General features: G+C 33.3%; 128 protein-coding genes and 1 tRNA gene (2 of these 129 cut by a window edge). 59 read left to right on the top strand and 70 right to left on the bottom strand.

Annotation, left to right across the window (positions count from 1 at the left end; translation table 11 throughout):
- Positions 1-546: the 3' end of a M56 family metallopeptidase gene (locus ACVC43_RS13085; protein WP_452224984.1), read on the top strand. Its footprint begins 2,271 nt before the window's first position; only the last 546 of its 2,817 coding nucleotides appear in the window; the start codon falls outside the window, past its left edge; its stop codon occupies positions 544-546.
- A gap of 144 nt (positions 547-690) precedes the next feature.
- The gene (locus tag ACVC43_RS13080; protein ID WP_452224983.1) at positions 691-1,791 is read left to right on the top strand and encodes a DUF4407 domain-containing protein; all 1,101 of its coding nucleotides are present in this window, start codon (positions 691-693) and stop codon (positions 1,789-1,791) included.
- A gap of 63 nt (positions 1,792-1,854) precedes the next feature.
- On the opposite strand, the gene ACVC43_RS13075 is transcribed toward ACVC43_RS13080, so the two are convergent.
- The 9 genes from ACVC43_RS13075 to ACVC43_RS13035 form a co-directional block, all read right to left on the bottom strand.
- Complete coding sequence (locus tag ACVC43_RS13075; RefSeq protein WP_452224982.1) at positions 1,855-2,595, bottom strand: T9SS type A sorting domain-containing protein; 741 nt, start codon at positions 2,593-2,595, stop codon at positions 1,855-1,857.
- 177 nt (positions 2,596-2,772) lie between these two features.
- Positions 2,773-3,351, bottom strand: coding sequence for a PhnA domain-containing protein (locus ACVC43_RS13070; protein ID WP_452224981.1), 579 nt, complete (start codon positions 3,349-3,351; stop codon positions 2,773-2,775).
- A 35-nt stretch (positions 3,352-3,386) separates the two neighbouring features.
- Complete coding sequence (locus tag ACVC43_RS13065; protein ID WP_452224980.1) at positions 3,387-3,749, bottom strand: MmcQ/YjbR family DNA-binding protein; 363 nt, start codon at positions 3,747-3,749, stop codon at positions 3,387-3,389.
- Position 3,750: 1 nt separating this feature from the next.
- Positions 3,751-4,362 (bottom strand): DUF4230 domain-containing protein, encoded by a 612-nt coding sequence (locus ACVC43_RS13060; protein WP_452224979.1) that lies wholly within the window; start codon positions 4,360-4,362, stop codon positions 3,751-3,753.
- 1 nt (position 4,363) lies between these two features.
- On the bottom strand, positions 4,364-5,110 hold the full coding sequence (locus tag ACVC43_RS13055) for a cyclase family protein (RefSeq protein ID WP_452224978.1): 747 nt from the start codon (positions 5,108-5,110) through the stop codon (positions 4,364-4,366).
- A complete protein-coding gene (hemW, locus tag ACVC43_RS13050) occupies positions 5,107-6,240 on the bottom strand; it encodes a radical SAM family heme chaperone HemW (protein ID WP_452224977.1) in 1,134 nt (377 codons plus the stop codon). The genes ACVC43_RS13055 and hemW overlap by 4 nt, the downstream gene beginning before the upstream one ends.
- Positions 6,241-6,268: 28 nt before the next feature.
- On the bottom strand, positions 6,269-6,637 hold the full coding sequence (locus tag ACVC43_RS13045; RefSeq protein WP_452224976.1) for a four helix bundle protein: 369 nt from the start codon (positions 6,635-6,637) through the stop codon (positions 6,269-6,271).
- A gap of 43 nt (positions 6,638-6,680) precedes the next feature.
- A complete protein-coding gene (gene ruvC, locus ACVC43_RS13040) occupies positions 6,681-7,235 on the bottom strand; it encodes a crossover junction endodeoxyribonuclease RuvC (RefSeq protein WP_452224975.1) in 555 nt (184 codons plus the stop codon).
- Positions 7,236-7,862: a cell envelope biogenesis protein OmpA gene (locus tag ACVC43_RS13035; RefSeq protein ID WP_452224974.1), complete on the bottom strand. Its 627-nt coding sequence runs from the start codon at positions 7,860-7,862 to the stop codon at positions 7,236-7,238.
- A 42-nt stretch (positions 7,863-7,904) separates the two neighbouring features.
- On the opposite strand from ACVC43_RS13035, the gene ACVC43_RS13030 reads away from it, so the two are divergent.
- From ACVC43_RS13030 to ACVC43_RS13015, 4 genes are read left to right on the top strand one after another with little or no spacing between them, the layout of a single operon-like run.
- Complete coding sequence (locus ACVC43_RS13030; protein ID WP_452224973.1) at positions 7,905-8,876, top strand: lysylphosphatidylglycerol synthase domain-containing protein; 972 nt, start codon at positions 7,905-7,907, stop codon at positions 8,874-8,876.
- Positions 8,873-9,997 (top strand): glycosyltransferase family 2 protein, encoded by a 1,125-nt coding sequence (locus ACVC43_RS13025; protein WP_452224972.1) that lies wholly within the window; start codon positions 8,873-8,875, stop codon positions 9,995-9,997. The genes ACVC43_RS13030 and ACVC43_RS13025 overlap by 4 nt, the downstream gene beginning before the upstream one ends.
- A 54-nt stretch (positions 9,998-10,051) precedes the next feature.
- Positions 10,052-10,927, top strand: coding sequence for a hypothetical protein (locus ACVC43_RS13020; protein WP_452224971.1), 876 nt, complete (start codon positions 10,052-10,054; stop codon positions 10,925-10,927).
- Positions 10,927-11,658 carry a Bax inhibitor-1/YccA family protein gene (locus ACVC43_RS13015; RefSeq protein WP_452224970.1) on the top strand — a complete coding sequence of 244 codons (732 nt, stop codon included), beginning with the start codon at positions 10,927-10,929 and terminating at the stop codon, positions 11,656-11,658. Before ACVC43_RS13020 ends, ACVC43_RS13015 begins: the two co-directional genes overlap by 1 nt.
- 36 nt (positions 11,659-11,694) lie before the next feature.
- On the opposite strand, the gene ACVC43_RS13010 is transcribed toward ACVC43_RS13015, so the two are convergent.
- The 16 genes from ACVC43_RS13010 to ACVC43_RS12935 all read right to left on the bottom strand — a co-directional run bounded on the left by ACVC43_RS13010 (position 11,695) and on the right by ACVC43_RS12935 (position 27,041).
- Positions 11,695-12,171 (bottom strand): hypothetical protein, encoded by a 477-nt coding sequence (locus ACVC43_RS13010; protein WP_452224969.1) that lies wholly within the window; start codon positions 12,169-12,171, stop codon positions 11,695-11,697.
- Between the two features lie 108 nt (positions 12,172-12,279).
- Positions 12,280-13,827: a M56 family metallopeptidase gene (locus ACVC43_RS13005; RefSeq protein ID WP_452224968.1), complete on the bottom strand. Its 1,548-nt coding sequence runs from the start codon at positions 13,825-13,827 to the stop codon at positions 12,280-12,282.
- A 6-nt stretch (positions 13,828-13,833) separates the two neighbouring features.
- Complete coding sequence (locus ACVC43_RS13000) at positions 13,834-14,205, bottom strand: BlaI/MecI/CopY family transcriptional regulator (RefSeq protein ID WP_452224967.1); 372 nt, start codon at positions 14,203-14,205, stop codon at positions 13,834-13,836.
- A 396-nt stretch (positions 14,206-14,601) separates the two neighbouring features.
- On the bottom strand, positions 14,602-15,282 hold the full coding sequence (locus ACVC43_RS12995; protein ID WP_452224966.1) for a response regulator: 681 nt from the start codon (positions 15,280-15,282) through the stop codon (positions 14,602-14,604).
- An 18-nt stretch (positions 15,283-15,300) separates the two neighbouring features.
- On the bottom strand, positions 15,301-17,316 hold the full coding sequence (locus tag ACVC43_RS12990; protein ID WP_452224965.1) for an ATP-binding protein: 2,016 nt from the start codon (positions 17,314-17,316) through the stop codon (positions 15,301-15,303).
- A gap of 85 nt (positions 17,317-17,401) precedes the next feature.
- Entirely contained in the window at positions 17,402-17,584 is a 183-nt protein-coding gene (locus ACVC43_RS12985) for a hypothetical protein (protein WP_452223769.1), read from the bottom strand.
- Between the two features lie 48 nt (positions 17,585-17,632).
- Positions 17,633-17,815, bottom strand: a complete 183-nt coding sequence (locus tag ACVC43_RS12980; RefSeq protein ID WP_452224964.1) for a hypothetical protein — start codon at positions 17,813-17,815, stop codon at positions 17,633-17,635.
- Positions 17,816-17,863: 48 nt separating this feature from the next.
- The gene (locus ACVC43_RS12975; protein WP_452224963.1) at positions 17,864-18,046 is read right to left on the bottom strand and encodes a hypothetical protein; all 183 of its coding nucleotides are present in this window, start codon (positions 18,044-18,046) and stop codon (positions 17,864-17,866) included.
- A gap of 58 nt (positions 18,047-18,104) precedes the next feature.
- A complete protein-coding gene (locus ACVC43_RS12970; protein ID WP_452224962.1) occupies positions 18,105-18,287 on the bottom strand; it encodes a hypothetical protein in 183 nt (60 codons plus the stop codon).
- Positions 18,288-18,737: 450 nt separating this feature from the next.
- Positions 18,738-18,811, bottom strand: a tRNA-Asp gene (locus ACVC43_RS12965).
- Positions 18,812-18,890: 79 nt separating this feature from the next.
- Entirely contained in the window at positions 18,891-19,820 is a 930-nt protein-coding gene (locus tag ACVC43_RS12960; protein WP_452224961.1) for a DUF58 domain-containing protein, read from the bottom strand.
- Positions 19,821-19,904: 84 nt separating this feature from the next.
- On the bottom strand, positions 19,905-20,450 hold the full coding sequence (locus ACVC43_RS12955; RefSeq protein ID WP_452224960.1) for a ClpP family protease: 546 nt from the start codon (positions 20,448-20,450) through the stop codon (positions 19,905-19,907).
- An 89-nt stretch (positions 20,451-20,539) separates the two neighbouring features.
- Entirely contained in the window at positions 20,540-20,887 is a 348-nt protein-coding gene (gene trxA / locus ACVC43_RS12950) for a thioredoxin (RefSeq protein ID WP_452224959.1), read from the bottom strand.
- Between the two features lie 252 nt (positions 20,888-21,139).
- Positions 21,140-25,528: a DNA polymerase III subunit alpha gene (dnaE, locus tag ACVC43_RS12945; RefSeq protein WP_452224958.1), complete on the bottom strand. Its 4,389-nt coding sequence runs from the start codon at positions 25,526-25,528 to the stop codon at positions 21,140-21,142.
- Between the two features lie 166 nt (positions 25,529-25,694).
- Positions 25,695-26,144, bottom strand: a complete 450-nt coding sequence (locus ACVC43_RS12940; protein ID WP_452224957.1) for a ferritin-like domain-containing protein — start codon at positions 26,142-26,144, stop codon at positions 25,695-25,697.
- 210 nt (positions 26,145-26,354) lie between these two features.
- Positions 26,355-27,041 carry a DUF6252 family protein gene (locus tag ACVC43_RS12935; protein WP_452224956.1) on the bottom strand — a complete coding sequence of 229 codons (687 nt, stop codon included), beginning with the start codon at positions 27,039-27,041 and terminating at the stop codon, positions 26,355-26,357.
- 144 nt (positions 27,042-27,185) lie between these two features.
- On the opposite strand from ACVC43_RS12935, the gene ACVC43_RS12930 reads away from it, so the two are divergent.
- The 6 genes from ACVC43_RS12930 (at position 27,186) to ACVC43_RS12905 (ending at position 32,134) form a co-directional block, all read left to right on the top strand.
- Complete coding sequence (locus ACVC43_RS12930) at positions 27,186-27,701, top strand: 30S ribosomal protein S16 (protein ID WP_452224955.1); 516 nt, start codon at positions 27,186-27,188, stop codon at positions 27,699-27,701.
- 172 nt (positions 27,702-27,873) lie between these two features.
- On the top strand, positions 27,874-28,407 hold the full coding sequence (gene rimM, locus ACVC43_RS12925) for a ribosome maturation factor RimM (RefSeq protein ID WP_452224954.1): 534 nt from the start codon (positions 27,874-27,876) through the stop codon (positions 28,405-28,407).
- Complete coding sequence (locus tag ACVC43_RS12920; RefSeq protein WP_452224953.1) at positions 28,400-29,134, top strand: tRNA1(Val) (adenine(37)-N6)-methyltransferase; 735 nt, start codon at positions 28,400-28,402, stop codon at positions 29,132-29,134. Before rimM ends, ACVC43_RS12920 begins: the two co-directional genes overlap by 8 nt.
- A 106-nt stretch (positions 29,135-29,240) precedes the next feature.
- Positions 29,241-30,419, top strand: coding sequence for an acyl-CoA dehydrogenase family protein (locus ACVC43_RS12915; protein ID WP_452224952.1), 1,179 nt, complete (start codon positions 29,241-29,243; stop codon positions 30,417-30,419).
- A 93-nt stretch (positions 30,420-30,512) separates the two neighbouring features.
- Positions 30,513-31,205, top strand: a complete 693-nt coding sequence (locus tag ACVC43_RS12910; protein ID WP_452224951.1) for an SGNH/GDSL hydrolase family protein — start codon at positions 30,513-30,515, stop codon at positions 31,203-31,205.
- Positions 31,206-31,234: 29 nt separating this feature from the next.
- On the top strand, positions 31,235-32,134 hold the full coding sequence (locus ACVC43_RS12905; RefSeq protein ID WP_452224950.1) for a serine/threonine protein phosphatase: 900 nt from the start codon (positions 31,235-31,237) through the stop codon (positions 32,132-32,134).
- 17 nt (positions 32,135-32,151) lie between these two features.
- Here the strand turns inward: ACVC43_RS12905 and ACVC43_RS12900 are convergent, their stop codons facing one another.
- From ACVC43_RS12900 to trmB, 8 genes are all read right to left on the bottom strand, one after another.
- Positions 32,152-32,484 carry a ferredoxin gene (locus ACVC43_RS12900; RefSeq protein ID WP_452224949.1) on the bottom strand — a complete coding sequence of 111 codons (333 nt, stop codon included), beginning with the start codon at positions 32,482-32,484 and terminating at the stop codon, positions 32,152-32,154.
- A 153-nt stretch (positions 32,485-32,637) separates the two neighbouring features.
- A complete protein-coding gene (locus ACVC43_RS12895) occupies positions 32,638-33,705 on the bottom strand; it encodes an NAD(P)/FAD-dependent oxidoreductase (protein ID WP_452224948.1) in 1,068 nt (355 codons plus the stop codon).
- 169 nt (positions 33,706-33,874) lie between these two features.
- Positions 33,875-34,117, bottom strand: a complete 243-nt coding sequence (locus ACVC43_RS12890) for a NifU family protein (RefSeq protein ID WP_452224947.1) — start codon at positions 34,115-34,117, stop codon at positions 33,875-33,877.
- Between the two features lie 53 nt (positions 34,118-34,170).
- Positions 34,171-35,307 (bottom strand): P-loop NTPase, encoded by a 1,137-nt coding sequence (locus ACVC43_RS12885; RefSeq protein WP_452224946.1) that lies wholly within the window; start codon positions 35,305-35,307, stop codon positions 34,171-34,173.
- A gap of 124 nt (positions 35,308-35,431) precedes the next feature.
- Positions 35,432-36,478, bottom strand: a complete 1,047-nt coding sequence (locus ACVC43_RS12880) for a T9SS type A sorting domain-containing protein (protein ID WP_452224945.1) — start codon at positions 36,476-36,478, stop codon at positions 35,432-35,434.
- 20 nt (positions 36,479-36,498) lie between these two features.
- Complete coding sequence (locus tag ACVC43_RS12875; RefSeq protein ID WP_452224944.1) at positions 36,499-36,828, bottom strand: MGMT family protein; 330 nt, start codon at positions 36,826-36,828, stop codon at positions 36,499-36,501.
- Between the two features lie 4 nt (positions 36,829-36,832).
- On the bottom strand, positions 36,833-37,462 hold the full coding sequence (locus tag ACVC43_RS12870) for a LysE family transporter (RefSeq protein WP_452224943.1): 630 nt from the start codon (positions 37,460-37,462) through the stop codon (positions 36,833-36,835).
- A 2-nt stretch (positions 37,463-37,464) separates the two neighbouring features.
- Positions 37,465-38,139 (bottom strand): tRNA (guanosine(46)-N7)-methyltransferase TrmB, encoded by a 675-nt coding sequence (gene trmB, locus ACVC43_RS12865; protein WP_452224942.1) that lies wholly within the window; start codon positions 38,137-38,139, stop codon positions 37,465-37,467.
- Positions 38,140-38,212: 73 nt separating this feature from the next.
- On the opposite strand from trmB, the gene ACVC43_RS12860 reads away from it, so the two are divergent.
- Entirely contained in the window at positions 38,213-39,262 is a 1,050-nt protein-coding gene (locus tag ACVC43_RS12860) for a glycosyltransferase (RefSeq protein ID WP_452224941.1), read from the top strand.
- Here the strand turns inward: ACVC43_RS12860 and ACVC43_RS12855 are convergent.
- Positions 39,245-40,279, bottom strand: coding sequence for a sensor histidine kinase (locus ACVC43_RS12855; protein ID WP_452224940.1), 1,035 nt, complete (start codon positions 40,277-40,279; stop codon positions 39,245-39,247). The genes ACVC43_RS12860 and ACVC43_RS12855 overlap by 18 nt on opposite strands.
- 4 nt (positions 40,280-40,283) lie before the next feature.
- Positions 40,284-40,967: a response regulator transcription factor gene (locus ACVC43_RS12850; RefSeq protein WP_452224939.1), complete on the bottom strand. Its 684-nt coding sequence runs from the start codon at positions 40,965-40,967 to the stop codon at positions 40,284-40,286.
- 239 nt (positions 40,968-41,206) lie between these two features.
- Here ACVC43_RS12850 and ACVC43_RS12845 point away from each other — a divergent pair, with 239 nt between their 5' ends.
- The 3 genes from ACVC43_RS12845 to ACVC43_RS12835 all read left to right on the top strand — a co-directional run bounded on the left by ACVC43_RS12845 (position 41,207) and on the right by ACVC43_RS12835 (position 45,560).
- Positions 41,207-43,573 carry a lamin tail domain-containing protein gene (locus ACVC43_RS12845; RefSeq protein ID WP_452224938.1) on the top strand — a complete coding sequence of 789 codons (2,367 nt, stop codon included), beginning with the start codon at positions 41,207-41,209 and terminating at the stop codon, positions 43,571-43,573.
- Between the two features lie 93 nt (positions 43,574-43,666).
- On the top strand, positions 43,667-44,461 hold the full coding sequence (locus ACVC43_RS12840) for a T9SS type A sorting domain-containing protein (protein WP_452224937.1): 795 nt from the start codon (positions 43,667-43,669) through the stop codon (positions 44,459-44,461).
- Positions 44,462-44,579: 118 nt separating this feature from the next.
- The gene (locus ACVC43_RS12835) at positions 44,580-45,560 is read left to right on the top strand and encodes a LuxE/PaaK family acyltransferase (RefSeq protein ID WP_452224936.1); all 981 of its coding nucleotides are present in this window, start codon (positions 44,580-44,582) and stop codon (positions 45,558-45,560) included.
- A gap of 314 nt (positions 45,561-45,874) precedes the next feature.
- On the opposite strand, the gene tyrS is transcribed toward ACVC43_RS12835, so the two are convergent.
- On the bottom strand, positions 45,875-47,185 hold the full coding sequence (tyrS, locus tag ACVC43_RS12830; RefSeq protein ID WP_452224935.1) for a tyrosine--tRNA ligase: 1,311 nt from the start codon (positions 47,183-47,185) through the stop codon (positions 45,875-45,877).
- Between the two features lie 88 nt (positions 47,186-47,273).
- Between tyrS and ACVC43_RS12825 the strand changes: the two genes are divergently transcribed.
- A complete protein-coding gene (locus ACVC43_RS12825) occupies positions 47,274-48,281 on the top strand; it encodes an NAD-dependent epimerase/dehydratase family protein (protein WP_452224934.1) in 1,008 nt (335 codons plus the stop codon).
- On the opposite strand, the gene ACVC43_RS12820 is transcribed toward ACVC43_RS12825, so the two are convergent.
- Genes ACVC43_RS12820 through ACVC43_RS12810 form a run of 3 tightly spaced genes read right to left on the bottom strand, consistent with a single transcriptional unit; the run spans position 48,278 to position 50,833 of the window.
- Positions 48,278-48,763 (bottom strand): DUF4296 domain-containing protein, encoded by a 486-nt coding sequence (locus tag ACVC43_RS12820; RefSeq protein ID WP_452224933.1) that lies wholly within the window; start codon positions 48,761-48,763, stop codon positions 48,278-48,280. The two genes, ACVC43_RS12825 and ACVC43_RS12820, sit on opposite strands and share 4 nt — an antisense overlap.
- On the bottom strand, positions 48,760-50,106 hold the full coding sequence (locus ACVC43_RS12815; RefSeq protein ID WP_452224932.1) for a dihydroorotase: 1,347 nt from the start codon (positions 50,104-50,106) through the stop codon (positions 48,760-48,762). Before ACVC43_RS12815 ends, ACVC43_RS12820 begins: the two co-directional genes overlap by 4 nt.
- 4 nt (positions 50,107-50,110) lie before the next feature.
- Complete coding sequence (locus ACVC43_RS12810) at positions 50,111-50,833, bottom strand: polyprenol monophosphomannose synthase (protein ID WP_452224931.1); 723 nt, start codon at positions 50,831-50,833, stop codon at positions 50,111-50,113.
- Positions 50,834-50,942: 109 nt separating this feature from the next.
- Here ACVC43_RS12810 and ACVC43_RS12805 point away from each other — a divergent pair, with 109 nt between their 5' ends.
- Together ACVC43_RS12805 and ACVC43_RS12800 are read left to right on the top strand one after the other, a co-directional pair.
- Positions 50,943-51,590, top strand: a complete 648-nt coding sequence (locus tag ACVC43_RS12805; RefSeq protein WP_452224930.1) for a DUF4271 domain-containing protein — start codon at positions 50,943-50,945, stop codon at positions 51,588-51,590.
- 24 nt (positions 51,591-51,614) lie between these two features.
- Positions 51,615-52,361, top strand: coding sequence for a uroporphyrinogen-III synthase (locus ACVC43_RS12800; RefSeq protein WP_452224929.1), 747 nt, complete (start codon positions 51,615-51,617; stop codon positions 52,359-52,361).
- A 69-nt stretch (positions 52,362-52,430) separates the two neighbouring features.
- Here ACVC43_RS12800 and pckA read toward each other — a convergent pair whose 3' ends face one another.
- A complete protein-coding gene (pckA, locus tag ACVC43_RS12795) occupies positions 52,431-54,047 on the bottom strand; it encodes a phosphoenolpyruvate carboxykinase (ATP) (RefSeq protein ID WP_452224928.1) in 1,617 nt (538 codons plus the stop codon).
- Between the two features lie 65 nt (positions 54,048-54,112).
- Positions 54,113-54,502 (bottom strand): DUF423 domain-containing protein, encoded by a 390-nt coding sequence (locus ACVC43_RS12790; RefSeq protein WP_452224927.1) that lies wholly within the window; start codon positions 54,500-54,502, stop codon positions 54,113-54,115.
- A 79-nt stretch (positions 54,503-54,581) separates the two neighbouring features.
- On the opposite strand from ACVC43_RS12790, the gene ACVC43_RS12785 reads away from it, so the two are divergent.
- Both ACVC43_RS12785 and ACVC43_RS12780 read left to right on the top strand, forming a co-directional pair.
- A complete protein-coding gene (locus tag ACVC43_RS12785; protein ID WP_452224926.1) occupies positions 54,582-55,946 on the top strand; it encodes a saccharopine dehydrogenase family protein in 1,365 nt (454 codons plus the stop codon).
- A 200-nt stretch (positions 55,947-56,146) separates the two neighbouring features.
- Positions 56,147-56,617, top strand: a complete 471-nt coding sequence (locus tag ACVC43_RS12780; RefSeq protein ID WP_452224925.1) for an Lrp/AsnC family transcriptional regulator — start codon at positions 56,147-56,149, stop codon at positions 56,615-56,617.
- 118 nt (positions 56,618-56,735) lie between these two features.
- Here ACVC43_RS12780 and ACVC43_RS12775 read toward each other — a convergent pair whose 3' ends face one another.
- Both ACVC43_RS12775 and ACVC43_RS12770 read right to left on the bottom strand, forming a co-directional pair.
- The gene (locus ACVC43_RS12775; protein ID WP_452224924.1) at positions 56,736-57,752 is read right to left on the bottom strand and encodes a T9SS type A sorting domain-containing protein; all 1,017 of its coding nucleotides are present in this window, start codon (positions 57,750-57,752) and stop codon (positions 56,736-56,738) included.
- 81 nt (positions 57,753-57,833) lie between these two features.
- Positions 57,834-58,379 carry a phage tail protein gene (locus ACVC43_RS12770; RefSeq protein ID WP_452224923.1) on the bottom strand — a complete coding sequence of 182 codons (546 nt, stop codon included), beginning with the start codon at positions 58,377-58,379 and terminating at the stop codon, positions 57,834-57,836.
- A gap of 182 nt (positions 58,380-58,561) precedes the next feature.
- On the opposite strand from ACVC43_RS12770, the gene ACVC43_RS12765 reads away from it, so the two are divergent.
- From ACVC43_RS12765 to ACVC43_RS12750, 4 genes are read left to right on the top strand one after another with little or no spacing between them, the layout of a single operon-like run.
- Positions 58,562-59,029: a hypothetical protein gene (locus tag ACVC43_RS12765; protein ID WP_452224922.1), complete on the top strand. Its 468-nt coding sequence runs from the start codon at positions 58,562-58,564 to the stop codon at positions 59,027-59,029.
- Complete coding sequence (locus ACVC43_RS12760) at positions 59,029-59,676, top strand: hypothetical protein (RefSeq protein WP_452224921.1); 648 nt, start codon at positions 59,029-59,031, stop codon at positions 59,674-59,676. Before ACVC43_RS12765 ends, ACVC43_RS12760 begins: the two co-directional genes overlap by 1 nt.
- On the top strand, positions 59,643-60,470 hold the full coding sequence (locus ACVC43_RS12755) for a sensor histidine kinase (protein WP_452224920.1): 828 nt from the start codon (positions 59,643-59,645) through the stop codon (positions 60,468-60,470). Before ACVC43_RS12760 ends, ACVC43_RS12755 begins: the two co-directional genes overlap by 34 nt.
- Positions 60,439-61,116 carry a response regulator gene (locus ACVC43_RS12750; RefSeq protein ID WP_452224919.1) on the top strand — a complete coding sequence of 226 codons (678 nt, stop codon included), beginning with the start codon at positions 60,439-60,441 and terminating at the stop codon, positions 61,114-61,116. The genes ACVC43_RS12755 and ACVC43_RS12750 overlap by 32 nt, the downstream gene beginning before the upstream one ends.
- Positions 61,117-61,171: 55 nt before the next feature.
- Here the strand turns inward: ACVC43_RS12750 and ACVC43_RS12745 are convergent, their stop codons facing one another.
- The 6 genes from ACVC43_RS12745 to ACVC43_RS12720 form a co-directional block, all read right to left on the bottom strand.
- Complete coding sequence (locus tag ACVC43_RS12745) at positions 61,172-61,609, bottom strand: VapA/VapB family virulence-associated protein (RefSeq protein WP_452224918.1); 438 nt, start codon at positions 61,607-61,609, stop codon at positions 61,172-61,174.
- 179 nt (positions 61,610-61,788) lie between these two features.
- Positions 61,789-62,508, bottom strand: a complete 720-nt coding sequence (locus ACVC43_RS12740; RefSeq protein WP_452224917.1) for a Bax inhibitor-1/YccA family protein — start codon at positions 62,506-62,508, stop codon at positions 61,789-61,791.
- 37 nt (positions 62,509-62,545) lie between these two features.
- Entirely contained in the window at positions 62,546-63,259 is a 714-nt protein-coding gene (locus tag ACVC43_RS12735; RefSeq protein ID WP_452224916.1) for a zinc metallopeptidase, read from the bottom strand.
- 68 nt (positions 63,260-63,327) lie between these two features.
- On the bottom strand, positions 63,328-63,849 hold the full coding sequence (locus ACVC43_RS12730) for a hypothetical protein (protein ID WP_452224915.1): 522 nt from the start codon (positions 63,847-63,849) through the stop codon (positions 63,328-63,330).
- A 34-nt stretch (positions 63,850-63,883) separates the two neighbouring features.
- Positions 63,884-64,234, bottom strand: a complete 351-nt coding sequence (locus ACVC43_RS12725; RefSeq protein WP_452224914.1) for a hypothetical protein — start codon at positions 64,232-64,234, stop codon at positions 63,884-63,886.
- A gap of 71 nt (positions 64,235-64,305) precedes the next feature.
- Positions 64,306-67,380 carry a leucine--tRNA ligase gene (locus ACVC43_RS12720; protein WP_452224913.1) on the bottom strand — a complete coding sequence of 1,025 codons (3,075 nt, stop codon included), beginning with the start codon at positions 67,378-67,380 and terminating at the stop codon, positions 64,306-64,308.
- Positions 67,381-67,633: 253 nt separating this feature from the next.
- Here ACVC43_RS12720 and ACVC43_RS12715 point away from each other — a divergent pair, with 253 nt between their 5' ends.
- From ACVC43_RS12715 to ACVC43_RS12690, 6 genes are all read left to right on the top strand, one after another.
- On the top strand, positions 67,634-68,512 hold the full coding sequence (locus tag ACVC43_RS12715) for a cell division protein FtsX (RefSeq protein WP_452224912.1): 879 nt from the start codon (positions 67,634-67,636) through the stop codon (positions 68,510-68,512).
- A 75-nt stretch (positions 68,513-68,587) separates the two neighbouring features.
- A complete protein-coding gene (locus ACVC43_RS12710; RefSeq protein WP_452224911.1) occupies positions 68,588-68,980 on the top strand; it encodes a hypothetical protein in 393 nt (130 codons plus the stop codon).
- A gap of 8 nt (positions 68,981-68,988) precedes the next feature.
- On the top strand, positions 68,989-69,264 hold the full coding sequence (locus ACVC43_RS12705) for a DUF3098 domain-containing protein (protein ID WP_452224910.1): 276 nt from the start codon (positions 68,989-68,991) through the stop codon (positions 69,262-69,264).
- Positions 69,265-69,308: 44 nt separating this feature from the next.
- Positions 69,309-70,103: an undecaprenyl-diphosphatase UppP gene (gene uppP, locus ACVC43_RS12700; protein ID WP_452224909.1), complete on the top strand. Its 795-nt coding sequence runs from the start codon at positions 69,309-69,311 to the stop codon at positions 70,101-70,103.
- Entirely contained in the window at positions 70,103-70,798 is a 696-nt protein-coding gene (gene truB, locus ACVC43_RS12695; RefSeq protein ID WP_452224908.1) for a tRNA pseudouridine(55) synthase TruB, read from the top strand. The genes uppP and truB overlap by 1 nt, the downstream gene beginning before the upstream one ends.
- 80 nt (positions 70,799-70,878) lie before the next feature.
- Positions 70,879-71,601, top strand: a complete 723-nt coding sequence (locus ACVC43_RS12690) for an energy transducer TonB family protein (protein ID WP_452224907.1) — start codon at positions 70,879-70,881, stop codon at positions 71,599-71,601.
- 6 nt (positions 71,602-71,607) lie between these two features.
- Here the strand turns inward: ACVC43_RS12690 and ACVC43_RS12685 are convergent, their stop codons facing one another.
- A complete protein-coding gene (locus ACVC43_RS12685; protein ID WP_452224906.1) occupies positions 71,608-72,228 on the bottom strand; it encodes a thioredoxin family protein in 621 nt (206 codons plus the stop codon).
- 105 nt (positions 72,229-72,333) lie between these two features.
- Here ACVC43_RS12685 and ACVC43_RS12680 point away from each other — a divergent pair, with 105 nt between their 5' ends.
- Entirely contained in the window at positions 72,334-72,897 is a 564-nt protein-coding gene (locus ACVC43_RS12680) for a DNA-3-methyladenine glycosylase I (protein WP_452224905.1), read from the top strand.
- Positions 72,898-72,950: 53 nt separating this feature from the next.
- On the opposite strand, the gene aat is transcribed toward ACVC43_RS12680, so the two are convergent.
- The 3 genes from aat to ACVC43_RS12665 form a co-directional block, all read right to left on the bottom strand.
- Entirely contained in the window at positions 72,951-73,577 is a 627-nt protein-coding gene (gene aat, locus ACVC43_RS12675; protein WP_452224904.1) for a leucyl/phenylalanyl-tRNA--protein transferase, read from the bottom strand.
- Positions 73,578-73,670: 93 nt separating this feature from the next.
- Positions 73,671-74,045 (bottom strand): DUF3127 domain-containing protein, encoded by a 375-nt coding sequence (locus tag ACVC43_RS12670; protein ID WP_452224903.1) that lies wholly within the window; start codon positions 74,043-74,045, stop codon positions 73,671-73,673.
- Positions 74,046-74,092: 47 nt separating this feature from the next.
- The gene (locus ACVC43_RS12665; protein ID WP_452224902.1) at positions 74,093-74,947 is read right to left on the bottom strand and encodes a flavin reductase family protein; all 855 of its coding nucleotides are present in this window, start codon (positions 74,945-74,947) and stop codon (positions 74,093-74,095) included.
- Positions 74,948-75,067: 120 nt separating this feature from the next.
- On the opposite strand from ACVC43_RS12665, the gene ACVC43_RS12660 reads away from it, so the two are divergent.
- Both ACVC43_RS12660 and ACVC43_RS12655 read left to right on the top strand, forming a co-directional pair.
- Positions 75,068-76,246: a sensor histidine kinase gene (locus ACVC43_RS12660; RefSeq protein ID WP_452224901.1), complete on the top strand. Its 1,179-nt coding sequence runs from the start codon at positions 75,068-75,070 to the stop codon at positions 76,244-76,246.
- A 2-nt stretch (positions 76,247-76,248) separates the two neighbouring features.
- On the top strand, positions 76,249-76,593 hold the full coding sequence (locus ACVC43_RS12655; protein WP_452224900.1) for a hypothetical protein: 345 nt from the start codon (positions 76,249-76,251) through the stop codon (positions 76,591-76,593).
- On the opposite strand, the gene ACVC43_RS12650 is transcribed toward ACVC43_RS12655, so the two are convergent.
- Both ACVC43_RS12650 and greA read right to left on the bottom strand, forming a co-directional pair.
- On the bottom strand, positions 76,583-76,972 hold the full coding sequence (locus ACVC43_RS12650; RefSeq protein WP_452224899.1) for an HIT family protein: 390 nt from the start codon (positions 76,970-76,972) through the stop codon (positions 76,583-76,585). The two genes, ACVC43_RS12655 and ACVC43_RS12650, sit on opposite strands and share 11 nt — an antisense overlap.
- 121 nt (positions 76,973-77,093) lie before the next feature.
- A complete protein-coding gene (greA, locus tag ACVC43_RS12645; protein ID WP_452224898.1) occupies positions 77,094-77,567 on the bottom strand; it encodes a transcription elongation factor GreA in 474 nt (157 codons plus the stop codon).
- 171 nt (positions 77,568-77,738) lie between these two features.
- Between greA and ACVC43_RS12640 the strand changes: the two genes are divergently transcribed.
- Complete coding sequence (locus tag ACVC43_RS12640; protein WP_452224897.1) at positions 77,739-78,191, top strand: hypothetical protein; 453 nt, start codon at positions 77,739-77,741, stop codon at positions 78,189-78,191.
- Positions 78,192-78,355: 164 nt separating this feature from the next.
- Here the strand turns inward: ACVC43_RS12640 and ACVC43_RS12635 are convergent, their stop codons facing one another.
- From ACVC43_RS12635 to ACVC43_RS12600, 8 genes are all read right to left on the bottom strand, one after another.
- Positions 78,356-80,614, bottom strand: coding sequence for a TonB-dependent receptor (locus ACVC43_RS12635; protein WP_452224896.1), 2,259 nt, complete (start codon positions 80,612-80,614; stop codon positions 78,356-78,358).
- A 252-nt stretch (positions 80,615-80,866) separates the two neighbouring features.
- The gene (gene arfB / locus ACVC43_RS12630; protein ID WP_452224895.1) at positions 80,867-81,274 is read right to left on the bottom strand and encodes an alternative ribosome rescue aminoacyl-tRNA hydrolase ArfB; all 408 of its coding nucleotides are present in this window, start codon (positions 81,272-81,274) and stop codon (positions 80,867-80,869) included.
- A complete protein-coding gene (locus ACVC43_RS12625) occupies positions 81,267-82,826 on the bottom strand; it encodes a DUF4301 family protein (RefSeq protein ID WP_452224894.1) in 1,560 nt (519 codons plus the stop codon). The genes arfB and ACVC43_RS12625 overlap by 8 nt, the downstream gene beginning before the upstream one ends.
- 2 nt (positions 82,827-82,828) lie before the next feature.
- Positions 82,829-83,392: an AAA family ATPase gene (locus tag ACVC43_RS12620; protein WP_452224893.1), complete on the bottom strand. Its 564-nt coding sequence runs from the start codon at positions 83,390-83,392 to the stop codon at positions 82,829-82,831.
- Positions 83,353-83,985 (bottom strand): nicotinamide riboside transporter PnuC, encoded by a 633-nt coding sequence (gene pnuC / locus ACVC43_RS12615; protein ID WP_452224892.1) that lies wholly within the window; start codon positions 83,983-83,985, stop codon positions 83,353-83,355. Before pnuC ends, ACVC43_RS12620 begins: the two co-directional genes overlap by 40 nt.
- Positions 83,969-84,229 (bottom strand): hypothetical protein, encoded by a 261-nt coding sequence (locus ACVC43_RS12610; protein ID WP_452224891.1) that lies wholly within the window; start codon positions 84,227-84,229, stop codon positions 83,969-83,971. Before ACVC43_RS12610 ends, pnuC begins: the two co-directional genes overlap by 17 nt.
- Positions 84,230-84,270: 41 nt before the next feature.
- Positions 84,271-84,981: a geranylgeranylglyceryl/heptaprenylglyceryl phosphate synthase gene (locus ACVC43_RS12605; protein WP_452224890.1), complete on the bottom strand. Its 711-nt coding sequence runs from the start codon at positions 84,979-84,981 to the stop codon at positions 84,271-84,273.
- Between the two features lie 5 nt (positions 84,982-84,986).
- Positions 84,987-85,613: a 4'-phosphopantetheinyl transferase family protein gene (locus tag ACVC43_RS12600; protein ID WP_452224889.1), complete on the bottom strand. Its 627-nt coding sequence runs from the start codon at positions 85,611-85,613 to the stop codon at positions 84,987-84,989.
- Positions 85,614-85,747: 134 nt separating this feature from the next.
- On the opposite strand from ACVC43_RS12600, the gene ahcY reads away from it, so the two are divergent.
- From ahcY to ACVC43_RS12585, 3 genes are all read left to right on the top strand, one after another.
- On the top strand, positions 85,748-87,064 hold the full coding sequence (ahcY, locus tag ACVC43_RS12595) for an adenosylhomocysteinase (protein ID WP_452224888.1): 1,317 nt from the start codon (positions 85,748-85,750) through the stop codon (positions 87,062-87,064).
- Between the two features lie 256 nt (positions 87,065-87,320).
- Positions 87,321-88,253 carry an OmpA family protein gene (locus tag ACVC43_RS12590; protein ID WP_452224887.1) on the top strand — a complete coding sequence of 311 codons (933 nt, stop codon included), beginning with the start codon at positions 87,321-87,323 and terminating at the stop codon, positions 88,251-88,253.
- 19 nt (positions 88,254-88,272) lie between these two features.
- The gene (locus tag ACVC43_RS12585; RefSeq protein WP_452224886.1) at positions 88,273-88,869 is read left to right on the top strand and encodes a hypothetical protein; all 597 of its coding nucleotides are present in this window, start codon (positions 88,273-88,275) and stop codon (positions 88,867-88,869) included.
- Positions 88,870-89,134: 265 nt separating this feature from the next.
- Here the strand turns inward: ACVC43_RS12585 and ACVC43_RS12580 are convergent, their stop codons facing one another.
- The 5 genes from ACVC43_RS12580 to ACVC43_RS12560 all read right to left on the bottom strand — a co-directional run bounded on the left by ACVC43_RS12580 (position 89,135) and on the right by ACVC43_RS12560 (position 93,135).
- A complete protein-coding gene (locus ACVC43_RS12580) occupies positions 89,135-89,587 on the bottom strand; it encodes a lipocalin family protein (RefSeq protein ID WP_452224885.1) in 453 nt (150 codons plus the stop codon).
- Between the two features lie 71 nt (positions 89,588-89,658).
- Positions 89,659-90,792, bottom strand: coding sequence for a DUF5929 domain-containing protein (locus tag ACVC43_RS12575; protein ID WP_452224884.1), 1,134 nt, complete (start codon positions 90,790-90,792; stop codon positions 89,659-89,661).
- Between the two features lie 14 nt (positions 90,793-90,806).
- Positions 90,807-91,421 (bottom strand): HD domain-containing protein, encoded by a 615-nt coding sequence (locus ACVC43_RS12570; RefSeq protein WP_452224883.1) that lies wholly within the window; start codon positions 91,419-91,421, stop codon positions 90,807-90,809.
- Positions 91,418-92,170, bottom strand: coding sequence for an SDR family NAD(P)-dependent oxidoreductase (locus tag ACVC43_RS12565; protein ID WP_452224882.1), 753 nt, complete (start codon positions 92,168-92,170; stop codon positions 91,418-91,420). Before ACVC43_RS12565 ends, ACVC43_RS12570 begins: the two co-directional genes overlap by 4 nt.
- Before the next feature lie 98 nt (positions 92,171-92,268).
- On the bottom strand, positions 92,269-93,135 hold the full coding sequence (locus ACVC43_RS12560; protein WP_452224881.1) for an aldo/keto reductase: 867 nt from the start codon (positions 93,133-93,135) through the stop codon (positions 92,269-92,271).
- A 177-nt stretch (positions 93,136-93,312) separates the two neighbouring features.
- Here ACVC43_RS12560 and ACVC43_RS12555 point away from each other — a divergent pair, with 177 nt between their 5' ends.
- The 16 genes from ACVC43_RS12555 to ACVC43_RS12480 all read left to right on the top strand — a co-directional run bounded on the left by ACVC43_RS12555 (position 93,313) and on the right by ACVC43_RS12480 (position 110,155).
- Positions 93,313-94,125, top strand: a complete 813-nt coding sequence (locus ACVC43_RS12555; protein ID WP_452224880.1) for a DUF4382 domain-containing protein — start codon at positions 93,313-93,315, stop codon at positions 94,123-94,125.
- A gap of 151 nt (positions 94,126-94,276) precedes the next feature.
- On the top strand, positions 94,277-95,278 hold the full coding sequence (locus ACVC43_RS12550) for an AAA family ATPase (RefSeq protein WP_452224879.1): 1,002 nt from the start codon (positions 94,277-94,279) through the stop codon (positions 95,276-95,278).
- Between the two features lie 83 nt (positions 95,279-95,361).
- Complete coding sequence (locus ACVC43_RS12545; RefSeq protein ID WP_452224878.1) at positions 95,362-96,228, top strand: DUF58 domain-containing protein; 867 nt, start codon at positions 95,362-95,364, stop codon at positions 96,226-96,228.
- 8 nt (positions 96,229-96,236) lie between these two features.
- Entirely contained in the window at positions 96,237-97,919 is a 1,683-nt protein-coding gene (locus tag ACVC43_RS12540) for a hypothetical protein (RefSeq protein ID WP_452224877.1), read from the top strand.
- Complete coding sequence (locus tag ACVC43_RS12535; RefSeq protein WP_452224876.1) at positions 97,919-98,923, top strand: vWA domain-containing protein; 1,005 nt, start codon at positions 97,919-97,921, stop codon at positions 98,921-98,923. The genes ACVC43_RS12540 and ACVC43_RS12535 overlap by 1 nt, the downstream gene beginning before the upstream one ends.
- Positions 98,924-99,427 (top strand): flavodoxin family protein, encoded by a 504-nt coding sequence (locus ACVC43_RS12530; RefSeq protein ID WP_452224875.1) that lies wholly within the window; start codon positions 98,924-98,926, stop codon positions 99,425-99,427.
- Between the two features lie 20 nt (positions 99,428-99,447).
- Positions 99,448-100,482 (top strand): vWA domain-containing protein, encoded by a 1,035-nt coding sequence (locus tag ACVC43_RS12525; RefSeq protein ID WP_452224874.1) that lies wholly within the window; start codon positions 99,448-99,450, stop codon positions 100,480-100,482.
- A gap of 56 nt (positions 100,483-100,538) precedes the next feature.
- On the top strand, positions 100,539-101,375 hold the full coding sequence (locus ACVC43_RS12520) for a tetratricopeptide repeat protein (protein ID WP_452224873.1): 837 nt from the start codon (positions 100,539-100,541) through the stop codon (positions 101,373-101,375).
- Positions 101,376-101,418: 43 nt separating this feature from the next.
- Positions 101,419-103,191, top strand: coding sequence for a BatD family protein (locus ACVC43_RS12515; RefSeq protein ID WP_452224872.1), 1,773 nt, complete (start codon positions 101,419-101,421; stop codon positions 103,189-103,191).
- 36 nt (positions 103,192-103,227) lie between these two features.
- Positions 103,228-103,983 carry a tetratricopeptide repeat protein gene (locus tag ACVC43_RS12510; protein ID WP_452224871.1) on the top strand — a complete coding sequence of 252 codons (756 nt, stop codon included), beginning with the start codon at positions 103,228-103,230 and terminating at the stop codon, positions 103,981-103,983.
- A 71-nt stretch (positions 103,984-104,054) separates the two neighbouring features.
- Positions 104,055-104,339: a hypothetical protein gene (locus ACVC43_RS12505; RefSeq protein WP_452224870.1), complete on the top strand. Its 285-nt coding sequence runs from the start codon at positions 104,055-104,057 to the stop codon at positions 104,337-104,339.
- Between the two features lie 88 nt (positions 104,340-104,427).
- On the top strand, positions 104,428-106,008 hold the full coding sequence (locus ACVC43_RS12500) for a SulP family inorganic anion transporter (RefSeq protein WP_452224869.1): 1,581 nt from the start codon (positions 104,428-104,430) through the stop codon (positions 106,006-106,008).
- Between the two features lie 3 nt (positions 106,009-106,011).
- The gene (locus ACVC43_RS12495; protein ID WP_452224868.1) at positions 106,012-106,815 is read left to right on the top strand and encodes a universal stress protein; all 804 of its coding nucleotides are present in this window, start codon (positions 106,012-106,014) and stop codon (positions 106,813-106,815) included.
- 25 nt (positions 106,816-106,840) lie between these two features.
- Complete coding sequence (locus tag ACVC43_RS12490) at positions 106,841-107,518, top strand: DUF2490 domain-containing protein (protein WP_452224867.1); 678 nt, start codon at positions 106,841-106,843, stop codon at positions 107,516-107,518.
- A 97-nt stretch (positions 107,519-107,615) separates the two neighbouring features.
- Positions 107,616-109,478, top strand: coding sequence for a SulP family inorganic anion transporter (locus tag ACVC43_RS12485; RefSeq protein WP_452224866.1), 1,863 nt, complete (start codon positions 107,616-107,618; stop codon positions 109,476-109,478).
- 47 nt (positions 109,479-109,525) lie between these two features.
- On the top strand, positions 109,526-110,155 hold the full coding sequence (locus tag ACVC43_RS12480) for a carbonic anhydrase family protein (protein ID WP_452224865.1): 630 nt from the start codon (positions 109,526-109,528) through the stop codon (positions 110,153-110,155).
- 54 nt (positions 110,156-110,209) lie between these two features.
- Here ACVC43_RS12480 and ACVC43_RS12475 read toward each other — a convergent pair whose 3' ends face one another.
- Entirely contained in the window at positions 110,210-110,734 is a 525-nt protein-coding gene (locus ACVC43_RS12475; protein ID WP_452224864.1) for a CvpA family protein, read from the bottom strand.
- 173 nt (positions 110,735-110,907) lie between these two features.
- Between ACVC43_RS12475 and ACVC43_RS12470 the strand changes: the two genes are divergently transcribed.
- Genes ACVC43_RS12470 through ACVC43_RS12460 form a run of 3 tightly spaced genes read left to right on the top strand, consistent with a single transcriptional unit; the run spans position 110,908 to position 112,716 of the window.
- Entirely contained in the window at positions 110,908-111,264 is a 357-nt protein-coding gene (locus ACVC43_RS12470; RefSeq protein WP_452224863.1) for a hypothetical protein, read from the top strand.
- Positions 111,265-111,298: 34 nt separating this feature from the next.
- Positions 111,299-112,318, top strand: coding sequence for a phenylalanine--tRNA ligase subunit alpha (gene pheS, locus ACVC43_RS12465; RefSeq protein WP_452224862.1), 1,020 nt, complete (start codon positions 111,299-111,301; stop codon positions 112,316-112,318).
- A gap of 2 nt (positions 112,319-112,320) precedes the next feature.
- Entirely contained in the window at positions 112,321-112,716 is a 396-nt protein-coding gene (locus ACVC43_RS12460) for a hypothetical protein (protein ID WP_452224861.1), read from the top strand.
- Between the two features lie 172 nt (positions 112,717-112,888).
- Here the strand turns inward: ACVC43_RS12460 and ACVC43_RS12455 are convergent, their stop codons facing one another.
- The gene (locus ACVC43_RS12455) at positions 112,889-113,890 is read right to left on the bottom strand and encodes an NAD(P)H-dependent glycerol-3-phosphate dehydrogenase (protein WP_452224860.1); all 1,002 of its coding nucleotides are present in this window, start codon (positions 113,888-113,890) and stop codon (positions 112,889-112,891) included.
- Positions 113,891-114,019: 129 nt separating this feature from the next.
- On the opposite strand from ACVC43_RS12455, the gene ACVC43_RS12450 reads away from it, so the two are divergent.
- Both ACVC43_RS12450 and lysM read left to right on the top strand, forming a co-directional pair.
- On the top strand, positions 114,020-114,976 hold the full coding sequence (locus ACVC43_RS12450) for a nicotinic acid mononucleotide adenyltransferase (RefSeq protein ID WP_452224859.1): 957 nt from the start codon (positions 114,020-114,022) through the stop codon (positions 114,974-114,976).
- A 167-nt stretch (positions 114,977-115,143) separates the two neighbouring features.
- Positions 115,144-115,343, top strand: partial view of a peptidoglycan-binding protein LysM gene (lysM, locus tag ACVC43_RS12445; RefSeq protein ID WP_452224858.1) — the start only. 286 nt of this gene lie beyond the right edge of the window; 200 of the gene's 486 nt are visible here — the first part of the coding sequence; it begins with the start codon at positions 115,144-115,146; its stop codon lies off the right edge, out of view.

Here is a 115,343-nt window from a genome sequence, read left to right as displayed (position 1 = left end):
AAAACTAATGAAAAATTAAATGTGTCTACGCATACAAATAATGGCATATCGACTGTACATTTGTCTAACAAACCCATTTCTATTGTAAATGGTCAAGCTTCATTTTCTCAGGATAAGAAGAAAGTTTACGAAGAAAGAAAAAAAGCGATGGAAAGCAGAAAGGAAATAAGAGACGAGATGCTTGAAAAAAGAAAAGAGATGATGGAAGAAAGAAAGGAAATGATGAAAGAAAAAGAGGAAGAACGCAAAGATTTGAGAGAAGAAATGATTGAGGAGAGAAAAGAGCAAATAGAAGAACATAAAGCCATGTTATTGGAGCGAAGACAGATAAACCGAAGACCTTTAGCAGAACAATTTAAAGGCATGGAAAAAAATGGTGGTGAGTTCTTTTACGAAGGCGATAAAATCTCTGAAGCTAAAGCGATAGAACTAATAAAAAACAACCCAAAATTAAACGTTTCTATGAGCAATCTTAATGGTAAATCTACCGTGCACCTTTCTAAAAAAGGAATCAAGACTGTTAATGGTAAGATAGTTAGAAATTAAAATTAGTATTTAATACAAATGTTCAAGCCTCTTTGTAAAGAGGCTTTTTTTTTTAAAAAATAATGTAACAAAATGAACCGTTTTGCGTTCTAATAGACTAATCATCAATCATCCTGGCGAAAGACAGGTTAAATCACTTACATTATGCTTAAACAATTTTTTATCATCTGCTCTGGTGCAGATACAGATATTCTTAAAAACAGTGCCATTGGAGAACAAAACAAATATGCTGGTATTGGTGCTACTGTCTTTTTTACAGCCTTAATGGCTTTTATAGCTTCCAGCTATGCGCTTTTTACTGTTTTCGATAATCTCTTCGCAGCTATTGGTTTTGGTATTGTTTGGGGATTACTCATTTTTAATCTCGATCGTTTTATCGTTTCAACAATTAAAAAAAGAGACAATATTATAGACGAAATTATCCAGGCAACTCCACGTTTAATATTAGCCGTTATTATTGCAGTTGTAATTTCTAAACCATTAGAATTGAAGATTTTTGAAAAAGAAATCAATCAGGTTTTATTAGAACAAAAAAATGATTTAACACTTGCCAATCAAGACCAGATTGCACTTCAATTTACTCCTAAAACCGAAGCATTACAACAAGATATTTTAACCCTACAAAACGAAATTACAACCAAAGAAGCCGAAGTTAATGCACTTTACGATACATACATTAATGAAGCCGAAGGAACTGCTGGCACTAACCTTTTAGGAAAAGGCCCTGTTTATAAAGAAAAGCGAGACAAACATGATGCTGCTTTAGCCGATTTAAAAACGCTTAAAGAAACCAACAACGCTAAAGTTGCAGCTATTGAAACGGTAATTGCTAAATTAAAAACAGATTACAATACGCAAGTTACCACAACACAACCTATTATTGATGGTTTCGATGGTTTAATGGCTCGTGTCAATGCACTTGGCGAGTTGCCTTGGTTACCTTCATTTTTTATATTTTTATTGTTTTTAGCTATTGAAACCTCTCCAATTTTTGCCAAATTATTATCACCAAAAGGTGAATACGATTTTAAACTGGAAGATCAAGAAACAGCAATAAAAACCTTAGTAGACCAAAAAGTACAGGAACGAAAATTAGCCTTACAAGCCGATTTTGCAATTAATAATAAAGTTTATAAAGCTATTGCCGAAGAAGATGAATTGTACGCATACAAGCGTAAAAAAGCACGAGAACTCATGCAATTGCAAGCAGATGCTTTTTATAAGAAACAAAGTGAAATTCTTTAATTTTAAATGAATAAAAAAAGCGAATAGAAAATCTATTCGCTTTTTTTATTAGTAACTCTTCTCTTATTTCGAGATGATTTTAAATGTTTTAGAATAGTTATCTGATTCTATTCTTATTATATAGACATTGCTTTTTGGCAATTCTAATGGTAACACGGTATTTTGAGAAGCTTGGATATTTAACGGCTCCATAACTTGTTTACCTAAAAGATTGTAAACAGATATTTTTAAATTGCCATGTCTTCCGCTAATGTTTAGAGCATTTTGAGCATAAAATAGTTTAACATCATTTGCGGTAAACGCATCTGTAGTTAAGGTGTTAGTATCTAAAATAGCATCAACTAAATCAATATACATATCAACGGTTTGGTTGTTTCCACCGCCTCCAAATTGATTTTGCAATAGAAAATCGATACCTAAAATAGTTTCACCATCTAAAGATGGAAACAATTCTCCTGGAGTAAAAGTAATAGAATAGATGTTTGTTGCTGTCGATGCATCTCCATCTGTTAAGTTAAGGACTGGTTGCCAGCTTAAATCGTTAAAACCTGCTGGGACTGCTTGAAATGATCCATTTGCAGTTCTTAACCCTAAATACATATGCAGAAACGTTTGATTTTCGGTGTAGAGGTTATTAATAATGTCTAAATCCTCAAAAACAACCGTAATGGGATCGTTAATTGTAGTTGTTGCAGCCGTCTCGGTAATACTAGCACCATCATAGCTATTAAATGTGATGACCTCTTGTGCTTTAGCGAAAGTGATTGCTAAAACCATTAAGGCAGAAATGTAAAGTTTTTTCATATTATTTATTTAAAATTTCTGCTAATTTAAGCCTTAAGAGATAAAATGCAAGCGTAGGATATAAAAATATTGATTGCTCAAAAATTATATTGAGCACCTTAAAAACGACTATATTTCTTTATCATCCACAAAAAGCAACTGGTAACAAAGTACCCACAAGTAACTCATATTTTTACACTACGTTTTTTTAACGTATTCTGTAATAATTACAATGTGCTGTCCGTCTACTTTGCCTTCAATATAAGTAGCATTGTCGCGATCTAATCTAATATTTCTTACTGCAGTGCCTTGTTTTGCAACCATACTGGAACCCTTTACTTTTAAATCTTTTATTAAAACAACAGAGTCTCCATTTTCTAAAATAACACCATTTACATCTCTATGAATTATTTTTTCGCTCTCGTCTTTGTGCTCTCCAGTGGCTCTTGCTAAAGCTAACGCCTCGTCCTCGAGATACATCATGTCTAACAAATCTTTTGGCCAACCTTCGTTACGAAGTCGTTGTAACATACGCCAAGCCATTATTTGCACTGCAACATGCTCACTCCACATACTATCGTTTAAACAACGCCAATGGTTTGCATCCATTTCTGTTTCACCTTCAATTTGATTGTGACAATTCTCACACACCATAATACAAGTGTCTACACTTTCATTTAACGAAGGTGGTATGGTGTATTGTCTTAAACTGGTAGTAGAAGTGCATAGCTCGCAAGTACCATTGCTTCTATCCTTTAACATTTGTAATACGCTCATATTAAATTTTATTATAAGACTGCAAACATACAGTTTTAAAGTAGTGAATCTCTTAATTTTTTAGGCATACTTTTTATAACCATATCGTAGGAGTGGTCTATTAATTCCATTACAAATTTAGGTTGTAATTCGCCTTTATAAATATAAACCGAATTCCAATGTTTTTTGCTCATGTGCCAACCTGGCTCGATACTTTCGTAATCTGCACGGAGTGTTAAAGCATATTCAGGATCTGCTTTTAAGTTAACAGACGCCAAACCTTGTTCCCATTTTTTTAAAGGAGCCAGAGCAAACATTTTTCCTGCTACTTTAAAAACCAAGGTGTCTTTATCAAAAGGAAAATCTTCGGTAGTATGTGGCTTGGTTAAACAGTAATCACGAAGCTGCTCGATATCCATGTTATTCCTTTAATTTTTCGATAGTAGCGTCTTCTATTTCTAATGCAGAATAATCTAACTTCCAGCCTATTGTTTGTACAATACCTTCAATTAATAAAACAGATTCCAAGGCTTCTTTTTGTGCTATTTGAAACAAGCCGCTTTGCGGTACTTTATCTCTAATATGAAGCTTCGCTTCGTTGTGCAATGCCGTTAAATCATGTGCTTGAAACTTATTAAACATACCATCTTTTTTATCGTAGTATTTTAAATTTGTTTCTATTGATAACACTTCGGCTTGCGGAAAATGCTTTAAGGTTACCACTTTAGTTTCTGGGTTGGCAACCATTTCAATTTTAGATAAGTCGAATCCCACATGTGCTTTTGCATCTATTACCACCAGAGCTTTTTTTCTGCTTGACACCAATTTTAAAAAACGCTCTTTAACATTCTCGTAGTGATAAATTTCGGCAAAGTCCCCTTCTACAGTAATAAACTTACATACTTTTTTAATTTTGTCTAAAAGAATTACAGATTGAGATTGTGCCAGTTTCTTACTTTGAATATGCTTAACATACGTTGAAACACCCAAAGAAGCCAATACACCAAATATAATTGCAAAAATTATTTCCATATTATTCTATCTTATATAAAACAGGTTTACTTGGTGTGGCATCATTTTCAAACGGAGCAATTTGCAGGTTTAAAACATACTTGCCATCACTAATTTTGTTAGGTACGTAAATAAATTCTGTAATTGTAGCTGTTTTTCTAATAGTACCATTTAAATCCCAAAACGCTTTATGCGCTAATAATTTACCGTCGTCCTTTTCCTTATCTACACTCGGTAAATCTATTAACAAATGCTGCACTCCTATTTTTCGAATAAAAATTGCGGCTTCTTCTGTTAAGTAAGGCCAATTGGTATTAGAATATTGTCTCGACTTTTTTTCTTTAGTATTTGGCATGGTTCTAATTACTAATGCTTGTGGCTTTCGCTGCTTCAATAAAAATTGCAATTGTGCTTTCGAGATAACTTCGTCTTCACCATCCATTTCTGGTGCAACGGTAATGACTTCTGCCAAGAAAAAAAAATGCTTTAAACACTTATTAATACTATAAAAAGCTTCTGTAATATGACCAACACATTCGGTATGTGTGCCATGTGCATGCGGATTAAATTGAATGGTATTAAAATTTATAGAAGCGCCTTTTTTAACGCTTGCAATCCATTCTCCTAATTGTACTGGCTCTATTGCTGGCGGTTCTAAATACCATGCGTTTGCATTGTTGTTAGAAGCACTTAAGGGCAAGGATATATCTAAAGGTTTAGATAAATCTATTTTGTATCTTTTTGTATTAACTGTTATAACTGCGTTCAAATTCTGTTAATTTTAAATAAGTCGCTTGCGATACCATCGCTTAAAAACTTACCTTTTTTGGTTACTTTTAATTTTCCATCATCAATATACAATAAATGTTCATTAATGTGTTTTTGTGCTTGCTGTAACATATAATTTTCGAAAGTAATACCAAAATCCTCCTGCACTTTTTTTATCGAAACGCCCCAAACGGTTCGTAAACCCGTCATAACATACTCGTTATATTGATCGGTTTTGGTCAATGTTTCAATTTCTATTGGTAGCTTACCGTCTGCTATAGCTTTTATATATTTTGTATTATTTCTAACATTCCAACCACGTTGTTTCCCGTTAAAAGAATGAGCCGATGGACCAATACCAATATAAGGTTTGCCTTGCCAATAAGCCGAATTATTTTTACTAAAAAATCCTTCTTTTCCAAAATTAGACAACTCGTAATGCACAAAATTATTGGCTTCTAACTTATCTATTAACAAATGAAATTGTTGTTGTGCCAATGCATCGTCCACATTGTCAATAATTCCTTTTTTAATAAAGGACGCTAAAGCCGTATTGGGCTCGACTGTTAATGCATAACTGGAAATATGCTTAACGCCAAAACCTAACGCTATTGCTATATTCTCTTCCCATTCTTTGTTAGTTGTACCTGGAATACCGTAAATTAAATCGAGTGAAATATTATCGAAATATTTTGTTGCTTCTTCTAAACACTGTTTCGCCTCTGCAACGTTGTGTGCACGATTCATAAGTTTTAAGTCTTTTTCGAAGAAGGATTGAATGCCTATTGATAGTCTGTTGATTTGCGATTTTGATAGTTCGGTTATGCGTTTATTACTTAAATCGTCTGGATTGGCTTCGAGGGTAATTTCTGGCTGTTCTGAAACATTATAGTTTTTGTAAACTGAATCTATAATATTTTTCAGTTCTTCTGAAGTTAATAAACTTGGCGTTCCGCCTCCAAAATATATGGTTTCTACCGTGGTGTTTTGAAACTCGTCTTTTCGGATTTCAATTTCATGAATTAAGGCATCAATTAATTCACCTTTCTTTTTTAACGACGTTGAAAAATGAAAATCGCAGTAATGGCACGCTTGTTTGCAGAATGGTATGTGGATGTAGATTCCGGACATTTATCAATTATCTTTTATCATTTATCATTTACTTTTTCTCTTTATTAATTCTTGTTGTTTTTAGAATTGAAAAAAGAATTTTAGCTATTTCATCTGCTTTTTCAAATAATGAATTAAAATCTTTTTCTGTTAAATCGTTGCTATCCTTTAATAAAGATAACCAGTATTTTGTTTCTAAGCATTCTTTATAAGCAATTGACATTTTAGCTGAGAAATCTGCTTTAGAAATTGCTCCATTAGCTTCTATAATATTAGCACCAACCGAAGTACCACTCCTCAACAATTGTTTTGACAAAACATATTCTTTACGGTTATTCATTATATGTTTACTTAATTTCACAATTAACAAAGCAAAATCATAGGACTTATTTTGAAGTGGGTTATTATTTAATTTCATATCAAATTGTTAAATGATAAAAGATAAGTGAAGATTGAAGAGATTATTTCTTAACTCGTTTCTCATTTTGCTTTACAAAACTAGCCCAACCAGAATAACTTTTACCAATTTCAACTCTTCCCTGATTATAAAAATGGCAAACTGCAGCGCCAAGTCCGTCCATAGCATCTAAATTTTTAGGCAATTTTTTAATGCCCAACATACTCTGCAACATTTTTGCCACTTGTTCTTTACTGGCATTACCGTTTCCTGTAACAGCCATTTTAATTTTTTTTGGTGAATATTCTGTAATGGGTACTTCGCGAGATAAACCAGCAGCCATGGCAACACCTTGCGCACGCCCAAGTTTTAGCATACTTTGCACATTTTTTCCAAAAAAGGGTGCTTCAATGGCAATTTCGTCTGGGTGATGGGTGTCTATTAACTCGACAGTACGTTCGAAAATAAGCTTGAGTTTTAGATAATGGTCATCGTATTTTTTTAAATCGAGCTCATTAAGTTGTAAAAAGTGCATCTTTTTGCCAACTACCTTAATGAGTCCGAAACCCATAATGGTTGTTCCTGGATCGATGCCTAATATTATTTTTTCTTCAGTCATTTAATTACACGTTCTACAACCACTTAAAGATATCGATGCTCCAATAGTAATTGTAAATAAATCGCCATTAAAACTTCCTGCACCGTATGCAACCGGATCAAAATCGTCTGCAAAGCCAAAAATATAAGAGCCATCCAAAAATAACGATACGGTTTTAGAAATACCGTAATGCACCTCTAATCCTGCCATTGCATTTAAATATGAATTTTTATTTGCTCTATAAATATCTAAAGGTTTTATCATGGTGTAGCCTGGTCCAGCGTGTAAAACAAGACCCATTCCTAATGGTAAAAATGGTACATCTCTGGTGGTATCGAATACAAATTGTGCATTAATTCTTGTATAGTTTACTTTAAAATCTGGTGTATTATCTTCGTTTGCAAAACGGTTATAACCAAAATCTACTTTAACACCTAATTGTGGCTTAAACATGTGTTGCACACCTAAATTAATGGTAGGGAAATTCATGCCTTTGGCTACAAAAGGTTCAATTAATCCATCTTGCGACGGACTATTTAAGCCCACAGCAATTAAAGCTTTCCATTTACTCGTTTCCTGCTGCGAAAAACTAAGCATACTCACTAAAAACAAGGCTAACAGACAATAGTGGCTAAATTTGGTCTTCATTCTGTAATATTTGGTTTATTTTGCGTGCTATTTTATATCGCTTTGCACTACGCATTATCATACAAAACTAAACAATTCTTTTTTGTACTTATTAAATTAAGTATAGTAGTTGGTGCATTTTATTTTATTTATAATAAGCTGGTAAATAATGGGACATTAGATTTTTATGAATTTGCTCATTTTTTAAACAAAAACAATGTTTTTTCTTTAAAAAACATGTTTTATTTACTTTTTTTAAGCCTTTTGAATTGGTTTTTAGAAATTTTAAAATGGCAAACTCTTGTTTCTTCTGTAAAGAATATTTCATTTTTAACAGCGACCCAACAAAGTTTAGGCGCACTAACGGCATCGCTTTTTACACCCAATCGTATTGGAGAGTATGGCGCAAAAGCTGTATATTTTGCAAAGCCCTATCGCAAACGTATCTTACTGTTAAATTTAATTGGTAATATAATGCAAATGGCAGTAACAGTTACACTTGGCATTATTGGTTTTTTAATGTTTGTACAATGTTATAATATAGAAATTAACACCTTTAAAGTGTCGCGCTTAGTTATTATTTTCGTAGTTGTTTTAGGGTTATCTATTGCAGGTATTAAACAAAAAAAGTACAAAATAAAAGGGTTTTCTATCGAGAAAGTGAAGCAGTTTGTTAGCGGTTTACCTCTTAAAATTAGCGGTTTTGCGTTCCTGTTTTCGTTGTTGCGTTACGCAGTGTTTTCTTTTCAATTTTACTATATTTTACAACTTTTTGGAGTTGAAATCGTCTATTTACAAGCCATGATAATTATTACCTCTATGTATTTACTGGCTTCCATTATCCCGAGTTTATTTATTTTCGATGTTATTATTAAAGGCAGTGTTGCAGTCTATCTGTTTTCGTTTGCCGGTGTAAATGAGTTTACTATTTTGTGTGTTATTACCACCATGTGGCTGCTTAATTTTGTGTTACCAAGTGTTTTTGGAAGCTACTATGTGCTGAATTTCAATTTTCAAAAAAAGGATGCGATATGATTTTAGCACTAATAGCCATAACACTATTGTATCTTCTGCTAATTGGAGCATTAATATTTGGTTTCGATAAGGTTCCTGGATTTAAAATTGAAGATATACCACCTAAAACAAAATGCTCTGTTATTATTCCATTTAGAAACGAAGCGGAACATTTACCAGCATTATTAAAGTCTGTAGTAAATTTAAACTACCCCAAAACGCATTTTGAAATTATTTTTGTGGATGATGATTCAAAGGATGCTTCGGTTGATATCATTTTGAAAGCATTCGAAACAAGCCAAACTAACTTTAAAGTTATTAAGAATAAGAGAACCACAAACTCACCAAAAAAGGATGCTATTACTTCGGCAATTAAAATTGCAAAAAACGATTGGATTGTAACCACTGACGCAGATTGTGTATTACCAAAATTCTGGCTCGATAGCATCGATTGTTTTATACAGAAAAACGACTGTAAAATGATAGTTGCTCCTGTTTGTTATTTCGAGGCAGATTCAGTTTTAAAACGTTTTCAGCTACTCGATTTTTTAAGCCTGATTGGTGCAACTATTGGCGGTTTTGGTATAGCGAAACCCTTTTTATGCAATGGTGCAAACTTTGCTTATGAAAAATCGTTATTTACAGCACTTGATGGTTTTAGTGGAAATGATAAGGTAGCTAGTGGTGACGATATTTTTATGCTTGAAAAAGCGATTAAACAAGACAAAAATGCGGTAAAATTTTTAAAAACTGAAACTGCCATTGTTAGAACAAAACCACAACCCAATTTAAAATCTTTAATTGCGCAACGTAAACGCTGGGCTGCAAAAACATCGCAATACCATTCGGTTTTTGGAAAAACCGTTGGCATTATTGTGTTGTTAATGAATGCTGGTTTGGTTTCTGGTTTGATACTGGTGCTCGCTGGACTTTTCAACTTAAAACCACTCTTGTATATTTTTGCCATAAAGAGTTTAATAGATTTTTTACTACTTTTTAAAACAGCACGTTTTTTTAATCAGGAAAACTACTTATCTAATTTTATGTTTTCGTGTCTATTATATCCTTTCTTTAGTGTTTACATTGCCTTTATTGCGATGTTTTCAAGCTACAAATGGAAAGGCAGAACTTTTAAGAAATAAGGCTTAATTCGGTTAAAATTTATACATTTACAAACAATCCAATCTACTTACATTATGAAAAAAATAATTCTTTTATTTAACCTTTTCGCATTTTGCGCTCTTTCTTTTGCACAGGAAACATACACTGTTGGTAACGAAACGTTACTATTAAAAACCGAAGTTGATGGCACTTTAGACTTGCTATGGAACACAATAAACGACGAGTATCGTTATTTTGTAAAAACCGACGATGGCTTAATTACAGAACTAAAAAACACAAGAGGAACCAATAATAAATACCAAAACGAATATAAAAACGTGTTAGAAGATTTAACCTCAATGGATGCATCTAACGTAAATTTAACCACTTATAGTCTTAAAACATTTATAGATAAATACAATGCTTCTGCAGATTCTAATTATGTTTCTAATGATAAAAAATCTAAGGTAAAATTACGTTTAGGAGCTTTTGGTGGTATAACAAACAGCCCTTTTAACGTGAACATTAATAATGAAAAAGTGCCACTCTTTGGTGCAGAATTAGAAGCCATTTCGGATAATGCAAACTCCAATCATGCCGGTTTTTTAAATGTAAGACATACTACAGATAATGATGAGTTTAGGTATTCTGCCACACAGATTGCTTTAGGGTACCGTTATCGATTTATTAATAAACCAACCTTTAATATTTACGGTCAAACAAAATTTGCAACACTCACTTTTTCTAATACTACAGTTACGGTTGCAGATCCAAATAATACGAATGCTTTTATAACTATAGAAGACAGCTCGAACAGTTTCGATGCACCATTTATTTTTGGTTTAGGAGCAGACATTAAAATTGGCAATGGTTACTTAACACTGGTGTACGATTCGCTTTTTGCAGTATTAATAGTTAATCAAGATAATTTTCCAGTAGATTTTGCTGTTGGTTATAAATTTAACTTATAGTGTCTCTATTAAAAACATCTAACCCTGCCTTTACTCCCTATTTTTGGGAAGACAATCAAGGCCTTAAAAGAAAAATGAGTGTTTCTGGTATTGTGATAAAAACATTTTTTATGCTTTTTATTATTACGGGAATTACTGTAGTTATTTGGAAATTACATACCAATGGCACAAACATTAGATGGTATGGAACAGGAGGCATGATTGCTGCTATTGTTATAAGTATTGTCCTTTCTGTCAGGCAGCAATGGGCTCATTTTTTGGTGCCCTTATATGCCGTAGCTAAAGGCTTTTTTCTTGGTGGCTTTACAAGCTATGTAAAATCTCAATTTCCAGATATGCCTTATCAGGCCATAGGTGTTACTTTAGTAACTTTTTTTACTATTTTAATGCTCTATCAAACACGAATTATTGTAGTCACTAAAAAACTAAAGAGTGTTATAATTACTGTGTGTTCTGCAATATTTTTAGTTTATATCATTTCGTGGATTTTGAGCTTTTTTGGTATTCGGTCGTTTCTTTGGGGAACAAGTTGGATAGCTATTGGTTTTAATATTATTGCTGCGACTTTTGCAGCGCTATCGTTTTTATTGGATTTCGATTTTATTGAACGCTACAAAAACAAGGCTCCTAAATATAAAGAATGGATGGCTTGCTATGGTTTACTTATAACTATTGTTTGGCTGTATGTTGAGATTTTAAGGTTGATGAAGAAATTAGCCATCAGGTTTTAATGTAGACAAAAAATTAGTTTTTTTTTGAATACTATCTTAGTTCACTGCAATTATAACAGGTAATTTAAACTCTGTTTTTACTGGCTGATTGCGCTTAATAGCCGGAAATATTTCTGGTAGGTTGTTTATACTTTGAGTTAAAAGCAATTTAATATTGGGGATTTCCGTTTCGGTGACCGCATTCACCTCTATTTGTTTGATGTTTATTTTTCCGGTTTCCGAAATTTGAAACTCTAAAACCACAGTATCCTCAATGTCTTTAGAAATAATAATCGTTTCATTTTGAAGACTTGTTGTAATGTGTTGCGACAAGGTGGTTTCGAAACAGGCTTTTTTATCTGCTTTGGTTTCAACAGCATCACAGGAGGAAAACGTTGGGTAGCTATCCACATCATTCCAGTTGAAGGTTTTTAATTCTTCAGTAAGAATATCTTCCGAATCTATTTTTTTTGCATTAAAATATTCGCACGATGTCGTGCAAATTATCAATAAAAAAACAAATACTTTTTGCATGGTTTAAAATGAAACTGAAAAGTACAATTTATTATTTTAATGTAAAAAACCGAAGCACAAGCTTCGGTTTTAAGTTTACTATTGTAAATTTTGCTATTACAATTCTAATTATTTTACAATATTAAATTGTATTGGTAAAGTAAAAGACACATTCACAGGTTTACCATCATGCTCTCCAGGTTTTAATTGTGGAATTAAACGTATCACTCTTCTAACTTCGTTTTCTAATTCTATATGGCTTGCTCTTACTTTTATATCATCGATATTTCCTGCTTTATTAATTATGAAATTAGCAATAATTTTCTGCATACCAACTAAACCAAGAGATTTGCCAAGATTTACATCAAAATTTTTCGCAACTAACTTATTAATATTTTGGCTAAAACACTCACGTTGAGCATCTTTTGAAGCGGTGGTATCGCAACCTGGATAACTTGGGACTTGGTTAATTGATTGAAAAGTTACTTCCTTTTCCTCTTTTTTACTATTCAAGGCTTCTTTATTAATAAATTTCCTAAACGCTTTGTATTTAATTTCATTTGAAATATCTGTAGATAAGTCTTCATAATCTGAAGGAGGTGTTTCAGATTCGTGATGAACTGTAATTGTACTCACACCCTTTCTATAGTCTACTACTATCCAAGATACATACTCTTTGTTATTGTGTAGAAAATCACTTACTTTTTTCTGTTTAGCTATTGTTGCATCAGAATTGTCTGAATCTAAATTTATAGTATAAGTATACTCCTTTAAATCTATTTTTGACGCTGTTTCATTTTCTTGATATGCTGTACAGGACGTATAAAACAACATCCCTACTACCATTGGGATTACTAATAAATACTTTGCCAAATGAATTTGTTTTGATTTTGATTTGCTTAACATAATGATTCGTTTTTTGATTAATGATTGTTTAAAAAATGGATTAATGAATGATACTTTCTCAGTATCGAAAACTTGAGATAATAAGTTTTTATAGTAATTTGTTTTGCCACTCGATTTTACCGCTTTAGAATCTGCAACAAACTCATGAAGATTTACCATTCTATTTTGGTACAAATAAATTAACGGGTTAAACCAAAAGAGAATACGCAGCACCTCGAAAAACAATAAATCTATGCTGTGCTTTGCCTTTACATGTTCTAATTCATGATGCAAAATAATTTGCCTGTCTTTGTTGGTTATTTGATCGCCAATAAAAACATAATTAAAAAATGAGAACGCAGCGCTACTGCCTATTAAATTTACTAATACGTAATTTATAAAATTAACTTTCGAGTGTTTAGAGGCCAATTTTAATAGCTTAAATAATTTTACAACAAATAGAATTAAAGCTACTGCACAACCTATATAAATTATATAATGCCAATTAAACACAAAGGAAGATCCTGTTTCTAAAAGCGTACCATCTTGAGTTGGTGTAATCACCATTTCTGGTGCACCAATTATAACTTCTGGCAGTGTGACAATAAATTTTTGAGGAATAACTTCTTTAAAACTATTAATCTTTACAAAAGGTAAAACCACCGAAAAAAGTGCTGAGGCTAACAAATAAAAACGATTCCAATTAAAAAAGGTTTCCTTTCTTAAAAACACATCGTAAACCATTAAAAACAGCAATTGAAAAACAATTGTTTGGAGTATGTAGTGTATCATTTTTTTTTAGTTTTTAGATTCTAAGTCTTTATCTATTTCTTTTAAAACAGATTCTAACTCGTTTAAATTAATATCGTTTTTCTTCATAAAAAACGAAACCATGCTTTTAAATGATCCCTGAAAATAGTTATCTACAAGCTTATTTATAGATTGATTGCTATAATCCTGTTTTTTTAATAAGGCAAAATAAATATGCCCTTTCCCTTTCTTTTTATAATCTACAAAACCTTTACTTTCTAGTATTCTTACAATAGTAGACACTGTATTATAAGCTGGTTTAGGTTCTGGTAATTGTTCTATTATTTCTTTAACGTTAGCTTTTTGCAATTGCCATAGCACTTGCATAATGTCTTCTTCTGCTTTAGTGAGTTGTTTCATTTGCTTCTGGTTTCAACTAAATTATTAGTTCAAATATAACTATTTTTTTAGTTTAAACTAATTTTTTAGTTAAAAAATTTATTAATTATGTTTTATTCGTGATATCTAACTTTAGATGGCAGTAAGGATAGTGTCTTAAAAATAAGAAACCTTGCAGTTTCAAGATCGAATCTGCAAGGTTAGTGTAAATGTGCTATTACCAACTAAATCCTATAATTTAGTCAATGTGATTGTTGATGAATCAAATTTAGGGAATTTGTATTTGTGTGAGTACGGTTTTTACCGTACTCGAAAAACATAAATCACTCTAAACATTAATAAAAACAATACTTTCCATTGATTTAAAAAAAACCTGGATTTCTAAAATTTTAACATTTAGTACTAAAATTTCAGGTTTTAATCTACAAAACCAAGTGTTTTGGCTTTTTCAATTAATGCTTCGTCGTTACTGTCTTCTACATTAAATAGCTCCTTTAGGTGCTTTTTTCTTTTTTCTAATCCGCTTAAAGAAAAATTAATTTCCTTGGCTATATCTTTATTTTTTAAGCCTTTAGAAATAAGGTATAGAATAAGATGATTAATTTCGTCGATTTCTACTCTACTAAATCTTGTTTTTTTTATGGTTTGGTTTACTGTACCACTATAAAACGGCGGATTATTTATAACTGCTTGAAAGGCACTTGCCAATTCGCGCGATGTAAGATCACTTTTTATTAAAAAGCCTTCGGGATTAATGTTATTTAAAATACGATGAATACGATACGATTCGTTAAACATAGTGAGCATAACAATTTTCGTTTTAGGTAATTTTTTTCTTACATATAAAGCTAAATCTTCACCAGATTTAATTTTCCCATCGCTTGATGGAGGCATGCTAATATCGAAAAAGCACATTGTATAGGGTTCACCAAGCGCTCTGGATTTATCAATAAGCGCTAAAGCTTCATCACAATTTGTGGCAATATCTATTATAAGGTTTTGAGCGTCTTTTTTAGTAGCTAATAACGTGTTTTGATACCCTTCAATAATCATTGGGTGATCATCTGTCATTAATATTTTAATGGTTACTTGTTCCATTGTTAAGTGATTGAGGGATTAGATTGGGACTTCTATTTTAATTGTTGTACCGTTATTTTTTTGTGTTTTTATATTAAATTTTCCATTGATATCGATAGCTCTGGACTTAATATTTTTTATACCAATTCCGTCTTTTTGCTTCGTTATATCAAAGCCTATACCATTATCTTCTATGGTTAAAGATATTAAATTATTTTGTTGTTTTAGTCCAACTACTACAAGATTTGCTTTTGCGTGTTTATAAATATTTTGTAGTGACTCTTGTACTATTCTATATATATGAATTTTAGTTTTATTAGGAAAATCTTCCCATTTAATTTGTTCGTCCATTTCAATTTTAAACGCTAACCCATAAGCTATACATTGGGTTTCTACTAAGGTGTTAATCATTTCAGAAAAACTGGCTTTAGAAATAAAATCTGTACTTAAATCATGCGACACCTTACGAATATCCTTTTCAATTTCAATAAGTTCTTTAATATAGTTTTCTCTGCTAATTATTGCCTCGTCGGTTTTAGACATATTAAGACTGTCTAAACTTAATCTTGTACCAAATAATCTCCCTAAAATACCATCGTGAATTTCCTGAGAAATTCTCTTTTTCTCTACGGCTCGAGCTTCGTCCATTTTATCTTGCTGAGATAACATAAGATTGTAGATTTCTTCGTTAGCCTGTTGTTGCTGTTGTGCAATTTGAAGCTCTTTATTTCTTTCTCGCTGTGTTTTAATAATATACAATAATAAGAATGAAAACAAAAGCCCTATAGAGGTAATTAACAACCAGACATTCTGCTTGGATATAGCTTCTTTCGCTTGTATAATAACGTCTGTTTCGTAATCGATTCTTGCAAATTTATTTCTTATTGAGCGTTCTGCGGTTACCAAACTATCACTTAACTTAATGTGCGCATTTAAAAATATACTTGAAGAATCTTTTTCTAATTGTGATTTGGTTTTTAAAGTTCTTAGAATAAAATCATTTGTGTTAGTATTCTTAGCAATTTTATAGGCTAAATTGGCATAAAATTTAGCCGAATCTATATTCCCTGTGTTCTGTAAAAACTCAGCATAGTAAGCACTTGTTGCCATTATGCCTAACTTATCGTCTAATACTTTTGAAAGATCAAAAGATGCTTTAAATAAATTGTCTACGTTTATTTCGTCAAACTTGTTACTAAGAAATTGAGAATACGCTAAATTGGATTGAATATGAGCATAGGATGAAGAATCCTTTGTTTTCAGGGATTCGTCTTTTAAAATCTCTTTAAACAAATTAACAGATTTTAAATACTCTTGTTTTCTTCTGTAGATTGATGCAATATTATTTTTCGAATAAATTTTATAATAATATTCGTAAGGATGACCTTTAATTATATCGAAAGCAAGATTATGATATTCTAAAGCCTTATCATAATTTTTAAGCTCACCCGAAATGATGCCTATTAAATTATACCTTGACCAAAGCGACTCAATGTTGTCTTCAGTTTTGGGTAAATTTTCTAAGGTTTTAATGGAAATAATTGCATTAATTTCGGCACCTATATAATCCCGCTCAGCTTGCTGGATATCACTCATGTTAGATAATGCGTCTAAATAATTATTAGTATTCCCAACAGCTTTGAGCTGTTTAACAGCATTGGAATAATAATAATAAGCACTATCTAACTTAAGTTCCTCATGATAAGCAAAACCCAATAAATAATTAGCATTAGCTAAAGCAACCGAGTCTTTACTTTTACTCGCTAATTTTAAAATATCGAAGTTTACTAATTTTAATTTTTCTATATCCCATTCACTTAAATAAATAAAGGACAATGACTTTTGGCTTTTAATCTTAGTAGAATCCTTACCATACTCTTTTGAGAGTTCGATAGCTTTTTTCGCATAATCAATGCGTTGCTCTAAGCTTAATTTGGTGTTTTTAGAATACGCTCTGTACGCTACTATAGAATCCAATACATCATTAGATTTCCCATTTTGAGTGTAAGAAAGTAAAGTGAATAATAAAAAAACTAAAAAAAATGATTGTTTCAAGGCTAACGCTTTGGCTTTATCAAATTTAAACTAAATAAAGTAAAGGGTAATAAAAAAAGCGGTTCAGTAAAGAAGTGCTTATGTTTTATCCTTCGGTAGGAACTTTCTTTTTTGCTTTAATTTCTATAAATGCAGTAAGATGCATGTCTGGCTTAGAAATTTCGTGGTTGCTTGTTTCTACTGTTGGCTCTGTATTGTGAGATGGTAAAACCGCAGTTAATAATGTAATGGAGAAGAGTGCTATTAATGTTACTTTAAAAATTTTCATAATTGTTGTTTAAGGGAGTTGTTTTTATTTTATCAATCTTGGTGTATTCTATCCTTCGGTAGGAACTTTCTTTTTTGCTTTAATTTCTATAAATGCAGTAAGGTGCATGTCTGGCTTAGAAATTTCGTGGTTGCTTGTTTCTACTGTTGGCTCTGTGTTGTGAGATGGTAAAACCGCAGTTAGTAATGTAATGGAGAAAAGTGCTATTAATCTTACTTTAAAAATTTTCATAATTGTTGTTTAAGGGAGTTGTTTTTATTTTATCAATCTTGATGTATTCTATCCTTCGGTAGGAACTTTCTTTTTTGCTTTAATTTCTATAAATGCAGTAAGGTGCATATCTGGCTTAGAAATTTCGTGGTTACTTGTTTCTACTGTTGGCTCTGTATTGTGAGATGGTAAAACCGCAGTTAGTAATGTAATTGAGAAGAGTGCTACTAATGTTACTTTAAGAATTTTCATAATTGTTGTTTAAGGGAGTTATTTTTATTTATTTATTTTATTTATATATAAAAGTTGTTTAGCCTTCAGTAGGAACTTTCTTTTTTGCTTTAATCTCTATAAAAGCAGTAAGATCAACGTGTGGCTTAGATATTTTATGATTTGTTTTTTCTACAGTTGGCTCTGTTCCATTAGAAGGAAGAACTGCAGTTAATAAGGTAATTGAAAAGATTGCTACTAATGTTACTTTAAGGAATTTCATAATTATTTAATTTAAGATTGCTATTAATATTTATTATACTGGCAGGTGTTACCATTTATATAGTACAACAAAAGTAAATAATTTAGTAAAAAAATAGACGAAAAATCTATTGCAATGGATTCTTATTGAAGTAATTACAATGTTAAGGGAATCAATAAGAACGTTAAATATATTACTATGGAAGTTAAATCGATGATTAAAATCGATGAAATGCAAAAATTGAAGATAACTTGCTTAATATATGTTAATTAAAACTTAATTAAGCTAAAAATAAAAAAGCATCCCAATTTTCAAATCCAGTAAAGGAAGAAAAAAGGAAAGCTTTCCATCGGTTTAAGCTATTTAACTAGCTTTCTACCAGTTTAATGGACTACTACATCCATTAAAACAACACAACTAAATTTTTTGCTAAAAAAAGCTTCAACTAAGTTGAAGCTTTTAGCAATTTTGCGGTCTGGACGGGACTCGAACCCGCGACCTTCGCCGTGACAGGGCGACATTCTAACCAACTGAACTACCAGACCGTTGCATATTGCGAGGGCAAATATACATTGCAAAATTAATACTGCAAACCTTTTCTATGTTTTTTTTCAAAAAAAACTATTAAATAAATTTTTGGCGCTCTAACATGTAACTTGTTAAAATAGCATCGAAGTTTTTATTTATGTCTGCCTCAACGTATTTAATTCTATTTTGCCCACATTTTACACGCAATTCATCAAAATAATTACCAACCAAAGCTTCATAACTATCTTTTACCTGTTCGCTATATAAATTAATATGTTCTCCTGTTTCTACATCTATAAAGCGTTTAGGCTTATTATCGAAATCGAAAGTAAGCTCTTTACTTCTATCAAAAACATGAAATAAAACCACCTCATGTTTATTATGTTTTAAATGTCTTAGGGCTTCAAACAACTTAACCTCATCGGTAGAGGTTTGAAACATGTCTGTAAACACAAAAATTAAAGAGCGTCTATGTATTTTCTCTGCTATCTGGTGCAAATATTGGTACGTTTCCGTTTGCTTATTCTTTGGTTTACTTAAAGCTGCATTACTCAGTTGGGCTAAGAGCATTTGGTGATGCCGTTCACTTCCTTTTTCGCTTGCATAAAAATCGTATGCATCGCTGTAAATACTCAAACCTACAGCATCGCGTTGTTTTTTAAGAATATGCATTAGCGAGGCAGAGGCCAATGCAGAAAAGGCTATCTTATTTAAATTCTCTATCGAGAAATTACTTATTTCCGGATAATGCATCGAACTACTATTATCTAAAATAATATGGCAACGCAAATTCGTTTCATCATCGTAACGTTTGGTATAAAGTTTATCGGTTTTAGCAAATAGCTTCCAGTCTATATGGCGTGTACTTTCACCTTGATTATAGATTTTATGCTCGGCAAATTCTGCCGAGAAGCCGTGAAACGGACTTTTATGCATGCCAGAAATAAAACCTTCAACAACTTGCTTTGCCAAGTGTTCAAGGTTCTTAAATCCGCCAGCTTTATTTAACTCGTCTTGTAAATTCATCCTGTTCTCACGACTGTGAGAATCTTTCCTTTAATTTGTATTAAGAATAGAACCTATTTTTTTCTATCCTCTCTCTGCTTTTAATTACTTTTTAACACCGTCCACAATACCGTATGCTACAGACTCGTCTGCACCCATCCAATGGTCACGATTAAAATCTTTTAAAACTTTTTCGTAATCCTGACCAGAATTTTCTGCTAAAATTTTAGCACTTAATTCTTTTGTTTTTAAAATTTCCTGAGCGGTAATTTCAATATCACTGGCCTGACCACGTGCGCCTCCACTTGGCTGATGTATCATCACACGAGCATGTGGCTGGATAAAACGTTTACCCTTTGTACCTACCGAAAGTAATATAGAACCCATAGATGCTGCTAAACCTGTACAAACAGTAGAAACATCACTCTTTAAAGACTTAATGGTATCGTACATTGCAAAACCTGAAGTAACATAACCGCCAGGACTGTTAATATACAAAGTAATGTCTTTAGTTTCTAAACTGTCTAAATACAGTAATCTATCGATAACATGTTTAGCACTTTTATCGTCGACCATACCCCAAAGAAACACCTTTCTTTCGTCTAATAATTTACTATCTATTGCGTCTTGCGCTTTTGTTGTTTTACTCATTTGTCTAATAGTTATTCTTAATTTTTACTAAAATAAAAAAAAGGTTTGCCATTACAGCAAACCTTTATCAATTCTTTATGAATATATTTCTATAATAAAGCGTCGATAGCTTCTGCGTAAGATGCTTTAGGCGCTACACCAACTTGTCTTCCAACAACTTCTCCGTTTTGAAATACTAATACCGTAGGTATGTTTCTAACACCATATTTTGCTGCAAATTCCTGATTTGCATCTACATCCAGTTTACCCACAACGGCTTTACCTTCGTACTCTTCGCTAATTTGGTCAATAATTGGCCCTACCATTCTACAAGGTCCACACCAAGCTGCCCAAAAATCTACCATTACTGGCTTATCGCTATTTAATACTGTTTCTTCGAAGTTTGCATCTGTAATTTCTAATGCCATAATATAATTGTTTAATTGTGTTTTATTCACTGTTAATATACAAACTTAGTCAAAAATTATTCCAAAGCTTACAAACTTATAATTTGTTTAACTTATGGTTGTATTGATTTGGCTTATTTCGTTTTGGGCGCATAAAACAGGCTTTCGGCAGTCGCTCTCTGCGAGGAGCTTCAACAAATGCCTCAATCCTTTGCGCATGAATTATATTATGATAATGAAAAGTTTTAATAGAAGTTCTATTTTCATTATCATAAAATTAAAATCCAGCCTCGTCAATTAAAATTAATTCAACTTATAATAAACATCAGCCTCTTCCAAATCACTCAACAATTCCTGGCTCACTTTTACCTTCTGTCTTCTGCTAGGCATTTCTAATTTAATTTGCTCTCTGTTATCGTAAACCACAAAATCGAGCAAGTGACTACCTGGATGCATGGCTATTAACTCTTTTAAACTCTGTATTTTATTAGATTCCAATTCTTTAATGTTTAATTGTATGGATAACTTTCTTACATACTTATCCATAACATCATGGAGCAGCTGGAAACTATTAAACTGCAATCTTGGATCGCTCTTTTTACCAGTATCTCTATTTACCCAACCTTCGCGCACAAACGTTTTAACATGCACAAAAGTATTTTTTAATAAAAACGGACGATGTTTTAAGTAGTCTTCTCCAAATATTCTAAATTCGAAAGTATCTGTATAATCTTCAATAGTAAATAATGCCCAGCCCTTACCTTGTTTACTTACACGATGCTGCACATCTGTAACCACACCTCCAAATGTGATTTCCTTATTTACGTGTTCGTGTAAATTATTAAAATAAGCAATGGTTCCCGTGCAGAAATTTTTCATTTCGGTTCTAAAATCGTCTAATGGATGCCCAGAAATATATACGCCAACCACTTCCCGCTCTTGCGCTAATTTTTCCATAGTGCCCCAAGTTTCGCATGGTGGCACTTGTGGTTCGGCAATTTGTACATCGCTGGCGCCACCAAATAAACTTACTTGAGAGGAATTCTCATTTTCCTGATGCTTTGCACCATACTTAATGGCTTTTTCTAAAAAAGTTAGATCGCTACCTTCTTTCTGAAAATATTGCGCACGATGCGTATCTGTAAAACAATCAAAACCGCCTGCTAATGCTAAATTCTCAAACGCCTTTTTATTGGCCGCTCGTAAATCTATTCGTTTTGCGATATCGAAAATAGACTTATAATGCCCATCTTTCTTTCGGTTTTCTACAATAGTCATTACTGCACCATGCCCTACACCTTTTATTGCTCCCATTCCAAAACGTACCGCATTATCTTTGTTTACAGAGAATTTATAATAACTTTCGTTAACATCTGGACCAAGAACAGGCAATTTCATGCGCTTACATTCTTCCATAAAGAAAGTAACCTGCTTGATGTCGTTCATATTATTAGACAACACGGCAGCCATATATTCTGCTGGATAATGTGCTTTTAAATAAGCGGTTTGGTAAGCAATCCATGCATAACAGGTTGAATGCGATTTGTTAAAGGCATAACTTGCAAAAGCTTCCCAATCTTTCCATATTTTTTCTAGTTTTTTAGCATCGTGACCCTTTGCACTGGCTTGCTCGATAAATTTTGGCTTCATTTTATCGAGAACGGCAATTTGCTTTTTACCCATGGCTTTACGTAAAACATCGGCTTCACCTTTGGTGAAATCTGCGAGTTTTTGTGAGAGTAACATTACTTGCTCTTGGTATACCGTAATACCATAAGTTTCTTTTAAGTACTCTTCCATTGCTGGTAAATCGTACTCAATATCTTCGTCACCATGTTTTCTGCGTACAAAACTTGGAATGTATTCCATTGGTCCTGGACGATAGAGCGCATTCATGGCAATTAAATCGTCGAAAACAGTAGGTTTTAAATCTTTTAAATGCTTTTGCATGCCTGGAGATTCGTATTGAAATACGCCAACAGTCTCTCCTCTTTGGAATAATTTATAGGTCTTTTCGTCATCCAAAGGAAAACTATCCGGATCCAATAGTATATCATGCTTTGCTTTAACAATTTTTACAGTGTCCTTAATTAGGGTTAAGGTTTTAAGTCCTAAAAAATCCATTTTAAGTAAACCTGCATCCTCAACAACAGAGTTGTCAAATTGTGTAACGTATAAATCGGAATCTTTTGCCGTTGCAACAGGTACAAATTTTGTAATATCGTCTGGTGTGATTATAACTCCACAAGCATGAATTCCTGTATTTCTAACCGAACCTTCAAGCGATCTCGCAATGTTTACGGTTTCGGCTTGAAGATCTTCGCCTTCTGAAATATTAAGTAATTCGTTTATTTTCTCTAAATCTTCCGCTCTAAATTTACTTCCTAATTCTTTTTCCGATAAGCCAAAAATCTTATTGAGTTTAGACATGGTAGGAATTAGCTTCGCAATTCTATCGGCATCAAATAGTGGTAAATCTAAAACACGTGCTGTATCTCGAATGGATGACTTTGCAGCCATTGTCCCGTATGTAATAATTTGCGCTACTTGGTTGCTACCGTACTTTTCGATAACGTAATCCATGACACGGCTTCTGCCTTCATCATCAAAATCGATATCGATATCTGGCATACTCACACGATCTGGATTTAAGAAACGCTCAAAAAGCAAGTTATACTTTAATGGATCTATGTTGGTAATCCATAGGCAATAGGCAACCACAGAACCAGCTGCAGAACCACGACCAGGACCTACCGAAACATCCATTTTTCTAGCTTCGCGAATAAAATCTTCAACAATTAAAAAATAACCTGGATAGCCAGTTTTTTCAATAACGCTGAGCTCGAAATCTAAGCGCTCAATTATTTCTTCGGAGAGCGCTTCGCCATACCGTTTTTTTGCACCTTGATAAGTTAAATGGCGTAAAAATGCATTCTCACCTCGTTTGCCGCCATCATTATTATCTTCTTCACTTATAAACTCTTGCGGAATATCAAACGCTGGTAATAAAACGTCACGAGCTAACTGAAAGCCTTCAATTTTATCAACTACTTCTTGGATATTGCTAATAGCTTCCGGCACATCCTTAAAGATGTTTTTCATAGCCTCTGCCGACTTAAAATAGTATTCCTGATTAGGCAAACCATAACGGTACCCTCGACCTCGTCCAATTGGAGTGGCCTGTTTTTCCCCATCTTTTACACACAATAAAATATCGTGCGCATTAGCATCTTCTTGTTTGGCATAATACGTATTGTTAGTTGCTACAAGTTTTATATTATGTTTATTGGCAAGATTAATTAAAGTAGGATTAACTCGGTTTTCATCCTCTTGATTGTGACGCATAAGCTCTACATACAAGTCGTCTTTAAAAACATTTTTCCACCAAACAAGCGCTTCTTCGGCTTGATTTTCGCCTACGTTTAAAACCTTGCTTGGTACTTCGCCATATAAGTTTCCAGTTAAACAGATTAAGTCTTCTTTATATTGCTCTATGAGTTTTTTATCAATTCTTGGTAAATAGTAAAACCCATCTACAAAGGCATGCGACGACAGTTTTGCTAAATTATGATAGCCATTTTTATTCTTGGCAATTAAAACAATTTGGTAACCATTATCTTTTCGGCTTTTATCTAAATGGTCTTCACATACAAAAAATTCGCAACCTACAATAGGTTTTATTTTTTTCTCCTTTATTGTTTTGCCTTCAGCTTCTGCATTTTTAATGTTTTCTTCAATAGCTTTATTATGCCTGTTTACAGCGTTTACAAAATGGAAAGCACCCATCATGTTAGCATGGTCGGTTAAAGCTACTGCTGGCATATTATGCTGGGCAGCAACAGCAACCAAATCGGCAACACTCATAGTGGATTGTAGTACCGAAAACTGAGAATGGTTGTGTAAATGCACAAAATCTACAGCTTGTAAATCGGCTATGTTTTCTTTTATTTCTTCAGAAGAAATATCACTGCCTTGTGCTTTTTGCAATCTCGCATTAATCTTGGCACTTTCCTGTTTTAAATTAATATGCTTTAAACCTATTAATTTAATTGGTTGCGGATTAGCCTGAGAGAAGCGATCAAAATAATCTGGCTGAACGTCTAATTGCTCAATTGTATATTGTTGCCTTCTTATTAACTCTAAAAAGCAACGTGTAGTTGCCTCCACATCTGCTGTGGCATTATGCGCTTCTGCAAATGGTTGGTTAAACAAATACTGGTGTAACTCTGTTAAAGTGGGTAATTTAAATTTACCATAACGACCACCAGGTATTTCGCATAAACTTGCAGTGTGTTCTGTACACGTATCTAAAACAGGTAATTCTTGTAACTGGTTCGCTATATTTTCGCGAACAAATTCGGCTCCCATAATATTGAGATCGAATTTTACATTCTGCCCAACAACAAATTTCGTTTTGCCTAATGCAATATTAAATTTCTCTAAAACCTCGGTTAGGGTGACACCTTGTTCCTGAGCTAACTCTGTAGATATACCATGAATTTTCTCAGCATCATACGGTATATTAAAACCTTCTGGTTTAACTAAATAATCTTCGCTTTCTATACAATTACCCATTTCGTCGTGTAATTGCCACGCAATCTGGATACATCTTGGCCAATTATCTGTATCTGTAATTGGTGCATCCCAACGCTTAGGCAAGCCTGTAGTTTCTGTATCGAAAATTAAGTACATCTAATGTTTTTTTTTAATAGTGAAGCTGTTAAGTAATACAAAACAGAGCCTATAAAATTACGAAAATTAGTTACTTTTTAGACTTAAAGTTATAAACAGTTTTAAACAAAAAAAATCAGCCCTTTCGGGCTGAATTTTTATATAAATTTCTTTTTCATTGAAATTTTTAGCTTACCAATTCTAATTTAGCTTTTTCTGTATTAATTGCAGATTGTATTGCATTTCTATGCTTTGCAATTAAACCATCTATTGTTGGCGGCAAGTTTTTTTCGTTTATCATCTCGTTGTATTCTTCAAGACTGGCTTCCTCGCCTCTAATAGCTTCTTCCAATATGGCTGCCTCATCGTTAGATGTAAAAGTTGATTTTAAATTCATCCAATTTCTGTGCATGGCTCCTTTAAAGGTTCCCGAATCTTCTGGGATTTGTCCATACTGTAGAATTTCTGTTCTTAACTCTTTTGCAAAGTCACTTCTTTCTGAAGCTCTTCGTTTAAAGAACATTTTTAAATCGTTGCTCTCAACATTTTTATAGGCATCTATATAGCCTTTCTCTGCGTCGTAATTTTTTACTAATAATTCGTTTAATTTGTTTGAAATTTCTTCTGTATACTTCATAATATCGTTTATCATTTTAAATTTCAATACTTTTTTTAAGGATGCGTATTGTTTCACATCAACATTCTCAATATAAGAGAAAGAAGAGGCGTTGTCAAGCGATTTAACAGACTTTGTGAGTGTTTTCTTGCTATTTAAGAGTATTTAACAAAAAAAAAGCGTATTCCAAAGTTTTGAAATACGCTTAATATCATTGATATCTGTATCTTGTTACATACAGGTTAGAGAGTCTATAATTGATTGAGTTGTTCCTCCTGGATCTCCACATGAATTTATTTGGGTTGTTAAAGCCGTTTTATAAGCATTACACACCATAACATAATTAGCGTCTCCAGGTGATGCAGCAGAAAAATTTATTAACGTAGCAGCTACAGTTGCTGTTGCAGTACTACATGGAATATTTACCGGTCCAGTACCTCCTGCTATTGCTCCAAGCAATGGCACTCTAAAAAAATGACCTTCGTTAACATTAATAGATGTTAACCCAGAACTATTAAACGCATTAAAGTAAAACTCACCAGACACATAACCACCCTCCACATTCACCTCTGTTAAGTCTATAACACCAGAAGCAGGATACACTTGCACACTTGGGTCTGGAACATTATTGGTTGAATATAAAACCTCATCAATATCTAATAAAGTTGCAGATGATGAAGTTTCTACCACATCATGAATACCTAATGCTGTAGAATTTACATGCAAGGTTATAGTCTCTAAATTATCTGAAGCCGTTATTGTTAAGGCACCTGTATTATCTATGTTAGCCACATAGGTAACAGCTTGCCATAAATTCCCGTCTTTTTTACCTTGAAAAGCGGGCGAATTAAACTCTAGCTCTTCTCCACAACCAAAAAAAGTAAAGACTATTAGAACTAAAACGATAATTTTTTTCATAGTTATAAATGTTTCGAGGTCTCAAAAATAAAATAAAAAATCACAATGAGATAGAATTACATTAAAAACTTGGTATTTAAATAAATATTGTATCTTTGCGCACTTATTAATAATCGAGGTCGCGTACCTCACAAATTAATTTTTATGCCTGTAAAAATCAGATTACAAAGACACGGTAAGAAAGGAAAGCCTTATTACTGGATCGTAGCAGCAGATGCTCGCGCGAAAAGAGATGGTAAATACTTAGAAAAATTAGGTGCTTACAATCCAAACACTAATCCTGCAACTATCGAGTTAGATGTTGATGGAGCAGTACAATGGCTTCAGAATGGTGCACAACCAACTGATACTGCCAAAGCATTATTATCTTACAAAGGTGCTTTATTAAAAAATCACCTTGCTGGTGGTGTTCGTAAAGGCGCTTTAACTGAAGAGCAAGCTGAGAAGAAATTCGCTGCTTGGTTAGATGAAAAAGCTGGAAAGGTAGATGCTAAAAAAGAAGGTTTATCTAAAGCTGAAGCTGAAGCTAAAGCCAAAGCATTTGAAGCTGAAAAAGCAGCAAATGAAGCAAGAATCGCAGCAGCTGCACCAGTTGTTGAAGAGGAAGTTGCAGAAGAAGCTCCGGCTGAAGAAGCAAAAGCTACAAACGAAGAAGAATAGAAAATTAATTTTTTATACTTTTAAACTCCGGTAATTTTTATCGGAGTTTTTTTGTGAGATATTGTTTTAAATAACATCATTTGAAATTTAACACATTACAATGGTAAAGTGTGATTTCATTACTATTAACTAAGCTTCCCTCTCTTAAGGGAAAGAAAAATAAAATTTTTCGATGACTAAAGACGACTGTTTTTATCTTGGTAAAATTGTAAAAAAGTACAGTTTTAAAGGAGAACTTTTAATTAAGCTGGATACAGATGAGCCTGAATTATACGAAAATTTAGATTCTGTATTTATAGATTTGCGCGGCAATTTAATTCCGTTTTTTATGGAAAGCTCTCAATTGCACAAAAGTGAGTTGCTTCGCGTCAAGTTCGAAGATGTGGATACCGAAGCAGATGCCGATGCCCTTATTAAAAGCGATTGCTATTTACCATTATCCTTTTTACCAGAATTAGACGACGATAAGTTCTATTTTCACGAAATTATAGGTTTTAAAGTTGAAGATAAAAATTTTGGAGACGTTGGTGTTATAAAAGGTGTAAATGATACTACTGCCCAATCACTTTTCGAGATTGACAGGGATGGGATTGAAATTTTAATACCTATGAATGATGAATTTATTTTAAAAGTAGATAAAAAAAATAAAATCATTTTTGTTGAAACACCAGAGGGTTTAATTGACTTGTATTTAGAGGATGAATAAACCTTTTAAATTCAAGCAATTTACCGTGAAACAAGACCAATGTGCCATGAAAATTGGTACAGATGGTGTTTTGTTAGGCGCTTGGGCTACAATAGATAACCAACCGTTTGCCATTTTAGACATTGGTGCAGGAACAGGAATATTATCGTTAATGTTAGCACAACGTAGCCATGCAGAAGTCATTGATGCTTTAGAAATTGATGAGGATGCTTACGAGCAATGTGTAGAGAATTTTGAAAACTCACCTTGGAGCGACCGACTTTTTTGTTATCATGCCGATTTAGCAGAATTTGCTGAAGAGATTGAGGATAAATACGATTTAATAGTTTGTAATCCTCCATTCTACAGCGAAGATTTTAAAACCGAGAGTTCTCAACGCGACTTAGCACGGTTTCAAGATGCCATGCCTTTTAAGCATTTAGTAACAAGTGTTTCGAAATTATTAATTACAGAGGGTATTTTTTGTACCATCATTCCGTTTAAGGAGGAAGCAAAATTTATTGCATTAGCTTCAGCAGCACATCTAAAGGCTAATAAAATCACGCGGGTTCGCGGGACTAAAAATTCAGAAATTAAACGTTCACTAATCGAGATGTCTTTCCTCGAAACTACCAATTTGGAAGACATGAACAACATACTTATAGATGAACTTGTAATTGAAAATACAAGACACGATTATACTGAAAGCTACATAAATCTTACTAAAGATTTTTATCTTAAAATGTAGATTTTTTAATTGCTAACTGTATTGCTTTTCGTTATTTTTGTGAAACTTATAAAATAACCTCTTTTATTTTGAGGATTTCTTAAAATTGAAGGTATAAAATACACATATGAAACCAGATTTATTTGAAGCTCCTGATTATTACAATCTAGACGAACTTTTAACAGATGAACATAAATTAGTACGCGATGCCGCCAGAGAATGGGTAAAACGAGACGTTTCTCCAATTATTGAAGAGGCTGCACAAAAAGCTGAATTTCCAAAATCGATAATTAGAGGCTTAGCAGAAATTGGCGCGTTTGGACCCTACATTCCAGAAGAATATGGTGGTGCTGGCTTAGATCAAATTTCTTACGGATTAATTATGCAGGAAATAGAACGTGGGGATTCTGGTGTTAGAAGTACAGCTTCGGTACAGAGTTCTTTAGTTATGTATCCTATCTGGAAATATGGTAATGAGGAACAACGTAAAAAGTACTTACCAAAATTAGCAAGCGGCGAATGGATGGGAAGTTTTGGCTTAACTGAACCAGATCATGGTAGTAATCCTGCAGGTATGACCACCAATTTTAAAGATATGGGTGACCATTATCTTTTAAACGGAGCAAAAATGTGGATTAGTAATTCTCCATTTTGTAATGTTGCCGTAGTATGGGCAAAAAATGAAGAAGGTAGAATTCATGGTTTAATTGTGGAACGTGGCATGGAAGGTTTTTCTACTCCAGAAACTCACAATAAATGGTCGCTTCGTGCAAGTGCAACAGGAGAACTAATTTTCGACAATGTAAAAGTACCAAAAGAAAATTTATTACCAAATAAATCTGGATTGGGAGCGCCTTTAGGTTGCTTAGATTCTGCTCGTTTTGGTATTGCTTGGGGTGCAATTGGTGCAGCAATGGATTGTTACGATACCGCTTTACGCTACAGTAAAGAACGCATGCAGTTTGGAAAACCTATTGGACAGTTTCAATTACAGCAAAAAAAATTAGCCGAGATGATTACCGAAATTACAAAGGCACAATTATTAGCATGGCGACTGGGTGTTATGCGTGAAAACGGTACAGCAACCTCAGCGCAAATCTCTATGGCTAAGCGAAATAATGTAGACATGGCATTAACCATTGCTCGTGATGCACGACAAATGTTAGGTGGTATGGGTATTAGCGGTGAATATTCTATCATGCGACATATGATGAATCTTGAAAGCGTAGTTACTTACGAAGGCACACACGATATCCACTTATTAATAACAGGTTTAGATGTCACGGGTTTAAATGCTTTTAAATAAGCCGTTATCTTCCTTTTAAATATAAATTTTTAAAATGCTCGTATAATAAACGAGCATTTTTTATTTCTATTATTAGATAGTATCTTTAAATTCATGAAAATCATTATATTATTTTTTAGCATTACTTTATTTTGCTCGTGCAGTACTAATAGGGTTATAAGTCAAGAACTTAACAACCATAAAAAAAGCATTTCTATTTTGGCCTTAGGCGACAGCTATACCATTGGTGAAAGTGTATGTAAATCTTGTCGCTTTCCAGAGCAATTAAAAGATAGTTTAATAAGCAGATTTGGTGATGATAAATCGATAAACGTTAAGATAATTGCTGAAACAGGCTGGACGACAAGCGATTTAAAAGAGGCAATATTAAGAGAAAGTGTACAGAATAATTACGACTTCGTAACGTTGCTTATTGGTGTAAATAATCAATATCAAAACAAACCTTTTTTATTATACGAAAAAGAATTTCCAGAATTAGTAAATACAGCCATAGAAAAAGCAAATGGCAATAAAGAAAAGATTATTGTTATTTCCATACCAGACTATGCCTACACTCCTTTTGGAAAAGAAAATTCTAAAATTTCTACTGACATTGACAAATACAATGCATTTGCCAAAGCGTATTGTAAGGCGCAAGATGTTACTTTTTTAAACATTACAGATATTACAAGGCAAGGTATTGAACAACCAAATTTGGTGGCTTCGGATGGGTTGCACCCATCTAAATTGGCTTACAGCAAATTTGTGGAACGTTTACTACCTTTATCTTTAGAGATAATTAAGTAATTTTAGCTAATTTAGCTTAAACCAACATCATGTTTTCAGCAAAAAAGAGATTAGATCGTGCCTATAACGAAGCTAAAATTGTCGAATTCGATAATGATAGTAAAATTATATTGTTTAGCGATTGCCATCGTGGCGATAATAGTTTTGCCGACGATTTTGCAAACAATCGAAACATTTATTTTCATGCCTTAAAACATTATTATGCAGAGGGTTTCACCTATTGCGAATTAGGCGATGGTGATGAGCTTTGGGAAAATTTATCTTTCGAGGCTATTTTAAATGCTCATAAAAATGTTTACGAGTTGATGAGGCTCTTTCATGAAGATAATAGACTACATTTAATTTGGGGAAACCATGATATGGTTTACAGAGACCCTAAATACGTTAAAAAAAATCTTTACAGTTTTTTCGATCCCAAAGTTGGCGAAGAGGTTATACTTTTAGGAGATATAGAGTATAACGAGGGCATTGTACTAAAACATTGTCTTACAGGACAAGAATTATTTTTAGCACATGGTCATCAAGCCGATTGGTGGAACTTCTTATTTTGGAAATGGAGCCGTTTTATGGTTCGTGTACTATGGAAACCACTAAATGTTATGGGAATTGCAGATCCTACCAGTCCAGCAAAAAATTACAAAGAGCTTATTAAAATAGAACGGAAAACCAAAAAATGGATAATAGAAAACAACAATTTAATTACTATTGTTGGCCATACCCACAGACCACGTTTTCCAGAACCTGGTGATATTGCTTATTTTAACGATGGGAGTTGTGTACATCCAAGAAGTATTACAGGTCTTGAAATTGAAAATGGTGCGATTTCACTAATAAAATGGCAAATTTCTACTACAGATCAAGGGACCTTACAAATTGTAAGAGTACTTTTAGAAGGGCCTATTGCTTTAGAGGACTATAAGACTGAATGATTATACAAAGTAATTTATTAACTCTCAGGAGCCAACTCCACCTCCAGGCCTTCCATTTCTGGAGTCATTTGTATCTGGCATCCTAAACGCGAGTTGTCTTTTACGTAAAATGCTTCAGAGAGCATCGCTTCTTCATCATCTTGCTTCTCTGGTAGTTGGGTATCACTTAATACATAACATTGGCAGGAGGCACACATAGCCATGCCACCACAAACGCCAATCGTGCCTTCTGGAGCTAACTCGAAAGAGCGCACAACTTCCATTAAGTTCATTGCCATATCTGTTGGCGCTTGAATTTTGTGGGTTTTTCCTTCTCTATCGGTTATAGTTATGTTTATATCTTGTTGCAAATTTTTAATTTATTTAAGCACTTTAACAGGCTCTGTGTGACATTATAGGTTTATCAAATTTAATACCTTTTATTAATTTAATCGTATTTGTAATTCACAAATGACATTTTTATAATACCTACAAGGTTTTACAAACCTCGCAGGATAAATGCCTTATTCAATTTTTTTAACTACTGCTTTTGGTGCTTCTTTTCGTGTACCATCGAACCCATCGACTCCAGCTACTGTGGTATATTTCATAACATAGCGTTTGCCTGGATTTATAATTTTATATGCCGATTGACACATTAAGGTTGCTTCGTGAAAACCACATAAAATTAATTTTAATTTTCCTGGATAGGTATTTACATCTCCTATAGCAAAAATGCCAGGAATGTTGGTTTGGTAGTCTAAGCTGTTATCTACTTTAATTGCATTTTTTTCTATTTCTAATCCCCAATTTGCTATTGGCCCTAATTTAGGCGACAAACCAAATAGCGGAATAAAATGATCGCATTCTAATTCGTAATCTTTATCGATATGAATATTGTCTGACTCTCTAACAACTACTGCTTTAACTTCGTAGTCGCCTACTATACCTATAACCTCAGCAGGTGTAACTAAATTAATTTTTCCAGCATTTTTTAATTCCTGAACTTTTTCTACAGAATCTAAATGCCCTCGAAACTCGTTTCTTCTGTGAATAAGGGTTACATTTTTGGCTACATCGCTTAAATATATACTCCAATCTAATGCCGAGTCTCCACCACCTGCAATCACCACTTCTTTATTTCTATAAATTTCCGGATCTTTAATAATATATTCTACACCTTTATCTTCGAAAGTGGTAATGTTATGGATTAATGGTTTTCTTGGTTCGAAACTACCTAACCCACCTGCTATAGCAACTACCGGAGCTTTATGCTTTGTGCCTTTATTGGTGGTCACAATAAAACTTCCATCTTCTTGTTTTTCTATAGTTTCGGCACGTTCACCTAAGGTAAATCCAGGTTCAAATTGTTTGCATTGCTCTAAAAGTCTTTCGGTTAAATCGCCTGCAAGAATTTCTGGATAAGCTGGAATATCGTAAATAGGTTTTTTAGGATAAATTTCGGAACACTGTCCGCCTGGTTGTGGCAAAGCGTCTATAAGGTGGCATTTTAATTTTAGTAAACCAGCTTCAAATACGGTAAATAAACCTGTTGGACCTGCTCCAATAATTAGAATATCTGTTTCAATCATAGTAATGCCCACGCAAGTGGGTATCTCTTTAATGTATTAAACTTACAAAATAGCATTATCTTGTAGGTTGCGTTTTTTTTCGAGTATGTGCGTGAAGGATTGAGGCATTGTTGGAGCTCATCTTTGATAGCGACTGCCGAAAGCCTGACCTTTAGGTCACGCCCAAAATTTAACTTTCTATATTTATTACTTGTTCTATTTGCGGAGCATATTTTTTAATAGTCATTTCTACTCCAGATTTAAGTGTCATTTGGTTTACACTACATCCTACGCAAGCGCCTTGTAACTGTACTTTTACCAATTTGCCATCTTCTATGGATAGGAGCGAAATATCGCCTCCATCGCTTTGTAAAAATGGTCGGATTTCATCCAAAGCCTTTTCTACGTTTAGTCTTAGTTCCTCTGTTGACATCTGTTATGTTTCCTCTCCATTACCTTTAAAAAAGGTTAAAAATGGAATTAATATTATTTTTTTACGGCCGAGCATCCAGCCATTGTTGTAATTTTTATTGCTTCGGTTTCTGGCAAGTTTTCATTTCTATTTACCACTTCCTGCACTATGTTTTGCGTTAAGGTTTCGAATGCTTTTTCTAATGGAGTTGCTGTTTGTAGTGCTGCTGGTCTACCAACATCGCCAGCTTCTCGAATGCTTTGTACTAAAGGTATTTCGCCTAAAAGCGGGACGTTTAAATCTTGAGCTAAATGTTTAGCGCCTTCTTTACCAAAGATATAATATTTGTTATCTGGCAGCTCCAGTGGTGTGAAATAGGCCATGTTTTCTATAATACCTAAAACGGGAACGTTTATACTTTCTTGCTGGAACATAGCTACGCCTTTTTTAGCATCTGCCAAAGCTACATTTTGCGGTGTACTTACTACAACTGCTCCTGTAATTGGTAACGATTGCATGATGCTTAAATGTATATCTCCTGTACCAGGAGGTAGATCGATTAGTAAGAAATCTAATTCTCCCCAAGCGGCATCGAAAATCATTTGATTTAATGCTTTTGCTGCCATTGGTCCTCTCCACACTACGGCTTGGTCTGGTTTTGTAAAAAAGCCTATAGACAATATTTTAACACCGTAATTTTCTACAGGTTTCATTTTAGATTTGCCATCTACTATTACAGATAATGGTTTTTCCATTTCGACGTCGAACATAATTGGCATGGACGGTCCGTAAATATCGGCATCTAAAACACCTACTTTAAATCCCATTTTAGATAAGGATACAGCAATATTGGCTGTTACAGTAGATTTACCAACACCTCCTTTTCCCGATGCTATTGCCACTATGTTTTGAATGCCTGGAATAGCCTTTCCTTTAATTTCGTTTACGGCAGGTTTTACAGGTGAATCTACCTTTATATTTACTTTTACCTGTGCTTTGTCGTAAACTTTTTCGTGAATGGCTTTAAGTATTTCCACCTCGGTTTTCTTACGCGCTTGTAATGCTGGATTGTTAATCGTAATATCCACTATTACTTCATCTGCAAAAGTTACTACATTTTTAACGGCTCCACTATCTACCATGTTTTGTCCTTCTCCAGGAACGGTTATGGTTTTGAGCGCATTTAATATGTCTTGTTTTGTGATTTTCATTTGCTAATTTAGATTTGTTCTAAAGTGCAAATATAATACATAAAGCTTGAAGAATAAAGCTGTTGGTTTGAAGATTATTTATAGTTGAATTAGTAATTTCTATGCTCTAAATGAGAAAATAATATTACTTAATTATTAATTTTTTTATAGTCGCCTTTTCTGCTTGTATTAGCTTAATTAAATAAACTCCAGAATTTAAAGATGTAACGTCCAGTTTATTTGTGACAATAGTTTCCAGAACGTGTTTTCCAGTTAAATCGTAAACAATAACATTAATGTAATCTATGCCATTATTTGAGCTAAAATTTAATTGTGTTGTAGTAGGGTTTGGATACATTTTAATCTGGCTAATGTCAAATTGCTGCGTTGCCAAAGTATTACAATTACTATCTACTGAATAAATTCTATTCTCTTCTAACGTGCAAGAACTTAAACAGTCTTGAGCATAAAGACCAAAAATGTAATTTTCTCCATCAACAATAATGTTAGAGACCTCTGCCATTGCAGAATCGTATATTCCTGTACCTTCAATAACTTCTACCTCAACATTATAAGGCACACCTGTATAATTAAATCTGTAAGATATTTCTGGAAAATTTGTTTCAGCAGTATCAATTTCTGGTATTGCTTCAAAATCATCTTCCAAAGCTTTTAAATTCATGTAATCATTATTTGTTTCAATTTCAAATATTGTACAAGCACATGAACTTAAGTCTGTAAAAGAATCTACGGTAAACTGGTACGTTGACATTAAATTATCTAATTCCGGAATCCCAGAAACACCAGTGGTTTTAAAATCGTTTATCCAACTATCTGAAGTGGTCGCACTAAATCTTAATATTTTAAAATCTATTTGATAACTTAAGTCTTGATATTCTGATTTATACTCTTGGTTAGCATGAATATCGAAATCATTAAAAATTAAGTTAATTTCTGAATCATTATTTGGGTTATTATATATAGCTGACAAATCTTCTAAATAACTTGTCGTTCTGGAAACAGGTATAAAAGGATTGTTATAATCTGGGTCGGAAACATCGCTTAGTATCTCTCTTAGCGCTAATACATAGGCGTCTTTTTCGTAATTAGCCTGTATATATGGGTTTATGCTACATTGAGCTTGTAAGCCATTAAACACTAAACACGACAATAACATAAAAAAGTATCTCATAATTTATTTTTTTATTAAAGTTACAATTCTATTAGGGGATTCCAAAACACGTTCTCGAAATCTTGAATTTGGTTATCCTTTATCGTAATTCCTTCACTCTCTAATAACTGTTGCATAAGGTTGGTACCTTCAAAATGCTGTTTGCCTGTTAGCAAGCCTTTTCTGTTTACTACACGATGTGCAGGAACATCTTTAGACACAGACCCATTCATGGCATAACCAACCATTCTCGCACTTCTTGGAGCACCAAGATAATTTCCAATCGCCCCATAACTCGTTACCCTACCGTAGGGAATTTGCCGAGCCACTTTATAAACTTTTTCGAAGAAATTAAGCGTTTCGGGTTTCATAATATTACCACTCTTTAATTATATTTATTAATGTGATTATAGAAATAACACCTGTAATGATCCCAATAATGTAATTCATGTTCTTTTGAGATTTAATTTTTTTACTTTTTATTTTTTCAAAAAAGAAAACATAAATATACAACATTACAAAAGTGCCTGTTGCAGCACCAGCCACATAAGAGGCAATACCTGTTGGGTCTAATTTTATCCATTTAAAAGCCACAAAAGTAGTCGCCATATAAGCTTGATATGGAATAGGGAAAATATTTAATGCAGATAATAATATCCCTTGAAAAAAGCGGCTCTTTTTACTTTTTACATTGGGTTCTACTTTAGGTTTGCTGGCTTTTTTTGCGAGTAATAAAAAATATACTGTTATAAGAACAAATAACACAAAAGCGACACGTTGCAAAATATCTATTACATCTGGATGGTTGCTTAAATACCGTGCAAAAACTAATGCTATTAGGGTTTGTAATACCACTACAATGCAGACTCCCAAAGAGAACACCAAACCGCGTGTGTGCCCATCTTTAATACTAACTTTTGCGGCAGTCATATTCAATAAGCCTGGAGGGATAACGCCTACAAGAGCCACTATTAAAGCAATACCAAAAGTTAGTGTTATTTCCAAGGTTACTTTATTTTAAACCTAATATAGGTAATTGGTTTGTTTTGTTCTAAATAGATGCTTTCATAATGGGTTTGAATACTCGTTACTTCTTCCGGGCTACCTTCTTGTTTATAGACGTTATGGTTTGCATATAAGACGTCGTGTCCTTCTCCATGAAGCAATCCAAGCGTGTAACCATGCATAAATTCGCTATCGGTTTTTAGGTTCATTACGCCTTCTGGTTTTAAAACTTTTTTATAGCGTTTTAAAAACTCAGAATTCGTCATTCTATGTTTTGTACGCTTGTATTTTATTTGCGGATCTGGAAAGGTAATCCAGATTTCGTCGACTTCGTTTTCGGCAAAAGCGTAATCTATAAGTTCTATTTGGGTTCTTAAAAAGGCAACATTAGGGATGTTTTCTTCTATACCAGTTTTTGCGCCTCTCCAAAAACGTGCCCCTTTAATATCGATACCAATAAAATTTTTATTTGGATATTTTTTGGCTAAGTTAACTGAGTATTCACCCTTTCCACACCCTAATTCTAATACTAATGGATTATTGTTTTTAAAATGTTTAGCGTTCCAGTTGCCCTTCATCTCGTAGATAGCCTCTACTAAATCTTCTCGTTTTGGCTGAAATACGTTAGCAAACGTTTCGTTCTCATTAAATCTTTTAAGTTTATTCTTACTTCCCACTACAATAAATTAAGTTTTAGCAAAACTAAGGAAATATACGTGAGCGTGATAATGATTATCTTTGTTATTTAATATGAAGAAAAAAATTCTTATCGCTCCGCTGCATTGGGGAATTGGCCACGCAACACGATGCATTCCTATAATTAACTGGCTTATAGACAGTGATTTTGAGCCTATAATCGCCAGTGATGGTGCTGCTTTATTAATATTACAAAAGGAATTTCCAGAGTTAAAATGTATTGAATTACCAGCGTTTAATATTACATATCAAAAGACGGGATCGCACTTAAAATTAAAGCTCTTAACGCAACTACCACATATTATAAAAACATATAAAGCCGAAAGAAAAGCCATACAACACATTGTAAAAAACTATGCTATTGATGGTATAATATCGGACAGTAGATTTGGTATTTATTGCAAAACAATACCATCGGTTATTATCACCCATCAATTAAATGTTTTAAGTGGTAATACCAGTTATTTAAGTTCTAAACTCAATCAAATTCAACTTAAAAACTATGACCAAATTTGGGTACCCGATTTTAAAAGCGATACAAATTTAAGTGGCGCTCTTGGGCATCTCTCTAACAACAAGCGATTAAAGGTTAAATATATAGGTCCTTTAAGCAGGTTAACCAAAACTAAAGTAGAACCTAATTACGATTTAATGGTATTATTGTCTGGGCCAGAACCGCAACGCACGCTTTTAGAACAAAAACTTTTTGATGAGTTAAAAAATTATAACGGAACTATTCTTTTTGTAAAAGGAGTAATAGAAAATATACAAACCTGTGTGACTAAAAACCAGTTTACCATCTATAATTTTATGACGTCTGAAACTTTAGAAAAAGCTATAAACAGCAGTAAGTTAATTATTTCCCGTTCTGGTTACACCACTGTTATGGATTTAGCTGCGTTAGGAAAAAAAGCACTTTTTATACCTACACCAGGACAATTTGAACAAGAATATTTGGCCAAACGTTTTACAGAGTTGCAATTGGCATATTTTTGTACTCAAGAAGATTTTAAATTAAGTGAGATTGAAAAAGCAAAGCGTTTTAAAGGCTTAAATATAAACAATAGAAAACCAGATATAAAAGAGTTATTTAGCCTTTTCTAAAGTGAATGAAAATTCACTACCGACTCCAAATTCGCTTTCTACATAAATCTTTTCGTCGTGTGCCTCTATAATATGTTTAACTATTGCCAAGCCCAAACCAGAGCCTCCCACTTTTCTTGAACCGCTTTTATCTACACGATAAAAACGCTCAAATATTCTATGGATATTTTCTTTTTCAATCCCTTCGCCATTATCTGTTACACGCACTAAAATCTTATTTTTAATAAGGTTATTAATCCCAATTTCGGTTGTGCCTTTTTCTCGTCCGTATTTTATAGAGTTTGTGATAAGGTTAGTAACTACTTGTTCTATTTTTTCTTTATCTGCCTTTACATAAATAGGCTCGTAATCTATATCGAATGTTAGTGTAATTTTCTTTTTTGCTGCTTTCATTTCAAACAAATCGAATATACTTTTTACAAGATTAACAATATCAAACGTTTCAGTTTCAATACGTAATTCTCCAACCTCGTACTTAGTAATCATATCTAAATCTTTAACGATATAGATTAATCTCTCTACTCCTTTATTAGCACGCTCTAAGTATTTATCTCTTATTTTTTTATCTTGTGCAGCACCATCTATTAAGGTTTCTAAATATCCTTGAACAGTAAAAAGTGGTGTCTTTAACTCGTGAGACACATTTCCTAAAAATTCTTTTCGGTATTCTTCACGAATTTTTAAAGTTTCAATTTCTATTTTTTTGTCTCTGGCAAATCTATCTATTTCTTGAGTAAGCGTCGCCATATCTGTAGTAATGGGCTTCGCTCTAAATGTAGTCGCTTCTAACAACGTAAGATCATCGTATATTTTTTTGATACGTTTGTATATAAAATTTTGCGCACGATATTGAATAACAGCAAAAGATAAACCATAACAACCTGCAGCAAATAATAAAATATGCCACCATTTAACCAAATAGAAAACGTATAAAAAAACGCTCGTTGCGAGCGTTAATACTATGGTTATGTATAACGAGGTTTTAAAAGCAAATTTATAGGTTTTCTTTATTTCCATTCCATTAGTCTACAAATTTATAACCCACACCTTTCACGGTTTTAAACGATTTGTCTCCAATTTTCTCTCTTAGTTTTCTAATATGTACATCTATGGTTCTATCTCCAACAACAACTTCGTTTCCCCAAACTTTATTTAAAATATTCTCTCTTTTAAATACTTTTCCTGGTTTTGATGCTAATAAAGATAGTAATTCGAATTCTTTTCTGGGCAGAATAAGTTCTTTTCCTTTAATGGAAATTTTATACTCTTCTCTATTAATAACAATGTCTCCAATTACAAGATTTGGCGTACTGGTTTCTTCGGTTTTTAAGCGTCTAAGCAATGCTTTTACTTTACTAACCAGAACCTTTGGCTTAATTGGTTTTGTAATATAGTCATCTGCACCTGCGTCGAAGCCAGCAACTTGAGAATAATCTTCTCCTCTGGCTGTTAAAAATGTAATGATTGTATTTTTTAATTCTGGAATTTTCCTAATGTTTTCACAAGCTTCTATACCGTCCATCTCAGGCATCATAACGTCTAAGATAATAAGGTGAGGCTCTACAGCCTTCGCTTTTGCAACACCATCAAAACCAGTATTAGCAGTTGTTACTTGATAACCTTCACGAGTTAAATTATAACCTACAATTTCTAAAATATCCGGCTCATCATCTACAAGCAGAATTTTTATATCCTTTTTATTCATTTTACAACTCTATTTCTAAAGAGTAAAGATAAGATTAATCAGATAATTTAATATTAATTTGGAAATAGTAACATTAAGTTAATATTAGCATGTTGAAAATTTAACGTCTTTTTTATTGAAAATATCTTAATAACTCCAAAATGTTATCTTATAGTTAAAAAATTAATTCAAAAAGAATTAAATTATGCGAAAAGGCTTAATATTCATATATTTGGATATCTAAATTTAAAACAAAAATTATGAAAAAAATTTACTTTTTATTACTTACTTTTTTAATATCAGCTGTTTCTTTTGGACAAGGGACAATTGATTTTGATACTGATGCTAATTGGAGTCCATCACCAGGAGGTTATGGTGATTACACCTACACAGATGCAGCTTTAAATTTTACAGCTACAGGAATTGATGTTTTTAGAAATGGAACTGCTGATCAAGACGGGTTTCCCGGTGGATTTGGCACTTACTCTGTAAGATTACGTAATAATGCTTCAACCTCTTTAACAATGATGGTTACTTCGGGAGGTTTAGGAACATTTTCATTTCAAGCAAGAAGATGGGATGGAAGTCCTGCAACAAATTTTGTTGTAGAAACCACTACAGATAATGGTGCAAATTGGAACGCTTCTTCTGTAATAGATGGAACTGTAACTACAGATTCTGACTGGAAAACCATAACTGGTTCGATAAATAGTGCTAACCCTAATGTAGGTGTAAGAATTGTATCGGCTGGGACAACTGAAAGACTTATGGTAGATAATTTTACTTGGACCGGATTTGCGACTGCGTGTGGAGTTTCGTTTGGAGCAACAAGTTATACATGTAATACCAACACTGTTGGAGACAATAATGACTCTGTTACCATAAGCATACCCTACACAGGTATAGATGCAGGTATAACATCGGTTACTACAACTTCTGGAGGCACGGTTGCTGGAGATGATCCTTCGTCTGTAGCCAATGGAACAATTGTAATTACAGGTTTATCTGAAGGAGATGCATGGGATGTAGTATTAAATGGCGGTGATTGTGATACCATTTCTGCTTCTGGCGTTGTAGATGCAGCAGAATGTGACCCAGTTCCTAATACCTGTTTCGATTTAAGTATGGGAGCAGAAACTTTTGAAATAGTTACTGTTACGCCAAATACAGCAGGAGACGAATGGGAATTAAACTCTGGCACCTACAGTTTAAATGCATTTTGCGGAGGTGGATGTCAAGAAGCTATCGAGGCTTGGATGATTTTTGGGCCTTTAGACATGACTTCTGTTACAGATTTAAATTTAGCGCTTAATGCTGCTGAGAGTTTTGGTGTTACAGATTTAAATATTAATTACACTAGTGCTTATTCTGGCTGTCCGTCTTCAACAACATGGACAACTGCACAAACCTTAACAGATGGAGGTACATACAGTATTGATTTATCGGCAGCTTCTGGAACCGATGTATTTATTGGTATACAGTATTTAGATGATGGTGTAGATGGTTATTCTGGATGGAGTTTATCTAACGTAAATTTAGAAGCTTTTGGAACCTGCCCCACTTTAGGGACGAGACCAGTTTCAGATTGTGCTGTTTGTGATGTTATTTTAGGTGCTGAATCTTACACGTGTCTTTCTAATACAGATGGTGATAATAATGACCAAGTAATAATTAATATTCCTTACACAGGATCTGATAATACAATAACCTCAGTATCTACCACATCTGCAGGAACTGTAGGCGGTGACGATCCTGCTACTATTGCAGATGGTATAATAACTATTACTGGTTTAAGTGAAGGTTCTGCTTGGGATATTACTTTAAATGGAGGCGATTGCGATGGTACAACCTTATCTGGTACAGTACCAGCAGCAAATTGCGACCCTGTGTTTTTAATTATTAATGAAATTCATGCAGACCCAAGTAATGCTGCTGGAGATGTTGGCGATGCCAATGGTGATGGTACAGCAGATAGTAATGAAGATGAGTTTATCGAAATCTATAACTCTGGAACAACTGCAGTAGATTTAAGTGATTATGTAATTGCGGATGGAGTATCAGACAGACATATATTTCCTGCTGGAACTATTTTAGCTCCTAATAGCTTTATAACTGTATTTGGCGGTGGAACACCAACAAACATTGCGTTTATATCACAAACAGCTTCTACTGGACAATTAAGCTTAAATAATGGTGGTGATACTGTTACAATAAGAGACAATAATGATGTAGCCCTTGTAGTTGAAACTTATACCGCTGCTGGAAACAACCAATCTATTGCTCGTGCGCCAGACTTTACAGGCGCTTTTGTAGACCATACTACTATCATGACTAACATGGTATTATTTTCACCTGGAGCTAAAAATGATGGTACAACATTATCTGTAGAGACGTTTAACACAACTAGCTTCTCAATTTATCCAAATCCAACAAATACAGGATTTGTAAACATTACAACCACTTCTAACGAAGCAATTAATGTAACTGTTTTCGATATTTTAGGAAAACAAGTGTTATCGCAAACTATAAATAACCGTTTAAATGTTTCTAATTTAAACGCTGGAGTTTATATTTTAAAATTAAACCAAAATGGAGCAACAACTACCAAGAAGTTGGTAATTAAATAAGCTCAATATTAAGTTATTGTTAAAAGGCTGGTAAAAATTTACCAGCCTTTTTTTTATGCTTACATTCGCCACTTAATTTTAAAAAAACATATTATGAAAAAAATTTACTTTTTACTTTTTACATTAGTATTAACATGTAGCTTATCTGCACAATCTGTTTTTATTAATGAAATTCACTATGACAATGGTGGTGGAGATGTTAATGAAGCCGTAGAAATTGCAGGACCTGCTGGCACCGATTTAACAGGTTGGACAGTTGAGTTTTACAATGGTTCTAATGGAACGTTGTATGATACTATTACACTATCTGGAACTATTGATGACGAAGGCGCAGGTTTTGGTGCTGTATCTTTTGCTGGCCCAAGTGGTGGTATCCAAAATGGAGCTCCAGATGGTTTAGCATTGATAGATAATGGTACTGTAATCCAGTTTTTAAGTTACGAAGGTAGTTTAACGGCTATCTCTGGTGCAGCAATTGGTATGACATCTACAGACATTGGTGTTTCTGAGTCAGGTACAACACCAGTTGGAGAATCTTTACAACTTACTAATGGACCAGGAACGGATTATTCTGATTTTACATGGACTGGACCAATTGCAGAAACTCCTGGAACTTTAAACGTAGGACAGATATTTACACTTTCTGTACCGCAAAATGAAATTACAGAATTCTCAATATTCCCAAATCCTACTAATACAGGATTTGTAAACATTAATACAACTTCTAACGAAGCGATTAATGCAACTGTTTTCGATGTTTTAGGAAAGCAAGTATTATCTCAAACGGTAAATGACCGTTTAAATGTTTCTAATTTAAACGCTGGAGTTTATATTTTACATTTAAACCAAAATGGAGCGACAACTACTAAGAAATTAGTAATTAAATAAGCTTTCACAAATATAATCTTAAAAGAGCGTTGCCTACGGTAACGCTCTTTTTGTTTATTTTTGTGTGTTCTCGATACAGAAATTTTAAAAAAAATTTTCAATCGAAATAACAAATAAAATGATAGACACCAACAAGATCTTTAGTATTAAAACTGAAGCCGAATTCAACGATTTGGCCTTGCAGATTTTTAGATTTCAGTTTGAAAATAATGTTGTCTATCGTTCGTTTTGCGATTTGTTATACAAAAACCCGAGCGATATAAAACGGATTGAAGACATTCCGTTTTTACCTATTCAGTTTTTTAAGTCTCATAACGTGTTGAGTACTTCAGAAAAGATTATAAAAACTTTCTCAAGTAGTGGCACAACAGGAAATATAACAAGCAAACACCATATAACCAATATTTCTATTTACGAAAAGAGCTACAATAAAGCTTTTCATTCCTTTTATGGTGACATTAAAGATTATGTTATTCTTGCACTATTACCAAGTTATTTAGAGCGCGAAGGTTCTTCACTTATCTATATGGTTAATAGCTTGATAAAAAATTCTGAACACCCAGAAAGTGGCTTTTATCTCGATAATCTTTCAGCGTTAAGTAAAACACTAAAAAGATTAGATGCTGAAGGTAAAAAGATACTCCTCATTGGCGTTTCTTTTGCATTGTTAGATTTAGTTGAAGCGCATACATTTCGACTTAAAAACACCATAATAATGGAAACTGGCGGCATGAAAGGCAGACGAAAAGAACTTATTAGGCAAGAGCTTCACTCTGTTCTAAAAACCGGTTTTGGTGTAGGTTCCATACATAGCGAATATGGCATGACCGAATTACTTAGCCAAGCATATTCTAAAGGAGAAGGTGTTTTTAATTGCCCAAAATGGATGCGCATTATTACGCGTGATACCGAAGATGCTTTAACTATTTTAAACTCTGGAAAAACAGGAGGTATAAATATTATAGATTTAGCGAATATAAATTCTTGTTCTTTTATTGCAACTCAAGATTTAGGTCGTGTACAGAGCGATGGTACTTTCGAAATCATCGGACGCTTTGATACCAGCGACATTAGAGGTTGTAATCTTATGGTATTATAGTATAGAATTAAAAATAAAACCACCTCTTTAAATTATTCGTATATAAGACTGAAACGAGATATTAATAAATATTTTAGAATCTTAAAATAATTATTTGAAAGGTTTTAAAAAATATCTCGACTATGATTGAGAGCTATCACTAAAATATTTTGATAGCTATGAAAAAGAAAAATTAGTTTTAGTTGGTTGACTAATTTTTAGAAGTCCGTTTGCAGCTTTGCAATCGGGCTTCTTGTTTTTACAGGTACTAAAAAAAAGACCTCACAGGTTTCAAAAACTCTGCGAGGTCAACATTTTTACGATTTTAAATAATATTACACCACCTTTAAAATATAGGTGTTCTTTTTACCTTTATTTAATACTACGTACTTATCGTTTATTAAGTCTTGAGTTGTAATTTTATAATCTTCTTTTACTTTATTTTTGTTTACAGACACAGCATTTTCTTTTAAAGCACGTCTTGCTTCGCCATTACTTGCTAAAAAGTTAGTTTTTGCAGCAAGTGCTGCAATCATGTCCAACCCTTCATTTAAATCTGCCTGAGCAATGTCGGCTTGTGGTACACCTTCAAAAACATCTAAAAACAGTTTTTCGTCAAGCGTTCTTATTTCCTCATTAAAGTTTTTACTAAATAAAATGCCAGAGGCCTTCTCAGCGTTTAAAAAATCTGCTTCACTGTGAACAAAAGTGGTTACTTCCTGTGCTAATGTTTTTTGCAGAAGGCGTAAATGCGGTTGTTCTTTATGTTCAGCAATGCAATTATCTATAGCTGCTTTATCTAAAAAAGTAAAAATTTTAATATATTTTTCGGCATCTTCATCGGTTGTATTTAACCAAAACTGGTAGAATTTGTAAACCGAAGTCTTATCTGTATCTAACCAAATATTACCTCCTTCACTTTTACCAAACTTAGAACCGTCTGCTTTTGTAATTAATGGACAAGTCATGGCATAGGCTTTTGCCTGGTCCTCGCCATCGTGCATACGTCTCACCAATTCTGTTCCCGTAGTTATATTTCCCCATTGGTCGCTGCCTCCCATTTGTAATTTGCAACCCATGGTTTTATATAAATGATGAAAATCGTAACCCTGGATTAACTGGTAAGTAAATTCAGTAAAACTCATGCCAATACTACCTTCTTCCCCAGAAAAACGCTTTTTTACTGAGTCTTTAGCCATCATGTAATTTACTGTAATGCGCTTTCCTACGTCGCGTGCAAAATCGATGAAACTAAAATTCTTCATCCAATCGTAGTTATTTACTAAAACTGGCGCGTTTTTTTCAGAAGAATTAAAATCTAAAAAACGAGACAAAACAGACTTAATCCCAGCGACATTTTTAGCCAAGGTTTGTTCGTCTAATAAATTACGTTCATCGCTTTTTCCGGATGGATCTCCAATCATTCCAGTGGCTCCTCCAACCAAGGCAATAGGTTTATGGCCTGCTTTTTTTAAATGAACCAATAGAATAATTGGTACTAAACTACCAATGTGAAGCGAATCGCTTGTAGGGTCAAAACCAATATAGGCTGTTGTCATTTCCTTGTTTAATTGCTCTTCTGTTCCTGGCATGATGTCGTGCAACATACCTCTCCAACGTAATTCTTCTACAAATGTATTAGCCATTTTCTGCTTGGTTTTTATTTCTAATTGGCAAAGATAAAAATAGCTGTATAATTAACTTACAATATTGAATATTTATTACCTTCGAGATATGATTTTAGTTACAGGAGGAACAGGGTTAGTTGGCGCACATTTGCTATTTAAATTATTAGAAAACAAACAGATGGTTCGTGCTATTTACAGAACAGAAAAAAAGTTTAAAACAGTAAAACGTATTTTTTCATATTACACCAATGATACCGAAACACTTTTTAATAACATTGAATGGGTAAAAGCCGATTTAAACGATATTCCATCTTTAAATGAAGCATTTAAAGATATAACTACGGTTTATCATTGTGCAGCTTTTGTTTCTTTTGAACCAGATAAATTCGATTTGCTTCAAAAAACAAACATTGAAGGCACAGCAAATATTATTAATCTATGTATAGCCAAAAATGTAAAAAAACTTTGCTATACAAGTTCTATTGCAGCTATTGGAGAGCCAAAAGCTGGCGAAATTACTACCGAAAGTACGGCATGGAATCCTGAAATAGATAATAGTGTTTATGCCATTACAAAATATGGCGCAGAACTTGAGGTTTGGCGAGGTACGCAAGAAGGTTTAAATGCAGTAATTGTTAATCCTGGTGTTATTATTGGTCCTGGCATTTGGAACTACGGTAGCGGATCGCTAATTAAAACTGTACATAAAGGATTAAAATACTACACGAAAGGTAGCGTAGGAATTGTGTCTGTACACGATGTTGTAAACGCTATGATTGCACTAATGGGAAGTAATGTAAAAAATGAACGCTTTATCTTAGTCTCTAACAATTGGAATTATAAAACGTTTTTAACCTGTTGCGCTAATGCCTTAGGAGTAAGCGCACCAAAAAAAGAAGCGAAAAACTGGTTACTACAAATAGGTTGGCGTTTAGATTGGTTGTCGCATAAAATTACTGGAAAACGCAGAGTACTTACTAAGCAATTGGTCCATTCTTTATTATCGCAATCTCAATACGATGGCAACAAAATTACCACAACTGTTAATTTTAAATATTTAGATTTACATGAAGAAATAATAAAAACTTCCGAGCTTTTTTTAAAGGATAGTTAGTTTGTTTTTAATGGTGTTAAATCACCTTTTTCCATCATACCAGGTTTGGTGTTTTTATCGTAATTTTTACGTTTTTCTGCTTTTACTTTAGCACGATTAATAGAATCTTTAATTTCCTTTTCTCTTCTCTCTTTCTTTTCTTTAGCTTCATACTGATTGCGCAACATAGTTAAGCTATCCTTAACACGAGCGTATATGGCATCATACGTTTTAATATCAAAGGCATAATAAGTATTACTTTCTGCAAAAGTAGCACTGTCAATATTATTTTTTTTATAAATATATTCGGTTGGTAAAATACCGTTTTGTTCTAATTTACTTTTATTAACACCCTTTGCTGCAGACAAAACAGCCATGTCTACCAAGATATTAACCATCTTATCTTTAGAGATTAAGTTCTTGGGCTTTTCGGGTTTTTCAACCTTGTAACAAGCGCTTAAAACTAAAAGTGAAAATAAAATAGCAATCTGTTTTAGTTTCATCTGTCGAAGGTTAATTGTTTTCCGTATTTGGTATCGTAAAACTTAAAATTTTTATAAGCCAAACCACCATTTACAAAAGTATGAGAAATACGAGATTTAAACGTTGTACCTTCAAAAGGAGACCAACCACATTTATATAAAATATTATCTTTTTTTACTGTCCATGGGTTGTTTAAATCTACTACGACCAGATCTGCATAATACCCTTCTTTAATGAATCCTCGTTTTTCAACTTCAAATAAAATAGCGGGATTATGTGCCGTTTTTTCAACTATTTTTTCAATAGAAATTTGCCCACGATGGTGCATTTCTAAAAGTGCAGGTAAAGCATGTTGCACCAACGGTCCACCAGATGGTGCCTTTGTATATACATTGTCCTTTTCTTCTATGGTGTGTGGAGCGTGATCTGTTGCGATTACATCTATTCTACCATCTAATAATGCTTTTAGTAACTGGGCTCTATCCTTCTCGGTTTTAACAGCTGGATTCCATTTAATTAATGTTCCTTTTTCGTCGTAATCTTTATCGCTAAACCATAGGTGGTGAATACAAACTTCGGCGGTAATTTTCTTATCTTTTAGTGGTATTTTATTGGTAAACAATTCTGTCTCTTTACCTGTAGATAAATGAAAAACATGTAAACGTGCTCCCGTTTTTTTGGCTAATTCTATAGCTTTGGAAGATGATAAATAACAGGCATCCTCGCTTCTTATAATGGGATGTAAGTTAATAGGAATATCGTCTCCATAACGCTCCTTATATATTTGAGTGTTAGATTGTATTGTTGCTTCATCTTCGCAATGAACAGAAATAAGCAAGTTTGTACTGGAAAATATTTTTTCTATAATTTCTGGATTATCCACTAACATATTTCCTGTAGATGATCCTAAAAATAGTTTTAATCCTGCAACCTGTTTCGGGTTTACTTTTAAAATTTCGTCTAAATTATCGTTAGTACCACCAAACATAAACGAGTAATTGGCATAAGAGGTTGCTTTAGCAATGGCAAATTTTTCGTTTAGTTTTTCAATGGTTGTGGTTTGCGGATTGGTGTTTGGCATTTCTATAAAAGATGTAATACCACCTGCTATTGCAGCACGGGATTCTGTCTCAATAGTTGCCTTATGCGTTAAGCCTGGCTCTCTAAAATGCACTTGGTCATCTATCATGCCTGGAATTACGTACTTACCCTCTGCATCGAATATATTTACATCTGCCGATTTTGCACTTATGGATGTATCTATTTTAGCTATTTTTTCGCCTTCAATTAAAATATCTCCATTAAAAATGGTGCCTTCATTTACAATTTTGGCATTTTTAATAAGTGTTATTTTTTCGCTCATTATTTTAGTTATTGAATAAACTTTTAAATTTCATTGTAATTACTCCAAAAATAGCTTCAGAAATAATTCCAGAACTTAATTTCGATTGCCCTTTGGTTCTGTCTGTAAAAACCACAGGAACTTCCACAATTTTAAAACCTTTTAAATGGGCTTTAAATTTCATTTCTATTTGAAAAGCATAACCTATAAACTTTATACCTTCTAAATTAATACTTTCTAAAACAGATTTATGATAACAAATAAACCCAGCTGTGCTGTCTTTAATACGCATTCCAGTAATTAACCGTACATATAGCGACGCGCCATAAGACAGTATCATTCGGCCTAACGGCCAATTTACAACATTTACACCTTTTACATAGCGCGACCCTATACTTAATGCTGCCCCATCTTTGTAACAGGCATTGTACAATCTTATTAAATCTTTTGGATCATGAGAGAAATCTGCATCCATTTCAAAAATATACTCATACGCTCTTGCTAAACACCATTTAAACCCATGAATATAGGCTGTGCCTAAACCAGATTTTTGTTTTCGCACTTCTAAAAACAGAGTTTTTGGATACATTTGCTGGAGCGCTCGTACTTTTTCTGCTGTGCCATCTGGAGAATTATCGTCCACCACAAGAATATGAAACGCTTTTTCCTGATTAAAAACAGCTTTAATAATAGCTTCTATGTTTTCAATTTCGTTATAAGTTGGTATTATTACAACAGCGTCTTGCATTAACGGCATTTAGGTTTGGGACAAATGTACATATTTGCGTTTTAGTTTTTTGTAAATATTTCTTAATAAATGATGCACCTTCTTAAATATTTTGTAATAATTTTACCAGATGCTTAGAGAAGTCTTTTCTACCGAACTTTATACCCTATTACTTGTAATATGCCTTGCATTGGTAGCTTTAACTAAGCTTCTGTTTTCTAAACGGTTTCATGACTTTATTTTTTTGTTGTTTAATTTTCGCTATTTAAAAGTGTATGCACGTGAGCAAAAGTTTTTCGATGTATTTGAGGGCTTGTTATTTGTAAACTTTACGGTTGGATTAGCCATATTTATCTTATTGGCCTTTAACCTAGCAACACATATTTCTGAAACCGATTATTTGCTACTTACTAAATTGGCTTTTGGTATTGGTATCTTTATCGTGGGAAAGATTCTATTCGAGCGTTTAGTTAGTAGTTTTCTTAGTTTAGATCCAATAATCGACGTTTATATTTTTCACAAAATCAGTTATAAAAATTTTTTAGGATTATTATTAATCCCCATAAATGCACTTTTAATTTATACCATTTCCCCAACAAAAACCAGTATTTCCATATTCTTGATTATTCTATTAATAATCAATGTATCAGGAATTTTAATCTTTATTAAAGACAATCTTAAAACGATAAAAAAGGGTTGGTTTTATTTTATTTTGTACCTTTGCGCACTTGAAATTTCACCTTATCTCGTTTTGTATAAATTATTTACAATGCAATAAGGTCCTAAAAAAAGCTATTAACGTATGAAAGTGAAAACCATTTTAGTCTCGCAACCAGAACCTAAAATTGAGAATTCGCCTTATTTCGATTTGTCTCAAAAACACAAAGTTAAAATAGATTTTCGCCCTTTTATTCATGTAGAAGGTGTACCTTCAAAAGAGATTAGACAGCAAAAAATCGATCTTACAAAGTTTACAGCTATTGTTTTAACAAGTAGAAATGCTGTAGACCACTTTTTTAGAGTTGCCGAAGAAATGCGCTTTAAAGTACCAGACAGTATGAAATATTTTTGCCAGTCTGAAGCTGTTGCCTATTACCTTCAAAAATATGTTGTGTACAGAAAACGTAAAATTTACGTTGGTAAACGCACATTTACAGAATTATCACCTTTAATAAAAAAATATAAAGACGAAACGTTTTTATTGCCTGCTACCGATAAGCTAAAACCGGAAGTACCAGAAGTTTTAAACGGCTTAGGTGTTAACTGGAAAGAAGCAGTATTTTACAAAACCGTAATTAGTGATTTATCTGATTTAGAAAATGTTACTTACGATATATTGGTTTTCTTTAGCCCAAGCGGCATCGATTCTTTATTTCATAATTTCCCAGATTTCCAGCAAAACGAAACCAGAATTGCGGTTTTTGGAAACACTACAATTAAAGCTGTTGAGGCAAAAGGGCTAAGAGTAGATATTTCAGCTCCTACACCAGAAACGCCTTCTATGACTATGGCTTTACAGAAATATATAGACTCGGTTAACAAAAAATAAAAAAACTTAATTGTCATAAAAAAAAGGCTTCTTAACGTTAAGAAGCCTTTTTTTTATATTGATTTTTAATTAATAACCATATCGTTGCGGTCCACCACGTCTAATTTCTTCACTTGCATTAGCTTCAAACTGTTTAAAATTAGTTCTAAAAGCATTTGCCAATTTAAAAGCAGTATCATAATATGCTTTATCGTCGTTCCATGTTGCTCTTGGACTTAAAACCTCGCTAGGAACTCCAGGGCAACTTCTTGGTTGCGCTACTCCAAAAACCGAATGAATATGGTAATCGTCATAATTATATAGTCCTAAATCACCATTTAAAACAGCATTAATCATGGCACGCGTATATTTTAATTTCATACGTTTTCCAACACCATAAGATCCACCAGACCATCCTGTATTTACCAACCAGACGTTTACATTAGCATCCATCATTTTCTTACTTAACATCTCAGCATATTTTGTTGGGTGTAGCGGCATAAAAGGCGCGCCAAAACATGCAGAGAAAGAAGGCATTGGCTCTTTAACTCCTGCCTCTGTTCCTGCAACTTTAGCTGTGTAACCAGAAATAAAATGATAAGCCGCTTGAGCTGGAGTTAATTTTGAAATTGGAGGCAAAACTCCAAACGCGTCGGCTGTTAGGAAAAAGATGTTTTTAGGATTTTTACCTATTGAAGGTGTTCTAATATTTTCAATATGATGTATAGGGTAACTAACTCTTGTATTTTGTGTAATTGAGGTGTCTTCGAAATCGACTTCTCCTTTATCATTTAAGATAACATTTTCAAGAATGGCTCCCTTTTTAATAGCTTCGTATATTTCTGGTTCCTCCTCTTGAGAAAGATTTATCACCTTAGCATAACAACCACCTTCAAAATTAAAAACAGTGTTTTCTGCTGTCCAACCATGTTCATCATCACCAATCAGGCTTCTGTTTGGGTCTGTAGACAAAGTGGTTTTACCTGTTCCAGATAAACCAAAGAAAATAGCAGTATCTCCATCTTTCCCAACATTGGCACTACAATGCATTGGCAGTGTATTTTTAAATACCGGAAGAATAAAATTTAAAGCAGAGAAAATACCTTTTTTAATTTCTCCTGTATAACCCGTTCCACCAATTAGAGCTATTTTTCTTTCAAAATTTAATATTGCAAAATTGTGCTGGCGTGTTCCATCTTCTTCTGGATTAGCCATAAAGCCTGGTGCATTTACAACAGTCCATTCTGGAGAAAAATTTTCTAATTCAGTTTCTGTTGGTCTTAAAAACATGTTGTATGCAAACATGTTACTCCAAGGATATTCGTTTATAACACGAATATTAAGTTTATAGTTTTCATCTGCACAAGCGTAGCTATCTCTAACAAACACTTCTTTTTCAGACAAATACTCTGTTACTTTTTTGTATAACTTATCAAATTTATCGGTATCAAAAGGAATATTAATTTTGCCCCACCAAACGCGATCTTTGGTAATATCGTCTTTTACAATAAAACGATCCATTGGAGAGCGCCCAGTAAATTCACCTGTGTTAACGGCTAAAGCACCAGAAGAGGCTTCTACCCCTTGTCCTTTTTCTAATGTAATGTCGTGTAATTTTTCAGGAGATAATTGGTATCGAACAGTAGCATTCTTAATACCGTATTTTTCTAACGAAATCGTTTTCGTAGATTGTGTATGGTTTACCATAATTTAGTATGTTGTTTTAGGCTACAAAATTACAAATTATTCTAAGATTTAACTAGCTATGAACGTTAATTCTTATTCTTTTTTACAATGTTTATTAACAATATTAACCAAGCTAAAATAAATAACACACCTCCTATTGGTGTAATAAAACCTACCACTTTAAAGTTGAAAACTGTTAGGGTATTAGTAGCTAATGCATAAATAGAACCCGAAAAGAAAAGGACACCAAAGCCAATTAAATAGAATATTGCTTTTTTTGCTTTTACCGAAATAACCTCTAAATTTCCTACAAGTAAGAGTAATAAAGCATGATACATTTGGTAACGTACACCTGTTTCAAAAGACTGAAAAGAATCTACACTAATTTTAGGTTTTAATCCATGAGCTGCAAAAGCACCAATTACAACCGCTAAAAGACCTAAAACAGTACCTAATAATAATATCTTTTTGTTCATATATAATTGTGGTTAGAGTTTAAATAATGTTTGCATTTTAGTACATTCGTCGAAACAAAATTAGGCAACAAATTCCATTATGAGAAACATTTTAGTTATTGGTTCGGGAAAATCTGCATCCTACTTGATTAAATATCTTTTAGACAAATCCGAAACCGAAAATTTACATATTACTGTTGGAGATTTAGAAATAGGTCATGCATCGAAACTTATTGGTAATCATGCTAATGCAACAGCAATAATATTAGATGTTTTTAACGAAAAATCAAGAGTGGAAGCCGTTAAGGCAGCAGATATAGTAATCTCAATGTTACCTGCACGATTTCATATAGAGGTTGCAAAAGATTGTATTACCTATGGTAAAAATATGGTAACTGCCTCTTATGTTAGCGACGAAATGCAGGCTTTACATACAAAAGCTAAAAATAAAGGCTTGGTGTTTATGAATGAGATTGGCGTAGATCCTGGTATTGACCACATGAGTGCCATGCAGGTAATAGACCGTGTGGAAGCCGAAGGTGGAAAAATGATTTTATTCGAATCCTTTACAGGAGGACTTGTTGCGCCAGAAAGCGATACTAACCTATGGAATTACAAGTTTACCTGGAACCCAAGAAATGTGGTATTGGCAGGACAAGGTAGTGCTGCTAAGTTTTTACAGGAAGGCGCCTATAAATATATTCCGTACAATAGATTATTTCGCAGAACAGAGTTTTTAGAAGTCGATGGATTTGGACGTTTCGAAGCTTATGCCAATCGCGATTCTTTAAAATACCAAAATATCTATGGTCTCGACGATGTTAAAACCCTATATCGTGGTACTATTCGTCGTGTTGGTTTTAGCCGTGCATGGCAGGTTTTTGTTGTTTTAGGTATGACGGACGATAGTTACACTATAGACGATAGTAAAAACATGAGCTATCGCGATTTTGTAAATTCATTTTTACCCTATAGTCCAACAGATTCTGTAGAATTAAAATTCAGGCACGCCTTAAAAATTGACCAAGACGATGTTATTTGGGATAAATTTGAAGAGCTTGACATTTTCAGTCCAACAAAAATGGTAGCACTCGATAAAGCTACACCAGCACAAATTTTACAAAAAATTTTAATGGACAGCTGGACCTTAGACCCTCAAGACAAAGACATGATTGTTATGTACCATAAATTTGGTTACGAGCTTAACGGTAAAAAACACCAAATAGATGCAACTATGGTTGCATTAGGCGAGGATCAAACCTATACAGCAATGGCAAAAACCGTAGGTTTGCCAGTTGCAATCGCTGCATTGGCGATACTTAACAAAAAAATTACCACTCCAGGTGTTTTAAGGCCTATTACAAAAGAAGTTTACCAGCCTATTTTAGAAGAACTGGAAAGCTTTGGTATTACATTTAAAGAAAAAAAAGTACCCTATTTAGGTTATAATCCATTACACCTGTAATTTTTAGGGCGTTACTACTATTTGCAAAAAAGCAAATAGCAGTCAGGCTATACACTGTATCTTTTTTTGCCATATATGGCAGCAAAAAAAGGATGCCGTTTCCATCCTTAACGCAAATGCAAGTGTATAGCGATTAACTAAAGTTTCAGTTTTAAACTATTTTAGTACTTTTATGTTTTAAAATTTAAACGTAAAAGAATTTGAAAGTTATAAATCAAAACATACACATAGATGGTATCGATAAAAAGATACTTCGCGCGCTAATGGCAGATGCCAGAACATCGGTTTTAGAAATTGCACGTCAAGTAGGTATTTCTGGAGCTGCTATACACCAAAGGTTACGCAAGCTTGAAAAATCTGGTTTAATTGCTGGTTCTAAATTTGTAATTAACCCTAAAGTTTTAGGTTATACTACCATGGCATTTGTAGGTATTTATTTAGATAAAGCTATAAGTAATCCAGAAGCTGTAAAACAACTTAAAAAAATCCCCGAAGTCTTAGAATGCCACTATACTACTGGGAACTGGAGTATTTTAATTAAAATTTTATGTAAAGATAATGCGCATTTAATGCATTTATTAAATAGTGAGATTCAATCTATAGCAGGCGTATCGCGAACAGAAACTTTTATTTCGTTAGACCAGCAAATAGAGCGCCAAATTAAGATATAAACTGTAGAAGGTTCTCGATACAGTTCCGTTGAAAAACGGAATCACGCGAACTGACAACACATAAAAAAGCTCCTAAGTTACTTTAGGAGCTTTTCAATTATATAAAATTAAAAATCAATTATTCAATAATTAATTTTTTTATGGTTGATTCATTTTTAGAAGCAATAGTCATAAAATATAATCCAGAAGACAACGTCGAACCTAAATTTAAGTTTACATCTGTAGTTATACCATTTAAGTCTTGAGTTACTACTGTACGTCCATTAACATCTGTAATAGTCACATTATTTAAAGCAATGTTAGCATTTTTAATTGTAATGTTTCCGTTGGATGGGTTTGGATAAATTACTAATGAATTTTCTAAATCAAAAGTTTCTGAAGAAAGCGTAGTAAACGTAAACCCAGTAGCTTCCATTACGTCAGCTGCAGAATCAGCTGCTCCTGAATTAGTGCTTTCTCCAGCCCAATTAGCAATATTATTAATAGCAGTAAGTGCTTCAGCTGGAGTAGTAAATGTTGTAGGACCAATATACCAATTAGTATCATGGTCACTAGTAGCATTAGAACCATATGCAAATGTAACTCCAGTACTAGGTTCTACAGACTCTGTACCAGAACAGCCACCAGCACAAGTCCCTGGAGCATCCCATGATGTCCCATCGAAAAAAGCGCTATATATATAAGTAGGGTTTGTTTCCGTACCTGTATAGACAATTGTTTGATCTCCAGAAGCAGCAAGGGAATAGGTAGCTGAGCTTGTTTCTACTGCTCCATCTGGTGAGCTAAAAACACCAACTGGTAGAGGAGCTTGATTAGGATTAGCTGACAAGATATCTATTACTGTACCAGCACTAAGATCAGTTTGTGCTGTAAAAGTTATAATACCCTCATCAGTATCGAGTGCTGTACCATCAATACATCCATTTTCTGTGACTTTGAAAATAGTACCCGTTGTTATGTCTCTAAGAAGTACCAAACCTAATCTATCGACATTAGCTGTTTCACCATAAGGTGGCGAATTTGTTTCACCCAAATGATAGATAACAGCTATGTCTCCAGACACAAGTGTTGTTTGAGCGTTAATTTTGTTACTTAAAAAAGCAACAAATAAAAAAAAAAGTAATTTTGTTTTCATAATATAAAGATTTAATAGTGAAAATCAAAGGTAACGTTTAATTGCGGTTACCTTTGATTATAAATAAATTAGATAATAATATTAACTTCTAGGAGGGAAAATTCCTTCTAATGCAATAATATAGTTAACTCCTGTATAAGGGTTTCTAATATTAAAAGCTTGGCTACCGCCTTGCGCTCCAGTGTTTCCAGTAACGCTACCTGCTGCTAGTGTGCTATCGTTAGCATCACTATTATAAGGTGTTCCTGAAGCTGCTAATCCAAGGTTTTTTCCGCTTGGCTCTTCACTTGTACCATCACTTTCATTACACCCAATCCCTAAACCATTTCCACTATGATTATGATTAGGCATTTCGCTAATTGTTAAATTGTGTCTGTCATTACCACCTGTTTGTCCTATTCTAATATTATCTGTAGTTCCAGGTGCTTGTCCAGGATGTACAGGAACCCTTCCTCTTAAATCTGGTAATCCAAAAGTGGTTCTCCCATCACCACCATAATTGGTTCCCAAAAGAGAAAATAGTGCCTGATATTGTGCGATTGCTAATAGTTGTCCGTTGCATAATGCCCATCCTCTAGGTGCAAAATTGCCTCCAAACATCATAATTTGTGCGATGTACTGATCCATAATTTTTAAGTTTTTATTGGTTAATAACGATTCCAAATTTATAATTTATCGTATTTATATATAAGAGCAATTCTACTTGAAAAGAGAATCAGGTAAAACTACCTGATTTTTAGATTAATAGCCATTTACTTAAAAATATGACGTAGCTTTAAGTTCTATTAATCAATTTAAAACTTAGTATTATGAGTGTATCACAAACTTTAGGCTTATTAACGCCTTTAAACATCCCTATTGAAACCGCTAAAACATTAGCTAAAAACTGGCAAATTGAATATCCAAATCATGCTAAAGCTTTTTTAATGCCTGCGTTAGATTTAATGGCTTGTATGCTAGAAATGGGTGTTTTGGTAAAAGAAGAAGATGGCTCTTACAAAGTAACAGAAACAGTAAATAACGCTGGAATAAGAGCTTATATGGCAATTGACCCAAACCAAGAAGAAGGTTTTGGCGAAAAATTGCTTATAGTTGGCACAACTAAAGACGCTAATGGCGATATAATCGATATTATAGAAGGACGTAGAAGTAATAACGGTTCCAACGCATTAATCGATCCAGTAGGTAGTGGTGTATTTGACTTTACAGATCCATGTCCAAATGAATGCGATGGTGATAGTCCGCTATACGATGCTAACAACGATTTTGAGGAATAATGCCATCTATTAGTGAAATATTTACCTATTTAGGCGTTTTGTTAGTGTTTATAAATTCGATTATGTATTTAAAAACGATTACTATAGATAAACAAAACAAAGCGCTTAAATACTTTACAATCTATCTGGTTTTAACTTTTATTGTATTAACAAGTAGTATAATGATTGTATTGCTTGACGATGAGCCTAATAATTTGTTTTTATCTCACTTTTATTTCATATTTCAATTTGTTTTTTTATCTCTTTTTTACAGAGAATTATTTACTAGGAATCAAGTTAAATATGTTCATATTATTTCGGGATTAGTTATTGCTGTTTTGGTTATTCAGTATGCAACTAAACCAAGTTTGTTTTATAAGTTTAATTTATTAGAGATTCTTATTACTTCGTTTCCTTTAATCCTTTACTCGATATTACACTTATACAATTCACTAACTAAATTAGGAAAATTTATGTTTATAAATGCTGGAGTTTTAATCTATTTAAGTGCGAGTACTCTAATTTTTATTTTAGGTGATTTTCTATCTCAATTAGATGGAAAACATGTAGTACGATATATCTGGTTTATAAATAAAATTTTATACGTTGGGTATTTGTTATTAATTTTAACGGAGTGGAGAAAATATTTATGGAAGAAGAAAAATTAATCATTCAAGCTTTAGTTTATGGTATTATATTTCTCGTTATAATAACTGCAGGACTTATTTTGTTTTTTCATTATTCCCGAAGAAAAATAGTGCAAAAAGAGTTAGAGAAAGCCGCAATGAAACTAGAAAATCAACAAAAAATATTACAAACCTCTATTGCTATACAGGAAGCAGAACGAAAGCGTATTTCGCAAGATTTACACGATGCCATAAGCTCTAAACTTAATATCGTTAGCCTCTCTACAAATGTGCTTTTAGACGATAAGTCTATTAGCGATAAGCAAAGGGCTTCACTCAATCAAATATTAGAAATAACTTCTACAACCTTAGAGAGTTCTCGAAAGATTGCTCACGATTTAATGCCTCCTATTTTAGATAAATTTGGGCTTAAAGTAGCCTTAGAAGAATTATTCGATAATGTTTCGGGACACAGTTTTATTGAGATTGAACACAACATCGATGAGTTAACAAAATTGTCTGATAATAATCAGCTTCACGTTTTTAGAATTATACAAGAGCTAATAAACAACTCCATTAAGCATGGCAATGCCAATGAACTTGTAGTTTTTATAGAAGATAACCCTAAAGGCTTTAAGATTCATTATCAAGATAATGGTATTGGTTTTAACCTACAGAATATTAGCAAAAAAAGTGGTATAGGTTTACAAAACATTAATAGTCGCGTAAAAATTTTAAACGGGTCGCTTACCATAGATAGTACAATAGATAAAGGAAGTATCTTTAAAATACAATGTAAATATTATGAGCAAGATAAATATAGCATTAGCGGATGATGAGCTCCTGTTTTTACAGGGACTAAAAGCTATTCTGGAAAACGAGGATGATATTCATGTACTATTTGATGCCGAAAGTGGCAGCCATTTATTACATCATTTAAGAGCGGCTGAAAAACTACCGGAAATTGTTATTACAGATCTTAAAATGCCTGGAATTAATGGCGTTGAAGTCACAAAAATTATTAGAAAAGAATTTCCAGACATTAAAGTTATTGCTCTAACCAGTTATTTTAGTAAACCCTTTATTTTAAACATGATTTCTATTGGAGCTGTAGCTTATCTCGCTAAAAATAGCACGCCAAAATTAATGATTAAAACCATTAAAGAGGTGTTTAATAAAGGCTTTTATTACGATGAGCAAGTGATGCAATATGTGCATGAAAGTATTTCTAATCCAAAAGATAAGAAAGTGAGATCAACTTTCGATGCCGACTATTTTACAAAACGTGAAATGGAGGTGTTAGAACTTATTTGTAAACAATACACGACCAATGATATTGCCGAAAAGCTATTTATAAGCCCAAGAACTGTAGAAGGCCATCGCAATAATTTACTTTTAAAAACCGAAGTAAAAAACGTTGCTGGTTTAGTTATTTATGCTTTAAAAAACAAAATGATATCATTAGAAAATGATACCTTTTAAAAAGTAAAAAGCTCCTAAAGTAACTTTAAGAGCTTTGGTTTTTTAATTTAATAGTCTAAGACCATTTTCCAGAACCACCGCCAACTCCAGCTACAATTCCTATTCCACCTGCTTGATAAGTTCCTAAAACATTACTGTCTTTATCGAAAAATATAATACTTGAATAAACTGGTGTTGTAGTAAATTGAAAACTAACAGTGTCTCTATATAATCTATTGATATCGCTTGTATAAACGTCACCAATTAGTGCTCCTGCTCCAGGAATAGCAGCACCTCCTGCATTACCGTTAAAAGACTTGCCTTCTGTAATATTTACTTGGAATTTTAAGTAAAAAATAACACTAACAACACTGCCTTTTGCAGGGTAAGCTGTAGTTTTTGTTGTAATAGACTTAACTGCAGAATCAATTTTCTCTTGATCTAACACACCTGTATTATTTGTAATAAAATCGTGTGCGATTAATAAACTTTTTTGTTCGTGTGTTGTTTCCATAATTTTAATGTTTTAAAGATTAATATGAAACAAAGTTGCAAAAAGAAAGCCTGTATATTTAGCGTGATTTCCCTTGATGTTGTAAACAGGTGTTTATTCGTAATCTATAATTAATAAGACATTTAAACGAAAAAGCTCCTCGAATGGAGGAGCTTTTCATTTATAAATTCTATTTAAAATTAATCTCTCGACATAAATATTCTTAAAATATACCAGAATAATAACATTAAAGAAGCAAATAGACCTAAGGCTGCAGGAATATAATCTTCTTCGGTATATTTATTCATTAAATTAGAGGTTTGGTATAAAATTGAACCTCCTGCCAATAAACACATCCCTACAGAAAACCATAATCCCATATTAAAACCAAAAAGTGTACCAGCTACAATTAAGCCAAGCGCTATAAAAAAGCCAATAGTTAATCCTGTTTTTAAAAACGAAAAATCTTTTTTTGTTACAAAAACAACCGCAGAAAGCCCTGTAAATAATGCTAAGGTAACAATGCCTGCTTGCTGTAAAATTTCGGTGCCTGTATCCATATAAAACGCAGCAATGTAAATCATTGGCACGAAAATAAAAGCTTCGGCTAAAATGTATAATCCAAAGGCCAAATATTGTTTGTTTTTATCGGCAGTACGTAATGCCATACTTTCGGCATAATTAGTAACTAACATAAAACCGCCAAGCATTAATAACCATTTAAAACCTTCGGTCATTGATAAGGCGAAATTTACAATAGTATCACTCTGTAATAATAAATATTCGAATATTACAAATAGTAGCACACCTCCAGCAACGTGTCCATAAGTTTTTTTGTAAAATGCTACACGATCTTCTTGCGCTAAGGTACTTACTGCCAAACGTTGTTGTGGCATAGGGTTTTCAAAAGAATTATCCATAAAATAGGTTGTTTAATTAGGGTTTCAATATAATAATTTAATCTCTGCTTCCAAATATTCTTAGAGCGAAATACAATAGCGAGGCAATGGCTCCAATAGCAGCTACTAAATAAGTTCTTGCTGCCCATTTAAGAGCATCTTCAGATCCTTTGTACTCTTCTGGAGTGACTATATTTTTATTTTTTAACCAGGCTAATGCACGATTACTCGCATCGTACTCTACTGGTAAGGTAATGACGCTAAATAGTGTTGCAAAGCTCATCATCACCAATCCAGCAATCGCAACATATTTTCCTGTTGCTCCCATGGCTTCGGTTGCCATTAAAGCAATACCTCCAAAAATCACCCATTGCGACATACTTGATGTAATTTGTACCACAGGTACTAATTTAGAACGCATAGTTAACCATTGGTAAGCTGTGGCATGCTGTACTGCATGACCAACTTCATGCGCTGCTACTGCTGCAGCTGCTGCGTTTCTTTGCTCATAAACCGCTTCACTTAAGTTAACCGTTTTATCTGCAGGGTTGTAGTGGTCTGTTAAACGTCCAGGTGTAGAAATTACCTTTACATCTCTTATACCATTATCTGCTAACATTTTTGTAGCAATTTCTGCACCACTCATACCGTTTCTTAAATGTACTTTAGAGTACTTTGCAAATTTTCTTTTTAACTGGTTACTTACTAACCAACTTACTATAGAGATTGCTCCTATAATAATATAGTAGCCCATATAACTTGTTCCAAACATTTTTTTTAAATTTTAATTCTGTTCTAAAGATAACAAAAAGTAAGCCATTATTGCATTAGGAAAATATGTCAGGATTTTTGTTTTAAAAGTATCGCTTTTTGCGTTACTGTTACAGGATAGCTTGTTACCATTGGCATGTCCTCCTTGCCTTCCATAACCTTTTTCTTGCCTTTTCCAGAGAAGATAATTTCAAATTCCATATAATCTGTAAAAAAGCGCTCTGTAGTCATTAATAAATTGTTATCGACTTCAAAAACGTTATACAGTGTATTGTCAATAAGTTTTGCATCTAACAAAATCCCGTTATTCTCGTCGATAACATAGTCTCCTTTTTCTTTATTAATGGTTTTTAAAGTGTAATTTCTTGGGCTTGGTTTTCCATCAATAACATATATCAATACATAATTAAAAATACCAACAGAATCTGTGCCTGTTAAGTGAAACTCCATCCCAATGGTTTGTTTTCCCTTTGCATTTGTAATTTCTAAGTCGCCTTTGTAAATTCCTAAAAAATCTTGCGGAAATGATTTTTCTTGCGCTGTAGCGGAAAAACTAAGAAATAATATTAAAATGGTAAACACCTGTTTCATAGCCTATGGTTTTTACTAAAATAAGAAATATTAGCTACTCGTAATTATGAACAACATTAACCACTTTTTCGTTTTCGAAAATAACAATAAGTGTTTCGTCTTTAACATCGAAAAAACTTGGTGGTTTCCTTAAAGCATAAACCAAATGGTCTTTACCTTCTAAAGTTGAAGGTTTTGCAGTACCTAATAACGCAACAACTTCGGTCTTTGTTTTACCAAAAAGCAGTTTACTCTCCACAAGAGCTGTTGCCATTTCATAACGTGTTGACGGACTCGTTTGCCATTGTGTTTGGTCAAACGCTTTCTCGTTAGCGTCTATTAAAAAATAACTAATAACGCCTGCCAGAAGTAAAACGCCTATGAATATGCTAATTTTTTTTCCCAATGTTGTTTACTTTTTTTCTATTAATAATTAGTATTTGCTCGCTATAAGATTCCTGCCTTCGCAGGAATAAGTTACCCAACAATGTTTACAATTTTACCAGGTACAACAATTACTTTTTTAGGTTCACGACCCTCTAATTGCGCAATGGTTTTCTCGTGCGCCATTACTGTTTTTTCAATATCATCCTTACTCATATCCATTGGTAACTCTAAAGTAAAACGCATTTTACCATTAAATGAAATGGGATAATTTTTGCTGCTTTCTACCAAATGGCTTGCATCGAATTTTGGAAAAGGAGCTGTTGAAATAGAGGCATTATTTCCTAATTTACTATATAATTCTTCTGCAATATGTGGCGCGTACGGCGAAATTAAAACCAACAACGGTTCTAATATTTCTTTACTTGTACATTTTTGAGCAGTCAACTCATTTACAGCAATCATAAACGTAGAAACCGAAGTATTAAACGAGAAATTCTCGATATCTTCCTGTACTTTTTTTATGGTTTTATGTAATGTTTTTAAGTTGTCTTTTGTTGGTGCTGCATCGTTTACCTTTAAGCCATTGTCGCCAACATACAATTTCCACAATTTCTTTAAAAAGTTGTGCACACCAGTAATACCAGCAGTATTCCAAGGTTTGTATTGCTCTAATGGGCCTAAAAACATTTCGTAGAGCCTTAAGCTGTCTGCTCCATATTGCTCGCAAATTTCATCAGGGTTAACAACGTTGTATTTGGATTTTGACATTTTTTCGACATCTCTTCCAACTTTATATGAACCTTTATTTTCTTCAATTATTTCTCCATTTTCTCCAATAAAAATAGCATCAGTATAATCTTCTCCAAATTCTCTATCAGTCTTTAAGCCTTCAATATCTAATTCATCTGAAGCATTTACATATTTAACTTTTACGTGTATTTGTGAAACATGTATTGAAGATGTGTCACCATATTTAGTTTCTCCTTCATCTAATAAAGAATTAGCTTGAACAATTTGCTTATTCAATTGTTTTACAATGATACTCCACTCATCTGAATGAATTGTATCGTCTTCAATTTTTTCAGCTATACTTTTTGAAACATATATAGAGGAACTAAATGTTGATCGAACTGCTATATCATCAAAATTACCAGTCGATTTTTTACCAATCATAGGTAGTGAGAAAACTCTATAAACAAAAGCACTAGTCCCCAAAATCATCCCTTGATTTATCAACTTCTTAAAGGGCTCTTCAACATTTACAAAGCCTCTGTCTTTAAGTAATTTTACCCAAAAACGCGAGTATAATAGATGGCCAGTAGCATGCTCTGCACCACCTATATATAAATCTACATTTTCCCAGTAATTAAGCGCTTCTTTACTTGCAAAAACTTCGTTTCGCTTGCTTTCATTTCCAGACAAAAGACCAGGTTCCATATAACGAAAAAGGTACCATGAGCTTCCTGCCCAACCTGGCATGGTGTTTAGCTCTAATGGAAACACAGTTTTATCATCAATGTTATCGTTTGAGACAACTTCATTTTTATCGGTGTCCCAAGCCCAAACATCGGCACGACCTAAAGGTGGTTCGCCTTCTTCGGTTGGTAAATATTTTTCTACCTCTGGTAACTTAATTGGGAGGTGCTTTGCATCAATCATTTTTGGCAAACCATTTACATAATACACAGGAAATGGTTCTCCCCAATAGCGCTGGCGAGAAAACACAGCATCACGCAATCTATAGTTTGTTTTACCTTCGCCTTGACCAAGTTGCTCTAATTCGTAAATGGCACGTTTGGTTGCTTTTTTATAGTTCATCCCGTTTAGGAAATCGCTATTCGCAATTTTAACATTGTCTTTTCCTGCAAAGGCTTCTTCGCTAATATCTACACCTTCAAAAATATTTGGAATGTCTATGTTAAAATGTTTTGCAAAATCGTAATCGCGCTGGTCTCCACATGGTACAGACATTACTGCGCCTGTTCCGTAGCTTGCCAATACGTAATCGCCAATCCAGATTGGAATTGGTTTTTTAGTGAATGGATGCTCGGCATAAGCGCCTGTAAAAGCACCAGAAATGGTTTTTACATCTGCCATACGGTCGCGTTCGCTACGTTTGGCTGTTTTTTCAATGTATGCTTCAACTTCGGCTTTTTGGGCTTGAGTAGTAATTTTTGAAACTAATTCGTGTTCTGGAGCAAGTGTCATAAAACTTACGCCAAAAATGGTATCTGGTCTTGTGGTGAAGACTTCTATAGAGTCCCGAGATTGCTTCGCTTCACTCGCAATGACATTAAAAGTGACAGAGGCTCCCACCGATTTTCCAATCCAGTTACGTTGGGTTTCTTTAAGCGAATCTGTCCAATCGATATCTTCTAAACCTTGAAGTAAGCGTTCTGCGTATGCAGAAATTCGCATGCTCCACTGTGTCATTTTTTTTCTCACTACAGGATGACCACCACGTTCTGAAACACCATTTACTATTTCATCATTTGCTAAAACGGTTCCTAAAGCCGGACACCAGTTTACTTCGGTTTCAGCCAAGTATGTTAGTCGGTATTTAAGTAGTATTTCTTGTTGTTTTTCAGGTGAAAAACCTTTCCATTCTTCAGCAGAAAACGCTTCTACATCATCATCGCAAGCAACATTGGCGTCTTTATTTCCGTTTAAATTAAAAACATAAATTAGTTCTTTTATATGCTTGGCTTTATTATCATTATTGCAATAATACGATTCAAATAACTGAATAAATATCCACTGTGTCCATTTGTAGTATTCCGGATCGCTGGTACGAACTTCTCGAGACCAATCAAACGAAAAACCTATTTGATCTAACTGCCTTCTGTAAGTTTTAATATTGGTTTCGGTAGTAATTGCTGGATGCTGCCCAGTTTGGATTGCGTACTGCTCTGCAGGTAAACCAAAACTATCGTAACCCTGTGGGTGCAACACATTAAATCCTTTATGGCGTTTGTAGCGTGCATAAATATCGCTGGCAATATAGCCTAATGGGTGTCCAACATGTAACCCAGCTCCAGAAGGGTAAGGAAACATATCCAGAACATAATATTTAGGTTTGTCGCTATTATTGGTGGCTTTAAATGTTTGGTTTTCTGCCCAATATTTTTGCCAGTTTTTTTCTATTCTATTAAAATCGTATTGCATAATTTACAGTAAATGTAGTGTCATTACAAATCGCATTTCTTTAGTTTGATGGGTAATCGCATTAATAAAAATTTAATAAACAGATTACCTTACTTCGACTCCGCTTAGCATAAACTTCGTTTTGCTACTTGAAATGACAGCAAATTTAAAGCGCAAATTTAAACTTTCTATAATAGTGTTGAAAGTTTAAGCGTTGTAAAGTTTATGTAATCGTTTTCTTTATTATTTTTACGCTTTAAACTAAACTCTTTTTATGAGCTCATCTTTTGATAAATACCAAAAACGTCGTTTAATTTCTTCATACTTTTCTGTGGTTTTAAGTATTGGGTTAGTCTTGTTTTTATTAGGCTTATTAGGACTTTTGGTTTTAAATGCTAAAAAGGTGGCAGATCATTTTAAAGAGCAGGTTACTGTTACCATTTTTTTAAAAGATACTGCTAAAGATGTTGAAATTAAACAACTTGAGAAAAGTCTGGCCATGGCAGATTATGTAAAATCTACTGTTTTTGTATCTAAAGACCAAGCTGCAGAATTTATGAAAGTAGAAAGTGGTGAGGATTTTATGGACTTCCTTGGTAGTAATCCGCTTAAAAACTCAATAGATGTTAATTTAAAAGCCGACTTTGTAACTTCAGAAAAACTGGAAACCATTGCTAACGAAGCCTTAACCAAAAAATTTGTTGAGGAGGTGAGTTACGATAATGATTTAGTGAATTTAATGAACGATAATGTTAAGAAAATAAGCTTTTGGGTGTTATTGTTAAGCGCTGTGTTTACACTTATTGCTGTATTACTAATTAATAGTTCCATACGTTTAGCAGTCTATTCTAAACGTTTTACTATAAAAACTATGCAAATGGTAGGTGCTACCAAGCGTTTTATTAGAAAACCTTTTATTTGGCGTAGCGTAAAATTAGGTATTATTGGTGCCGTTTTGGCATTAATCGCTATGGCTGTAGTCCTGTATTATATAGACAAAACATTCCCAGAATTATCGCTTTTAAATAAACCCGTACTAATCATCGCTTTATTTGTAGTTATCTTTTTATTAGGTATACTTATTACCTGGATCTCCACCTTCTTCGCAACTCAACGCTTTTTAAATTTAAATACTGATAAGCTCTACTATTAAGTTTAACATTCTTTAACTAACCATACAGCAATATTTAACAGTAGTTAAATGTTATTGATGTATAATTTGAAAAAGATGAAAAAATTCACACTTATTATTGGTGCTTTAGCGATAGTTTTTAGCATATTTTATTTAGGCTATAAAGCTATATTAGCAGGAACATATAGTGAACCTGAAGCAGGAGCTTGTAAAATTCAGACAGAGAAAATCATCAAAATTTCTGAAGGAATCTCTAAAGACATTGTGCTTAAAGATGCAAATGGAGACAAATATTATATAAATCGTGGTTTACAGCGCGGATTAAATTTAGAGTCTTTAAGAAGTAAAGTTTTAAATAAAACCGTTACTTTGCACTTACCAAAACTTTTAGGCGGAAGAATCTCCAGTGAAAATATTGCACAAATTGCAGTTGGAAATAATATTATTTTTACCGAATTTCGTCCTGGTGGAGTCGCTTTAAATGAATAACAATAACTATGGGAGAACAGAAACGTAAAGAAATAAGTACGGTTAACGAAGGTGAGTTTATTTTTGGCAAACGTAACTATAAATTCATGTTTATTGGTTTAGGCTGTATTGTTTTAGGTTTTATTTTAATGTCTGGTGGTGGTAGCGACGATCCTAATGTATTTAACGAAGCTATTTTTAGTTGGAGACGTATTCGTTTAGCACCTGCTTTAGTTCTTATTGGATTTGGCATTCAAATCTATGCGATTTTAACGCGCAAGGAAGATACCGATTCTAAAAAATAACCACAAACCACGTTTTGGTAATTCAATTTTGATATTTTTGCCGAATGGACATTATCGATTCTATTATTTTGGGCATAATTCAAGGTCTAACCGAATTTCTACCCGTTTCTTCCAGTGGGCATTTAGAATTAGGAAAAGCCATTCTTGGTGATAACTCACTACCAGAAGAAAGTCTTTTATTTACTGTAGTCCTTCATTTTGCAACAGCATTAAGTACCATTGTTGTTTTTAGAAAAGATATTTTTGAAATTATTAAAGGGTTATTTAAACCTGCTGTTAACGACGACCAGCGTTTCGCCGCAAAAATTATAGTTTCTATGATTCCTGCAGTAATAGTTGGTGTGTTTTTCGAAGAACAACTCGAACAACTTTTTGGTGGTAACATTATGCTTGTTGGCTGTATGCTTTTAGTAACAGCTGTCCTTTTATTTTTAGCAGATAAGGCCAAAAACACCCAAAAAAAAGTAGGTTTTAAAGACGCTTTTATAATTGGTATTGCTCAAGCTATTGCTATGCTTCCAGGTATTTCAAGAAGTGGAGCTACAATTTCAACCTCTGTATTATTAGGTAACGATAAAACAAAAGCAGCCCGATTTTCGTTTTTAATGGTCGTACCACTAATTTTTGGCAAAATTGCAAAGGATATTATGGGTGGCGAATTGTCTTTCGAAAGTCAGAATTCTACAGCCTTAATTGCCGGTTTTATTGCCGCCTTTATTGCTGGATTATTTGCTTGTACATGGATGATTGCTTTAGTAAAGAAAAGTAAACTGTCTTATTTTGCTATTTACTGTGCTATTGTTGGTGTTATAGCAATAATTTTTTCACTTTTAAATTAATGAAAACTGTCGAAGATTACCAAACCGGAGAAGTATTACTAATCGATAAACCCTTAAACTGGACGTCGTTTCAAGTAGTTAATAAACTCCGTTGGGAAATACGTCAAGCCTTCAACATAAAAAAAATAAAAGTAGGTCACGCTGGTACTTTAGACCCATTAGCCACAGGTTTATTAGTGATTTGCACTGGAAAAATGACAAAACAAATAGATACTTTTCAAGGCCAAATTAAAGAATATACTGGTACTATCGTTTTAGGCAGTACTACACCATCTTTCGATTTAGAAACTGAGATTAATGAGACGTTTGATACTACTCATATTACAGAAGACTTAATACATAAAACCACAGCGAAATTTACTGGGGAAATTGATCAATTTCCACCTGTATTTTCGGCTATTAAAAAAGATGGCAAACGATTGTATGAGTTTGCGCGCGCTGGAGAAGAAGTAACCATAAAATCGAGAAAAGTTACCATAAATAGCTTCGATATTACCAAAATTGATAATACTAGTGTCGATTTTAAAGTTGTATGTAGCAAAGGTACGTACATTAGATCTTTAGCAAACGACTTTGGTAAAGCGTTACATTCGGGAGGGCATCTTTCGGTTTTACGGCGTACAAAAATTGGAGATTTTAACGTTAGTGATGCAAGCTCTATTGATGGTTTTATTGAAAATTTAAGAAAACTATAGCATTTCTAATCATCTTGTTTTCAATTTCTAACGTATATTAAATACTAACAAACCGCACTAATTATTAATATTTTTAGCATTTGAAATTCGAAAATTCACATAAGGCATTGGCCATCACTTTATTAATTTCTGCAAGTATCGTACTTTCATTGTTTAGCTATGATGTTGTAAAACAAAACAAGGAAATTGCTGAAACTTTAATAGATATCACACCTCCAGATTTAATAGATGATATTAACGATGAGCCTGAGGATGAAAAACCATCTCAAAAGACAAATAAAGGCTATAACGAAACTAAAGAATATAAGCATTTCGCTCAAGCCTATAAACCTATTGCGCCTCCAAAAGATTACGAAAATCCACTATTAAGAAACAAAGAAGAAACACCTACTGAAATAAAAAAACCTTCTAAAAGCGAAGGCAATTCACATGTAAAAAATGATGAACTCACTTCTTTTGAAAGCGTGAATAGTATATTAAACAGGCGAGCTAACGCAACACAACAAGCTACCAATGACAACTCGGTTAATAAAAATAGTTCTATTATTTATTCGCTAAAAGGAAGAACAGATACATTTTTACCAATACCTATTTATTTATGTGAAGCTAATGGTAAAATTGTTGTAAACATCACAGTAAATAATCGCGGTAAGGTTATAAACACCGCTATTAATACATCGTCTACCTCTACTAATGAATGCTTAAAAGAACACGCGTTAGAATTTGCTAAAAAAGCACGGTTTAACGCTTCAAGTAAGCCTTCTCAAATAGGGACAATTACTTTTAATTTTGAAGGAAAATAATTAGTTTTAATTGCTAAGTATCTTAACTAAATCTGCAATCGCATTTTGTCCTTTATCTTTGTTGTACCAATGCTGTAATTCTTCTTTAAATTCTGGTGTTAATAGGCCATGTTTAGCCATATAATCGTTAACCAGTTTAGTTGCTTCACTTGGTCGTGGTCCATAAGTACTTACAACTGTATTGTCTGCGTTATCAATCATTATTAATTTAGGAATTGCTTTCCCACCGTGCGTTAAAAACTGATTCATTAATGCTTCATTTTCATCGCGCAGTACAACTTTAAAGGCAATACCGCTATTTAATTCAGCTATTTTATTCATTACAGGCATAACATGTGCGGCATCGCCACACCAGCTTTCGGTTAATACTAACCATGTTTGATTCAATTTTAAATTTGAAATTTTTTCTTGTGTGGCTTCAGGCACCTTTACGGTTTTATCCCAACGTTTCATTCGCCTGTCGTTAAGCATCGTGTAATTAGCTAAATCCTCAGTCTTCTCGTTACCAGTCGTTTCGTTTTTTTTAACTAACGCTTTTACTAAGTCTCTATATTCTGGATACGTTATTGCTTTCTTTAAGCTATTAGCTATACTATTTTTTAAATCTGAATTTTGAAGTGTTTCCATAATGTAAAATACTATAATTCTTTAATTAATTAAGTTACAATCCCTACCTTAGTAGGTATATTTTACAATCCTTACAGCCCAATTGTGGGCATTAAAATAAAAACAATGAAAAAACATAAATGTGGCTGGTGTGTTGGTGATGAACTTTACGAAAAATATCACGATGAAGAATGGGCAGTCCCTGTTTATGACGACGACACCATTTTCGAGTTTTTAATCTTAGAAACCTTCCAGGCTGGATTAAGCTGGATTACCATTTTACGCAAGCGGGAGAATTTTAGAAAAGCTTTTGATGGTTTTAACTATAAAAAGATAGCAAAATACAACCAGAAAAAAATTGATGAGTTACTTAAAAATGAGGGTATTATTAGAAATAAACTAAAAGTTAATGCTACGGTAGCAAACGCACAAGCTTTTATAAAAATCCAAGAAGAGTACGGGAGTTTTAGTAAATATATTTGGAGTTTTGTAGATGGAAAACCCATTAAAAATAAAGTTAGAGATTATAAGGATGCACCGGCAAATACCCATATTAGTGATGCTTTGAGTCAAGATTTAAAAAATCGAGGTTTTAAATTTGTTGGAAGCACTGTTGTTTATGCACACATGCAGGCTACCGGAATGGTAAACGATCATGAGATTACTTGTTTTAGATATAATGAAGTTTAAGCCAAACTAAAAAACATATCAATATCCTATTTCATGACTTAAAGGAGGTGTGCTTACTTTAAATATGCTAAAAATTGCGCTCTTGAAATGTCTTTAGCGCCCAAACTTTCTAAATGTTTTGTGTAAACCTGGCAGTCAATGAGCCTATAGTTTGTATTTTGAATAAAGGTGATAAAAGCGGCTTTACTGGCATTACTTTCTTTAGCAAACATGCTTTCACCACAAAAAATACCATTATTTAAATCGACACCGTATAATCCTGCAACAAGTTCGCTCCCTTTCCAAACCTCAACAGATTTCGCAAAACCAGAATGATGTAGGTTGCAATAGGCATCCACCATATTATTGGTAATCCAGGTGCCAGATTGCCCATTGCGTTTTGCTTGCGCACATGCTTTAATCACAGCTTTAAAAGCTTTGTTAATAGTCACTTCATAATCACAGTGTCGAAGAAATTGTTTCATGCTTTTAGAGACTTTTAATTCGTTTGGAAACAAAACAAACCTTGGATCTGGAGACCACCATAAAATAACTTCATCTTCATTAAACCAAGGAAAAATACCGCTTTTATAAGCTAGCAACAAACGTTCTACAGATAAATCTCCTCCAATAGCAAGCAAACCTTCTTCATCGGCTTGAGTAACATTAGGAAATTTAAGTTCTTGATTTAATATATACATACACTAAAAATAAAAAACCTCGACAACATTTTTGTTGTCGAGGTCAATTTTATAAGATTTCCGTCTTTGCGAAAAAAGCCAATTAAGGTTTAATTAAAAAGGTAAATCGTCGTGATCTTCTTCTTTTAAATCTGTAGCAGGCTCGAAAGCTGCTGCTGGTGGCACTTCTGGCGCACCTCCTGGAGCTCCAGCTTGTACACCTTCTATTCTCCATCCTTGAATAGAGTTAAAATATTTTACTTCTCCCTGAGGATTAGTCCATTCTCTACCGCGTAAGTTAATGTTCACTTTAACATCCTGTCCTACTTGATAGTTGTTTAACAAATCTACTTTATCTTGAACAAACTCCACTAATATGTGTTGAGGATATTGCTCTTCTGTTGTTACAACTAATTCTCTTTTTCTAAACCCATTACTTCCAAATGTTTGAGTTTCTCCAATTAATTTTACTTTACCTTGTACTTCCATTGTCTATATAATTATTAAATATTCGTCTTATTTCAAGTATCGTATTGTTACGATAATAATACTTTCCAAGCGTTCTCCACATCATTAAAACTTAGCAAATGTTGTGCCTTTATATGTTTTTCTGCTTGAGATAGTGCTAAAATGTCATGCTTTTTAGCATAAGCTGCAATTGCCTCTTTTTCTGGAAATGCTTCAATATTACCCAGCATTCCTAAATCGTTTCCAGTTAAAATATTACTTTTTCTTATGTGTTCTGGCATAGCATCTACTCCAACACCTAAGGTTGATAAAGGCTTTGGGATTTCAAAAAAACCAGCTTTTGCCCTACTATAATAGCTTCCTCCTGCACGCGATACTAAATCCAGTTGCTCTTGATTTATGCTACCATTTTCATCTAAAACGGCATCATTGATATGCAGTTTAACCACCTCACAAATAATTAAATTACCTGCTCCACCTTCTGTTCCTAATTTAACGATGTCGTTAACCTTACACTCAAACTGAACAGGCGATTCTGCAACACGAAATGGTTTTACAATATCGCTTTTAAGCATTGTTAAACCAGCCTTTTCAAACTCGTTAACACCTGTTGCATATTCTGTACTACTTAAAGACATTTGGTGTACCATATTGTAATTAACAACATTTATAACCACCTGCTTTGTCTTTTCTGCATTTTCCAAAGTATGTTTTGTTGTATTGTTTCTAACGCGTCGCGCTGGAGAAAAAATCATAATTGGCGGATTTGCACTAAATACATTAAAAAAACTAAATGGCGATAAATTAGGATTCCCGTTTTCGTCCATAGTACTTGCAAACGCTATAGGTCTAGGCGCCACGGCACTAAGTAAATAGCTATGTAGTTTTGCAGTTGCTAAGTCTTTAGGTTCGAAAGAAATCATTAACTCATTAATTTTCAACAAATGTAGCCAATCTAAAAATGCTATAAAAATGATTTGCAATACTTGAAGACAATATTATTAACAGATTTGCATTATATTAACAATCAAAAAATAAACGACATGTTTTTTACAAAAAACAGACAACTTATCCATTGGATTATTGTAATTGCTTCTTTCGCTATTATTTCATTAATACTATGGAATACCTATATGTTTTTTCAGAAATTTAAAGAGGAAGAACGCGCCAAAATGGAAATTTGGTCGAATGCTCAAAAAATATTTTCCAGTGATGAAAACAATCCGAATTTTGATTTTTTAATTAAAATTCTAAATAGTAATAACACAACTCCAATATTGGTTATTAATACCGATGGATCTATTAGTAATTTTAATAATATAGACAGCAACGATAAAGAAGCATCTAAATATGTTGAAAAAAATAAGGAGCAACTTATAAGGCAATTTAAAGCTGAAAATACGCCTATTGAAATTTCGTATATCGATCCAGAAACACAAGAAAAAATTATAGCAAGTAAATTGTATTATGGCAATGCACCATTATTAAATAAGCTAAAATACTATCCTTTAGCTTTACTTTTAATTATCCTCCTATTTAGTGCAGTGGTCTATTTCTTTTACCGCAGTTCTAAGATTGCTACGCAAAATAAATTATGGTCGGGAATGGCAAAGGAAACTGCGCATCAAATTGGTACACCTTTATCCTCATTAATTGGCTGGACCGAAATTTTAAAGACAGAAAACGTAAACCCTGATTATATTATAGAAATTGAAAAAGATATAGACAGGCTTCAAACAATTACAGAACGTTTTAGCAAAATTGGATCGTTACCAACTTTAACAAAAACCGATATTGTTAAAGAAACGCAAGACACATACAACTATTTAAAATCAAGATCTTCTAAACTTATTACTTTTAATTTATTGCTGCCAGAACATCCAATTTACGTAAATTTAAATTCGCAATTATACAGCTGGACTATAGAAAATCTAGTTAAAAACGCCATAGATGCCATGAAAGGTAAAGGCACGCTTACTTTAGAAATGACACAGTTAGAAGACAATGTTAAAATTAAGGTTATTGATAGTGGAAAAGGCTTAAACAAAAGCCAGTTTAAAACCGTTTTCGAACCTGGTTACACCACCAAAAAACGTGGTTGGGGATTAGGTCTGTCGCTTGCAAGACGTATAATAGAAGATTTTCATGACGGAAAAATTAAGGTACAACAGTCTGACATTGGAAAGGGAACAACCATGCAAATTTCATTTAAAACAGTTTAATTATGAGCGAAAAATTAATTACTGTAAAAGAAGTTGCTTTAAACAACAACTGCCCAGAATGTTTTAGCAAAGAGGGTTTAAAACTGACCTTTAAACAAAAATTTTTAGAGACCAGCTTTTTTAAATCCGTTACACAGGATATTGCTACGCAAATGCATTGCGACAATTGTAATACAGCTATATTTCCTGTACAATGGACAGAAGATATTGAACGTGTTTACACTTACCAAATGAAAGCTTTTGAACCTAAAAAAGCATCAAAAAAATACAAACCTTTATTTTGGGTAATTATTGGAGTCATTGCTGCAATAGCAATCGCAACTGTAGTTCTGGTTTCTACAAATTAGCTTGAATGGCTTGAGCCAAGGCTTCAAACTCATTTTTATCCATGGACACTTTGTTAATAAATCTTGCGTCCTCCATAGTATTTAAAGGAATTAAATGTACATGTACATGTGGTACTTCCAGCCCAATTACAGACATACCAACGCGTTTACAAGGTACCGTTTTCTCTACAGCAATGGCAACTAATCTGGAAAACTCCATTAATCCAGCATATTCCACACGGTCTAAATCGAAAATTTTATTGGTTTCTTTTTTTGGAATACAAAGTGTATGCCCTTTAGCATTAGGATTAACATCTAAAAAAGCGAGAAATTCATCCGTTTCGGCAACTTTATAACAAGGTAGTTCTCCGTTTACAATTTTTGTGAATATAGATGCCATTGTTTATTGTTTTCAGGTTAAAAACTAAAGATAAAAAAAATCCTGTTTTACGGAAGGGTTCTTCAACTAAAACAGGAATTTTATTACTAATTATTATTTCCTGCTATAACAGGAAGTACATTTATCGTGAAATCTCAATAATGTCGAACTTCATAATACCATTTGGCACTTTAATTTCGGCCACATCGCCAACGCTTTTACCTAATAGCCCTTGACCAATTGGAGAGTTAACAGAAATCTTTCCCGCAGCCAAATCAGCTTCACCATCGGCTACCAACGTGTAATTCATTTCCATACCATTGGTTTGGTTTTTTATTTTCACCTTAGATAATACTAAAATTTTAGAGGTATCCATTTGGCTCTCGTCAATAACACGAGCTCCAGCCAACTGGTCTTCCAGTTTACTAATGCGCATTTCCAACATACCCTGTGCTTCTTTTGCAGCATCGTACTCGGCATTTTCACTTAAATCACCTTTGTCACGCGCCTCGGCAATAGCATTACTTGCCTTTACACGTTCCACATCTTTTAATTGCTTAAGCTCGGCTCTTAATTTTTTTAAGCCTTCGGCAGTATAATATGATACTTTACTCATGATTTCTACGTTTAAATACTAATTCTATAAAAGAAAAAAATGCTGAAACTCCATACGTTAGGGACAGCATAAAAAAATCTCGCATACACGAGATTGTACTACAAATATACAAAATATTTAATTTGTAATTTACTTTTATTGTAAATTGCAATGCTATAAAAATTAAGAAAAATGAAATTAAAATCTATATTGTTTTTTCTGCTTTTGGTAATAATCGTTTTATCATGTAAAAAGAATGATGATGACAACCAGAATAACAACCCAAATATTCCAGACGCTGTATTCGATACTGGAAGTCTTATAAATACAAGTTTGCCACAATACAATCAAATGCAATTTCCTGGCAATTATATAGTATTAAATAATTATGGTTATCAAGGCGTGGTTTTATATTATGCTGGCAACAATAATTATAGTGCGTTCGAACTTAGCGACCCTAACCATCCTATAAGTGCATGCTCCAATTTAACGGTAGAAGGTATCGTTGCTACATGTGGCTGCTCAGATGAAAACGCTTACGAAATTATAAATGGTACGAGGCAAGAAGGTACCGCAGGACAATACACTTTGGTACGCTATTTTGTAGAAGTAAATGGAAGTATAATTCGTGTTTTTAATAATTAGGGCAAATTTTTAATGCTTTTAATGCTTTTAATGCTTTTAATGGCATTAAAAACCAGGCTGTCACTACTCGCTCTCTGCGAGGAGCTCAAACAAGCCGTTCCATCCTTTTCGCAATACATAAAAGCGGCATCGAGCCGCTTTTATGTATTACAGTAATTGTCTATTTAAAACTTTAGTGTCGCTCCAAGCAAAAAATTTGTAGTTGCTTGTGGATAATAAAAATTCTCTGTCACTGCTGGATCGTTAGAATTTTCTGGTCTGTAAAAATAACTATAGGTATAACCGTTAGATACGTATTCATTATTAAACACATTGTTTACTAATAAATTAAACGAAATTTCTTTTATCCAATTTGGTTGTATTTTATAAGAAGCATTAAAATTATTCACGTTATAAGCGTCGATACTTTTAGATTCGCTTGATGTGTTATCTAAATATTGCTTCCCAACATATTTAGAGATAAAGCTTAAATCTAAATTTTCAACTGGTGAAAACGTTAATGTTCCTCCGGCAATAATATTTGGAGAAAATGAAATGTCCGTACTATTAAAATTGGTAATTACAGGTTCGTAGGAAACAGTATTAAACGTTGCAGGATCATACTGAGTATCGAACACGATATAGTTAAAATCTTTAATTTTGTTTTCGCTAAACGTAGCATTAGCATCTATTCTTAATTTACTGGATAGTTTATAACCAGCCTGTAGCTCTATTCCTGCTCTGTAGCTTTCTTCTACATTTTGTCTAATTGGGTCTCCAACATCGTCTAAATCTCCAGTCAAGACTAATTGGTCTTTGTAATTCATATAGTACAAGTTGGCTGTAGCGTAATACGTTGGTTTTTTAAGTCGGTAACCAAACTCAAAATCATTTAACCGTTCCGCTTCAGGTGAGATTGGGTTTTTAGTTAAATCGTCTCGATTTGGCTCTCTATTAGCAACAGCGAAAGAACCATAAACACTATTAAAGTTATCTATTTTATAAGTTAAGCCTAACTTTGGGTTAAAAAAGCCATAGTCTTTATTAACATCAATAGCTAATAAATCTGAACTTGTGCCCACAGATTTATAGTTAACTGCTCGATATTGCAAGTCCACAAATGCAAATAGATTATTGTTGATATCGTATTCTGCTTTTACATAAGAACTAAAATCACGTTTTTCTCCAACCGAAAAATAGTATTGACTTCTAATAGGAATTGGGGTAGCAAAAGAATCCCAGATAAGCTCACCAAAATGATCACCATTGTATGTATTATAACCACCACCCAAGTAGAGATTTAAGTTGTTTTTTTTATAGTTTAAAGAATATACTATAGCCGTAAATTTATTATCTAACCAACGTCTTCTAATAGCATCTCCTTCTTCTGATGCATTAGGATTATTTGGAAAATAATCTCCTAATTCATCGTCTTCTCTAAACTGTTCAAAAAAGCCTTTTCCTCTTGTAAAGTTTCCTGAAAGATTAGCTGAGAAATTACGGTTAAATTGATGCGAAAAATGTAATTGGTAGTGCGTTTGCTCATAATTATCAACTTGATTATCATAAGTATAAAAGTTATATGTTCTTCCCGAATTCAAAAGATTTTCTGCTTCAGCGTCAGATGAGAAATTTCTATCTATAAAGGCTTGAATACCAGCTTCATCTCCATTCACCACAGCTTCTGGGGTGCCATACCATGACTGATAAGTAATTTCTTTTCCACCAAAAACAATCGCTTTAATAGAGGTCTTTTCGTTTAAAAATCCTGCTTCAGCATAATACGATGATAAATCTGAAAATGCTCTGTCTATATAACCATCACTTTTAATTTTAGACAAACGACCTTCGGCATAAAAATTATTATTTATACCAGAGCCAATACTCACATTATGTTTTCTTGTACCATAAGAACCTATTGCATGTGTTGTAGATGCATAGCCGTTTTCAGATGGATTTAATGTTTTTAAATTTAAACTTGCACCAAATGCACCAGATCCATTGGCCGATGTTCCTACGCCTCGTTGTAATTGAATATCTTCAACCGAAGACACAAAATCTGGCATATTTACCCAAAATGTACCTTGACTTTCAGAGTCATTATAAGGAATCCCATTAATAGTAACATTAACACGTGTAGCATCGCTACCACGTACTCTTATGCCTGTATAACCTACACCTGCACCAGCATCACTAGTGGTTACAACCGATGGTAATTGATCTAAAAGAATTGGCAAATCCTGACCTAAATTAATAGATTCAATTTCTTCTTTCTTAATGTTTGTAAATGCTAATGGCGATTTGTCTTTAGCTCTTGTAGAAGATAATAGCACCTCACTAAGAGATTCTACCTTTGTGGAATCTTGCTTAACATCTTGTGCTAATAAGTTGGTGGATAATAGCAATAGTGCTATAAAAAACGTTTGTTTTAAAAAAGATTTCATTCGAAATATTAAAATTACGAATAAAAAGAGGTCATTATTCAGTTAAAATAATTATTTATTAAACCTGAAATACTTAGTCAAGCTATGTATAACAGTACAACACAAAAACTGTGTTATAAATATCCCTAAACAGCATTACCTGTTCCAGGTTCATTGGGTATGATCTCAGCCGTTGTTATGGCACCCCTTTTTTGAGAACGCTGCAAAGATATGGCAGTTTTTTTAATTTACAATTTAAGATTTAAGGTTTTTTTAATCCAAATTTGGTTTGCGTCTATTTGCCTTTCGCTCTTTATTAGCGCGTTTGTTTTTTAATCGCTTTATTATAACTGCTTTGGGAACCTTAGTTGGAATTCGTTTTTTTTCTCTAATTAATGCAGAGGTTAATAAGTGAATGGTTCTAACAATTGCAATATTCTTATTTCTATGTTGGCTTCTGGTTTCACCACATTGTATAAGTAAAACGCCTTCCTTAGTCATTCGGTTTGCTAATTTAGACTTGATTTTCTCTTTTTGAGTCTCACTTAAAACTAAAGAATTTTCAATGGAAAAAGACAATTCTATTTTAGAAGATACTTTATTTACGTGTTGTCCTCCAGCGCCAGAACTTCTAACAGCCTTAAAGTTAAATTCTTGTATGAGTGCTTTTTCGTTAAACATTTTGTACTTGGTGCGTCACTTTTAGTAAGTCTGTAACTGTTTTTACAGGGTTAAATGTTACCAATGGTACTTGAACAAAAATGGTGTTCCAATGAGCCATACTGCCATTCCAGAGACCTGGCAACTCTAGGGCTTTAATATCTTTTCCTGTTTTGGTTTTCATCGTTATAAAGGCTGTTTTAGGATCTACAAATTTTGATAAGTCGAATCTTTCGCCTTTATAGTTTTTTATACCGCAAACTAAGTCCACAGGATTAAAATGCGTTGCATTTTTTAAAATACTCTTTTGGTGTTTGTTCTTTTTATCTACTTGTGCAGACTCCACGATTTGTAAAGATACGTTCCCGCTTTCATCTTTAACCCAAAATGGACCGCCTCCAGGTTCGCCTTCATTTTTTACCATACCACAAACACGAATTGGTCTATTAAGTTTATTTTTTAAATATTCTATTTGATATTTTGTTGAATATTTTTCAAATTCTAAAGAAATAATCACATTTAGTTTCTTTCTTAGAAATCTTGCAATTTCAATTATTTTTTCTTCAGATATATACTCGTCTTCCAATTGCTCTAAATAGCTAAAAGACTGTTTCTGCATTTTTAACAATACACCAGCTAATATTTTTTTATGCCTTGCGACCTCAACTTCGTATTTAAACACAACCACGTTATCTATATTTTTAATAAATATAATATCTGCATCAAAATCATTTAAATTAGACAATAAAGCACCATGACCAGAGGGTCTAAAATAGAACGTGCCGTCTGGGTTTTCTATAGGCTCATTTTGAGAGTTAACAGCAATAGTATCGGTTTTTTCTTTTTGATAGGAATACGTAATATTAAACTTTGTATTAGTTTTACGTTCTACAATGGCTTGTATGCGCGCAAATTCCTCATTGAAAATATTGTTATAAATTTTAGAGATAGTAAAGTGAATATTGGCTTCATAGTTTGAAGAGGCATATAAAGCAGCTTCAAACAAATGTTCCTCGAAAGCAGTGGCAACATGATCTTTATATTTGTGAAATGGCAACAGTCCTTTAGGGTAAAAACTATAATTTAAACGGTCTTCGTCAAGCATTGTCTTTATAAACTCTACGGCTTTTAAATCTGCAGACATTGTTTCGAAATCGGTTACATGTTTTTTGGTCTCTTTAATTACTGTCTCGTAAAACGGAAATTTTTCTATCCCTACACCAAATACAAATAAATCGTTGGCTTTGTGTTTATTAATATAGCCGTTAATGGTATCCTTTTTAGGATTGTATGTTTCAAGAAATTCGAATAAAAATTTAAACATTCTTGTTGCAGCACCAGATGCTGGCACAAATTTTATCACCTTTAAGTTGTCTTTTTGGTTATTATAAAAGGTGGTGTATTCTTTATTTTGCTCTTCAGAAAAACTAAAAATACCATGGTTTATAACAGCCGCAGATTCTAAATTTATAAAGGGCAACCCGGTTTTAAAAATCTCAATTTGTTTAGAAATTTTATCGACGGTTAATCCTTTATTTTCTAATTGTTTTATTTGTGTTGTAGTGAAATTCACTGTTAATTAATCATTAAATTATTAATATGTTTTACTGCGGTTTCAAGCCGCGCATTTTCATTTCCTTTCAACAAAACATATGGTCTGTTGTATTTTATTAAAGCCGCTTTAAAAACATTAAACATTGTTTCTCTTTCTTGCGGTTTATCTCTTAAATCATCTGCCTCCCAAGGTGTATCAATATAAGTTAAAAAGTATAAATCGTAAGTGTTTTTAAGTGCATATTTTTCTATAACTGGTGGACAGGTTCCTGAAAAATACGTTTCGGAATATACTTTGGTTTCAAGTAAATCTGTATCGCAAATAAGTACTGTATTGGTTTGTTTTGCCAAATGATTCTCTAATTTCATTTGCCCTTCGGCAATTGCCAGCAAATCTTTTGGTTCACAAATTTTACGCTCGTTATTCCACTTGTTTTGTAAATATTCCCGCGCATATTCTGGTGCCCAAACCGTATTATAGTAATTTGCCAACTGCTTAGCTAATGTGGTTTTTCCGGAAGATTCCGGGCCAAATAATACTACTTTTAGGCAGTTACTATCTTTTTGTTTAAACTTTTTTTCCATGCGAGATATCCAAATATTGCGATGATTGTAAATCCTAAATATTGAAAGCTTGTAAAAGTAAAGCCTTTATACAAATAAAGAGGAACGGAAATTAGATCTCCTACAATCCAAAATAACCAGTTTTCTATTTTTCGTTTTGCCATTAGCCACATCCCAACAAAGAAAATTGCAGTTGTTAGCGTGTCGACGTACGCCACCCAACTTGTCCATTTATCGAATGTTTTATAAACAATAAAAACAAACAATAATGTGGCAATAAAAATTATTACACTTACTTTCTTCTCTTTTACTGTAGTGCTCGAAATTGGTGTAACATGTATAGCATCTACTTTCCTTGTCCAAACATACCAACCATAAATACTCATAGTAAAATAATAAGCATTAATCATCATATCTCCTAAAAGCTCCCATTTAAGTAAAAGGTATACAAAAATTAGGGTACTAATTATTCCTGTTGGAAATACTAAAATATTATTTTGTTTAGAAAACCAAACGGAAAGAAACCCAAAAACAACTGCTACAATTTCTAAAACAATATCGATGGTTTGGTATGCAGCATATTGACCGAAGAAAAAATCAAAAATCTGGTTCATAGTTTTGTCTGTCGGTTTTTACAACTTTCATTGTTAACACTGAAATATCCACAGCCTCGAAAGAACGTTTTATTTCCTGGTTTAAAAAGGGCATCAGCGTATCGAAATCGCCATAGATTTGCGTGCTTAAAGGGTTTTCTATAACTGTAAAGTCTGATGCTCTCAACGCCTTTATAAAATTTATAACGTGTTTTTCGTAATCGTCTTGTAATGGTGATAACGTTAAATCTACTGATATATTCATGTTTATTTCCGCGTAAGCGGTTCTTTTAAATTATACGTGTTTTATTCCTTAGTTAAGGCTTTAAAAAAGCGCTCATCTTCTTCAAAGGCAGTGCCAATAACCACTAAATTGGCTCCAGAATTATAGGCTTTGTCTAAAGCAAATTTACTTCTTATTCCGCCGCCAACAATTATTGGTACATTTGTATCGGCCTTTACGGCTTTTATTATGTCTGCCGAAACTTCTTTTTTTGCACCACTCCCAGCTTCTAAATAAATAAGCTGCATGCCTAAGAGTTGCGAAGCCTTAGCCGTGTCAACAATCTCTTGCAAGACGCTTAATGGCTTAGTGTTTGTCACTTTTTGAGTTGAAGTTTCTTTTTCGCCATCAACTAAAATATAACCTGTTGGAATAATTTCTAAATCACAATGTCTCAATTTTGAAACTGCTTTAATCTGCTGGCCAATTAAATATTCTGGATTTCTACCAGATACTAAAGACAAAAATAAAATAGCATCAGCTTTATTGGTAACTTGAATAACATCGCCTGGAAACAATACAATTGGCAGATTAGTTAATGGTTTAATAACTGAAATGAGTTTTTCCGTAGCCTTATCTTCGACTGTGCTGCCTCCAATAAAAATATGTGTGGCAATAGATTTATTGACTTTATCTATAAATTGCGATGCGTTATTTAAATCGAATTTATCCGGATCGATTAAAACCGCTAATAATTTTTTATTTGATGTTTTTATATGTTGTAAAACAGACATGATTATTATTCTATAACGTAAGCACAAGTGAAGCCTTCAAATTCTAAAAAACAGGAGTGGTATTTGTATTTTTTCATCTTATAATCTATCCAACACACGGTATGTTTATCTTCCAACATAAATGGAATGACTAAAAAATGTTCTCTAAACAACATACCTGGAGTTGCGAATAACTTGTATAAAGATTCTTTAATTCCCCAAATAACAGTTAACTTTCTAACATAGTCTGCTTTGTTTTTATCTAAATACTCAAATTCATAATTCACAAATTTCTTAGCTATAATGTTAATTTTATTACGTTGTTTTTCAATATCAATGCCTACTTCAGCATCGCTAACAATAACTCCCGAAAATATAAAACTGTGTGTTATAGAAATATGTTTGCCGCCTTTTAAATGTGGTTTCCCATTATCATCGTAAAACAAATCTTGGTCGGTGTAACCAAATTCTCTAAGCAAATGTCGCACACTTAAAAAACCACGTTGGTGCAGTTCGCTTTTCATACCTAAAACGCGAGTTAAACTTTCTGGTTTTAGATGTAATGGAGCGAATAAGGCATCGTAAGATTCTTCAATCTTCCAGATTTTAACAGTAGTTTGTGAGTTTACACTAATGGATTTATAAAGAGGCATTTAATATTCTAAATGTTATTGATTATCTTTGCACTGCCTAAGGCAGATTTGGTCTTTTTTGGTATGCGAATTTAACCAAATAAAGTACGAATCCCAAGGGTGTTTCATTTAATAAAAATTAAGAGATAAAGAATATGAGTACAAAAACAGTTGCCTACGTGCCAAATAAAGTAAAAGATATGTCGCTTGCGGCTTGGGGAAGGAAAGAAATTAATTTAGCCGAAGCAGAAATGCCTGGTTTAATGAGTTTACGTGAAGAATACAAAAATGAGCAACCATTAAAGGGTGCAAGAATTGCAGGATGTTTACACATGACTATTCAAACTGCAGTTTTAATAGAAACACTACAAGCCTTGGGTGCCGAAGTGACATGGAGTTCTTGTAATATTTTCTCAACACAAGATCAGGCTGCTGCTGCAATTGCAGATGCTGGAACTGCTGTGTACGCTTGGAAAGACATGACCGAAGAAGAGTTTGACTGGTGTATCGAGCAAACCTTATTTTTTGGTGAAGACCGTAAACCATTAAACATGATTTTGGATGATGGTGGTGATTTAACCAACATGGTTTTAGATAAATATCCAGAATTGTCTGATGGAATTAAAGGTCTTTCTGAAGAAACGACTACTGGAGTTCACAGACTTTATGAGCGCGTTAAGAATGGAACATTAACAATGCCTGCAATTAACGTTAATGATTCTGTTACTAAATCTAAGTTTGATAATAAATACGGTTGTAAAGAATCTGCAGTAGATGCAATAAGAAGAGCAACAGATATTATGTTAGCAGGAAAGCGTGTAACCGTTTGTGGTTATGGTGATGTTGGTAAAGGAACTGCGGCTTCTTTTAAAGGTGCAGGTAGTATTGTAACTGTTACAGAAATTGACCCAATTTGTGCCTTACAAGCTGCTATGGACGGTTTTGAAGTGAAGAAATTAGAAACTGTTGTTGGTAATAGTGATATTGTAATTACTACAACAGGTAATAAAGATATTGTAAGAGCTGAGCATTTTGAAGCAATGAAAGACAAAGTTATTGTTTGTAACATTGGGCACTTTGATAACGAAATACAAATGGCTTGGTTAAATAAAAACCATGGAAATACTAAAGATACCATTAAGCCACAGGTAGATAAATATACTATTGATGGTAAAGATATAATTGTTTTAGCCGAAGGACGTTTAGTAAATTTAGGTTGTGCAACGGGTCATCCAAGTTTTGTAATGAGTAACTCATTTACAAACCAAACCTTAGCTCAAATTGAACTTTGGAAAAACAGTGATAAATATGAGAACGATGTATACATGTTACCAAAGCATTTAGATGAAAAAGTAGCAAAACTACACTTAGAAAAAATTGGTGTTGAGTTAACAGAACTTAAAGACTACCAAGCTGATTATATTGGTGTGAAAGTTGACGGTCCTTACAAACCAGAACACTATCGTTATTAATAACGAATTATAACTTAAAAAACTTAAAACCCGAACAGAAATGTTTGGGTTTTATTTTTTTATAGAACATTATAAGTTAGACCAACAGCTTATTATGCTAACACTCATTTGGTTAACCTGGTAAACGTAACTTAATCGCATATTTTAGTGACTTTGTCGAATTTTAAGAATTCTATATTCAATTTCTTATAAAAACTGTTAAAATTTGTTAAGATTTTAATAACTTAAAGCTCACTAATTTAAAACCAGCAATACAATGAGTAAAAAAACCAATTATCTTATTGGTATTTTGCTAACCATCATTATCGGTACCATTCTGTATTATTATTTTTGTTGTAAACCTTGTATGGAAACAGCAAATAAAGAAGCAGAAATCGAAAATATAGTTACAGAACCAGAAGCAAAAGCCACAACTATAAATACGTTCTCAGTATTAGATTCTAAAAGCAGCTTAAAATTAAGTGCCAACGATAATTTTAATTTTAAAGTTTCTGAGTATTCTATTTTAGAACCTGTCTCAGACCAGCTAAATGGTGTAGTAGACAGATTGGCAACTTACTTAAACGATAATAAAGGCAAACAAGTTAACATAACAGGCTATTACACTAGTGAAGAGAATAATAGTTCTGCATTTCCTAATTTAGGTATGGCAAGAGCCAATGCTGTAAAGAATTATTTTGTTTCGCATGGTATAGCATCAAAATCTATAAATACTTACGGTGAACTAAATGATGATTTGGTTCCAGACGAAAATAATGTTCACTTAGGCCCTGTACTTTACTCTATTAATACTGTGGATGCCAACGATACCAGTATGGCAGACGAACTTAAAGCACTGCGTGAGAACATAAAAGCAAACCCTTTAATGCTTTATTTCGATAGTGGCGCTGCATCCATAAACCTTACTGCAGAACAACGTGAAAAAGTAGCAGAAATGTCAAGATATGTAGACAAAACGGATAATGCTTCTATACAAATAATTGGTCATACAGATAATACCGGTAATAGAGTTACTAATACCAATTTAGGGAAAAACAGAGCAGATTTTGCTAAAAATTATTTAGTTCAAAATGGCATTTCAACAGAAAAAATTAAAACGTCCTCTAAAGGACCAGATGCACCAATTGCAGATAATGCAACCGAAGAAGGTCGTGCCAAAAACAGAAGAGTAGAAGTCACATTAAACTAAACCATTAAAAAATAGAATTATGAAATTATTAATATTATCGAATATACCATGTTGGTTAATACCATTATTAGTAGGAGCCATTTGTGGAATTTTAGGATACTTGTTAGGTAAACTTCTAGGTGGAGGCGGCAGCAAAACACCAAGCAAAACAATAGATGTAGATGTTTATAAAAACAGAATTTCTAAGTTAGAAGCAGATTTAGAAGCCTGCAAAGCCAATAAAAAATCTACTTTCTCTGGAGGCAATTCTTCTGGAGGCGCAACAACAGCGGCAAGCTTTGCTGCTGGCACTGCAACAGGCACAGTAACAGAAACGACCTCTTTTGATGCAACCACTGCAAAAGCAGTTTTTGGAAAAGCGATTAAAAAAGACGACTTAACTATAGTAGAAGGTATTGGTCCAAAAATTAGAGAACTGTTTCACAATCATAAAATAACCACTTGGGCAGGGCTGGCAGATTGTACCGTAGAAAAATGTCAAGAAGTTTTAGCCAGTGGAGGAAAACGTTTTGAAATACATAAACCAAACACATGGCCAGAACAGGCAAAGATAGCTGCTTTAGGGCAATGGCAAAAATTAAAAGACTGGCAAGACGAGCTGGATGGTGGTAAATAAAAAACCACATTATTATTAAACTCAAAAACCGTTTCTTCTAAAATATAGGAGAAACGGTTTTTTGTGAGTAAATCTTAGAATAATGCCAAAACTGTATTGGGAATTCTAAGATTTTTGTAGAATTGATTAATAGCACTGTAAATATATAATAATTTCACCTTTAGTATATTACCAAATGTATAATTGGTTGTTAATTTTGTGTAAATGGTAAAAATCCTAATTTGATAAACAAATTAGGATGTTTACTCTATTATTTTTTAAAAAGTTATTTGTTGAAGGTAATACTAAAATCGCCTTGAGAAATTACAAATTCTGTAGCACTCAAAACATCTACATTTAATACCTGAGATGAAGGTGATGTACCACTAGTAAAAATTAATGATTCTCCATCATCACTTAAAATGTAAGTCGCTGCTACAATACCGTTTGAAACACAAGCACTACCACTGTCTAAGTAAAATCCTTCTGCAATTAAATTACCATCTGAAAGAAAATTATAATACGTGTTTTGTTCACAATCGTTTGCCATTTGGTCTGTTGGAGGTGTTGTAGTGTGGTCTGTTTGTTTTACCAAATACCACTTATTAACTAATAGCTCTGCCGCAGTTGGTTCTGGTACAGGTACTGGTTCTGCATTATCATCATCTTTAGAGCAAGAGAATGAAATTAAAAGTAATAATACTAATACTAATTTGTTTTTTTTAATAATTGTTTTCATGATAAAAATTGTTTATTGATTTTTAGTTTTATGGATTTAAACACTAAAAGGTTAACAATTTTTAATTTTTTTTAGCTGTACTTCACTTTTCTTAAAATTCTTATAGATTCTTTATATCGAAGGTATACCGCATCACTGTGACTTTTTAAATATGATTTTGCCTCGCTTAATTTATTTATAGCCTCATCAAACCCATTTAAATAACAAAGAAGATAAGTGGCAGGTAAATTTTTGAGGTCGTTTTCCTGAACAGACGTTAACACGCTGCCTTTTTTAAAAGTTTCCACCAAAGCGTTGTTAGCATTATATATATGATGTAATACTTTTTTATCGAATTTTGGTGGCTGAAAAACCAATGTCGAGTCTATAGTATAGTTTGCATTATCATGAAATTGAATTATAGTTTCTTCTAAAGGATAATATTTATAACTCTTTTGAAGACCTAAAGACACATATTCTACTATTTTAAAACTGTCCTCATCAAAAGAAATTGTAACCTCATCTAAAGCCGAATAGAACAAACGCACCTGTTCGTTAATTAACTCTATATCCACGCGCGAAAAAAATATAGTTTCTTTTACTACCTTTTTTTGTCCAGCCCAACACACCACAAAATATTCTTTAAACACCTTATATTGTGGATTAAAGTCTTTACGCTTGTTTAAAAAATCGAAAACACCATCAAGTGTATATTCTATATTATTGTGTGAGTGATTCTCTATAGCTGCTACTATTTTAGAATTAACATCTATAATTTCGCTTTTAAAAACCTTAGGCATACTCATACTGCCATCTCTAAAAAAGACAGCTCCACCATAATATTTCCAAATGTTTTTTCTTAGTGAAGTTAAGCCATCAATCGCTCTAATGGTTACTAAACCAACGACTTTATGGTCTGGCAAGTGTGGAAACGGAATATTTTCATATTGTACAATTGGCGGATTATTAAGATAAGCATTAATAAGATTCTGAATTTTAGAATCATCAAAAAAATCGACACCAATTATAGCGTTATCCTCATCCTCTACACCAATAACTATATACGAGTTGTTTTTAGGGTTACTATTAGAGAGTGCACAAATATGTTTTAAAAACTTGGCCTTCCCTTCTTTTTGACTAATATCAATTTTTCGCTTTTTATCATAAAAGCTGTTCTCGTCGTTGTGCGCGAGTAGGTTTTTAATTAAAAGGCGTTTGTTAATCATGTTTTAAAGCAATTCTATTTCTTTTTTAAATTGAGTCTTGCCTGCTTTTCAAATTTAGTTTTGAAAACTTCAGTAAAATACAATGTTTCTCTTTCTAAAAAATGGTTTAGTACTTTCTTGCGACCTGGTTTATATACAAAATCAGGATAAATTTTATATTCTTTTCTAATATTTTCGATGTATTTGGAATAGGTTTTCCAATCGCTTCCAAGAATTGATAAATCTAAATCCAATAGATAAGAATTGTCTAAATTATTGGTTAAAATTAACTCATGCTTTTTTGTTGAAACAATTAATTTTGAAACAATTTTTATTCTTTCTGTATCAAAACAGATAGAATTAAGTGCTTTTTCAGCAAAAACGGCACTTTTTTCTTCATTATTTTTTTTTGAAGATTTGTAAATAATATCATGATACCAGATAGCAAATTTAAAAGCCTCTAACTCATGAATCTCATGTTTTAATGCTTCAGCTTGAAACAACAGGTTATAAATATGATTTAAATTATGATAATGCCTGTTGTTTTGGTTGTATTTTCTTTCAATTTGAGTCCAGAGTTCTTCTGTTAAAGAAGTGTCACAATAATTCGAACTCAAAAGATGCCATTCTTTTTTCAGCCAATTTTTCATGATTCCTTCTTAACAATAGTACTACTTGCCTGAGCCGTACAAAACATTAAAACATCTGCAATGTTTACGTGTTTTGGTCTTGAAATAGCAAAGTAAATAACATCAGCCACGTCTTCTGGTTGCAGTGCTTTGTAGCCTTTATAGACATTATCGGCTAAAGTTTCGCCTTTAAAACGTACTTGCGAAAACTCGGTTTCCACCAAACCAGGATTTATAGCGCATACTTTTATACCAAACGGATTTAAATCCACTCGCATCCCTTCTGTTATGGCAATAACAGCATGTTTGCTGGCGCAGTACACATTCCCTTTTGGGTACACTTCTTTTCCTGCAGAGGACCCAATGTTAATAATTTGCCCAGATTCTCGGTCGGTCATTTGTGGTATCACAGCTTTGCTTACATACAACAAGCCTTTTACGTTAATATCCATCATGGCATCCCAATCGTCTAATTTTCCTTCATGGATTGGGTCTAAACCATGAGCATTTCCTGCATTATTTATTAATATATCTATTTGTTTAAATTTAGTAGGTAGCGATTCTATTGCCTTAAAAACAGCATTTTTATCTCTAACATCAAAGTTTAATATATGCACTTCGGTGTGTTTGCTTAATGCTTTTTGTATGGTTTCTAAACGCTCTTGTCGTCTACCACACAAAATTAATTTAATGCCATGTTTTGCAAATTCGTGAGCTGTTGCTCGACCTATTCCGCTTGTGGCTCCTGTAATTAAGGCTACTTTGTTCATGTTATTCATTCCTGCGGAGACAGCAATCTTTTAAATAGTTAATAATTAATTATAATTGTTTTTTCATAGCATGAGATTCCTGCTTTCGCAGGAATTTATTAAGGCACTTTATGACCTTGAGCAGCGACCAAAATTAAGAACCAATCTTCTATATCCAGCTCAATAGCTTCTGCTCTTGCAGCGCGTGTTATCCTTTCTAAATTTGTAGTCCCAATGACAGGATGAATATTAGCTGGATGCTTTAATATCCATGATAATAACAACTGATCTTCGGATGCATTATATTTTTCTGTTAACGCACCCAACTGCTTACGAATGCGTTGTGTTTGTTCGTTGTTTTCTTTAAAGACCAATCCTAATGGCGACCAGCACATTGGAATGATTTTATTTACTTTCATGTAGTCTAAAGTGCCATTGTGCATGGCAGTATGCTGTGTAAGGGAAAACTCTATTTGGTTTACTGCAAGCTCTGCTTCCATCTTAATTAAATCCATTTGCGATGGTGTAAAGTTCGACACACCAAACTGTTTTACTTTTCCACTTTTTCTAAGTGCATCAAAAGCTTCAGCAATTTCTTCAGGTTGCATTAATGGACTTGGTCTATGCAACAGGAACAGGTTTAAATAGTCTGTTTTTAAATTTTTCAAGGATTTTTCCGCAGAAGCGATAATATATTCTCTACTGTAGTTGTAATGTTTTACCTTATTTTCTGGTCTTGCATTACCAAGGTATTGAATTCCACACTTAGAAATTAACTGAATCTTTTCTCTGTCAATTCCACTTTTAGAGAACGCCTTTCCAAAGTCTGCTTCTGTAGAATAATCACCATAAATATCTGCATGATCGAAAGAAGTAATACCATGGTCTACACAATGAATTATGCGTTTAGTCATTTCTGCAATAGTGAGTTTGTTTCCCCAAGCTCCCCAAGTCATTGTACCTGCAATAATAGTTGAATATTTCACTTAATAAAATGTTAAATTAGGATTATTAAAAATAGTAAAAACACCATAGAATAAGAGTAAAATAGACTTTAATCGTTAAACTTATTATAAAAGAATAGTTTTACGAGTCTATTCTTGGCTTTCCAACGTACCTTAAGTGTATATACTAATAGCCAATAAAATTTAATTATGAAAAATATGAAAAAACTTAATGTACTTAACTGCGGTCTTTTAGCACTTTTACTAATTTTTGCCGTTGGGTGTAATAACTCTGATGATAGTAATCAAGCAACCCAAGGAACTTCAAAAATATCGGTTAAGCTAATGGATATGCCTGGGGATTTTGATAATGTGTTTGTAGATGTGCAAGATGTTATGATAAAGTTGGATGATGATAGTGAAGGCGATTCTGGTTGGGTAAGCGTAAATGCTATTAATACTGGAGTTTATGATTTGTTGGAGCTAACAGGAGGTATTAATGTGTTGCTTTTAGAAGATTATGAATTACCAGCAGGGTTTTTAAATCAAATTCGCTTAATACTAGGAGAAGATAATAGTGTTGTTATAGATGGCGATGTGTTTCCGCTTAACACACCAAGCGCACAGCAATCTGGTTTAAAAATTAAAGTAAATGAAGATTTACAACCCAATATAAATTACACTTTTTTACTGGATTTTAATGTAGACGAATCTATTGTTATTGCTGGAAATTCTGGAAATATTAATTTAAAACCTGTTATAAGAGCAAGTGTTGAAGCAGAAACAGGTTATATTACAGGAACTGTTTCTCCAATAGGTGTGCAGGTACTAGTACAAGCTACAAATGGGATAGATACTATTTCTGCTTATGCAGACGAAAATGGAGAGTTTTATTTAGCGGGCTTAGCTCCAGGTAGTTATACTGTTACAGCAACTCCGGAAATAGCCTCAGGTTTTGAGGTCCAAGTTTACGAAAGCGTAATTGTTTCTGTAGGTGAGGCTACTAACATTGGTACAATTGTATTTGAATAATTACAACTAAAATTATATAAAGCCAGTATTGACAAACAATACTGGCTTTTTTATTTTTAACCAATTGTTAACAAGATATATGCAAAAAAAGTGACAATTTGCACACCTTAATCTCCCGAAAATATATTCGACATTAAAAATTTATAAAAAGATGGAAGAAACAGGTACAGTTGATATTAAATCAATTAATGAAAAAATTGAAAAGGAAAGTGCTTTTGTCGATTTGCTAACATACGAAATGAACAAAGTTATTGTTGGCCAAAAACACATGGTCGAGCGGTTACTAATTGGGCTTTTAGGTCAAGGACATATTTTACTCGAAGGTGTTCCGGGTTTAGCAAAAACATTAGCTATTAACACGTTATCTAAAGCGGTTGATGGTAGTTTTAGCCGTATTCAATTTACTCCAGACTTATTACCTGCAGATGTGGTTGGTACCTTAATTTTTAATATGAAAGAAAATGATTTTTCTATTAAAAAAGGACCCATTTTTGCCAATTTTGTTCTTGCAGATGAGATTAACAGAGCACCAGCAAAAGTACAGTCTGCCTTACTGGAAGCAATGCAGGAAAAACAAGTAACTATTGGAGACGAAACCTTTATTTTAGATAAACCATTTTTAGTAATGGCAACTCAAAACCCAGTAGAACAAGAAGGAACATACCCTCTACCAGAAGCTCAAGTGGATAGATTTATGCTTAAAACCGTAATAGACTACCCGAAACAGGATGAAGAGCAATTAATTATGCGAGCAAACTTAAAAGGCTCTTGGGAAAAGGTAAACCCTGTGGTTTCGGTTGCGCAAATTTTAAGAGCACAGGAAGTTGTGCGTGAGGTATATATGGACGAGAAAATAGAAAAATATATTCTCGATATTATCTTTGCAACACGATACCCAGAAAAATATAAATTAGAGGACTTAAAACCGTTAATCTCTTTTGGAGCATCACCTCGAGGAAGCATTAACTTAGCAACCGCTGCAAAATGTTTCGCTTTTATAAGACGTAGGGGTTACGTAATACCAGAAGATGTTCGCGCTGTTGTACACGATGTGTTACGCCACAGAATTGGAATCACTTACGAAGCTGAAGCCGAAAACATTACCAGCGAAGACATTATTAATAAAATTGTAAATGTTGTAGAAGTACCATAAACAGTTAACGTTTATCAGTTGCCAATGAACAATGGTTTATTAGGTTTCTGAAAATTGTTTAATGTTAATTGTTCCCTAAAGAAATGGATACTAAAGAATTATTAAAAAAAGTACGTAAAATAGAGATTAAGACAAGACGACTGTCTGATCATATATTTGGAGGCGAATACCATTCGACTTTCAAAGGACGTGGTATGACTTTTTCTGAAGTACGACAGTATCAATTTGGAGATGATGTAAGAAATATAGACTGGAATGTTACCGCCCGAACCAACCAACCGCACATTAAAGTTTTTGAAGAAGAACGCGAACTTATCATGATGTTGATGGTGGATATTTCGGGTTCAGAGTTATTTGGTACAGATTTACAGTTTAAAAATGAAATAATAACCGAAATTTCGGCAACACTCGCATTTTCGGCTACTCAAAATAACGATAAGATTGGACTTATTTTATTTTCAGATGATATAGAATTATACATCCCGCCAAAAAAAGGACGTTCTCACGTTCTACGAATTATTAGAGAGCTTATAGAATTTAAGCCCAAGAGCAAAGGCACAAACATTGCCGAAGCTTTAAAGTTTATGCGTAACGTTATGAAGAAAAAAGCTATTGTTTTTGTGCTTAGCGATTTTATAGCAGACGATTATAAGCAAACATTAAAAATAGCAGCAGGAAAACATGATATTACTGGCATTCGCGTTTACGATAGAAACGAAGAAAGCATCCCAAATTTAGGCATGGTGCAAATGCAAGATGAAGAGACTGGAGAATTAATGTTGGTAAATACGTCCTCTAAAAAAGTGAGACAAAACTACAGTAAATTCTATCATGAAAAAGTTGCCTACTATAAAGATAGTTTTGCCAAATCTGGAGCAGGAACTATAGATTGCCGCGTAGACCAAAGCTATGTAAAAAAATTATTAGGCTATTTTAAAACAAGAGGATAAAACAATTTATGAATTACTATCTAAGAATTTTGACTATTGAAGTAAAGCAGAACAAAATTAGTGTTCTGTGTTTTTTCTTTGCTCTTTTTTCTCTGTTTTCATTCAGTCAGGTTAAAGCATCAATAGATTCTACTTCAATAAAAACAGGAGCGCAAGTAACTTACAAAATTGAGGTGACTACAGACACTACCTCTTTAGTTATTTTTCCAGAAGGACAAACCTTTTCGCCTTTAGAAATGATTGATTCTTACACCATAGACACTACCCAAAAAGACGATAAATATAATCTTATAAAAAAATACGGACTAACACAGTTCGATTCTGGAGCGTATACCATCCCGAAGCAAAAAATATTAATTGGTGCCAAAGAATTTTATACAAACCCTCTAAAAATGGAGGTGAGAGAAGTTGTGGTAGACACCACAAAACAAGGTTTGTATGATATTAAACCTATTATTAAAGTTAAAGAAAGTGTAGGTAACTGGTGGAAATATTTACTGCTCACTATCTTAGTAATTGCACTGGTTGGTTTCTTGTTATGGTGGTTTATCTGGCGTGTAAAACCGCTAACAAAAGAAGAAGAAATTGCACTATTACCACCATACGATCGTGCAAAATTAGCCTTAAAGCAATTAGACGATAGTGGTTACCTTCAAAATAAAAATTTAAAAGATTATTATTCAGATTTAACGTTTATTATTAGAAAATATTTAGACGAAAAAGTTTACGATCGTGCCTTAGAAAGCACGACAGATGAGCTGGTCTCAAGACTAAATCTATTAAAAGATGGCAATCAAATTGAGTTAAGTAAGGAAGATATTCGCAATATCGAAACCATATTAAAGCGTGCAGATTTAGTAAAATTTGCTAAAGACACTCCAGATATTGCTTTAGCTGAAATTGATAGAAATACTATTGATTTGGAAATAGACCACGTAAAAGAGGCATTACCAGAGCCAACCGAAGAAGAAAAGCTATTAGACAAGCAATACAAAGAAGAACAAGAAAAAAAGAAGAAAACAAAAAAAATAGTGTTAACCGTAAGTATAATAGCCTTTTTATTAGTTGGAACGCTGGCAGGTTTTGGCTATAAATATGGGTTTGGCTATGTTAAAGACACTATTTTAGGACACGAAAGCAAAGAACTGCTTGAAGGAGAATGGGTAACAAGTGCTTACGGTGTACCACCAATAATACTATCCACTCCAAAAGTTTTAAAACGTATTGAAATTCCTATTGCAGCGAATGAGGAAAACCAACCAAAATCTACCAGTTTTGCATACGGCACAATGTTAGATATTTTTAGTATTACTGTTAATACGTTACAATTTCCTAAGCAATTACGCGAAGCACAAACTCAGGAACAGGCCAGCGCACCACCAATTGATTTAGCAGTTGCCTCAGAAAGAGCGATTCAAGGTATGGAAGCCAAAGGCGCCATGGATATTGTGGTGTTAAGAGATAAATTCACAACCCTAAATGGTGCAGAAGGCTTGAAATCTTATGGAACAATGAATATTCCCTCTATTGCAAGCGATAAACTTAGCCCTGCTAATTTTACATTGGTACAATTTACCGCAGAGCAGGTGCTGCAACAAGTAATAATTATTTCAAAACAAGAGGATGTCTATGCAGATGAGATGGTTGAGCGCATATTAAATTCAATAGAACTAAATCCAAAAACCAAATAATGTTTGAAGGCATAGAATTTTTAAACAAAGGATTTTTCTGGTTGCTACTATTGCTTCCATTGGCCATGCTATGGTACTACTTTAAAAACAAACAGCAAACAGCCGAACTTAAAATATCGAGCCTAAAGGGCTTTAAGGTTACCAATTCCTGGTTGCCTATATTAAAACATGTACTATTTGGGCTTAGATTAATTGCATTAACTTTATTAATCATTGCATTGGCAAGACCAAGAACGGTTGATGTTTCTACAAAAACAAAAACGACACGAGGTATAGATATTGTTATGGCAATAGATGTTTCTGCCAGTATGTTGGCAAAAGATTTAAAGCCAAACAGATTACAAGCCTTAAAAAAAGTAGCTGCTGAGTTTATAAAAGGAAGACCTAACGACCGTATTGGTTTGGTTGAGTATGCCGGAGAGAGTTATACAAAAACGCCCATTACTAGCGATAAAAGCATTGTACTTCGCTCACTCGAAGAAATAAAGTACAACACTATTATTGAAGGTGGAACAGCCATAGGAATGGGCTTGGCAACCTCTGTAAATCGATTAAAAGATAGTAAAGCAAAGAGTAAGGTAATAATTCTGCTTACAGATGGTGTTAACAATTCCGGCTCTATAAACCCTAAAATTGCCAGTGAACTTGCTGTTGAGTTTGGTATAAAAACGTATACTATTGGCTTAGGTACTAATGGTATGGCCATGTCGCCAATTTCTATTAAACAAAACGGACAATTTCAATATGGAAGAGTACAGGTGGAAATTGATGAAGCGTTATTGAAAGAAATTGCACAGGTAACTGGTGGAAAATATTTTAGAGCAACCAACAATGAAAAGTTAGCCGAAATATATGATGAAATAAACAAACTTGAAAAAACAGACATTGAAGAATTTAAATTTTACAATTACGAAGAAAAATTTCGTTGGTTTGTTTGGATTGCTGGGATTTTATTGTTGTTTGAGTTTTTATTAAGAATAACAATTTTTAGAAGTTTTGTTTAATTGAAAAAAGGAATCATCATACAAGGCAGTGCAAGAAGTAATGGAGACACCAGTAAAATTGTGGCTTATTTAAAAAAAGAAACTGGTTTTGATGTTGTAGATTTAAACACTAAAAACATTGGTCATTTCGATTACGAATTTAAAAATGGATTTGACGATTTTAACGTACTTTTTAAAAGTATAGTAACCAATTACAACGAAATTATTTTTGTAACACCTATATACTGGTACAGTATGAGTGGTTTAATGAAAGTTTTTTTCGATCGTATTTCAGATTTCTTAAAAACTGAAAAAGATTACGGGAGGCAATTAAGAGGCATGGAAATGGCAAGTATTAGCGTAAGTAATGATAACAGGTTTTACGACGGTTTTGAGATGCCTTTTAAAAACTCTGCTGTGTATTTAGGGATGACATATAATGGACATTTACATACTTGGGTTGAGGATGAAGAGGTTTCAGCAAGTATAAAAAAAAGTATAAAGGAATTTGTTTCAAAAAAATAAATAAAACAACAAGACATTAAATGCAGTTAGAAGAAAAAATATGGTTTTGGGCATTATTAATCATTCCTGTGGTTTTAGTGCTGTTTTTGGCGCTTCAGTTTTGGAAACGTCGTACGCAAAACAAATTTGCTAATCGCGCTATTTTAAAACGTTTAAGCCCTAACAAATCGCTGTTTAAACCTGTTCTTAAAATTGTTGTGCTTTGTTTGGCGTTTGCCTCGTTAACCATGGCATTGGTGAATCCTAAAATTGGCTCAAAATTAGAAACTGTAAAGAGAGAAGGTGTAGATATTGTTTTTGCGGTTGATGTTTCTAAAAGTATGCTTGCCGAAGATATTGCACCAAACCGATTAGAAAAATCAAAACAATTAGTCACACAAATTATTAATAACCTGGCAAGCGATCGTGTTGGTATTATTGCTTATGCGGGTAAAGCGTTTCCACAATTACCAATTACAACAGACTATGGTTCTGCAAAAATGTTTTTGCAAAACATGAATACAGATATGCTATCGTCTCAAGGCACAGCAATAAACGAAGCTATAGAGTTAGCCAAAACTTATTATGATGACGACCAGCAAACAAATCGTGTGCTCATAATAATATCAGACGGTGAAGACCATGGCGAAGCCACAGTAAATGTAGCAGAAGAAGCCAGCAGAGAAGGTATTAAAATTTTTACCATTGGTGTTGGCGATTTAAAAGGTGGCCCAATACCACTAAAACGAAATGGTATTATTTTAGGCTATAAAAAAGACAGACAAGGTGAAACTGTTATTACAAAGCTTGAAGAAAATACTTTAAAGGATATAGCTAACGAAGCCGATGGCGCTTACATTAATGGAAGCAATACTAACGAAGTTGTCACAGAAATTAGAGACATTTTAAATAAAATGGATAAAACCGAATTCGAGTCTAAAGAATTTGCAGCTTACGAGTCTCAATTTCAATGGTTTTTAGGTTTTGCCATTTTGTTGCTGCTAATAGACATCTTCCTTTTAGAACGTAAAACGGCCTGGCTAAAAAAGTTAAACTTATTTAACGAGAATTTATAAAATCCTTAACAGCAATCAAATCAAGGCTTTCATATATTTAGAGGTTGAAAAAAACTATGAGAAATATTATAACCTACATATTACTATTTGCGGTTGCAATCGCTTTTTCTCAGCAAGAAGAAAACGAAAAAACGCTACAGAAATTAAATCAGAAATCTAATAACTTAATTAGCGAAGCAAACGATTTGGCAAGTAACGACGATTTTGTTTCTGCAGAAATGGAGTACAGAAAAGCTATTTCTGTAAAACCTAATAGCGTTGCTGGTACTTATAATTTAGGGCATCAATATTACCAAAAAGGAAATTACGAAGAAGCACTGTTTAGAAACCAGCAAGCCATAAAATATGCTGAAGAAAAAAAAGAGAAACACAGAGCTTTCCACAATATTGGTAATATTTTAATGCAGGAAAAAAAGTGTAGTGAAGCTGTAGAGGCTTTTAAAAATGCATTAAGAAACGATCCAACAGACGAAGAAACACGTTATAATTTTGCTTTGGCAAAAGAATGTGCTAAAAATCAAGAACCACCTCAGGAAGAAGATAACAAAGACGATAAGGAAAAGGATAAAAAAGAGAACGAAGACCAAAAAGATAACCAACAGGAAGACCAAGGCGACAATAAAGAAGACAATAAAGACCAAGGTGACGACGATAAAAAAGAAGGTGAGGATAATGAAGATGAAGGTAAGCCTGATGAAGAAAAAGAAAAAGATGGAAAAGGAGACGACGAGAAAAAGGAACAACCTAAACCACAAAACCAACCAGGACAATTGTCTCCTCAGCAAATAAAGAATCTATTGGAAGCAATGGATAATCAAGAGCAAAAAGTACAAGAAAAAATGAATGCTGAAAAAGCAAAAGGCGCTAAAATACAAACGGAAAAAGATTGGTAAATCTATATTCTCCATTGCCATGCGATAAGGCATCCCTTAGAAAATGAAATTATTAAAACACATATCAATTTTATTAGTAATACTTTCTACAAGTGTTGCTACAGCGCAAGTTCAGTTTCAAACTAGAGTAAGTAAAAAAACTTTAGGAATAAACGAACGTTTGCGCGTGGATTTCTCCATGAATCGAGATGGTGATAATTTTATTCCACCAACTTTCGATGGCTTCGATGTGGTTGGAGGCCCAAACCAATCTGTTAGTAATTCGTGGATAAACGGTAAGCGATCTTTCGAGAAAATTTACAGCTATTTCTTAGCGCCTAATAGAAAAGGTAGTTTAATGATAGATGTTGCAACCATTGAAATTGAAGGTCAGACCTACAAAACAAATCCTATCGTTATTACGGTAACTAAGGCCATAGACAAACCTAAAGATCCCAATAGTGTTACCAGTATTGCAAGTGATAATATTCATTTAGTTGCCGAGGTTTCTAAAGTAAATCCTTATTTAAACGAGGCAATTACGGTAGTTTATAAACTTTATGTCGCACCAAGTACAGGTGTGAGTAACTGGAGAGAGACAGACAATCCAAAATACGACGATTTTTGGAGCCAAAACATCAACCCAAAAGGACTTAAAATTGAAAGAGGAAAATACAATGGTGAGGATTACCAATATGTTGTGCTACGAAGAACCGTTTTATATCCGCAAAAAACAGGAAAACTAACTATAGAACCTTTGCGCCTTGATGTCACTGCCGAAATACCTACTAAACGTCGCGACATTTTTGGCCAACGTTTAATGAGCAAAGTTAATGTCCCTGTTTCTGCCGGAAAGCGCACAATTAATGTAAAAGCGCTACCAGAAGAAGGCAAACCATTAGATTTTTCTGGAGCAGTTGGAGAATTTAATTTCAATCTTAATACTTCCAAGACAGAGCTTAATGCAAACGAATCTATGCAAGCTAAAATTACAGTTTCTGGAAAAGGTAATCTAAAATTGCTTACACTACCTAAATTAACGTTACCAAACTCATTGGAAGTTTACGAGCCAGAGCATAACGAAAACGTTCGTACTAATTTGGGTGGTATGCAAGGTGAGATTTCAGAAAGTTATACTATTGTACCACAATACAAAGGTAAATATCCTATACCTCCTATTTCGTTCTCTTATTTCGATTTAAAAACCGAAAGCTATAAACGCATAGCTTCTAACGAAACCATAATTAATGTCCTCGAAGGTCCTATTTATGGTGCTCAAGACAATAATCTGGTAACAGAAGGAACCGAAAAACAACGTGTAGTGTTAAACAACAATCAATTTGCATTCATTAAAACCGATGCAAATTTAGTGCCTAAAAACAAAGGGCATTTCTTTAAATCAACGGCATTTTGGGCAAGTTTATTAACACCTTTATTAGCGATACCACTTGCAATTGTTTTCCGAAGAAAAAGAGAACAGCGCGCAGGAGATATTGTTGGGAACCGATTACGTAAAGCCGATAAGCTGGCCAAAAAATATTTAGGAGAAGCTAAAAAGTCGCTTGGACAAAAAGAAGCGTTTTATGTTGCTTTAGAAAAAGCATTGCATAATTATTTAAAAGCTAAATTAAATATTGAAACCAGCGATTTGAGTAAAGATAAAATACGTGTGTTATTGTTAGAACAACAAGTTGAACACACTGTTATTTCAGACTTTGAGAGTCTTTTAGAAAATTGCGAATTGGCACGTTATACACCAATTACAACAGTAACAATGCAACAGGATTATGATAAGGCAGCAAGCACTATTAATTTAATAGATAAACAAATAAGGTAATAACATATATTTCTGCTCAAGCAGAAGTCTCCAGTAATGAAATATACATTCTACATCTTTTTATTTTTCTTTGGAAGCATTACTGCTCAAAACGAAAAGATTTTTGAGCAAGCCAATACATTATATAATGAAGGAAATTTTGCTGAAGCTTTAAATAGGTATGAGGTTATTTTAAATACCGATAAACACTCTGCAGAATTATACTTTAATGTTGCTAATGCACATTACAAACTTAATCATATAGCGCCTTCGGTATATTATTATGAAAAAGCGTTAGCATTAAAACCAAATGATAAAGACATAAAAAACAATTTAGCATTCGCAAATAATATGCGAATAGATGCAATTGACGATTTACCAGAAGTTGGTTTATCGAAATTTATAAAAAATATCACCAACCGTTTTTCTTTTGATGCATGGGCAAAAATTGCTGTTGCTTTAGTTATCATTTTTGTAGCTTTGTACCTCCTCTATTATTTCTCTTTTAGCACTGGTAAAAAACGATTCTATTTTGTAAGTAGTATCATGGCACTATTACTGGCTTTTGTGGCTATAAGTTTTACATTTTATAATTATAGTTTAGCAAAAAAAAATAATCCTGCTATAGTCTTCGCTCAGGAATCTAAAGTAAAAAGTGAACCCAATCTAAGAAGCGATGAAGCCTTTACGCTTCACGAAGGCACGAAAATTCAGGTATTAGATACTGTAAACAACTGGAAAAAAATTAAACTCAGCGATGGTAAAACCGGCTGGATTCAAAATGATGACATTAAATTGTTAAATGTTTTTTAGATATTCTTTAACATTAAATTACTTCATTAGTTTTATATTTGCCAAAAATTAAATGTCCCTAATTAAACCAAATGTCTAAAAAAATAGTATCTATTGCTTTTTCGGTATTTTTTTTACTGTTTATAGCTGCGCCAACTGTTGTTACAATAGTTGACGATACTATTGACACTTCTATTTTTTATAGTGTTACCGAAGAGGAAAATAAGAGCTTCGAATTAACTATAAACGAAACGAGCTACGAAAACGAAGCGTTTTTTGTTTCTATGCAAAAACAGCACTTAGAGTATTACTTTAAAAAATACCCTAAACCGCATTTAAATTTAATCTCTCCACCACCCGAACACAACATATTATAATTTCGATTTTGTGGCTTTATTAAGCCAAATTTCAATTTTTTTATCATTTCTAATAGCTAAAAAAAGCTGTTAGACAAATCATTATAATATGTTTAAAACATTAAAAAATGACATACCAGCGAGTATTGTCGTATTTTTTGTTGCATTACCTTTATGTTTAGGTATTGCATTGGCGAGTGGAGCGCCATTATTTTCTGGATTAATTGCCGGAATAGTAGGAGGAATAATTGTTGGAGCTTTAAGTGGCTCTAAAATAGGTGTTAGTGGTCCTGCCGCAGGATTAGCAGCTATAGTACTGGTAGCAATTGGTAGTTTAGGTGGATACCAAAACTTTTTAGTTGCCGTTGTTTTAGCTGGAATTATTCAAATTCTTTTTGGTGTCTTGAAATTAGGAATTATAGGATACTATTTCCCATCTTCTGTAATTAAAGGCATGCTTACTGGAATAGGAATTATTATTATTTTAAAACAAATTCCTCACTTCTTTGGTTACGATGCAGAGCCTCAAGGCTCAGATAGTTTCTTAGAAGCTTCTGGCGAAAATACATTTTCTGCGATATTAAACATTGCAGATAATATTACTGTAGGGTCTATGACAATAGGCTTTATAGGATTAGCAATTTTATTACTTTGGGATAAAGTGCTTTCTAAAAAAGGTAAAATATTTCAACTCATTCAAGGACCTTTAGTGGCAGTAGTTGTGGGTATTGTATTTTTTGCAGTAACTCAAGGAAACTCTTCTTTAGCGATTGAAAGTTCACATTTGGTAAGTGTGCCAATACCAGATAGTATCGATTCTTTTTTAGGGCAGTTTAGCTTTCCTAATTTTGGCGCGATAACTAATAAAGATATCTGGATTGTGGCATTTACCATAGCTTTAGTCGCCAGTTTAGAAACACTTTTATGTGTTGAAGCTACAGATAAGTTAGATCCTAACAAAAACGTGACACCTACCAATAGAGAGCTGTTTGCACAAGGTACAGGAAATATAATCTCTGGTTTAATAGGTGGGTTACCAATTACACAGGTAATTGTACGTAGTTCTGCCAATATTCAATCTGGTGGACGTAGCAAAATATCTGCAATAGTTCACGGATTTTTATTACTTATTTCAGTAATCATTATTCCACGTTTATTAAATATGATTCCGTTATCGGTTTTAGCAGCCATACTTTTAATTGTAGGTTATAAATTAGCGAAACCTGCGTTGTTTAAGACGATGTATAATTTAGGCTGGAAACAATTTATTCCATTTGTAGTAACTGTTTTAGGTATTGTATTTATAGATTTACTTTGGGGAATTGGTTTAGGTTTAGCAGTTGGAATTGTTGTGATTTTAATTAAGAGCTTTCAAAATTCTCACTTTTTACATATTGAAGATAAGAGTAATGGCAAGCATAAAATAAAAATGACTTTAGCCGAAGAGGTTACTTTCTTTAATAAGGGCGCCATTTTAAAAGAATTGGATAGCTTACCAAGAGAAACTTATTTAGAATTAGATGTTAGAAAAACAAGGTACTTAGATAATGATATTGTGGAAATATTAGAAGATTTTGCATTTAAAGCTAAGGAGCGCAATATAGATATTCAGATAATTTCAGAGAGAGGAATCGTTGAAAACCCTGATAGTTTTATAGCATTTTTTAAACTAAGACCAAAATCAGCTTAAATTATGAAAAACAATAAATATAAAATATTAGTGCTTTCAGATTTAAAAGAATCATCCAAATCGTTATTAACAAGTACAGTAAGTTTAGCAAAAATGGTAGGTGGAGACATTAGTTTATTCCATGTTACCAAACCTTCAGAAGTTGTAGAAAGAGATAATCAATTATCTGCTATGCGTTCAATAAGTAAAGAACAAATAACTCTAAACAGTAAAATTGAAAACCTATTAGAACCTATTAATAAAGATTTTGGGTTAGATATAAAGTTCAGTTCTACTTTCGGGAATTTAAAAAATGAAATAGAAACCTGTATAAAAACTCATAAACCAGATATTATTGTTTTAGGAAAAAGAAAAGCTAAAACATTTAATTTTATAGGCGACAATCTTATTGATACAGTCCTAAAAAACCATAAAGGAACAGTTTTAATAGCTTCTGGTGAGCGTCCTTTACAACCTAATCAAGACATATCGTTAGGTGTTTTTAACAAAAAAATAAATACAAATACACCTTTTAACAACGTGTTGATACAACGTTCACAGCAACCAATAAAATTGTTTACAATTAAAAATGAACCGCAAGACAATGAAGCTTCGGTTACTGGTAACAATACCGTAGAATATGTTTTTGATAACGGCACCGAAGCGTTTGATAATATTTCTAAATATGCCTCAAAAAGCAACATTAATTTAATGTTTATAGATAACGCAAACACTTTTGATGCTAATAGCGATATCAAAAATATTATTAATAAAGTTAATGTTTCGGTATTGTTGGCGGGAGAACGTGAGCAAGTACTTCAGGATTAAAAACAAAGTGAATAAAACTTATAGAATGATAAAATTGAAAAAGAGGAGCGCAATTGCAACACTAATTATTATGTTAGTGTTGCCTTTATGCGCAACTGCTCAAGACAGCAATCTTGGAAACTGGCTAATTTATATTGGTAATAAAAAATTAGATAATGGCTGGAATATTCATAATGAGGTGCAATATCGAAACTATGATGCCATTGGCGATTTAGAGCAATTATTACTTAGAACAGGATTAGGATACAATCTAACCGAAAATAACAATAATGTATTATTAGGTTACGGTTATATTTTATCTGAAAACTATGTAGGCAATACAGACGAAAAAGTATCTGTAAATGAACATCGTATCTTTCAGCAGTTTACCACCAAGCAAACGGTTGGTGTTGTAGGTTTAAGCCATCGATACCGTTTCGAGCAACGTTTTGTTGAGGACGATTTTAAAATGCGTTTTAGATATTTTCTGGGATTAAATATTCCTCTTCAATATAAGGAAGATGGCAAAAATCCATTATATCTTTCGGCATACAATGAGATTTTCTTAAATACAGAATCATCTGTTTTCGATAGAAATCGTTTGTACGGTGGATTAGGTTATACATTCTCTAAAGCATTAAGAATAGAACTGGGTTATATGAATCAATTTTTTGAAAACTCTGGAAGAGATCAGATTAATTTAATAGCTTTTGTTAATTTCTAATCTTAAATTAGTGTTAATAGTCGTTTTAAAAGGCGACATTACTTTCAGAATATAACAGAAAAAAGTAAATTAGAAGTTAAACCAAAAAACTAGAAATATGAAGAATTTGTTTTCAAACATAAAAGGTGACGCATTCGGTGGCATCACAGCAGGTATTGTTGCATTACCATTAGCATTAGCCTTTGGTGTGTCTTCTGGCTTAGGACCAGAAGCAGGCTTGTATGGAGCAATTTTTATAAGTTTCTTCGCCGCACTTTTTGGTGGAACAGATACTCAAATTTCTGGACCAACTGCACCAATGACAGCAGTAAGTATGATTGTTATAGCGGGAATAATTGCTGCTAACGATGGTGATGTAGACAAAGCCTTACCAGTTATATTAACTGTTTTTCTCTTAGCAGGTTTAATGCAAGTTGGATTAGGAGCGTTGGGACTTGGAAAGTATATTAGATATATTCCTTACCCTGTGGTTTCTGGTTTTATGACTGCTATTGGCGTTATAATTTTACTAACTCAAATTTTGCCTTCAATTGGTTATTATCCAAAAGAAGACATGGCATTTGTAGAACAATTTAAACCTCAAGCCGAAGAAGTTATTCTTGAAAATATTTTAAAAGAAGAAGCTGGCGAAGGCATTTTGGTTTTAGAAGATTTTAAAGAAACCATTTCCAGAGCGAGCGCAATTTCGCAGGCAGATATATTAAAAGAATCTCAAACTTTAGCAGCAAAGGAAACTTCTGGTGCTTTAGGTGCTTTAAAGGCCATTCCAAGAGCATTACAAAATATAAATTGGTTAGAACTTATATTAGCTTTAGGAACCATTATAATTATTTATGGTTTTAAACGTATAACAAAAGCCATTCCAAGTACGCTAGTGGCCTTATTAATAATGTCTGGTATTGCCGTTGGTTTTGGGTTAAATTACAGGCCAATTCAAGAAATCCCAAGTGGCTTACCTATTCCTAATTTAGAGATATTTTCAAGTTTTAGTTTAGGCTCTATTACACCCTATATTTTTACAGCATTAACACTGGCATTATTAGGAGCAATAGATTCGCTACTTACAAGTGTAGTTGCAGATAATATGACTAAAACCAAGCACAAACCTAATAAAGAACTGGTTGGACAAGGCATAGGAAATAGTATTGCAGCGGTATTTGGCGGAATTCCTGGTGCAGGAGCAACCATACGTACTGTAGTAAATATTACATCTGGTGGAAAAACAAAACTATCTGGTATGATTGCAGGTGTTTTGTTATTAGTTATTCTTTTAGGCTTAGGACCAATTGCTTCTAAAATTCCGGCAGCAGTATTAGCAGGAATATTAGTAACTGTTGGTATTGGTGTTATGGATTATAAAGGCTTAAAAGCAATACCAAGTTTACCAAAAGACATAAAACTTGGACCACTAAAATTGAGCTCAGAAGTATTGATTATGATTATAGTATTACTACTTTCTACATTTTGGAATTTAGTTTACGCTGTAGGTATTGGTTTAATCATTGCCTCATTAATGTTCATGAAAAAAATTGGAGATTTAACGGCAGAACGTTCAGATGTAAAATCTTTAAAAGAGGAAGCCTGGGATGATGAAGGCAACTTCCCGGAAGAATTAAAAGAAGAAGTGTTTATAAAACATTTAAAAGGCCCTCTTTTCTTTGGTTCTACTAGCGATTTTCAGGCCTTATCACTTCAAATCCCAATAACTGCCAAAACAGTTATTTTAAGATTAGGACGTATGCAATACATGGACCAATCTGGTCTGTACGCAATGGAAGACATGCTCCAAGAGTTAAAAAAGAATAACATTACTGTACTATTTGTAGGATTATTAAAACAACCGCGTTACATGATGGAACGTATTGATATTATTCCAGATTTTATTCCAAATGAGCATATTTTTAAAGATTTTAAATCTTGTCTTAAATGGGTAAAAAATAATGTAGAAGATAAATATTAAGTTTAATAAATTTTCGCTTTCGCGGAAATTAAAAAATAAATTAAAAAATGAAAAACACAGCAATAACAAAACAAGTTCAAGATTCATTAACGCCAGATAGCGTACTACAAGATTTATTAGCTGGAAACAGCCGTTTTGTAGACGGAACATTAGAAGGTGCAGACAATGCAGCACTGGTACAACAAACTACTGGCGGACAATTTCCAAAAGCCGTAGTATTATCTTGTATCGATTCTCGTGTACCAGTAGAAACTGTTTTAGATCAAGCTATTGGAGACGTTTTTGTGGCAAGAGTAGCAGGAAATTTTGAAAATGAAGATATCTTAGGAAGTTTAGAATACTCTTGTAAAGTTGCAGGAAGTAAATTAGTATTAGTAATGGGACACGAAGCCTGTGGTGCTGTAAAAGCAGCTTGCGACGGTGTAGAACTTGGTAACATTACGCATTTATTAAGTAATATTTTACCAGCAGTCCGTAAAAGTGCAGATGAGGTGGATGGAGAAGCAAATTCTTCAAATAAAGCATTCGTTGCTAAAACTGTAGAAAATAATGTAAACTTAACTATCGATCGTATTCGTGAGAAAAGTCCAATTTTAAAAGAAATGGAAGACGCTGGCGATATTAAAATTGTTGGTGCTGTTTACAGTTTACAAACAGGTAAAGTTAATATGCTTTAAGCCAGCATTTAAATATAATTTCACCCTGCAAAGTGTAAAACTTTGCAGGTTTTTTTATGCTTCATCATTATCGATTAATTCTTGCTCCTCTTCAACGTCTGCCTTAATAATGTTAGGAAAAACTATTGGTGCAATAGATTTTACGGGTTCATAAAGCAAAGAATCGTTAATATTTTCTTCCTCCAAAAACGTAATGGTATTGTTCATTTTATCGAAAACAATTAATAAAACGCTTAAAATTAATCCTATTTTCAAGGCGCCAAAAACACCACCTAAAAGCTTATTCAATATTCCTAAAGCCGCAAAATCTGCTAATTTAGTTAATGCTTTTCCTGCTAAAGAAATAACAATAATTATTATTACAAAAGTTATGGCAAAAGCGGTAATGTTAATGGTTTTTTCTGTCCAATCTGTACGTTCCATAAGAAACTCGGCAACAAAATAGCTAAAATGAATAGCGCCATAAACGCCAGCAACCAATGCTATTAATGAGGCTATTTCCACAAAGAGGCCCTTCATAAAACCTCGAACCAGTCCAAACAAAAGTAACGCTCCTAAAACAATATCAATAACACTCATAAAACACGATTTATATGTCAAATATAAATTAACTTTGTCTGCGAAACCAAATAATAGTACATTTTGAATAAATGAGTTTAATTTTTTTTGGTTGAACGGATGCCATTTTTAAATAGGTATCGCTTAAAAATTAGTGTAATTATTAAAAGATTCCCAATATTGTGGGAAATATTATGTCAAGAGATCAAGAATTAAAAGAGCGATGGGAAATCGTGGTTAGAAAACTATCTAACCAGTTTGCCGATGGCGACACCTTAGACTTAGATGCCATTATTTACCTTATTGGTATTCAGGAATTAGGACAACTGGACCGCAAATTTAAAAAAGACCATAAGTTAGATTTAATGCATATTGCTATCTGTAAACTACTATCGCCTTATGGTTATTACGAATTAGATTTTGTAGATGGCGAAGGGTGGCCACATTATACAGTAAAAGAGCAATTGCCAATTTTAAAAGCTGGTGAGCAAAGTGTTTTAATGAAAGAAGCCATTGTAAATTACTTTTTGGAAACTGAATATATAGAGTAGAAATTAGTAAATTTGCCATCATTTTGAACAAGTCATGATAGATAAGATAAAAGAACTCATCGCAGAAGCAGAAAATTTTAAGGCACAATCTAAAGAAGAGGTTGAGGCGTTTAGAATTAAATATTTAGGCAAAAAAGGCCTACTTAACGATTACTTTGCTGAGTTTAAAAATGTAGCGAATGATCAAAAAAAAGAATTTGGTCAAGTAATAAATCAGCTCAAAAACACAGCTCAGGAAAAGGTTAATGCATTAAAAGAGGAGCTAGATAATTCTAGTGAACAAGTAAGTGCTTTTAACGATTTATCCCGACCTGGAGAACCTATATCTATTGGTGCAAGACACCCTATTTCTATTGTAAAAAACGACATAATAGACATATTTTCGCGAATAGGTTTTAATGTTAGTGAAGGTCCAGAAATTGAAGACGACTGGCATAATTTCACTGCATTAAACTTACCAGAATATCATCCAGCAAGAGATATGCAGGATACCTTTTTTATACAAACAAATCCAGATATTTTACTGCGTACGCACACGAGTTCTGTACAAGTACGTTATATGGAAAACAATCAACCTCCTATACGTACTATTTCTCCTGGACGTGTTTATAGAAACGAAGCTATTTCGGCACGATCTCATTGTTTTTTCCATCAATTAGAAGGGTTATATATCGATAAAGATGTAAGTTTTGCAGATTTAAAACAAACCTTACAATACTTTACAACAGAGTTGTTTGGTAAAGCTAAAATAAGACTGCGTCCATCGTATTTTCCATTTACAGAGCCAAGTGCAGAGGTCGATGTGTATTGGGGATTAGAGACTGAAACCGATTATAAAATTACAAAGGGAACAGGCTGGTTAGAAATTGGAGGCTGTGGTATGGTAGACCCAAATGTTTTAACCAATTGCGGTATAGACGCTAACGAGTACTCAGGTTTTGCTTTTGGTGTTGGTATAGATAGAATAGCTATGCTATTACACCAGATTAGTGATATTAGATTGTTAAGTGAAAACGATGTTAGATTCTTAGAGCAATTTAAATCTGCATTGTAAACTTGAAAAAGGACATCCACATTCCAAAAGTTGAAGGCGTTTACATAGCTGTGGTAAATGAGTATAACGACGTCTATAAAACGCAAGATTGGAATGCTTATATAATTAACAACAAAGACGTTGATTTAGAAATGGTGTTAATTGTTACCAGTGGCTACTCTAAAGATAAAATGACATCCATTTTTAGAAAGAAATTAGATCTACTTCCTAAAAAAAGTTACGCAAAAATAGAACTAATGCAAGAAGATTTATTTGCGCTTAACAACCAGTTTAAGGTTACTTTTTTTGAAGGTAACCAAATGTTCGATAAAACCTATACATTTAGAAAAAACACCATTAACTTACAAGCTTTACAGCCTTTGCCTTTAATGGACGCAAAAGGCGTTATGGTTAAATAACATATTTCTGCGTAGACAGAACTCTCTTTACAAATAGTTTGTTCATTAGCTTAAAAAATAGCGTTAGTTATGTATGCGTTAGGGATTGCAGTGGAAATCCTTTTTATAAGGCACGAATAAAAAGATTGCAACGTAAAGCCCGACCCTTGTGGTAACGCCCAAAATGATTTAACTAATCTAATTTATCTGTTAATTTTTTAAACGTTTTCTTAGCATCTTTACCTTCGTATAGTATATCGTAAACGGCATTTATTATAGGTAATCGTGTCTTCTTTTTATTCTTTTTATTAAGCTCAAAAGCACTTTTTGTAGCATAATACCCTTCGGCAACCATACTCATTTCCATTTGTGCAGATTTTACTGTATAACCTTTACCAATCATGTTTCCAAACATTCTGTTTCTAGAAAACACCGAGTAGCCAGTTACCAATAAATCGCCTAAATAAGCCGAGTTGTTTATATTGCGTTTCATTTTATGCATTTTCTTAATAAAGCGTTTCATTTCGCGTATGGCATTACTCATTAATACACTCTGGAAATTATCTCCATAACCCAATCCATGAGCAATACCCGCAGCTATTGCATAAATATTTTTAAGCATAACCGCATATTCTGTACCTATAATATCGTCGCTTATTTTTGTTTTAATATAGTCGCTGGAAAGTGCATTGGCTATAAGCTGAGCTTTTTCCGCATCTACACATGAGATAGTAAGATACGATAGTCTTTCTAATGCCACTTCTTCGGCATGACAAGGTCCAGCAATAACACCTATGTTCTCGAAAGGTACATTATAATTATCATGAAAGTGCTCGCCTAAGAGCAAACCTGTTTCTGGAATGATACCTTTTACGGCACTTACAACAATTTTATCGGTAAGTTCTAAATGCAGTTTTTGTAATTCGGAAGCAATAAAGGCAGACGGAATTACAAAAATTAAAACATCGGCATAAGCAACCATCTCATTAATATCATTACTTAACTTAAGTTGCTTTAAATTAAATTCTACAGCGCTTAAATAAGTTGGGTTGTGCTGTTCTTTTAACAAATGTTCTTTAGTATAGACACTTCTCATGTACCATCCTACTTCCTGCTTATTTTCACATAACATTTTTACAATGGCAGTTGCCCAACTTCCAGATCCAAAAACAGCGAACTTTAATTCTTTACTCATACTTAATAAGATTATAAAACAAAATTACACAATTATTAATGGTTTGTACAACCTTGCAAATCAAGATATTAGGTATTTTGGCACAGCTTTTGAAATCAGTTTAATATCAATCTTTAAAACGAAACGATTATGAAGACATTAAAATTACTTTCGGTATTTGCCCTTATGGCAACCTTATTTACCTCTTGCTATACAGAAGTTATAGTAGAAGACGATTATGTAAATAACCCTACGCCTACAATTTCTTTAAATCAATTATTAAATTCCTACGAATTATGGTATGTAGATATTAACGAAACTGTTGGTTATGGCGAATCACCATTTTTACAAATTGCATTTACAGTGTCGTTTAGAAATGGAACTTTATATGCCAACAATAATTTGGTTGGAATTGGAAGTCAAGGCGGTGGCTTTGGAATACCAATAGGTGCTTATTCTACAAACCATATGATTTTAGATATCAATCACGATATTGATGGTTTTGATAGTTTTGATGTGTACCAGATAGACAACAATACCATTGAGTTATATAATCCATTTAACGATACATCTTATTTTTTAAATGGTTACCAGCGCGCTAACTTTGATTATGATTATGTGTTTTATGATAACATTCATTATTTCATGCAGGAATATGAGGCATGGGAAAAAACTTATACAAGTACATTTGGTACTTTAAATGAATTTGACAACGAAAACTTTTTACAGTTTTTAGCTGGCGGAAACGACAGTACGTTTAGAAGTTCTCAAGATCCTTATGGTACACATCCAGATAATTTATATTGGGATTATACAGGAAATTATGGTGTTGGTGATGTTAGCGGAAACATGTATTTAAAAACATTGGTTCTGGATTATGATTATTTTGATAATGAATTTTTTGAATTAAGCGTTATAAATGACCAAAGAATAGAGTTGTTTCACGCAGATTCAGGAACCGTTTACGAATTTACTGGAAGAGGTTACATAGAATATTTAAAAGAAGGAACCTCTATAGATAAATCTAAATCTTCGGCACAGAAAAAACGTAAGCAACGTAGTACCAAAAAAGAAAATACAAGAGAAAATACACGTGAGCGAGCATAAAGTTTCTCTCATAAAATAAAAAACTGCTTTAAGAATGTTCCTTAAAGCAGTTTCTTTTTGTATTATATCGAGTTTTAAGATAATAATAAGAAAGATTAGTTGCTATTTATTTAGATTTTGTCCAACTTTACAAGACATATTATTAACCATTAAAAACAAGATACATTATGGGATTATTTTCATTTATTAAAAATGCAGGTGCTAAAATTTTTGGCATAGGAAAAACAGATAAAGAAGAAGCTGCAGAAGCTGCTGCTACAGAAGTAAGAGAAGAAGCTGCTGCTGCAAGAAAACTAGAAGAAACAATACGAGATTTAGATTTAAAAGTTGAAGGATTAAGTGTCCATATTGATGATGATGCCGCAAC

The sequence above is a fragment of the Lacinutrix chionoecetis genome, assembly GCF_053604665.1.
This window is presented reverse-complemented; position numbering and strand designations above follow the sequence as displayed.

Bases quoted from the DNA above. Each gene is read 5' to 3' on its own strand.
- ACVC43_RS13080 (WP_452224983.1), top strand. From the start codon at position 691: ATGCTTAAACAATTTTTTATCATCTGCTCTGGTGCAGATACAGATATT.
- ACVC43_RS13075 (WP_452224982.1), bottom strand. From the start codon at position 2,595: ATGAAAAAACTTTACATTTCTGCCTTAATGGTTTTAGCAATCACTTTC.
- ACVC43_RS13070 (WP_452224981.1), bottom strand. From the start codon at position 3,351: ATGAGCGTATTACAAATGTTAAAGGATAGAAGCAATGGTACTTGCGAG.
- ACVC43_RS13065 (WP_452224980.1), bottom strand. From the start codon at position 3,749: ATGGATATCGAGCAGCTTCGTGATTACTGTTTAACCAAGCCACATACT.
- ACVC43_RS13060 (WP_452224979.1), bottom strand. From the start codon at position 4,362: ATGGAAATAATTTTTGCAATTATATTTGGTGTATTGGCTTCTTTGGGT.
- hemW (WP_452224977.1), bottom strand. From the start codon at position 6,240: ATGTCCGGAATCTACATCCACATACCATTCTGCAAACAAGCGTGCCAT.
- ACVC43_RS13045 (WP_452224976.1), bottom strand. From the start codon at position 6,637: ATGAAATTAAATAATAACCCACTTCAAAATAAGTCCTATGATTTTGCT.
- ruvC (WP_452224975.1), bottom strand. From the start codon at position 7,235: ATGACTGAAGAAAAAATAATATTAGGCATCGATCCAGGAACAACCATT.
- ACVC43_RS13035 (WP_452224974.1), bottom strand. From the start codon at position 7,862: ATGAAGACCAAATTTAGCCACTATTGTCTGTTAGCCTTGTTTTTAGTG.
- ACVC43_RS13025 (WP_452224972.1), top strand. From the start codon at position 8,873: ATGATTTTAGCACTAATAGCCATAACACTATTGTATCTTCTGCTAATT.
- ACVC43_RS13020 (WP_452224971.1), top strand. From the start codon at position 10,052: ATGAAAAAAATAATTCTTTTATTTAACCTTTTCGCATTTTGCGCTCTT.
- ACVC43_RS13010 (WP_452224969.1), bottom strand. From the start codon at position 12,171: ATGCAAAAAGTATTTGTTTTTTTATTGATAATTTGCACGACATCGTGC.
- ACVC43_RS13005 (WP_452224968.1), bottom strand. From the start codon at position 13,827: ATGATACACTACATACTCCAAACAATTGTTTTTCAATTGCTGTTTTTA.
- ACVC43_RS13000 (WP_452224967.1), bottom strand. From the start codon at position 14,205: ATGAAACAACTCACTAAAGCAGAAGAAGACATTATGCAAGTGCTATGG.
- ACVC43_RS12995 (WP_452224966.1), bottom strand. From the start codon at position 15,282: ATGGAACAAGTAACCATTAAAATATTAATGACAGATGATCACCCAATG.
- ACVC43_RS12985 (WP_452223769.1), bottom strand. From the start codon at position 17,584: ATGAAAATTTTTAAAGTAACATTAATAGCACTCTTCTCCATTACATTA.
- ACVC43_RS12980 (WP_452224964.1), bottom strand. From the start codon at position 17,815: ATGAAAATTTTTAAAGTAAGATTAATAGCACTTTTCTCCATTACATTA.
- ACVC43_RS12975 (WP_452224963.1), bottom strand. From the start codon at position 18,046: ATGAAAATTCTTAAAGTAACATTAGTAGCACTCTTCTCAATTACATTA.
- ACVC43_RS12970 (WP_452224962.1), bottom strand. From the start codon at position 18,287: ATGAAATTCCTTAAAGTAACATTAGTAGCAATCTTTTCAATTACCTTA.
- ACVC43_RS12960 (WP_452224961.1), bottom strand. From the start codon at position 19,820: ATGAATTTACAAGACGAGTTAAATAAAGCTGGCGGATTTAAGAACCTT.
- ACVC43_RS12955 (WP_452224960.1), bottom strand. From the start codon at position 20,450: ATGAGTAAAACAACAAAAGCGCAAGACGCAATAGATAGTAAATTATTA.
- dnaE (WP_452224958.1), bottom strand. From the start codon at position 25,528: ATGTACTTAATTTTCGATACAGAAACTACAGGCTTGCCTAAGCGTTGG.
- ACVC43_RS12940 (WP_452224957.1), bottom strand. From the start codon at position 26,144: ATGAAGTATACAGAAGAAATTTCAAACAAATTAAACGAATTATTAGTA.
- ACVC43_RS12935 (WP_452224956.1), bottom strand. From the start codon at position 27,041: ATGAAAAAAATTATCGTTTTAGTTCTAATAGTCTTTACTTTTTTTGGT.
- ACVC43_RS12930 (WP_452224955.1), top strand. From the start codon at position 27,186: ATGCCTGTAAAAATCAGATTACAAAGACACGGTAAGAAAGGAAAGCCT.
- rimM (WP_452224954.1), top strand. From the start codon at position 27,874: ATGACTAAAGACGACTGTTTTTATCTTGGTAAAATTGTAAAAAAGTAC.
- ACVC43_RS12920 (WP_452224953.1), top strand. From the start codon at position 28,400: ATGAATAAACCTTTTAAATTCAAGCAATTTACCGTGAAACAAGACCAA.
- ACVC43_RS12915 (WP_452224952.1), top strand. From the start codon at position 29,241: ATGAAACCAGATTTATTTGAAGCTCCTGATTATTACAATCTAGACGAA.
- ACVC43_RS12910 (WP_452224951.1), top strand. From the start codon at position 30,513: ATGAAAATCATTATATTATTTTTTAGCATTACTTTATTTTGCTCGTGC.
- ACVC43_RS12905 (WP_452224950.1), top strand. From the start codon at position 31,235: ATGTTTTCAGCAAAAAAGAGATTAGATCGTGCCTATAACGAAGCTAAA.
- ACVC43_RS12895 (WP_452224948.1), bottom strand. From the start codon at position 33,705: ATGATTGAAACAGATATTCTAATTATTGGAGCAGGTCCAACAGGTTTA.
- ACVC43_RS12890 (WP_452224947.1), bottom strand. From the start codon at position 34,117: ATGTCAACAGAGGAACTAAGACTAAACGTAGAAAAGGCTTTGGATGAA.
- ACVC43_RS12885 (WP_452224946.1), bottom strand. From the start codon at position 35,307: ATGAAAATCACAAAACAAGACATATTAAATGCGCTCAAAACCATAACC.
- ACVC43_RS12880 (WP_452224945.1), bottom strand. From the start codon at position 36,478: ATGAGATACTTTTTTATGTTATTGTCGTGTTTAGTGTTTAATGGCTTA.
- ACVC43_RS12875 (WP_452224944.1), bottom strand. From the start codon at position 36,828: ATGAAACCCGAAACGCTTAATTTCTTCGAAAAAGTTTATAAAGTGGCT.
- ACVC43_RS12860 (WP_452224941.1), top strand. From the start codon at position 38,213: ATGAAGAAAAAAATTCTTATCGCTCCGCTGCATTGGGGAATTGGCCAC.
- ACVC43_RS12855 (WP_452224940.1), bottom strand. From the start codon at position 40,279: ATGGAAATAAAGAAAACCTATAAATTTGCTTTTAAAACCTCGTTATAC.
- ACVC43_RS12850 (WP_452224939.1), bottom strand. From the start codon at position 40,967: ATGAATAAAAAGGATATAAAAATTCTGCTTGTAGATGATGAGCCGGAT.
- ACVC43_RS12845 (WP_452224938.1), top strand. From the start codon at position 41,207: ATGAAAAAAATTTACTTTTTATTACTTACTTTTTTAATATCAGCTGTT.
- ACVC43_RS12840 (WP_452224937.1), top strand. From the start codon at position 43,667: ATGAAAAAAATTTACTTTTTACTTTTTACATTAGTATTAACATGTAGC.
- ACVC43_RS12835 (WP_452224936.1), top strand. From the start codon at position 44,580: ATGATAGACACCAACAAGATCTTTAGTATTAAAACTGAAGCCGAATTC.
- tyrS (WP_452224935.1), bottom strand. From the start codon at position 47,185: ATGGCTAATACATTTGTAGAAGAATTACGTTGGAGAGGTATGTTGCAC.
- ACVC43_RS12825 (WP_452224934.1), top strand. From the start codon at position 47,274: ATGATTTTAGTTACAGGAGGAACAGGGTTAGTTGGCGCACATTTGCTA.
- ACVC43_RS12820 (WP_452224933.1), bottom strand. From the start codon at position 48,763: ATGAAACTAAAACAGATTGCTATTTTATTTTCACTTTTAGTTTTAAGC.
- ACVC43_RS12815 (WP_452224932.1), bottom strand. From the start codon at position 50,106: ATGAGCGAAAAAATAACACTTATTAAAAATGCCAAAATTGTAAATGAA.
- ACVC43_RS12810 (WP_452224931.1), bottom strand. From the start codon at position 50,833: ATGCAAGACGCTGTTGTAATAATACCAACTTATAACGAAATTGAAAAC.
- ACVC43_RS12805 (WP_452224930.1), top strand. From the start codon at position 50,943: ATGCTTAGAGAAGTCTTTTCTACCGAACTTTATACCCTATTACTTGTA.
- ACVC43_RS12800 (WP_452224929.1), top strand. From the start codon at position 51,615: ATGAAAGTGAAAACCATTTTAGTCTCGCAACCAGAACCTAAAATTGAG.
- pckA (WP_452224928.1), bottom strand. From the start codon at position 54,047: ATGGTAAACCATACACAATCTACGAAAACGATTTCGTTAGAAAAATAC.
- ACVC43_RS12790 (WP_452224927.1), bottom strand. From the start codon at position 54,502: ATGAACAAAAAGATATTATTATTAGGTACTGTTTTAGGTCTTTTAGCG.
- ACVC43_RS12785 (WP_452224926.1), top strand. From the start codon at position 54,582: ATGAGAAACATTTTAGTTATTGGTTCGGGAAAATCTGCATCCTACTTG.
- ACVC43_RS12775 (WP_452224924.1), bottom strand. From the start codon at position 57,752: ATGAAAACAAAATTACTTTTTTTTTTATTTGTTGCTTTTTTAAGTAAC.
- ACVC43_RS12770 (WP_452224923.1), bottom strand. From the start codon at position 58,379: ATGGATCAGTACATCGCACAAATTATGATGTTTGGAGGCAATTTTGCA.
- ACVC43_RS12765 (WP_452224922.1), top strand. From the start codon at position 58,562: ATGAGTGTATCACAAACTTTAGGCTTATTAACGCCTTTAAACATCCCT.
- ACVC43_RS12760 (WP_452224921.1), top strand. From the start codon at position 59,029: ATGCCATCTATTAGTGAAATATTTACCTATTTAGGCGTTTTGTTAGTG.
- ACVC43_RS12750 (WP_452224919.1), top strand. From the start codon at position 60,439: ATGAGCAAGATAAATATAGCATTAGCGGATGATGAGCTCCTGTTTTTA.
- ACVC43_RS12745 (WP_452224918.1), bottom strand. From the start codon at position 61,609: ATGGAAACAACACACGAACAAAAAAGTTTATTAATCGCACACGATTTT.
- ACVC43_RS12740 (WP_452224917.1), bottom strand. From the start codon at position 62,508: ATGGATAATTCTTTTGAAAACCCTATGCCACAACAACGTTTGGCAGTA.
- ACVC43_RS12735 (WP_452224916.1), bottom strand. From the start codon at position 63,259: ATGTTTGGAACAAGTTATATGGGCTACTATATTATTATAGGAGCAATC.
- ACVC43_RS12730 (WP_452224915.1), bottom strand. From the start codon at position 63,849: ATGAAACAGGTGTTTACCATTTTAATATTATTTCTTAGTTTTTCCGCT.
- ACVC43_RS12720 (WP_452224913.1), bottom strand. From the start codon at position 67,380: ATGCAATACGATTTTAATAGAATAGAAAAAAACTGGCAAAAATATTGG.
- ACVC43_RS12715 (WP_452224912.1), top strand. From the start codon at position 67,634: ATGAGCTCATCTTTTGATAAATACCAAAAACGTCGTTTAATTTCTTCA.
- ACVC43_RS12710 (WP_452224911.1), top strand. From the start codon at position 68,588: ATGAAAAAATTCACACTTATTATTGGTGCTTTAGCGATAGTTTTTAGC.
- ACVC43_RS12705 (WP_452224910.1), top strand. From the start codon at position 68,989: ATGGGAGAACAGAAACGTAAAGAAATAAGTACGGTTAACGAAGGTGAG.
- uppP (WP_452224909.1), top strand. From the start codon at position 69,309: ATGGACATTATCGATTCTATTATTTTGGGCATAATTCAAGGTCTAACC.
- truB (WP_452224908.1), top strand. From the start codon at position 70,103: ATGAAAACTGTCGAAGATTACCAAACCGGAGAAGTATTACTAATCGAT.
- ACVC43_RS12685 (WP_452224906.1), bottom strand. From the start codon at position 72,228: ATGGAAACACTTCAAAATTCAGATTTAAAAAATAGTATAGCTAATAGC.
- ACVC43_RS12680 (WP_452224905.1), top strand. From the start codon at position 72,334: ATGAAAAAACATAAATGTGGCTGGTGTGTTGGTGATGAACTTTACGAA.
- aat (WP_452224904.1), bottom strand. From the start codon at position 73,577: ATGTATATATTAAATCAAGAACTTAAATTTCCTAATGTTACTCAAGCC.
- ACVC43_RS12670 (WP_452224903.1), bottom strand. From the start codon at position 74,045: ATGGAAGTACAAGGTAAAGTAAAATTAATTGGAGAAACTCAAACATTT.
- ACVC43_RS12665 (WP_452224902.1), bottom strand. From the start codon at position 74,947: ATGATTTCTTTCGAACCTAAAGACTTAGCAACTGCAAAACTACATAGC.
- ACVC43_RS12660 (WP_452224901.1), top strand. From the start codon at position 75,068: ATGTTTTTTACAAAAAACAGACAACTTATCCATTGGATTATTGTAATT.
- ACVC43_RS12655 (WP_452224900.1), top strand. From the start codon at position 76,249: ATGAGCGAAAAATTAATTACTGTAAAAGAAGTTGCTTTAAACAACAAC.
- ACVC43_RS12650 (WP_452224899.1), bottom strand. From the start codon at position 76,972: ATGGCATCTATATTCACAAAAATTGTAAACGGAGAACTACCTTGTTAT.
- greA (WP_452224898.1), bottom strand. From the start codon at position 77,567: ATGAGTAAAGTATCATATTATACTGCCGAAGGCTTAAAAAAATTAAGA.
- ACVC43_RS12640 (WP_452224897.1), top strand. From the start codon at position 77,739: ATGAAATTAAAATCTATATTGTTTTTTCTGCTTTTGGTAATAATCGTT.
- ACVC43_RS12635 (WP_452224896.1), bottom strand. From the start codon at position 80,614: ATGAAATCTTTTTTAAAACAAACGTTTTTTATAGCACTATTGCTATTA.
- arfB (WP_452224895.1), bottom strand. From the start codon at position 81,274: ATGTTTAACGAAAAAGCACTCATACAAGAATTTAACTTTAAGGCTGTT.
- ACVC43_RS12620 (WP_452224893.1), bottom strand. From the start codon at position 83,392: ATGGAAAAAAAGTTTAAACAAAAAGATAGTAACTGCCTAAAAGTAGTA.
- pnuC (WP_452224892.1), bottom strand. From the start codon at position 83,985: ATGAACCAGATTTTTGATTTTTTCTTCGGTCAATATGCTGCATACCAA.
- ACVC43_RS12610 (WP_452224891.1), bottom strand. From the start codon at position 84,229: ATGAATATATCAGTAGATTTAACGTTATCACCATTACAAGACGATTAC.
- ACVC43_RS12605 (WP_452224890.1), bottom strand. From the start codon at position 84,981: ATGTCTGTTTTACAACATATAAAAACATCAAATAAAAAATTATTAGCG.
- ACVC43_RS12600 (WP_452224889.1), bottom strand. From the start codon at position 85,613: ATGCCTCTTTATAAATCCATTAGTGTAAACTCACAAACTACTGTTAAA.
- ahcY (WP_452224888.1), top strand. From the start codon at position 85,748: ATGAGTACAAAAACAGTTGCCTACGTGCCAAATAAAGTAAAAGATATG.
- ACVC43_RS12590 (WP_452224887.1), top strand. From the start codon at position 87,321: ATGAGTAAAAAAACCAATTATCTTATTGGTATTTTGCTAACCATCATT.
- ACVC43_RS12585 (WP_452224886.1), top strand. From the start codon at position 88,273: ATGAAATTATTAATATTATCGAATATACCATGTTGGTTAATACCATTA.
- ACVC43_RS12580 (WP_452224885.1), bottom strand. From the start codon at position 89,587: ATGAAAACAATTATTAAAAAAAACAAATTAGTATTAGTATTATTACTT.
- ACVC43_RS12575 (WP_452224884.1), bottom strand. From the start codon at position 90,792: ATGATTAACAAACGCCTTTTAATTAAAAACCTACTCGCGCACAACGAC.
- ACVC43_RS12570 (WP_452224883.1), bottom strand. From the start codon at position 91,421: ATGAAAAATTGGCTGAAAAAAGAATGGCATCTTTTGAGTTCGAATTAT.
- ACVC43_RS12565 (WP_452224882.1), bottom strand. From the start codon at position 92,170: ATGAACAAAGTAGCCTTAATTACAGGAGCCACAAGCGGAATAGGTCGA.
- ACVC43_RS12555 (WP_452224880.1), top strand. From the start codon at position 93,313: ATGAAAAAACTTAATGTACTTAACTGCGGTCTTTTAGCACTTTTACTA.
- ACVC43_RS12550 (WP_452224879.1), top strand. From the start codon at position 94,277: ATGGAAGAAACAGGTACAGTTGATATTAAATCAATTAATGAAAAAATT.
- ACVC43_RS12545 (WP_452224878.1), top strand. From the start codon at position 95,362: ATGGATACTAAAGAATTATTAAAAAAAGTACGTAAAATAGAGATTAAG.
- ACVC43_RS12540 (WP_452224877.1), top strand. From the start codon at position 96,237: ATGAATTACTATCTAAGAATTTTGACTATTGAAGTAAAGCAGAACAAA.
- ACVC43_RS12535 (WP_452224876.1), top strand. From the start codon at position 97,919: ATGTTTGAAGGCATAGAATTTTTAAACAAAGGATTTTTCTGGTTGCTA.
- ACVC43_RS12525 (WP_452224874.1), top strand. From the start codon at position 99,448: ATGCAGTTAGAAGAAAAAATATGGTTTTGGGCATTATTAATCATTCCT.
- ACVC43_RS12520 (WP_452224873.1), top strand. From the start codon at position 100,539: ATGAGAAATATTATAACCTACATATTACTATTTGCGGTTGCAATCGCT.
- ACVC43_RS12515 (WP_452224872.1), top strand. From the start codon at position 101,419: ATGAAATTATTAAAACACATATCAATTTTATTAGTAATACTTTCTACA.
- ACVC43_RS12510 (WP_452224871.1), top strand. From the start codon at position 103,228: ATGAAATATACATTCTACATCTTTTTATTTTTCTTTGGAAGCATTACT.
- ACVC43_RS12505 (WP_452224870.1), top strand. From the start codon at position 104,055: ATGTCTAAAAAAATAGTATCTATTGCTTTTTCGGTATTTTTTTTACTG.
- ACVC43_RS12500 (WP_452224869.1), top strand. From the start codon at position 104,428: ATGTTTAAAACATTAAAAAATGACATACCAGCGAGTATTGTCGTATTT.
- ACVC43_RS12495 (WP_452224868.1), top strand. From the start codon at position 106,012: ATGAAAAACAATAAATATAAAATATTAGTGCTTTCAGATTTAAAAGAA.
- ACVC43_RS12490 (WP_452224867.1), top strand. From the start codon at position 106,841: ATGATAAAATTGAAAAAGAGGAGCGCAATTGCAACACTAATTATTATG.
- ACVC43_RS12485 (WP_452224866.1), top strand. From the start codon at position 107,616: ATGAAGAATTTGTTTTCAAACATAAAAGGTGACGCATTCGGTGGCATC.
- ACVC43_RS12480 (WP_452224865.1), top strand. From the start codon at position 109,526: ATGAAAAACACAGCAATAACAAAACAAGTTCAAGATTCATTAACGCCA.
- ACVC43_RS12475 (WP_452224864.1), bottom strand. From the start codon at position 110,734: ATGAGTGTTATTGATATTGTTTTAGGAGCGTTACTTTTGTTTGGACTG.
- ACVC43_RS12470 (WP_452224863.1), top strand. From the start codon at position 110,908: ATGTCAAGAGATCAAGAATTAAAAGAGCGATGGGAAATCGTGGTTAGA.
- pheS (WP_452224862.1), top strand. From the start codon at position 111,299: ATGATAGATAAGATAAAAGAACTCATCGCAGAAGCAGAAAATTTTAAG.
- ACVC43_RS12455 (WP_452224860.1), bottom strand. From the start codon at position 113,890: ATGAGTAAAGAATTAAAGTTCGCTGTTTTTGGATCTGGAAGTTGGGCA.
- ACVC43_RS12450 (WP_452224859.1), top strand. From the start codon at position 114,020: ATGAAGACATTAAAATTACTTTCGGTATTTGCCCTTATGGCAACCTTA.